Below are 111543 nucleotides of genomic sequence, written 5' to 3' on the forward strand. Positions count from 1 at the left end.
ACAAACCACAAGTGGCCTGCCAGTCCGGGGTATAAATCAATTTGGCACTGGCTTATCAAGCACCCTGTTGAGTTCTCAAAGAACAACCACACACCGCCCGGAAACCCCACACCGTGGAGCCCCCGACCCGGGGCATTTCGTTCACATCCCCGCCGCTCTCGCGCCGGGCACTTTTACTACGTTACCTCACCGTCTCCGCCGTGTCAAACCGTATGTCCCGGTCTGTCGTGCTTCGTGCGGCTTGGCACCGACGAGCGCGCGCAGCGGCTGACCGCTACGCCTGATCATCGGATTTCGGCAGACCGGCCGCTCTGCGGTGTCCCGCGAGCTCGCCCGGTTTCCTGCCGGCGTCAAACCTTACCCGGTCGGTTCCGCTCCGCCAAATCCGCCTCTCGGCAGATCCGGCGGGCCCCGCCCGGCCCGCGCCGTCCAGGAGCTGACTCCCGACCGGCCCGGTACCAGTGTGGTCTGGAGCCTCAGGTCTTTCGCCCTGTTTGCCCCGTTCCGCGCTGGCAGAGAGAAAGTTACGCGTCTGCGGGTTTGAACGTCAAATCCGGGGGTAGCGTCCCCCGTCACACCATTCCCGCCCGGCTATCTGGCCTGGTCGGCGACGGTACGGTGCGCTCGACGGCAGGTCGGGTGGTCGCGGCCCCGCCCGTACGGGAGGACAACACCCCGATCCGCCCCAGATGTTCCGCCAGGTCGGGCGGCGGTCCGTCAGCGCGTCGACCGATCGCTACGCCGCCCGGCGAGCCAGGCCCGGACGCCGAGCACGCCGACGGTGGTGCCGATGGCCAGGGACGCCGCGATCAGCAGGGCGTGGACCCAGAGGAAGCTCGTGGCGGGGAACTCGCCGACCGTGCCGGTGGACCAGGACCGCGGGTCCTTCCAGATGGCGACCGCGAACCTCGGCCAGATCACCCAGGTCCAGATCCCGACCCCGGTGAGGAAGAGCGCCCAGCCGCGCGACAGCACCATGACAGCCGAGTATGCCAGCGCCGAGCGGGTCAGCCGGTGCAGCGCCGGGTCGGCCGAGGCGCGGGTCACGACCGTCACCGCGGCCGGGAGACCACGGGCGACGGGCACTGGTCGGGAGGCTCCGGGCACCCGCGGAGCCGGGGGCGCGGCGTGCCGGTCACGTGTCCCGAAGCTGCCGGAAGGTGATCGAGTGGCGGAGGGCCGGCACCGGCGGGATGCTGTGCTGCCAGCTCGCCCGCGCCGCGCCGGCGAGCACGTACGCCGACCGCGGTGCCAGCTCCACCTCGTACACCCTGCGGTCGTCGCCGGTGCCCCGCTGGAAGCGCAACAGGCAGGCGGCGCCCAGCGAGAGCCCGACCACGGTCGGCCCGAAGGCGGGGGCGTCGCGGTGCCAGCCGATGACCGAGCCCGGCGGGTACCGGGTGACCAGGGCCTGCGCGAGCGAGGTCGCCGGGACGCCGGCGAGCGCGGCGCACCGCTCCCGGACCCCGTGCAACTCCACCGGCAACGCCTCGGCCTCCGTGAGCTGGAACGAGCCGTAGTCGTAGTCGAAGCCGAAGTGGCGGACCGTCCGCCGGGCGATCTGCCCGTGCATGCGGATCTCCCGAAGGTCGAACGCGGCGAGCGCGGTGAGCAGTGACCGCTCCTCGTCGGGGTCGACCAGGTCCGGCTGGTACGTCAGGCCCGCCGGCCGCTCGTGGACGCCACGCATCCGTCCCATCAGCCCGACGGTAACGGCAGGGCGACGCCGGCGCGGGCGCATCCGGCGCACCCGTTCCGCCATTTCCACAATTGCGAAGCGTGGCGCCGGACGGGAGGCCCGGGTCGTGCCGGGGCCTCCCGCCGGATCCGTCAGAAGCAGGTGCCGATGCCGCCGACCGCGGGGTTCGCCCGGTCGTGGTAGTGGATCGCGCCGGTCGGGTCGGCCATGAAGCCGCCCCAGATGGTGCAGCCGCCCTTGACGTACGCCCTGGTCGGGCCGGCCGCCCACAGCCGGTTGCCGTCGTCGACCTGGGTGGGCAGGTACTGCGCGGCGAGGTAGACCTGGGTGCGGGTCAGCGAGCCGGCGTACGCGGACTTGATGGTCACCGTGCAGCCGTACCCGACGAGGGGGTTGTACATCAGGTAGACGGTGCCGAGCCGGGCGCCGGTCTGCGCGTGGTGGATCGGGTCCTGGTCCTGGACGGTGTAGCCGAGCCCGCAGAGCGACTGCGGCGTGACCGGGTTGATGACGGTGGCCTGCGCGGTGGCGCCGGCCCCGGCGACGAGCCCGACCGCGACGGCGAGCACGGCCACGATCCGACGAATGGTGCGGTACATCTGCGTCCCCCTCTTCTCCTCCAGCGGATGCGGGCCAGAATGGTCGACCGGCGGTCACGGAGCGAATGTGCCGGGTGGACACTCCGCATTGCCTCCGGATGTGCGGTCTCCCAGTTCCGACCGACGCCACCTGGGGAAAAGCGAGCCCCTTCATCGACGGTCGACGACTATGACGTATTTCGCACGAGACATTTCGGTGAACCGAAAATTGCCGAGTTGTTTCCCGGTCGCGCGGGTCGGGCACTGATTCCCGGACCACGAACGACCGTCATCGGAGGTGGCCCGTGCAACCGTCGACGTTCAATCCCTGGGCCTGGCGCGACCCGGCCGCCCTCGCCGGCGGGTACGCCGGGGCGAGCCCCGACGCCGCGCCGCCGGACGGGCCGGAGGGTGCCGGCGACGGACCCGACGCCCCGGGCCCCGGCACTCCGGTCGATCTGGTCGGCTACCGGGTGGAGGCCACCGACGGGCGGATCGGCTCCGTCGACGGGGCCAGCGACGACACCGACGCCCGCTGGCTGGTGGTGGACACCGGGCCGTGGATCTTCGGCCGCAGGGTGCTGCTGCCGGTCGGCACGGTGACGCGGGTCGACCACCTGGACCGCACCGTGCACGTGGACCGGACCCGGGAGCAGGTCAAGGAGTCCCCGGCCTTCGACCCGGACGCCTACGGGGAGCCGGACTACCGGGACCGGGTCGGCGACTACTACCGGGAGACCTACCGGCAGCGCTGAGCCCGGGCGCGGGCCACGCACCGGACACCTACCGGTTACGGTAGGGGCATGGTCCGGCCGATCAGCTACGCGCCGGAGGTCGTCGACCCGGTCGACGGCCTCCCGCTCGGCGTCGTGACCACCCTTCCCACCAGCTCCGGCGACGGCCGCGAGCAGATGATCGACCTTCTTCGTGCCGGCGGACTGCGGTTCCGCGACGGCGGGCGATGGCGGTCGGCTCTCTGAGCCGACCTTGACCGATCCGGGACGACCCTCCCGGTCGGCGCGCTACCGCGCACCTCGTCCGTCACGCACGAAAGGCGTACCACCGTGTCTGTTCCACGAATGCTCACCGGGGACCGCCCCACCGGGCGGCTGCACCTCGGCCACTACGTCGGCAGCATCGCCAACCGGGTGCGGCTGCACCAGCGCTACGAGAGCTTCTTCATCATCGCCGACCTGCACATGCTCACCACCCGCAACACCCGCGAGGACATCGAGCGGGTGGCGGTCAACGCCCGGGAGATGGTCACCGACGTGCTGGCCGCCGGCGTCGAGCCCGCACAGGCGACCTTCTACCTCCAGTCGGCCATCCCGGAGGTCGGCGACCTGAACACCCTCTTCCAGAACCTGGTCACGGTGCCGCGGCTGGAACGGGTGCCCTCGCTCAAGGACATGGCCCGCGACGCCGGCAAGGAGGAGATGCCGTACGGCCTGCTCGGCTACCCGGTCCTCCAGGCCGCCGACATCCTCTGCGTGAAGGGGCAGGTCGTCCCGGTGGGCAAGGACAACGCGGCGCACGTCGAGGTGACGCGGGAGATCGCCCGCCGCTTCAACCACCTCTACGGGGAGGTGTTCCCCGTGCCGGAGATGATCGCGTCCGAGACGCCGACCCTGGTCGGCACGGACGGCCGGGCGAAGATGAGCAAGAGCCTGGGCAACGCCGTCTCGCTCTCCGACGACGCGGCGACCGTCCGCCGCAAGGTGATGGGGATGTACACCGACCCGAACCGGGTCCGCGCCGACGTGCCGGGCACCGTCGAGGGGAACCCGGTCTTCGCGTACCACGACATCTTCAACCCCGACCGGGGGCAGGTCGACGACCTCAAGGAGCGGTACCGGGCCGGGCGGGTCGGCGACGTGGAGGTCAAGGAGAAGCTGGCCGTCGCGCTCAACCGGTTCCTGGACCCGATCCGGGAGCGCCGGGCGCGGATCGAGGCCGACCCCGGGCTGGTCGACGAGCTGATCGTCGAGGGCACCGAGCGGACCCGGCGCGAGGTGCGGCAGACGCTCGTCGAGGCCCGCCGGGCGATGGGGCTGACGAGCGCGTACACCCAGGTGCGGCGGCGGGCCGAGCGGCGCCGCAAGGCCGCGACCACGCCGGCCTGAGCGGTCGTACGCACACCGCCCGGCCCGGAACCGGGAGCACCCTGGTTCCGGGCCGGCGGCCCGCGCCCGATCCGCGTGCATGGCCTGCCCCGCCCGGGGCATGTGGAGCACCATGGGCGGCGTGCGACACGAGACGATGATGCCGGTCGTCGACGGGCTCGACCAGCTCGTCGACCTGCTTCGGCGGGCCGACCCCGACGAGGAACTGTACGTCCGGTGGTCCCTGGGCCCCGACGCCGACCTGGCCGGGAAGCGCGGGCCGGAGCAGTCCAGCAAGGACGCGCTGACCGGCATCGACCTGCCTGGCCTCTCCGCGAACCCGCTCGCGGTCGAGTCGTGGTGGGGCAACCGGCCGCTGCGCCTGTGGGTGGCCCGCCGGCTCTACGACTACTGCCACCTGCGCGAGCTGCACGGTCCCGGCGTACGGCCCTGGGTGCTGGTCGGGGAACAGTGCGGCCGGGGGCCGGACAACGAGCCGCTGGTGCACTGCCGCCGGCCGGTCGCCTGGGTGTCGGAGCGGGCGCTGCGGGAGGCAGACCGGGCGGTCGAGGCGCAGGCGTCGCCGGAGTGGGGGCCGCTGCACCGGGCCGACTGAGCCGCACCGCCCGGCCGGGCGAGGTTCAGCCGTTCGGCGGCACGTGCGTCGATGTTCCTCCGGATAGGCTCCACGCATCTGTGCGCAGCCCCACCCTGGAGGAACTTCTTTGGGCCGCAGTCTTCCGGCAGGCGCCCTGGCGACCACCCTCGCCCTCGGCCTGCTGACCGTGCCGGCCGCGCCGGCCATCGCCGACACCGGCACCGCCCCCCGCGAGATCGCCGTCATCCCGCCCGCGGATGCGACGGTTCCCGCCTACGAGGCGGTGTTCTTCGCCGGCCGTACCGGCTTCCTGCACCGGCACAACAACTCCCCCGACTACCTGTGGACGCGCTACGACACGGGCGCGACGGTCGTGGTCGAGGACCTGGCGGGCGTCCAGCCCTCGGCGCTCAAGTCGGCCGGCGGCGACAGCGTCTACACCACCGCCCAGGTGCCCGCCCGGCCCGCGCCGGGCAAGGTCAGCGTGCTCGACCTCGCCGACCGGAGCTGGCAGCAGTGGGACATTCCCACCGACCACGTTCTCTGGGGCGTCTACGGCCAGCGGATGCTGTTGCGCAAGCCGCCGCTCACCGGCGTGACGCTGGAGCTGCGTACCCCCGCCGCCGACGGCACCTGGACGACGACGCCGGTTTCCGGCATCCCCGCAGACGCCGAGCCCAGCGGGCTGCCGCCGGCCGGAGACGAGACCTCGGTGGTGGTCGGCTACCGCGCCGACGGCGCGCAGCGGATGGGGCTGCTCGACCTCGACACCGCGACCGTGAAGCGGATCCCCAACGGCGTCCCCTCGACCTTCTGGCGCCTCTCCGGCGACACCGTGGGCTGGATGTCGAGCGGTGGCCAGTACCACCTCTACTCCCGCAGCGGGCTGACCAGCGGCTCGGACACCTCGGCCCGACTGGTGACCGTCCCGCAGGACAGCCTCCTCCGGACCGTCGTCGTGGACGGCGGGCTGGTGATCAGCCGGAGCCAGACCACCGACACCGGCGAGTACTTCCCGGCGACCTACGTGCCGGTGCAGACCACCGCGCCCCGGCCCACGCTACTGCCGAAGATCTCCTGGGGTCTCCAGGCGCTCGTGCAGGGACCGGACGGCACGGCCCTGGTCGTCGGCGGCTCGGGCCCCTCGGACTGGGCCGTGCGCCGGGTCACGGGGCGGCCCGGTGAGACGCCGACCGTCACGCCGGTGCTCCCCGTACGCGACCCGGTGGCGAGCGCCGGGATCAGCTACCGGCAGGGCCTGCTGCGGCACATGCACTCCGAGGTGTCGCCGAAGACCGGCGCGACCCAGTACGTCGCCGCCAACCACCCGGTCTTCCCCGACCCCCGGTACACGTCCGGGGAGCGGGTCGTACTCCGTTCGACCCCGGCGCCGTGCGCGACGGACGTGACGTGCGTACGCCTGGTCGACGGGGCCAACTCCGGCGCCGCGTACCTGGTCTCGTCGGCCACGACCGACGCCGCCCTCACCCTGGACCGGGCCGGGGGCGGGTACGACCAGACGCCGCTGCCCACCCGCAACGGGCGGATCCTCGACGTCTCCGGCACGTACCTTCTCGTGAGCGATGGCGCGTCGGGCAACCAGCACGTCGTCAACATCACCTCTGACCAGGTGGTCAGGACCATGCCGAAGACCGGGGCCGCCCTGTGGTTCGGCACGCTGTGGACCGCGACGGCCACCGCCGGGCAGCTCACGGCCATCGACATGTCGACGGGGAAGACCACGCGTACGATCTCGACCGGCGCGGCGTGCGTGCCGACCGAGGTGCAGACCAGCGCCCGCTGGCTCTACTGGGCGTGCGGCGCCACCGGCCCCGCGGGCGTCCGCGACCTGCAGAGCAACACGCAGCTCACGGTGCCGGCCGGGCCGGCCCTGCTCGGCGACGGCTTCCTCGTCCGGCACGAGGCCGGCGCGCTGCGGATGACCGCCTTCCACGACGGCACCCTGCACGCCCCGGTGACGCTCGCCGAGCTGCCCGCCGGCACTCCCGCCGACGGTCGCGGCGTCCGCTGGGCGGTCGACCGGCACGGCTCCGGCGTCGCGTACGTCGACGCCGACCGGGCGGTGCACGTGCTCGACACCGGGGTGCCGGGCACCGCGCCCCAGTTCGGCAGCCTGATCGCGGACGACTCCGTGTACCCGCGCAACGGCAGCCTTCCCTGGCAGGCGGACGTTCGGCCCAGTCGTCCGCTCTGGGACTGGGAGCTCACGGTCACCCGGAAGTGGACGGGCGAGCTGGTCCACCGCGCCGGCGGCGGCAAGGCACGGACGTCCGTCTACCTGCGGTGGGACGGCAGGCTGCCGTCGGGGCAGCTGGCGCTCAACGGGGCGTACACGTGGACGCTGAGCGGCACGCCCACCGAGTCCGCCGCGCCGGTCACGGTGGGCTCCGGCGAGTTGGTCGTCCACTGCGGCACCTTCCCCTTCCGCGGCTACTCCTGCGCTGGCGGGCCGGGCCTGCTCGGCGTGAAGTCCACGGGCGACGGCCACTGGTACGGAACGCGGCCCACGTCCCCGCGTGGTCAGCTCTACAGCAACGGGTACACCGAGAACTGGTGCCTGAGCTGCTCGGGTGCCGAGCGGACCTCCGCCCTGGTGCCGTTCGGCGACTACAACGGCGACGCGTATCCCGACCTGCTCGTGCGCGACGGCAACGGGTACATGAAGGCGCACCTGGGCACCGGCCACCTGGGCTTCGGCGGCGCGAACACGGTCAGCCTGGGTGGCGGCTGGATGATGTACCGGTCGATCCTGGCGCCGGGCGACGTGAACGGCGACGGCCACCACGACATCCTCGGCATCGACTACGACGGCAAGCTGTGGCTCTACACCACCACCGGCCGCGGCGGCATCAACCCCCGCGTCCAGGTCGGCTCCGGCTGGGGGATCTACCCGCGCGTGATCGCAGTCGGTGACATCAACGGCGATGACCGTGGCGACCTGCTGGGCATCGACTCGACCGGCGTGATGTACCGCTACTTCAGCAACGGCAGCTCCGGCTGGCTGGGGCGGGTCAGGGTCTTCGCCGGCTGGAACATCTACAACTCGGTCGTGGCCATCGGCGACCTGGACGAGGACGGCCGCAACGACCTCGTCGCGCGCGACGCGAACGGCCTGCTCTGGCGCTACTCCGGGCTCGACAACGGCTCCTTCGCCGCCCGCGTCCAGGCCGGCAGCGGCTGGAACATGTTCAAGATCATCATCTGACGAGTACCGATTCCCCGACCGCCCCCGGCCGCCGACGGCACCGGGGGCGGTCGCCGTCCCGGGCTCACATTCACCCGTTCGGTGGCGCATCCACGTCCGTCCCCGCCGGTAGGCTCCAGCGCGGCTGTGCGCAGCCCCCATCAGGAGGAACTCTTCGGGCCGCAGGTGACCGGTCTGGTGCCGACGGGCGGTTGTCGCTAGGTTGCAGTTTCCGCATCCTTACTGCCTTCGATCGGGGAAGTCGGCGCCGTGTCGCACATCGAGAAGATCACCGGGGAGCTTCGTGCGTTGACGGCCGGCGTCGACAGGGCCCAGGGGCTGGCGGCCGCCGCCGACAACCAGGCCCAGGAGGTGGCCGTGCGGGCCGCCGGCGCCGGCTTCGCCGCCGTGGCGGCGGGCCTGGCCCGCGTGCGGGACGCCATCGCGGGAATCCGGGGCGGCCTGGGCGGCCTCGCCACCACGCTGGGCGAGGCCGCGAAGGCGACCGCGGCCGTCCCGCAGGAGGCCACCCCGGACGAGACGACCGCCGGACTGACCCCCGTGGGCACCGCGATCGACGGCATGCGCGGCGCGGCCGCCGCCACCATCGCCCAGGTCGGCGAGGCGCAGCGACTCGTCACCGCCGTCCTGCAGGGCGGGCAGCCGGGGCCGTTGGTGCAGGCGCTGGAGAACGTCAAGCAGGTGCTGGTGCTGACGGTGCAGCGCACCGCCACCGCCCGGCAGTTCGTCGACACGGCGATCGCCGAGGCACGGCAGTTGGGGTCGTCGGGAAACTGACCGGGGCCGGCGGCGCCACGCCGACCGGCCCCACCCCCGCGGATCACGCCTCCACCGTCCCCGCCACGGGCGGCAGTGCCCACCATCTCGTGCCGTGGACCAGGCGCCCCACCGGGGTTCCCGGCGGCGCACCGACCGGACCACGCACCCGCATCCCGCCAAAGGAGAGGCCGCCGGAGCGGCGGTCACTGGAGCTGGAGAACGACGGCGCCGACACGATCGCTGACAAGGGCTACCGGGTCCACCAGAACCCGACGAAGCAGGAGATCGCGGAAGCGCTGCGCCGCACCGGTGACATCGTCGACCCGAAGAAGTCACCGGATTACCTGATCGAGGGCCACATCTTCGATTGCTACTCTCCCTCTCCCACCACTTCGGCCCGGGCTGTCTGGAACGCGGTCAAGAGGAAGGTCGACGACGCGCAGACCCAACGCGTGGCGGTGAACCTCCAGGACTGGGGCGGCGACCTCACAGCCCTGCGGAAGCAGTTCCACGACTGGCCGGTACCGGGGCTGGAGGAACTGGTGGCGGTCACCCGAAGCGGCACTATCGTGCAATTCCTGAGGCGGACCTGAGAAAGGCCGAACATGTCCATCACCTACCGGCTGACGCTCGCCGGCGACATCCCGTTGGAGCAGATGGCCCGGTCGGCCGCTCCGAGTGCGACCGAGACACCGACGCCCTCAGGCAACCGCCTGCTGAGCGCCGACCTCAATGACGAATACGGTTTCGTCGTCAGTATCACGTCCGGCACCCACGGCTACTACGAGGCCGAGGACGACGGCGGGCTGTGGGTGTGGGAGCCGGAGAACTACGTGGACATCGGCTTCCACATGCGCAAGGACACCCTGACCGAGCAGGGGAGGCCCCACATGCTGCGGACCGTGGGCCGGATCCTGGCCGACCGGCCCGAGGACGCGGCGCTGGTCCTCAACGACAACTGGTTGATGCTGACCCGCGTCGACGGCACGGTCCACCGGCACAACGAGGCCGACTGGTACGACGAGGCGTACGACAGCTTCCTGCCCCGCTGACCCGGCGGCCGCGACCGACGCTGCCTGGTCACGGACGGCGTCGGCGCAGTGAAGGCGATGTCCGGCGGCCCGCTCAGCAATGAGCTGAATGGTCGGGCCGGTCGCGCCCGCTATGGCGAGCGTCAACAAGGGGCCGGATCTGTCGGAAACGACACCTACCGGCCCACGTCGGGTGGAACTTCCGGCTGGCCGTCGACGGGGGCGTGGCGGCGTGGACTCACTGCTACGACGGCTGCGCCGAGGGCAGGACGGAGCCCGGGCGCCAGCCACCCCGGTGCAGCGCCACGCACAGAGCGCGCAGCGAGGCGGCCGCCGGATCCGGGTCGAAGCCGCACCCCCAGACCGCCCGACCGTCCACCCGGCACCGCACGTACGCCAGCGTGCCGGGCTCGTCGTCGAGGGTGAACGCCTGCTCGGCGTGGTCGAGGACGACCGGTGCGGAGCCGGACTGGGCGAGGGCCCGCGCGATGCTCGGGAGCAGCCCGTGGCCGGCGTCGCCGCCGACGACGAGCGGCCCGCCGCGCACGGCGAGTTCCACCTTGACCGCGCCCGGCCCCGGCGCACCCGCCGACACCTCGCACGACACGAGCCGCACGTCGGGGGCGGCCGGCAGGAACTCGGTGCGGAAGACCGCCCAGAGCTCCTGGGCGGTCACCTCTCTGCCCTCGTCGTCGGAGACCGCCTGGCTCAGCGTGGACACCTCGATCTGGAGGCTGCGCGGCAGGGTCAGCCCGTGGCAGGACCGCAGCAGGTACTCCACGCCGCCCTTGCCGGACTGGCTGTTCAACCTGATGATCGCCTCGTACGAGCGCCCGATGTCCTTGGGGTCGATGGGCAGGTACGGCACGTCCCACGGGTGTTGCGACACCGCCACTCCCCGGGTCGCCGCGTCCTCGGACAACGCCCGCAGGCCCTTGCTGATGGCGTCCTGGTGGGACCCGGAGAACGAGGTGTGGACGAGGTCGCCGGCGTACGGGTAGCGCTCCGGCACCCGCATCCCCGTGCACTGCTCGACCTCGTGCCGGACGGCGTCGATGTCGGACAGGTCGATCTGCGGGTCGACGCCCTGGCTCATCAGGTTGAGGCCCAGCACGACCAGGCAGACGTTGCCGGTGCGCTCGCCGTTGCCGAACAGGCAGCCCTCGATCCGCTGACCGCCGGCCAGCAGGCCCAGCTCGGCGGCGGCGACCCCGGTCCCGCGGTCGTTGTGTGGGTGCAGCGACAGGCAGACGTGCTCCCGCCGGGGCAGGTTGCGGCTCATCCATTCGACCTGGTCGGCGAAGACGTGCGGCCCCGCGCACTCGACGGTCGCCGGCAGGTTGATGATGATCTCCCGGTCGGCCGCCGGGTCCCAGACGTCCGTGACCTGCGCGCAGACATCGAGCGCGAAGTCCAGCTCGGTCTGGGAGAAGGACTCGGGAGAATACTCGAACCCGATCCGGCCGGGGTGCGCGTCGGCGAGTTCCCGGCACAGGCGTGCGTGGTCGACCGCCAGGCGCAGGACCCCCGCGCGGTCCGCCCGGAAGACGACCCGACGCTGGGTCGGCGACGTCGAGTTGTAGAGGTGCATGATGGCCTGCGGCGCGCCGGCGAGCGCGTCGAACGTACGCCGGATCAGCTCCTCGCGCGCCGGCACGATCGCCTGGATGAGGACGTCGTCCGGGATCTCGTCGTCCTCGATGATCCTGCGGGTGAACTCGAACTCGGTGCGGCTGGCGGCCGGGAACCCGATCTCGATCTCCTTGTAGCCCATGGCGACGAGGAGCCGGAACAGCCGGAGCTTGCGGTCGACGTCCATCGGGTGCGGCAGCGCCTGGTTGCCGTCCCGCAGGTCGGTCGACAACCAGCGCGGCGCCGTGGTGATCCGCTTCGCCGGCCAGGACCGGTCGGCCAGATCCACGACGGCCGCGGGCGCGTACCGCCGGTACGGCAGCCGGCTCGCCCGCTGCCTCACCTGTCCTACCGGAAAAGTCGCCTTTGCCATGGAGCCTCCCCCGTTCTAGCGAAACGGTCTTCGGATCAGCGAAAAGCGGTCAGTCGAAAATCGGCCCCTGGGTGCGGGAGCGCTTCAGCTCGGAGAAGCCGGGCGTGCCGGCGATCAGGACCAGCCCGTCCCAGAGGCGGCCGGCGGCCTCGCCGCGCGGGGCGGGCGACACCACCGGGCCGAAGAACGCGACCCGGCCGGCCGGCCCGTCCACCTCGATGACCGGGGTCCCCGTGTCGGGTCCCACCCGGCTGACCGCCTCCTCGTGCGACCGGCGGATCCGCCCGTCGAACTCGGTGCTCTCCATCGCCGCCGCCAGCGCGGGGTCGAGGCCGGCGGCCCGCAGCGCGTCGCCCACCGTCTCCGGCAGCACGTCCAGGCGATGGCGCAGCCCCCGGTCGTGGAACCGCACGCCCAGCGCCGCGTACAGCAGCGGCACGGCCTCGCCGTCGTAGCGCTGCTCGGCGGCGGCCAGCACCCGGAGCGGCTTGATCATCTGCCGGACCGTGTCCTGCTGCTCCGGCGTCAGGTCCTGGTCCTCGTAGAGGATCGCCTGGCTCATCAGGCGCCAGCACGGCTCGATCCCGCGGACCTGCTGCACCTGCACCAGCCACTGGGACGAGATCCACGCCCAGGGGCAGAGCGGGTCGAACCAGAAGCCCACCTTCATGCCGATCCTCCTCCCGCGGTGCCGGTCCCACGGATCGTGCGCAGCGCGCCGGGCAGGCAGGCGAGGACGCCGACCAGGATCGCCGCCACCGGCAGCACCATCCCCAGCCGCAGCGCCTCCGCGTACCGGTCCACCGGCGCGGCGCCGTCCGCCCACGCCGACAACCGCTGCGCCAGCAGCAGGCCCACCAGCGTGACCGCCGCGACCGGCCCGAGCTGGCGGACGGTGTTCAGCAGACCCGACGCGGCGCCGGCCAGGGCCGGCTGCACCTCGCGCATCGCCACCGCGGCCATCGGCGCGATCAGCAGGCCGTTGCCCAGCCCGATCACCAGCATCGGACCGAGGAACGTCAGCCAGGCCGCGTCGAGCCGCATCACCGCGGCGGCCCAGCCCATGCCGGCGACGGTGAGCAGCATCCCGCCGAGCAGGACCACCCGGCCGTCGAGCCGGTCGGTGATCTTGCCGGCGAACGGCGCGAGCAGGGTGGAGATCAGCGCCGGGGGCGCCAGCGCCAGACCCGCGGCCAGGGCGGAGAAGCCCAGCACCGACTGGAAGAACAGGGTCATCAGCAGCATGAAGCCGATGATCCCGAAGGAGACCGCCGCGGCCACGACGACCATCGTCGAGTACGAGCGGATGCGGAGGAGCACGAACGGCACGAGGGGTTCCCGGTCCTGGCGACCGCGCTCGTGCCACACGAACGCCAGCCCGAGGGCGACCGCCGCCGCGATCATGACCAGCGTCCACGGCGCCCAGTCGAACCGTTCGCCCTCCATGAGCGGGAAGGCCAGGCAGAACAGGGCGGCGGAGGCCAGCACGATGCCGCCGATGTCGAGCCGGTGCCGGCGGTCGAAGCGCAGGTCCGGCACCGCGACGAGGGCCAGGACCACCGCCGCGACACCGATCGGCACGTTGACCAGGAAGATCCACCGCCAGTCGAGCGTGGTGACCAGCAGGCCGCCGACGGACGGGCCCGCGACGGCCGCCACGCCGCCGACCGCACCCCAGACGCCCATGGCCAGGCCCCGCCGGGTGGGCGGGAACAGGCTCACGATCATGGCCATCGTCTGCGGCAGCAGGAGCGCCGCGCCGAGGCCCTGCATGGCCCGGGCCGCGATGAGCTGGCCCGGATCCTGGGCCAGCCCGCACAGCAGGCTGAACACCGTGAAGACGGCGATGCCCACGACGAACAGCCGGCGCGGACCGAAGAGGTCACCGAGCCGGCCGGCGGTGATCAGCAGTACGGCCACCACCAGCACGTACGCGTTGACCGACCACAACACCGTCGGCAGCGAGGCGCCGAAGTCCGCGCGGATGTCGGGGATGGCGATGTTGACGATGGACACGTCGAGCATCGTCAGGAAGAACCCGAGGGCCAGCACCACGAGACTGATCCACGGATTCTCCCGCCATCCCCCACGGGCGGCGGCCTCCTGCTGCAGGGCTTCGGACGTCACTCACTGCCTCCAGATTGCGGGCGGCACCTTGTTGGTGCGCTCGACGCGACTCACCTTGTCGACCCGGCGCGCGGTGATCGCCCCTGGAACCTGCCGGTGCACCGCCGCCAGGTGGTAGAACTGGGCGATCAGGTGAGCCAGTACGTCCTCGGCGTCGGCGCCCCCGGAATACTCCAGCGTCAGCGCGGTGGCCGCCCTCGGCGATTCGGTGTCGCGGGTCAGGACGAGCTGGGCCTCCTCGACGCCGGGCAGGGTGCGCGCGGACGACACCACCTCACCGACGCTGAACAGGGCACTACGCAGGCTCACCGCGTCGTCCGCCCGTCCCAGGACCCGCAGGCCGTCGGGACGACCGCATCGGCACTCGGCGGACGCCAGCCGGTCACCGAGACGGTAACGCACCGCCGGCATCGTCCAGCCCGTGCCACGCCGGGTCAGCAGCGCGCCCTCCTCCTCCAGCTCGAGCATCTGGTCCGGCATCACGTGCAGGGTCTGCAGGTCGCACGCGGGGGTGTTGGTGGCGATGATGTACGTCTCCACCGAGCCGTAGTTGGCCCAGTACTCCGCCTCCGGGAACGCCTTCTGCACGACCCGGTGCTTGGCGTCGGTCCACGGCTCGGCCAGCCAGATGATGGTGCGGATCGGCAGCGTCTCGTTCGCCGCGATCAGGCCCTCGGCGAAGTCGGCCAGCGCGCTCGGGGTGCCGGTGAGCGCGTCGAGGCCGATCTCGCGGAACATCGGGACCCAGTTGCCCACGTCCTCGGGCGCGTAGGCCCCGGACGGCAGCACCGTGCACCGCGACCGCTCCGCGAGGGCGTGGATGTAGTAGTGCGACGCCCACAGCCGGCCCGGGTTGAAGAGGTTCAGCAGCACGTTGTCGGGCCGCAACGGCCGCCACTCCCGCAGCACCCGCTCCACCGCCTGGTGGTACGGCACGTAGGTGAGCTTCGGTTTGCCGGTGGTGCCGCCGCTGGACATCAGCGCGCTGCCCGTCTCCCGGGCCAGCTCCCGGGTCACCGCCACGATCTCCGCCGGGCCGCTCACCGCCAGGTCGGACAGGGCGGCGGCGTCCCGCGGCACCGGCGCGCCGCCGCGCCCGTCCAGGCCGCGCGCCTGGGCCAGCACGTCCTCCCAGGGCAGGTTCCCGATCGTCGCGGTCATGCCACGCCTCCCTCGCGGGCGATCCACTCGGCGTGTGCCGCGATGTACGCGCGGAACCGCGACTCGATCACCGGCCGCTGGATCTTGGCGATCTCCTCGGTGGTGGCGTACCCGACCGCGCCGTCCGGTTCCACCTCAGACAGCCAGAACTGGTTGCCGTCCCAGAGGAAGTCGGCCGCGAAGTACGGCATCCGGAGCTTGTCGGCGATGTAGTCGATCGAGCTCTCCAGCTCCTCCGGCAGCGGCGGGTACTCCAGCCGTCCCCCGTTGACCAGGTTCGCGGTCAGCGAATCCCCCTGCGGGATCCGGCGCAGCACGGTGTGCGCCTTGCCGTTGATGACGTACACCCGGAAGTCGTTGACGCCGGTGCCGAGGTAGGGCTGGACGACGACGGCCGTGTCGGCGCCGCCGGCCAGGCCGATCAGCCCGCGCAGCTCGTGCTCGTTGTTGGCGAGGCAGACGCCCTGGCCCATGCCCCAGTACGCGGGCTTGACCAGCATGGGGAAGTCGAGCTTCTCCAGCACCGGCTCGTAGTGCCGGCTGATCGAGTCGCGGCCGGTGCCGATGCGCACGGTGGGCACCCGCGGGACGGGGCAGTCCCGCAGGTACAGCATCGTGGCCATCTTGTCCGTCGTGATGTACGACATGCGCGGCTGGATGGGCAGGTAGAAGCCGGCCTGCTCGACGATCGAGTACGCGAACAGCTGGTTGCAGACCTCCTGCACCTGGTGCGGCAGCGACCACAGCGAGGTGACCAGGATAGTGTCCTCCGGGGTGATCCGCTCGCCGTCGAGGAACACCCGGGGCTCGTCGCCGACGGCCTCGACCGCCAGCGCCTCCGCCTTGTGCAGGGACATGGCGAGGCCGCAGTCCTTGGCGATCTCCGTGTAGGTCGTCCAGATGGCGGCTGCCTCCGCCGCCCGCTGGCGTACCGTGCCGCGGTCGGGGTAGATCCAGCAGAGCCTGCGGGCCAGCTGGGTGGGGGCGGGCGTCATGATTGCTTCTCCTCACTGGTCAGGAAACCGCGGACAGCGGCAGCGAACGCCTCGGGCTCCTCGAGGAAACACAGGTGACCGGAGTGGTCGAGGAACTCCACGCGGGCGTCCGGCATGGCCTTGGCCAGCCAGTCGCCGACCTCCGGCGGGTAGACCGCGCTGCGGCGGCCGTGGACGAGCAGGGTGGGCAGCCGCAGGGCGGCCACCCGGTCCCGCCAGTCCTGCGCGAGCACGTCGGACAGCAGGCCGGCGACCGCGTCGGCGTCGGCGCCACGGGCCTGCCGTACGAGGTCCGCGACGAGCGCCGCGTCCGGGGCGGGACCGTCGACGGCGAAGGAACCGCGGACCAGGTTCTCGGCGAACGCCCCGCAGTCGCCGCGCACGTCGCCGAGCAGCGCCGTGGCCCCGGCCCGGTCGAGGGAGCCGAACGCCGCGTACGGCCAGCCGTCGTCGGCGAGCAGCCACGGCGTCTGCTCCACGCTGATCAACCGGCGGACCCGCCGGGTGCCGAACATCTCCAGGTAGGTCCAGGCGACGGTCGCGCCCAGTGACCAGCCCAGCAGCGTCACGTCGTCGGAGTCGAGGCCCTCGACGACCTCGTGCAGCGCGGCGGCGCAGTCGGCCAGGGTGGGCGGCTGCGTCGGGGCGGGCGAGTCGCCGTGCCCGGGCAGGTCGACGGTCACCACCCGGTGGTCGCGGCCGAGGTCCGCCACGGTGGTGTCGAAGAAGTGTCGGCTGGCGGCGAGGCCCGGGACGAGGACGAGGTCCGGCCCGGCGCCGTGGATCTCGGCGCGCATCAGCGGCTCACCAGGGCGAACCGGCGGCGCAGGGCGGGCTTGTCGATCTTGCCTACCGGCGTGTGCGGGATCTCGTCCACGAGGCGGACCGTCGCCGCCAGCCGGTGCCCCTCAAGGACGGCGGTGACCTGCCGGACGGCATCCTCGGAGTCGACGCCGTGGCCGGGCCGGACCGCGACGAGCACCCGGTCGGTCAACTCACCCGGATCGAGCGGCAGGCTCACCACCTGCGTACCGGGACTGGCCGCGCGGCACTCGGCGTCCAGCACGGGGGCCAGCACCGGCCCGCCCGGCGTGGACAGCACCTCCGAGACCCGACCGATGATCCGGAACGCGCCGTCGCCGATCTCCTGCGCCACGTCGCCCGTCCAGAACTCCCCGCCCCGGAACGTGCGCGCGTTCGCCGCGTCGGCGAAGAGGTAGCCCTCGCTGGTGCAGTCGGAACGCAGCACCAGCTCGCCGATGTCCGCGTGCCCGTCCACCAGCGGCGCGAGCCGGGCGCCGACGCCGCGTACGGGCGGCATGGCGCCGCTCGTCTGCAGCTCGTCGGCCATGTTGCCGAGGGCGAGACCGAACTCGGTCGAGCCGTAGATCTGCCGGATGTGGATGCCCAGCGTGTCCGCCGCGGCGCGCACCACGTCCGGGCTGAGGTAGGCGCCGCCGCAGAGCGGACGACGCAACGTCGACAGGTCCACCTGTGCGTCGGCGCCGGCCCGTACGAGCATCTCGTAGTGCGCGGGCAGCGCGCTCATCACCGTCGCCCGCTCGCGCTGCAACCGGTCGAGGTACGCCTGCGGCGAGTCGTCCGGGTCCGCCAGCACCAGCCGGGCGCCGCTGAGCAGGGCGGCGAAGACGTGCAGGTCCGTGGCGTGCGCGACGTCCAACGGGTGCCGGCAGTAGAAGACGTCGTCGGCCGTGATGCCGGTGTCGGCCAGCCAGCGCCGGCGCTCGGCGACGAACTTGTCCTGCCGCCACACCATCATCTTCGGGAAGCCGGTGGAGCCGGAGGTCCACAACTGACGGAACAGGCCGGCGTACGGCTCCGCGGGCGCCGACGGCGCGTCGGTGTCGAGGTCGTCCAGCGACACGACCGGCACCGTCCCGGGGGCGACGTGGTGCTCCCGCCCGGCGACCAGGAGCACCGGCCGCGCCTGCCCGACGGCTCGTTCCGTGTCGGCGGCGGTGAAGTTGGGCATCAGCGGCACGTACCGGGCGCCGACCCGGGCGACGGCCATGATCAGCGCGACGTAGTGGACGCTGTTCGGCAGGGCGAAGGCGACCGTGTCGCCGGCCCGGACCCCCCTGGCGTGCAGCCCGGCGGCGAGCCGCTCGACGAGCGCGACCAGTTCCCGGTAGCGGAGCTGGCTGCCGTCGACGTCGATGACGGCCACGTGGTCCGGGCGGCGCGCCGCGACGTCGGCCACCGCCTGGCAGAGCACCGCGGTCATGCCGCCACCCACGCCGCGTAGGTGCCGAAGCGCCAGTCCTTGGCCAGGCAGTCGACCTGCCCGAACCCGGCCTTGCGCAGCCACTCCAGCTGGTCCTCCAGCGTGGCGCAGATGTCGAGCTTCATCCGCTCGCGGCCCGCGGCCCACTCGTCGGGCGGGCACTCCGCGCGCTGCACGTGCGCCTCGTGCTGGAAGTCGTACATCGCCTCGACCTGCGGGTTGGGACCGGCCAACTGCTCGACGTTGACGAACACGCCCTGCGGGGTGAGCACCTCGCGGATACGCTGGAAGAGGTCCTGCTTGTCCTCGTGGGTGAGGTGGTGGATCGCCAGGCCGGACACGACCGCGTCGAAGGGGCCGGCCGGCAGCGGGTCCTTCATGTCGCACACCAGCACCGTGACGCGGGGGTTGCCGGCGAACCGCTCCCGCGCCTTGGCGAGCATCGCGTCCGAGTGGTCGACCAGGGTCAGCTCGGCCTGCGGGAGCTGCTCCAGGATGGCGCCGCCCAGCAGTCCGGTGCCGGCGCCGAGGTCGAGGATGCGGGCCGTCTCCGGGACGGTCTCGACGACCGCGTGCACCGCGCTGGCGTAGATGAGGTCGAAGGAGGGGATGAGCTTGCGCCGCATCACGTCGAACGTGCCGGAGTTCCAGATCTCGGGTTTGGTGTCGGTCCTGGTCATCGCGTGGTCCCTTCGCTTCGTGAGCTGAACAGTTGGTCAAGGTCGGCCAGGTGGTGTCCGGCCGCCCTGCGTCCGAGCGCCGCGCCCACCTCGTCGGTGTTCCGGTAAGGCGCGCCGCCCCACACCCGGGCGTCGCTGTCGTCCCGCACAGCTCGGCCCACGCCCAGGGCCGTGACCGGCCGGGTCAGCACCAGAGCTTTCCGCGCAGGTAGTACGGCTCGGCGTCAGGTTCGTCGGGCCCGGGCTCTTCCGCCGCGGCGATGTGCGCCGCGACGAGGGCGGCGACCTCGGCGACCCGGCCGGGGCGCATGACCGAGTAGTGGGTCCCGTCGATCAGGTGCGGGTCGGCGGCGCCCGGCAGGATCTCGTCGAGCGGCACCAGGCCGGGGAAGGCGTCGCGCCGCGTCTCCCGCGCCCGCAGCAGCAGGAGCCGCTCGTGCGGCGCGCCCGGATGGTGTCCTTCCAGGATCTCGGAGTTGCGGCGGTAGACGGCGAACAGCCGGCCCAGGTCGTCGGCGTCGAGCGGCGCGGCGAGCAGGCCCGCCCGGACCAGCTCGTCCTGCACGGCGCACAGGGCCGCCGACAGCTCGCCGGCGGGCACCTCCGCGGACAGGTGGCCGCTGACGTCCTCGCCCTGCGCCAGGTCGGTGAAGAAGCCGGCGAGCCGCTGCCGGAGGCTCACGGCCGCGGCCTCCGGCCGGCCCGTGAACGAGTCGATCGCGGTGACCGAGCAGACCCGCCGCCCCTGCTCCGCCACCAGCCCGGCGACGCGCGCCGACACGGTGCCGCCCATCGACCAACCGACGAGGTGCACGGTCGCGCCCTCCCGCAGCGCGTCGCACAGGGCGTCGCCGTACCGGCCGGCCAGCTCCGTCATGTCGGCCGGCGGCTCCTCGCCGGGTTGCAGGCCGGCCGCCCGCAACCCGTACACGGTGGCCCCGGCCGTGACCGCGTGCCGGCCGAGCGCCTCGACCAGCGGCTCGTAGCAGAGCACGTCGCCGCCCACCGGATGCACCAGCACCAGGGCGCGGGCGTGGTCGCCGTCCTTGATGCGCACCAGCGGCGTGCCGCCGTTCGGGTGCGGCTCGGCCCACAGCAGGCTCGCCTGGTCGGCGACCGTGCGGCTGCGCATCAGCGACGCCAGGGGCAGGGTCCGGCCGAAGCTCGCCCTGATCCGGTGGAACAGCCGCACCGCGAGCAGGGAGTTGCCGCCGAGGGCGAAGAAGTCGTCCGTGACCCCCCGTACGTCCGGGCCGAGCAGTTCCTGCCACAGGCTGAGCAGCCGTGCCTCGTCCGCCGTGCGCGGCGCGACGACCGCCGGGTCCGTTCCGCGTACGACGGGACCGGCGGCGAGCCGCGCGACCAGTGCCTTGCGGTCGACCTTGCCGTTGGCCGTCAGCGGCAGCTCGTCGACCACGGTGACGACGGCGGGCACCATGTACGACGGCAGCTCGGCGGCGAGGTGCGCCCGCAGCGCGGCCGGGTCCGGAGCCGCGCAACCCGGGGCCGGGATGACGAACGCGGCCAGGTACGACTCGCCCCGCCCCGCGGCCACCACCGCGACCGCCTTGCGCACGTCGGGATGGTCGGACAGCCGGATCTCGATCTCGCCGAGCTCGATGCGGTGCCCGCCCACCTTCACCTGGTCGTCCTGGCGGCCCAGGAACTCCAGGATGCCCCCGGGCCAGTACCGCGCCCGGTCCCCGGTGCGGTACCGCCGCTCGCCGGTCACCGGGTCGGTGGAGAAGGACGCCCGGGTCAGGTCGGGCGCGTTGCGGTAGCCGTCGGCCACCCCGGCCCCGCCGATGTAGAGGTCGCCGGGCACCCAGGCCGGCGCGTCGGCGAGCTGCCGGTCCAGCACGTGCATGGTCTGGTTGGCCAGCGGATAGCCGTACGGGACGCTCGACCAGCCCGGCGTCAGGTCCTCCGTCCAGAAGTAGTTGGACCAGATGGACGCCTCGGTCGCCCCGCCGGCGGCCATGACCCGGGCCGTGGGGCACGCCGCCGCGATCCGGTCGAGCAGCGGCAGCGGCACCCAGTCGCCGCTGAGCATGACGAGCCGCAGCGCGCGGAGCATCTCCGGCGCCCGGTCGGCCAGGTACTCCAGCGTGACGGAGAACAGGGCGGGCACCGAGTTCCAGAGGGTGATCCCGTGCCGTCGGCACAGCTCCCCCCACTGCTCCGGGTCGGGCACGTCGCTGTGGGCGGGCACGACCACCGTGCCGCCGGCGCCCAGGACGGCGAAGATGTCGAAGACCGACAGGTCGAACGCGAGCGAGGACACCGCGAGCACCCGGTCGGCCGACGTCAGGGCCAGCCGCCGCGTCAGGTCCCGCAGGGTGTTGGTCGCCGCCCCGTGGGAGATCACCACGCCCTTCGGGGCGCCGGTGGAACCGGAGGTGTAGATGACGTAGGCGGTGCGCCCCAGGTCGCCGCCCAGGCCGTCGGGGCCGGTGCCGCCGTGGCCGGTGCCGCCGTCCGCCGGCACCGCGACGACGGGCAGGTCGGGCAGCCCGTCGAGCGGTGCGGCGTCGACGGCGACGACCGCGGTCGCGCCGCTCTGCCGCAGCACCTCGCAGACCCGCGCCTCCGGCCAGGTCGGGCCGACCGGCAGGTACGCGCCGCCCGCCCGCAGGACGCCGAGCACGGCGACCGGCTGCTGCCACGACTTGGGCACCCGCACGGCGACCAGGTCGGTGCGCCCCGGATCCGCGCCCACGCCCGCGTCCCGCAGCCGGACCGCCAGCGCCGCCGACAGGCGGTCGAGCTCGCCGTAGGTCAGGCTCCGCTCGGCGTCGACGACCGCGACGGCGTCCGGCCGGCAGCGCATCTGTTCCACGGTCGCCTCGTGCAGCTCGCCCGTCAGGCCGGGCGCCTCGGTGCGGTTCGCCCGCCGGCGGTCGGCGAGCTGCCGGTCGGGCAGCGGCGGTGGGCCCGTCCCGGTCCACGCGTCGGCGTTCGCGGCGAGCTGCCGCAGCCGGTGCCGGTGGTACTCGGCGAGGTCGTCGACGAGGCCCGGCGGGTACGACGACCGGTCGTGGTCGAAGTTGCACACCAACGCCCCGTCGAACTCGAAGACCTGGTGGTCGAGGAGGACCTCGGGGGTGGCGATGGCGCTGTACGCCAGCGTGGCGGCCGGCAGCGCTAGCCGGAAGCCGTCGGAGATGCCGGGCACCAGGTCGAGGCCGCTGCTGAACACCACCGGCACGGGGTTGCCGACGCTGCCGTCGCGCCGGTTGAGCTCCCGGCCGACCGCCACCCCGGAGAACTCGCCCGCGTCGAGGTCGTCGTACAACTGCTTCTGCAGCGCCTGGCACCGGTCGACGAAGGAGCCGGGCCCGTCCTCGTACGTCACCAGCAGCGTGCTGGCGGCGTTGCCCCACATCCGCTCCCGGCCCGGAGCGCCGGTCACCCGGTCCGAGGAGAGCACCGACACCGTGCCGGGCTGACCGCCGGACCAGCGCAGCAGACACTCGACGTAGAGGGCGAAGAGCGCCAGGCCGGCCGACACCCCCTGCTCGGCGGCGTGGTGCCGGAACCGCTTCCAGTCGTCCCCGTCGAGCTGGTGCGCCACGCGGTGCAACGGCACGTCCCGGTCGGGCTCGGCGACCTGCGTGTCCAGGGCGCGCGGCAGATCGGGGGCGGGCGGCAGGCTGTCCAGGCGGGATTGCCAGTACCGCTCGGCCGTCCGGCGGGCCGGCAGCGACCTGCGGCGTTCCTGCTCGACGAGGTAATCCGCGAAACTCTCCTCCTCTGGCGCGGGCCGGTAGGAGGGATCGACGTAACAACGGGTCAGTTCGGCGAAGAACAGCTGGATGGTGGCTCCGTCGAACACCGTCAGTCGCAGCGCGACCTGCAGATGGGTACCGCCGTCGGGCAGTCGGACGAATCGGAAAAGGAAGGGCGGGCCCGCATCGTGCGACGGTATGTCCGCAACTATTTCACGGCGCAGTTGCTCCAGTTTTCCGGGCACCTCGTCCGTGCCGCAGGCCGACAGATCCCGCACGTCCACGAGCAATTCCGGCCGGTCGTCCACCATTGGGGCGAAATGCTGCGTGGCCTCCGGCATCACGCGCGTACGGAGCACGGGACGCACCCGTCGCAGCCGGGCGAGAGCATCGGCGAAACGGGCCGGGTCGGGCGGCGTGGCGGCCGGGAACGCGTACTCCTGGATGTAGAGCGCCGGCGAGGCGTGGCCGGCGACCCCCTGCTCGCCGATGAGATACGCCTGCTGGAGGTCGGTGAGCGGCAGGTGGGTCGGGGCGCCGGCGAGCGCGCCGACCGCGCCGGACCCGCCCGTGGACCCGTCCTCGCCGAGCAGCGCGACGAGTTCGGCGATGCACGCCTTGATGACTGCTCTCGATTGCTCATCGAGCGACGGTGGATTTGACTGCCCGTTCCGAATACTTGACAAAAAAGCCGCTTCCCCCCGCGGGAACACAGGCATTCGGCAATCCCCCCAATGATTCCGTCCAACGCCACGCGGACAACAGCTCATCAGAAACCGGATTTGCGATTCCCGACTGTAGTTGACCAAGTCGACCCGAACACTCAGGATGATCAGTGATCTGGATCACAGAGCGCATTTGCGACGTCACGGAGCGTCAAGACGGACGCGATTGAGGGCGCGAATTCGCAGGCCGGCACGCGATCCGACGGTAATCGCTCCGTCACTGACGCCTGCCGATGGCATGGGAATGTCACCTACCAGGCAGCCACGCTGGCGGGACGGGGTGGCGAAGGAATCCCGGGTGGCGCATAATGCGCGGCCGAAAGCCCAGGTGCCCGATGAGTGCCGACAGGGGTAGATATCGCGCTGCATCGACGGATAAGCAGTATTTGGCGGCTTACGGCGGTAGGTCGGCGGTCACGTTGGTGCGGAACGAGCCGGTCACATCGGCCACGGCCCCAGTCGTCCGAAGGCGACGAGGCCGGCCAGCAGCAGCACCACCACCAGGTTGCCGCCGTGGCGGGCTGGTCCGGCCAGCCCTACCACCAACCGGCCAGCGGGCGTTACTGACTGGCGGGGCAGGGCCGGCTGGAATGGGTACGTGGACACGCAGACTGCACACCAGCCGGTGGAGGCGCCCGAGGCGGGTGTCCCGGCGGTTGAGTTGCACGGGGTCAGCCGGGTGTACGGCACCCGCGCCGCCGCCGTTCGAGCACTAGACAATGTGGATATCGCCTTCGCGGCCGGCTCGTGGACGGCCGTGATGGGCCCCTCCGGCTCCGGAAAGTCGACCCTGCTGCACTGCGCCGCCGGGCTGGAACGCGTCAGCGCCGGCCGAGTGCGGCTCGCCGGCCAGGACATCACCGACGCCTCGGATGCCGAGCTGACCCGGCTGCGCCGTACCGTCATGGGCTTCGTCTTCCAGAGCTTCAACCTGATCGGTGCCCTCACCGCCGAGCAGAACGTGGCGATGCCGCTGCGGCTGGCCGGCCGGAGGCCGTCCCGGCAGGAGGTCCGCGGCGTGCTCGCGGCCGTGGGCCTGGCCGACCGGGCCCGGCACCGCCCCGGCGAACTCTCCGGCGGCCAGCAACAGCGCGTCGCGATCGCCCGGGCCATGGTGACCCGGCCGGCCGTGCTCTTCGCCGACGAGCCGACCGGCGCGCTGGACACCCGGTCCGCGCGCACGGTGCTGAACCTGCTGCGCTCGATGGTCGACACCAGCGGGCAGACCATCGTCATGGTCACCCACGACCCGGCCGCCGCGGCGAGCGCCGACCAGGTGGTGTTCCTCGGCGACGGCCGGGTGGTCGACCGCCTGAACCGGCCGACCACCCGGCAGGTCGCCGACCGGCTCGCGCGGTGGGAGGAGTAGCCATGGTGGGCATGTCGTGGAGCACGTTTCGCGACCGCTGGCCGGTCTTCGTCGGCGCCATCATCACCGTCTGCCTCGGCGTCGCGCTGGTGCAGTCGTCGCTGCTGACCCTGGTGTCGGCGGCCACGGCGACGACGCCGCCGGGACTGTCCGCCGCAGAGGAGCGCGCGTTGCGCGACGGGTACGTCGGCGCGGTCTCGTTGCTCAGCATGACGCTCGGCCTGGCGGTCTTCGTCGCCGTCTTCGTCGTCAGCTCGACGTTCGCGTTCACCGTGGCGCAGCGTCGGCGTGACCTGGCCCTGCTGCGGTTGACCGGCGCGGGCCGCGGTCAGGTACGCACGCTGCTGCTGGGCGAGGCGCTCCTGCTCGGCACCGTCGGCTCCGCGCTCGGCGTGCTGGTCGGCCTGCCGGTCATGCGGCTACAGGCCGCGATGCTGGCCGGCATCGGGCTCGTCCCGTCGGGCTTCGTGGGACAGTGGCGGTCGTGGATCCTCGCCGTCTCCGCGGGTACCGGCGTGGGCATCGCCGTGCTGGGGGTACTCGCCGCGTCCCGGCGCGCCTCTCGGGTCCGGCCGCTGGAGGCGCTCCGCGAGGTCGGCGCGGCGGCCCGGGTGATGACCGCGTCCCGCTGGGTGGCCGGCACGATCTTCCTCGCCGGCAGCGTCGCAATGTTGATCCTGGTGCCCGCGCTGGGCGGGGAGGCGGCGCTGCCGCTCTCCATCTGCGTTACGTTCACCCTGGTCACCGCGTTCGCCGCGTTCGCACCGCTGGTCGTGCCGGTGGTGGGCTGGCCGTTCAAACTGATGTTCCGCGGACGGCTTGGTGTGCTGGCGCACGCCAACCTCCGGTTCGGGGTACGGCGCAGCGCGTCGACCGCGGCGCCGATCATGGTGCTCGTCGCGTTCGTCGTGGGCATGGGCGGCACGATGGGCACGCTGGCCGAGGCCAGCCGGCAGGAGATCACCCGTGACCTGCGCGCGGACCTCGTGCTCACCACCGATCGGCCGGTCGGTGCCCAGTTGGCCGCGGTCCCCGGGGTCGGCGCGGTCTCCGAGGAGGTGCCGGTGACGTTCGACGTCGGCCTGTACGACGACGACGATGGGCTCGCCTACGAGGCGACCGATGGCCTCGCTGTCGACCCCGCCGCGTACGCCCGGACCCACCGCCTTGCGGTGACCGCCGGCGACCTGGCCGACCTGCGGGGTGCGACGGTAGCGGTCAGCAGCAGCTACGCGCCTGAGCTGCGCTGGCGGGTCGGTGACACGCTGCCGGTACGCATCGACGGCGGCCCCGACCAGCTTCGCGTCGTCGCGGTCCTGCCGGACACGCTCACGGGCCCGTACCTTCTGCTTCCACCCGACCTCGGACCCGCCGGGGGCCCTCGGCGGTACGCCGTGCAGGCGGCCGATCCGGCCGCGGCCGCCGCACGGCTCGCCGGTTTCGGGCAGGTCGCGACCACCCCGCAGTGGATCGACGGGTACGACGAGGAACAGCAACAGCACAGCGTCGACGTCATGGTGGCGTTGCTCGGCATGGCGATGCTCTACACCGTCATCGCGATGGTCAACGCCGTGGTGATCTCCGCCTCGGACCGGCGCGGTGAGTTCGCGGCGGCCCGGGTCACCGGCCTGACCCGCGGGCAGGTGGTGCGCGCGGCGCTCGGCGAAGCGCTGGCCGTCGTCGCGATCGGGCTGCTCCTCGGTGTGCTGGCGGCCGCCGGCACCGTGGCCGGCGTCGCCTTCGCGGTGCGAGACATGATCGGGATCAGCGTGGTCAGCCCGCCATGGGAACTCCTCGGCGGCGTGGCCGTCGGCGCCATGGTGGTGGTCGGCGTAGCCAGCGTGCTGACCACGCTGTCGGCCACCCGTACCCCCGCCATCCGCCTGGTGACCGCGCGGGAGTGAGCCCGATCATGAGAAATGTGCTGAGCAGAGGTTAGGGACGCGTGGTCGCCGCGAGCGCTGGCCTGGCCTGTCCGGATGTGGTCATGGCCGCAGCCGGACCTCTCATCAGCCCTGGCGTCGCCCGACCTACTTATTAACCTGGCGTCGCCGGGCTACTCCCGGCGATGCCGTACCTCCCAATTGATTGATGGCCATCTTGAAGAACACAAGGAATGGGAAACTTCTCGTGCGTCTTCGCATTGCAAGGGTCGCGCTCGCGATTGTCGGCATCACGCTGACGGCCGGCTGCGGGGGCGGTCAGGCTGATGCCGGTGGCGATGCCGACGCCGGCCTTCCGAAGTCCCCCGAAGAGTCCTACGCGACGGTAATGAAGGCCCTGTTCGCCGGTGAGTCCCAACGGGTGTGCCCGTTCATGACGCCCGACGCCGCAGAGGCGTTCGTCAACCAGATGCGCCGATGGAAAAACGCGTCCGGCACCACCTGCGAAGGGGTCATCGACTCCTTCGCCAGCAAGCAGACGGGTCCGCCGCCGGAGCCCCGGGGGGTCACGATGTACGGGCCGGTCGAGTATCCCAACGAGAACTTCGCCGAACTGGGGCTCTGCGGACGGAATGCGAACGGCGACGCCATGACGAACTTCACCGGAGTCACCTGGAAGAAGCAGGACGGCGGCTGGATCATTACAGACATCGATATGATTGGCGGCTGTGGAGGCTGAAGACAGCGCTGCCTGACGGCTCCAACAGTCACCTGGGCCCTGAACCGCCGTCGGCTGCCCCCACTGTGCCGCTGGAGCTTGCCGTGGCAACGAGGACAACGTCGACACGGCTGCCGACTGCGGTGGAAGCCGTCGCGAGTCCGCCCTGGCGACGACTGGATCAGACTGAGCAGTCGCAGCCAAGCCGGGTCGGAAGAGGCCTTTCAGCACTCCCGCGAGCCGCTCGGCATCGGCCCGTTTGATCGGCTTGCCGGCAAGGGGCGAGTGGCGAGGATCCAGAAGGTTGGTTCCCGCGGCGGTGTGTCCACGCCGGCAATACATCGGCCTCGAAGGCATAGAAGGGGCAATTCGCCAACCAGGCCTAATCCAGCTGCTCTAGGTCGCCCGCGTCGGCGGCCACGAGGGATCTCCGCGAGTGCCGGTCGCGCGACGGCCAGACGTGGCCGACGTCACCGCCACCGCCAAACCAGCCGGCCGCCGCATCGACGGATATCCGTGGTTTTGGTGAACGTCGTCGTCACTGCCCTTGAGACCCCGGCAGACCCACCCGGACACCGCCGGACGGGGCGGGACGGGGGATGCTCGTCGGACGAGCAGCCACCGAGCAGCCACACGCCCACAGGGACAGACAAGCGAGGGGCCTGACCCGCGTTTCCGCAGGTCAGGCCCTTCGCGATCTTGTGCGTCCGAAGGGACTCGAACCCCTAACCTTCTGATCCGTACAAGCGAGCATGGCCGGCGGGTGTGCCGATCACCTCGCCGCCGGCCTGGTGCCGATGTTCCTCGGATGGCGCGGCGTTGCGCTCCGCTGGGGTCGAGCTGGGGCCAGCAGGCCGAGCGCGGCCGGCGCGGCCCGCTTGCGGGCCGCCTCAAGCCGCGCAACATCAATCGGCATTTCGAGCAGTTGTGCGAGCGGGCGGAAGTTCGCCAGATCCGCGTCCATGATCTGCGCCACTCGTGCGCGACACTGCTTTACGACCAGGGCGTGCCGCTGGAACGGATTCAGGACGTGCTCGGACACAGCTCGCCGACCGTCACGAAGTCGATCTACGTGGAGGCCACCCGGCGGGTACAGCAGGACGCGGTGGACCGGCTCTGCTTCCTCTTCGACGCGTAGGCGTAGGGGTCAGCAGTGGGGGTCAGAACGCCTGCGGCAGGTAACCCAACCGGCGGCGCGCCTGCCGCAACCCGAGGGATCGCCGATGCGGTGGCCCAGCAGCCGGACCTCACCCCGGTCCGGGCGCAGCACCGTGGCCAGCACCCGCATCAGGGTGGTCTTGCCGGCGCCGTTCGGTCCGAGCAACCCGTGCACGCCCACACCCAGCTCGAGGTCCAGGTCGTCGAAGACGGTCCGCTTGCCGTAGCTGACCCGCAGGCCGTTGACGCTCACCACCGTCATGCCGGTTCCCTCCCCACCCGTTCCCGACGCACATACACCACAACCGCGGCCACCGCGGTGACGCCCAACCATCCCGGGCCGCTGGACACCACGACCGACATGCCGCCGACCGGCGGTGCCAGCACCACCACCGCCCACACCCCCGCCACCACGAGCGCGGCGTACGCGGGCTCGATCAGCGAACCGAGCGCCAGCGTCAGCACGGTCACGCGACGCAGGGAAGCAGCCACAACACCGGCGTACCGATGTCCGTCACCGCGCCGGCCAGGACCGCGACGGGCGCGGCAACCACGAGCACCGCCAGCGTGCGCCACAGAACGATCCGCAGGCCGCCCTGCGGTGTCCCCGCGATCAGGTCGTGCAACGGATCGGTCCGCGGCCCGTACGACAGGGCCGTACCAGCAACGGGCAGCGCCGGCGCGATCAGCAGGAGCAGCCACGGCGGGACCACCGTCGGGCTGACCGCCAACCCCGCGGTGAGCACCCCGGTGACGGCCACCGACAGCAACCACGCCGCCCGCGCCGCAGGTCCCGCACCCACCAACACCCTGACCCGCCGCCACCCCGTTGCCCGCCGCACCCGCCCCTGCGCCGGCAGCCGGTTGCCCAGCGTTACCGCCACCGCCTCGACCACCAGGGCCGTTGACGCGTACCGCGCGATGCTGGTCCGGCAGGCCCCACAACGGTCGAGGTGCGCCTCCACCGACCACGCGAGGTTTTCGGCACCCGCACCGCTGCGGATTTCGGTGCTTGTGCGCCGTCCCGCACAAGCACCGAAATCCGCCATTCCATACCGCGTCGCGAGTTAGGCGGTGTCGCGTCTACGTCCGCTCAGCCGTCGATGACTGATCGCGATAAATGCCGTACCGAGGCTGATCACAGTCAGGGCGATGGTGACGTAGGTTGAGTATCGGCTTCCGGTGACGGGCAGAGTGCCTTTGCGGACCGTGATGCTTGCCGAGGTGGAGGAGCCTGGGCCGCTTTGGACCGAGGTGACGGCTTCCGTCGTATTGACTTTTGTTCCGCTGGTGGTGCCGGTGACGTTCACCGAGAAGGTGCAACTCCCGTTGGCCGGCAGGGTGGCGCCAGCCAAGCTGATGCTGCTGCTACCAGCAGTCGCGGTGATCGTGCCGCCGCCACAGGAACCACTCAAACCGTTGGGTGTGGCGACCACCAGTCCCGTAGGAAGGTTGTCGACGAAACTGACGCCGGTCAGCGACGTTTTTGTATTGGGGTTGGTGAGGGTGAAGCCCAGTGACGTCGTCCCGTTGAGGGGGATGGTGGCCTTCCCGAAAGCTTTGGCGATTGTCGGTGGCGCGACGACCGCCGCGCGGACCGTGACGGTTGCCGAGGCGGGGGCGCCCGGGCCGCTTTCGTTCGAGTCCACCGGGCCGCTGGTGTTCACCTTCGTTCCGCTGGTGGTGCCGGTGACGTTCACCGAGAAGGTGCAACTCCCGTTGGCCGGCAAGGTCGCACCAGCCAGGCTGATGCTGCCACCACCAGCAGTCGCGGTGATCGTGCCGCCGCCACAGGAACCACTCAAACCGTTAGGCGTGGCGATCACGAGCCCTGCGGGCAGGGTGTCACTGAAACGGACCCCGGTCAACGACGTACGCGCGTTGGGGTTGCTGAGGGTGAAACGCAGTGACGTCGTCCCGTTGAGGGGGATGGTGGCCTTCCCGAAAGTCTTGGCGATTTTCGGCGGTGCGACGACCGCCGCGCCGACTGTGACGGTTGCCGAGGCGGGGGCGCCTGGGCCGCTTTGGACCGAGGTGACGGCAGTCGTCGTATTGACTTTTGTTCCGGTGGTGGTGCCGGTGACGTTGACCGACACTGTGCAGCTCCCGTTGGCCGGCAGGGTGGCGCTGAACAGGCTGATGCTGCTGCTACCGGGAGTCGCCGCGATCGTGCCGGAGGCGCAGTTGGTCTGCGCGGCACTGGGTGTGGCGACCACCAGTCCCGTAGGAAGGTTGTCGACGAAACTGACGCCGGTCAGGGACGTTTCGGTATTGGGGTTGGTGAGGGTGAAACGCAGTGACGTCGTCCCGTTGAGGGGGATGGTCGCATCCCCGAAAGCCTTGGAGATCGTCGGTGGTGTAGCGACGGCGACCGTGATGCTCGCCGCAGCGGGGGTACCCGGGCCGCTTTCGTTGGAGTCCACCGGGCCGGTGGTGTTCACCTTCGTTCCGCTGGTGGTGGCGGTGACGTTTACCGAGAAGGTGCAACTTCCGTTGGCCGGTAGGGTGGCGCCGGCCAGGCTGATGCTGCCACCACCAGCAGTCGCGGTGATCGTGCCGCCGCCGCAGGAACCGCTCAAACCGTTGGGCGTGGCGACGACCAACCCCGCAGGCAACGCATCGCTGAAACCGACCCCGGTCAATGGCGTATTCGCGTTGGGGTTACTGAGGGTGAAACTGAGCGACGTCGTCCCGCCGGCACGGATGGTCGTGGTCCCGAAAGCCTTGGAGATCGTCGGTGGCGCGATGGGTGCGGTGCAGAATGGTCGCGTGATGGTGTTGTGGATCAGCGTGACGGCGCCGTTGCGGGCCAGCACCCGTCCAGCAACGGTGGCTCCTTCCCCCAGCGTCGCCGATTGCAACGCCAAGATGGTTCCGGCGAAAACTGTTCTGGTATTCAAGGTCGCCGAGCTGGTGACCTGCCAGAACACGTTGCACGCCTGCGCGCCACGGATCAGCCTGACCCGGCTATCAGTCGCGGTGATGAGGTCGGATCCCACCTGGAAGATGAACACCGCGTTGGGATCATTCTCCCCGTCCAGCGTGACAGTGCCCGTCAGAGACATGGTGGCGGGCGACCTGTACACCCCTGCGGCCAGAGTTTGGCCGCCGAGGTCGGCGCTCACCGTAGCGGTTGTCGGTTCCCCTGCGGCAAAGTCGTACGCCGTGGTCAGAGCGGCCTGAGCCTGCATCGCTTCGGTGTCACCGACGTGTTCCTCGCCGGTCACCACCGGGTCGCCGGTGACCGACGTGCCCGGCCAGACACCCAGGTCCCCGTTGATGACCGAAGGGCCGACGGGAGGCGGGACGTCAGTGACCGCCTGGCCAGCCAACACCCCGTAGGACTCGGCAACCCCCAACGGGACCGGGGCCTGGGCCCAGGCCGCCGACATCCCAACGACCCCTACGAAAATCGTCGTAGAGACGACAGCCCCCGCCATCGCCATCGCAGTAGACCGACGGTGTCTACGACACGCGCGAGCCAAACTGATCACCGACACAGATTTCCCCCACCAATCAAGATCCCGCCCCGGCAAGATTCGGAGCGCAGAGGTTGTTAGCTGGCGCAGCGTCAGGTGACGGGCGCCCAAAAGACCTGTACGGGAGATTATCGCCGCAAAGCGGACCAATGCCGTGAAATGCCCCAAAAAGGCTATAGTGAGATGATGTCCGGCGTCTCCGTAGGCCAGTTGCACCAGGCGCGAGGCGGCCTCATATGTCCCGATCCTCGCCCGGTCCGAGGACCGGCGCAGCGCCAACATGCTCGCCATCGCGAATATGCAGCAACGGTGCGCCCGTGCTCGCGGACCTTCATCGTCAACGCGTCCATCCACACGAACGTGTAATGCCCCGAGTCGAGGGGCCGGTTGCGGAACGCCTCGACCTGGGCGTCCAGATGCGCGGCCATCTCCGAGACCTGCGACTTCGACAGCTGCCGGATCCCGAGCTGCTCGACCAACTTCTCCACCCGGCGCGTGGAGACTCCGAGCAGATACGACGTCGCCACCACCGACACCAGAGCCTGCTCGGCCCGTCCCCGGTGCGTCAGCAACCAGTCCGGGAAGGGGACTGTACAAATAATGGCCCTGTCTCACATTCGGTGGTGACAGAGAGTCGTGAGAGTCGTTGACACTCGCGTGAAGGACGTCAATCGGCTTGTGCAGGCGGTGTTCTCGGGTCTCTCCCCGCTGGTCATAGAGGATGTGGTTGACGAGGGCGAGCGGATCGTGGTGCGGGCGCGGACTCCGCGGGGCCCCGCGGTGTGTCCGGTGTGCGGGGCGTCGTCGGGGCGGGTGCACGGATTTCACCTGCGGACGGTGGCCGACGTGCGGTCGACGGGCGGCGGGTGGTGGTCCGTGTGCGTGTGCGGCGTCTGGTGTGTCCCACGCGCGGCTGCCGGCAGACCTTCCGTGAGCAGATGCCCGGAGTGCTGGAGCGTTACCAGCGACGCACGGCGCGCCTGTCCCGGCACGTCAAGGCTGTGGTCAAGGAGTTAGCGGGCCGGGCAGGAGCCCGCTTGCTGGCGATACTCGCGGTAGGCCTGTCTCGCTACACGGCCCTGCGTGCCCTTCTGGGCATCCCGTTGCCTACTGGGCGGACGCCGCGTGTGATCGGCGTGGACGATTTCGCTCTGCGCCGACGGCACCGCTACGCCACCGTGGTGATCGACGCCGAGACACACGAGCGGATCGACGTGCTGCCCGACCGCACCGCCGACACGCTGGAAGCGTGGCTACGCGAGCATCCGGGCGTCGAGGTCGTGTGCCGTGACGGCTCCGCTACCTATGCTGAGGCCATCCGCCGCGCCCTGCCCGACGCGGTGCAGGTCGCGGACAGGTGGCACCTGTGGCACAACCTGTGCGAAGCCGCCCTGAGCGAGGTGAAGGCACACAGCACCTGCGCCGCGGGGAACTGCTCGGCCTCGCCTGGGACGACATCGACCAGGCGGCCGGCGAACTCAACGTCTCCTGGCAGCTCCAGCGCATCGGCAGGCAGCTCGTGCGCCGCGAGACCAAGACGGCGGAATCCGACGCGTCGATGCCCCTACCCGACATCTGTCGGACCGCCCTGGCCATCCGCCAAGCGGAGCAGCGAGCGGACATGAAAGCGGCCGGCGAGGTGTGGCAGAAGTCGCCGCTGGTGTTCACCACCCGCTTCGGCACGCCGATCGAGCCTCGGAACTTCAACCGGGCCTGGGAAGCTCGGATCCGCCGCTACGGCCTACGGCAGATCACTCCGCACGGCGCCCGACGGACCTGCGCCAGCATCCTGGCCGACCTCGACGTGCACCCACGGGTGGCCATGCAGATCCTGCGGCACGCCGATTTCAAGGTCACGATGGAGATCTACACGCGGGTCAGCTCGAAGCAGACTCGCGAGGCGTTGAAGCGCCTGGGCGACCGCATGAACGGCACGGAGTCGGCATGACTACGGCTGTACTTCGCTGCTGTACCGCATGGAAATGGGGCCGTCTCGGTTACCCGAAACGGCCCCTCACCTGCTGTGCGCCCGAAGGGACTCGAACCCCTAACCTTCTGATCCGTAGTCAGATGCTCTATCCATTGAGCTACGGGCGCTCGGTGCTCAGCCAGTCTACACACCCGGCTTTCGCGCGGAGACTCCGGGATTCGAACCCGGGAGGGGCTTTAAAACCCCAACCGCATTAGCAGTGCGGCGCCATAGACCAGACTAGGCGAAGTCTCCCCGGTGACCTCTGCAGACCACCGCGCCCGAGGATACATGGCCCCACCGATGGGGAGCAAAGCGACTTGCCCCGTACGGTCGGCCGCCGGGTCGGCCGGGGCGCCCACGCCCGGCCCGGCCCCGTGCTTCCCGGCTGTGCGGGGGCGTGATCGGTACTACGCTCCATCGATATGCAGGAGCAGCCGCCGCGCGAGCCGACCCGCCGAGAGCCTGCTGAGGGAGCGCGGCGACGCTCCCCGAAGCCCACCTTCACACCACCGCCCCCCGCGTCCTCCGAGGCGGACCGGACGGCGGCTTCTGAGGAGCGCCCCCGGCGCGTGAAGCCCGCACCGGCGGTGCTCTTCCAGCCGCCCGCGGCTGACGCGCCGCTGCCCCGCCAGGCCGATCGTGCGGCCGCTCCGGTGCCCCGCGACCGCGCCGGCCGGGCGGAGGCGGACGGGCAGAGTGACGTGTCACACAAGAGTGACGCGGACGCCGCAAACGCCCCGGCGAAGAAGGCGGCCGCCGCGACCCCGGTCGAGGAAACCGTCGCGGCGCCAACCGCCCCTGTGGGGAAGGCCACCACCCCGGCGAAGAAGGCCGTGCCCAGGAAGACCACGACCAGGGCGACCACCGCGAAGAAGACGACCGCCAGGAAGACTCCGCCGGCCGAGCAGCCGCGCGAGGCCGTCGACGTGGCGCCGGGGGAGACAGCGGACACACCGGCTGCGGCGAAGGCCACGCCCGCCCGGAAGGCGACCGCGCGGAAGGCCGCACCGCCCACGCGGACCCCGTCCACCCCTGGCCAGGTCGGGCGCGCGAACGCCGCCGCAGCCCCCGGCAGCAGCGCCCGGGTCGGGAGCGCGAACGCCGGCGTGCCGAGCGTCACAGCCGACGCCGGGCCGGCGAGCACGACGGCCGGTGGCGGGCCGGCGAGCACCACGGCCGGCGCCGCGCCGGCGAGCACCCCTTCGGCCCGTATGCCGGAATCGACCATGCGGGGGATCACCGCGCGGGTGCTCGACCATCCCGGGTTCGCTCCGGAGCTGCTGGCCCTGGCTGCCGTCGAGGTGCTCGGCCCGCGCGCCCGCGACTGGGCGCAGCGGCTGCGCGACGCGTACCCCGACGCGGGGGCCGACGGGCTGGCCCGGCTCGCGACCCGGCGGTTCGTCCGGCAGGCCGGGGCGGGCGGGGCGACGGCCGCGCTGGCGGGCCTCTTCGCGCCGCTGGCCGAGCTGGGGGCGGTGCTGTGGACCCAGGCCAACCTGGTGCTGCACCTGGCGGCGGCGTACGGCCGGGACCCGGCCCATCCGGACCGGGCGGTGGAGCTGCTGGTGCTGACCCGGGTGCACCCGGATGCCGAGAGCGCACGGGCGGCGCTGGCGGCGGCCCGGGCGGCGGACGGGCCGGGTGAGGCGCCCTGGCCACGCGCGGCGGAGGCGGCGTGGCGGCTGGCCGCGCCGCTCGCCGCCCATGCCGGTGGCTGGCTGGCGCTGCGGATGACGTCCCGGCTGCTGCCGGGCGCGGCGGTGCTCGCGGCCGCGACCGGCGACGCGGCGGGGGCCGCGCGGCTCGCCGCCCGCGCGATCAGCGCCTACCGGCGGACACCGGCGGGCTGAGCCGACGACGGCCGGGCGAGAGCCGGCGAAGGGAGGGAGCCGGCGGAAGGGAGGGAAGCGCGCGGGCAGACGGAGGGATCGGCGCGGAGCGGCTCACAGCCAGTCGAACCACGCCTTCGGCAGCAGGGCGTAGCCGACGAAGGCGAACACGTCGAGCAGGGTGTGCGCGACGACCAGCGGCATGACCCGGCGGGTGCGCAGGAAGAACAGGCTGAACACGACGCCCATCACCACGTTGCCGACGAAGGCGCCGAAGCCCTGGTAGAGGTGGTACGAGCCGCGCAGCACGGCGCTCGTCGCGATGATCGCGCCGAGCCGCCACTGGAGCTGCCGTAGCCGGGTGACCAGGTAGCCGACCACGATCACCTCCTCCAGCACCGAGTTCTGCACGGCGGCCAGGATCAGCACCGGCACCGTCCACCACAGGTCGGGCAGCGCGGCCGGCACCAGCGTGGCGTTGACGCCGAGCTGGGCCGCCACCCAGAACAGCGCCAGGCCGGGCAGGCCGATCAGCGCGGCCAGGCCGGCGCCCCGGGCCAGGTCCTGGGCAGGCCGCCGGGCGTCCATGCCGAGCGTCCGTGCCGGGTCGCCGGGGTCCCGCGCCAGCAGGTGTACGGCGAGCAGCACCGGCAGCAGCGCGAACCCGATCCCGAGCAACTGGTACGTGAGGTCCAGCCACGGCCGGGGCGACACCGAGGTGTTGAGCGCGGCGGTCTGCTTCGACAGCGGCCCGTCGGCGGTCAGCTTCGCGACGATCGACACCGTCGCGTAGACGGCGGACTGGCCGAGGGACAGGCCGAGCACCAGCAGCGTCTCGGTGCCGAGCATCCGGCGGGTCGCCGGGCGGTCCAGCTCAAGTGTCACCGCACCACTGTGCCCGACGCCGACGGCCGGCGGCAGCGCCCGAGCGGGCCTCACGAGCCGATCGCACATTCTGTGCGACCGGTGGACACGCTCCGTGGACATTCTATGGGCGCCCGATCCGCCGTCAGGAGAAGGAGCGCCCGTGGACGACTTCGCACGTCTGCTGAAGGAGAGCTGGACCCTGGTCGAGGAGCACCGGGAGCGGCTGAGCGGTCACTTCTACGCCCGGCTCTTCCTCCTCGACCCCGAGCTGCGGAAGCTCTTCCCGGTGCAGATGGCCGGGCAGGGTGACCGGCTCCTGGAGGCGATCGTCACCGCCATCCAGACCGTCGGCGACCCGGAGAGCTTCGACGAGTACCTGCGCTCGCTGGGCCGGGACCACCGGAAGTACCACGTCGAGGCGGCGCACTACGAGACCATGGGCGTCGCGCTGCTGGACGCGCTGCGCAGCACCGCGGGCGACGGCTGGAACCTCGAGTACGACCAGGCGTGGCGGGACGCGCACGCCGCGATCTCGGAGAAGATGCTGGCCGGGGCGGCTGGCGACGACAACCCGCCGTTCTGGCACGCGGAGGTGCTGACCCACGAGCGGTACGGCACGGACACGGCGGTGCTGACCTGCCGGGCGCTGCAGCACCCGCTGCGGTGGAAGGCCGGCCAGTACGTCAGCATCGAGGCACCCCGTCACCTCCCCCGGGTGTGGCGCACCTACTCGATCGCGAACGCCCCGAACGACGACAACCTGCTGGAGTTCCACGTCCGTACGCCGGCGGGCGCCGGCTGGCTCTCGGGGGCGCTGGTCCGCCGGGTCAAGCCGGGCGACCTGCTCCGCGTGGCGGCGCCGATGGGATCGATGACGCTGGACCGCTCCTCCGAACGGGACGTCCTCTGCGTGGCCGGCGGCGTCGGGCTCGCCCCGGTCAAGGCGCTGGTGGAGGAGCTGGTGAGCTACAACCGGACCCGGTGGGTGCACGTCTTCTACGGTGCCCGCACGGAGGCGGACCTGTACGGCCTGGCGGGGCTCCAGGAGCTGGTGGCGGCCCACCCGTGGCTGTCGGTGACCCCGGCGTGCAGCGAGGACCCGGACTTCGACGGCGAGCAGGGCGACATCGCCGACGTGGTCGGCCGGTACGGGCCGTGGACCGGGCACGACTGCTACGTCTCGGGTTCCACCCGGTTGGTCCGGGCCACCCTGCGTGTCCTCGCCGAGGACGACGTCCCGCCGCAGAACACCCGCTACGACACCTTCGGCAACCTCTAGAAGCGTTCCTCCCCCCAACCGGGGCGCGTGCCCCTGCCCCCTGGGGCACGCGCCCCGGTCCCCGACGGGCGGACCGGCACCGCCCCGCCCGACCACGTCCGCCCGGCCGTCCTTCCCACCCGGGCGGACGTGGTCGTGCACCTTCGGGTGAGCGTCAGTAGCGCCAGGGGTGGCCGGTCTCGCGGTACTCCTCGACGGGCACCAGCGGCACGCCCGGCGCCATCCGGTCCACGTAGAGCCGCCCCTCCAGGTGGTCGATCTCGTGCGCGACGAGCCGGGCCATGCCGAACTCGAACGAGGTGATGATCCGGCTGCCGTCGTACTGGGCGTGCTCCACGTCGATCCGCAGCGGCCGGGGCACCAGGCCACGGTGGTCGAAGAAGGAGAGGCAGCCCTCGTACTGCTCGTCGGTGTCCGGGGAGGTGTCGACCACCCGGGGGTTGAGCAGCACGACCGGCTCGGCCGACCGGTCGGGGGGTCGGACCACCGCCGCGGCCCGGTCGAGGCCGAGCTGCGGGGCGGCGATGCCCACGCCCTTGCTGAACGGGTGCAGCTCGTCGAGCCGGGCCAGGGCCGCGGCGAGGCGGTCGACCACGTCCCGGGCCGCCTGCTCCTCGCCGGGCAGGTCGAACGGGCGCGCCGGCTGGCGGAGCAGGTCGGTCCCGCGCTGCACGATGCCGATGCCGCGCATCCGGTCGCTGGGCCGGACCCGCCCGGCCTCCTCCGGCTCGGCGTCGGGCCGGCCGCGGAACCGCCACTGCAACCGGTAACGCGCGTTGAGCGGCGGATCGTCGGTCGCCCAGTCGTAGATCACCCGGTCGGCGTCGTCGCGGCGGGTCACCGGCGTGCGCAGCGGGCCCTCCTCCGCCGAGAGCGAGGTCTCCGCGCCCCAGACCTGCGGGTCGAGGGCCGCCGGGAGGTCCAGGCGTACGGCCATCTGCCGGGTGGGCAGCCGGACGGCCCGCTGGAACCAGGGGCCCCACTTGTCGTGCCCGACGCAGTACGCGTACTCGATGGTGGCGCGGTCGCCGGGGTAGAGCGGGAAGCGCCGGTCGGCGTTCTCGAAGAGCAGCCAGATCTCCTTGAAGGCGTCCCGGTCGTGCTTGGCCCGCCAGTGCATCGCCTCCCGCTCGCCCGCGTCCTCCCGGAACGCCCGCAGCCGCAGCTCGGCGAAGGTGAGCGGATGCTCCCGGTGGTGCCGGTTGGACCGCCCCGGGTCGTTCGGGTAGCGGTCCACGGCGATCCGCACCAGGTAGCGGGTGACCGGCTCGGTGCCGGCGTTGTAGAGCTCCCGCCGGATGACGCAGTGGTACGCGTCGTCGAGGTGGGTGAGCGTGGCGAGTTCCCGTTCGACGATGAGCCCGGTGCCGGGCGGCATCCACTGGCCGGGGACGGGTGGCTCCCGGAGGGCCCGTTCGGCGCGGGCGTGGCGCAGTTCGTCGTACTCCCTGAAGCGCTGCCAGATCGCGCCGCTGGCCTCCAGCACGGCCTCGGCGCGGCGCGCGAAGTCCTCGGTGGGGCGGTGTCGCCGCCCCTCGACGTGGCTGACGTACGACGGGTCGAACCCCATCAGGGTGGCGAGCTGCTTCTTGGACAGCCCCCGCCCCGTGCGGTGCCGGGCCAGCTCGGCAGCGAAGGAGTCGGCAGCCCGATCGAGCGGTGAGGTCGTCATCAGCTTCCTCGTGGCCGGGGGTACCAAGTTTCACGTTCTGTGCCCGCGCACACACGGCAAGTGCCACCTTGCCGACACGAACCTTGACACCGAGCGACGCTTGTCGATACTGCGCCGGCGTTTCCCGCCCCTCCCCCCGGGTAGTACGCCGCACGCGGCGGAGTGACCCGCACCTCCCGATCCGGCGTAGGTGAGGCTTCCCTTAACCCGCGAGCTGTGGTTAGGCTAGCCTTAGCTCAGCGACGGACGCTGCGGACGGGGGATGAGTCGGATGACAGCGGTGATGCCGGGGCGCCAGGTCGCCGCCGCGCCGCTGGCCCCGGTCACCGCCGCCCTGCGGGCCATGTTCGGCACCGACGACGTGCCCGGCCTCGCGCCCGGCCTGCTGGTAACCGACGAGTTCGGCTGGGGCCGGGCCAGCGCCCTGGTCGACGGCACCCGGCTGCCGGAGTTCCTGCACTCGGCCACCCTGCGCTGGGGCGGCACCCCGCACGCCTGCGCCGCGCTGGCCTGGAAGTCGTACAGCTACTGGACGGCCCTGCCCGTGGTGCTCGGCTGGGCCTCCGCCCGCCGGGTGCCGCTGCTCGACCCGGCCGACGTGCTGATCCACTTCGAGGACCACCGCCCGCTGCTCACCCTGGGCCTGCGCCGCTCGACCACGGTCGCGGTGCTGCCGGGCGACCCGCTGGCGCTCTCCGGGCTGCCGGAGGTGCGGGTCGTCGCCGACGAGGCGGAGCTGCTCCGGGTGCTCCGCGCCTCGCTGCTCGACGCCCACCTGGCCCCGATGATCGCCGCGATCCAGGCCGAGGTCCGGATCGGCGCGCGCACCCTGCTCGGGTCGGTGGCCTCCGGCATCGCCCACGGCATCCTCCGGGCCGCCGACGGTCTGCCCGGCTCCTCGGTCGAGACGATCGAGACCCTGCTCGGCGCGCTGGACCTCGCCGACCTGGTGGAACTGGTCCCCGGCCCGACGGGCGAGCCGACCGTGCAGCGCCGCACCTGCTGCCTCGCCTTCACCCTCCCCAAGCCCAAGATCTGCCAGGGCTGCTGCGTCCGTCCGTAGCGCCTGACCTCCCGGTCCCGCCTCAATCGGTCACCGGGCGGACGTCCCAGAGCCACACCCCTCCCGTGTACGTGGGGCGGATGCCGGTCAGCTCGGTCATCCCGCGACGCAGGGCGTCGACGTGCCGGTGCGGGCCGAGGACGACCGCCCCCGCCCGCCAGTACCGCAGGTCCCCGACCGCGTCGACCCGCGCCTGCGGCGTGATCGGCGGCACCGCGCCGGTGCGCCGGATCTCGGCGAAGAACTCGTCGGTCGGCCGGGGCGGGGCGGAGAACAGCGCGACCCGGTCCCGCCCGGGGCGGGTGTCCGGGCCGAGGAAGTAGCCGCGGGCGATGGCCATGTCCAACCCGGTCCGCGCCGACCAGCGCAGCGGGTCGGCGTAGTGGGTGTCCGGCAGGGGCAGGGTCACGATGCTCCGCCCGCCGGCCGCGTACGGCCGCCAGGCGCCGGAGGTGACGAAGGCGGGAACGGGGTCGAGCCGGGTGGTGGGCAGCGGGGTGGGCAGGATCGGCAGCAGCGCCATGGCGAGCACCGTGGCGGCGGCGAAGCGGATCTGCGGTCGGGCCCGCGGGTGCCGGGCGGCCAGGACGCGCACGTGCTCGGCCCCGTAGGCGAGCAGCACCCCGACGATCGGGGTGATCGCCAGCGCCCACCGGGTCGGCACCACCGAGTGCAGGATCGGCAGGCCCTCCAGCGCCGCCCACGGGCCGGGCACCCCGGTCCCCCTGCCGTTGAGCTGGATCTCCCGCCCGAGGGAGAGCAGGCCGAAGAGCAGCGCGAGGGCGGCCAGCCCGCGCACCACGACGTGCCGGCGCAGCCACCAGACCAGAGCGACGACGAGCACCACCAGCGGCCAGCCGAAGAAGGCGTTCTCCTCGGTCGGGTTCTTCGCCAGCCCCTGCGCGGTGCGCGCGTCACCGGCGAGGGACTCCCGGGAGTACGCCACGAACGAGGCGAGGTCCGTGGAGTAGCCGCGGATCAGCCAGGACAGCCCGTGGTACGCCCCGGGCCCGAAGAACTGGACGTAGAGCGGGTACGCCAGCAGGACCAGCGCCACCAGGGCGGCCGTGCCCAGGCCGGCGAGGAACGGCCGGGCCCGGCGGCGCAGTTCGGGCCGGCCGAGGGCGAGCGCCCCGACGATCACGCCCAGCCCGATCGCGGTCATCAGCAGCACTTCGAGGTTGATGAAGGCCTGCCAGACGATCACGAGCGCGAGCAGCACCCCGTTGCGCAGCCAGCGCCCCGGCTCGGCGAGGCGCAGCGTGCGCCAGACGATCAGGGGCACCACGAACTGCGAGACGATGTTGGGGTGCGCGTTCGCGTGCGACACCATCGCCGGGGCGTACGCGCAGAACGCCGCGCCGAGCCAGGCCGGCCCCCGGGAGCCGACGACCACCCGCGAGAGCAGGAGGTACCAGGCCGTCGCCGTGGCGATCATGCCCAAGGTAAGGAACAGCAGAAACGACGCCCGCGTGCCGAGCAGCAGCGTGACGGGCGTCATTGGGATGGATACGGATAATACGGACGTGTTCGCCATCAGATTGACGCCGTCCGGCACGTTCATCCGGTCGGACGTGAACGGATAAACGAAATCGGTCACCACCCGCGCGCCGTGTGCCATCATCCACTCGAACTGGGACTGGTCCGTACGGTTGTCCCGGATGCCGTGGGACGGGCGCAGCCACAGCCGCGCGGTCACCCAGAAGCCGAGCACGACGAAGCTCGCGACGGCGGCGAGGTCCGTCCACCACCCCTTCCAGGGGCGTACGCCCCGGTCGGACCCGCTCTCCGGGGCCCCGCGTCCGGGCGCGCCGGCGGGGAGGTCCGATTCAGGAGTAGTCATGACGATTCGTAGAGTAGTCAGGCTATGGCACCGCCGTGACATGTTTCGGGGTACTGGCGTACCATGTGCCGGGTTCGCCGACCGCCGATCACGTGCCCACCCCCGACCGCAATTCGGCCACCCAGGTGCCCCGATTCTTCTGCCGTCAGCGCGGATGATTCACTCTGTCGGTCCAGGCGCGGGTCGAGTCATATCGTGAGGAATCGACGCATGGCAGAAATCACTGGGGATCAGCGCGTGCAGTCCGAGGTCCTGGAAGGCCTCGCGACCGCGGTCAACCACCGTCGCTGGTTCGTCGAGCTGGCCGTGCCGCACCTCGGTGACAACCCGATCGAGATCGGCAGCGGGCTCGGCGACTACGCGCTGGAGTGGGCGGAGCGGCTGCCCCGCTTCACCGCCACCGAGGCGGACCCGGACCGGCTCGTCTCCCTGAAGGAGCGGCTGGCCGACCAGCCGACCATCGAGGTCCGCCAGATGCTGCTGCCGCACTCGGAGCGGGGCGACTACAGCGCGGCGGTGTCGTACAACGTGCTGGAGCACATCGAGGACCACGTGGGCGCGCTGCGCAGCATGCGCGACCTGGTCCGGCCCGGCGGCAACGTCATCATCATCGTGCCGGCGTTCCAGTTCGCGATGAGCCCGGCGGACATCGCCACCGGCCACGTGCGCCGCTACACCAAGAAGACCCTGGCCGACGCGATGACCGCCGCCGGCCTGACGGTGGAGAAGATCCACTACGCGAACGCGCTCGGCCTGATCGGCTACTTCATGGCGACCAAGGTCTTCCGGCTGATGCCGAAGGAGGGTCCGATGGTCAAGGTCTACGACACCCTCGTGCTCCCCGCCACGAAGGCGGCGGAGCAGCGCGTCCGCCCCCCGTTCGGCCAGTCCGTCTTCGCCGTGGCCCGCGTCCCCGCCTGACCCACTCCGCTCCGTTCCCCCGCCCCGCGATCTTGCACTTCCGCGTCCGCTCCACGGCTTTCGTCCGTTGGGCCGGGGCAGCAGGCGCAAGATCGCGGGAGCTGGGGGTGCGGGTCAGTCCTTGACCTGGTAGGTGGGGCGGATAACCGCGCGGGCCAGGGTGTGGAAGGCCAGGTTGAAGCCGACGGCGGCGGGGGTGGCGTCGGGAGTGACGTCGAGGCGCTCCACGTCGATGGCGTGCACCGCGAAGACGTAGCGGTGCGGGCGGTCGCCGGGCGGCGGCGCGGCGCCGCCGTAGCCCCGGTCGCCGTAGTCGTTGCGGACCGTGAAGGCGCCGCCGAGATCCTCCACACCCGCTCCCCTGGGCAACTCGGTGACGCTCGTCGGCAGGTTGACCAGCACCCAGTGCCAGAACCCGCTGCCCGTCGGGGCGTCCGGGTCCAGGCAGGTCACCACGAAGCCCTTGGTCTCGGCCGGGAAGCCGGACCAGGCGAGCTGCGGCGAGACGTTCCCGCCCCCGACGCTGCCGTGGGCGTACGCGGTGTCCATCGGCTCGCCGTTCTGCACGTCCTCGCTGGTCAGGGTGAACGACGGCACGGTCGGCAGCAGCTCGTACGGGTCCGGGGCGATCGGTCGTTCCAGGGTCATCGAGACAGGTCCTTCCGGTGAGCGCGATTGTCCTCCGCCCTTCATACCCCGCCGACGCCCGAGATCGAACCGGCAGCGCCAGACGCCCCGTGCGAGGCGCTTCGACCCGGATCGACACGCCGCACGCGCCGTGGGCAAGAATGCCTCCCATGGGCCTTGATCTCTACGTCGGACCGCTGACCCGCTACCACCTGAACGACTGGCTGACCATCACACAGCAGATCGGCGCACAGGAGGGATACGACGTGCGGATCGTCCGGGCGCAGGAGGACGAGGAGCACGAAACCGACCCGGACATGGTCCAGAACGCCGTACGGGAGTGGCAACAGTGGCTCGGGGAGGCGCTCGGCGGCCCCGTGGACTGGCCGGAGGGCACGACCCAGCCGTACTGGACCGACAAGCCCGACTGGGACGGATTCGGCGCCGTCCTGCTGCTCGCCGCGTACGACGAGCGTCCCGACCTGCGTCCGGGCCCCGGGGACAAGGAAGACAGCCCGCGCGCGTTCGCCGACGCTCCCGCGTACCAGGTGGCCTCGGCCCAGCCCGAGCGCTACATCACCCTGCTGTCGGGGGTGGAGTGGTGGTTGCCGCTCGCTGAGGATCCGCTCGTGATCGAGGCGTCCCGACCGACGGGTCAGCCGACCCGGATGGGTTCGGTCGACCGGCTGGCCGCCGAGCTGCGCCTGCTGGACGAACGCGCCGGTGTCCTCGCCGGGCACGACCCGGCCGAGCTTCGGCGAGGGCTGCCCTCCGACGACCCGACGCTGGCGGAGGTCGCACGGTTCGGCCTCGCGGTGATGCTCGATCTCGCCGAGACCGCGATCGAGCACCGTCAGCCCCTACTCCTGGACTACTGACCTCACCACGCAGGCAGGCACCACAACGCCCCTTGGCCGCGTTTGCGCTGGCCAGGGGGCGTTGCGTTGTTCAGGGCCGGAGAGGGTGCACCAGCGCCCGGGGGGTTAACCCCCGGCCCGACCGGGGGCTGACCGGCGGACGCGTCCGGGGGCGTATCGGATGGTTGAGCGGGGCGAATTCGCTGAGGCTGGGGACACATCAGCATCGTCCAAGGCGGGCTCGTTCGAGCAGACACGGCCCCCTGATCCTCGTCTGGAGCCCGATGACCATCGTTGCAACGTGCCTCAGCGCGCTACGCGGCTGGCACCGTCCGCTGGTGGCGAACGCGACGCTCATGTTCACCCTGACGTTGGTCTGCGCCGTCGGTCTGTTCGTCGACGATCGCCTGCTCATGGGCGAATCGGTCTGGGTGAAGCCGATGAAGTTCGGCTTCGCCATGGGGGCGTACGGCCTGACGCTGGCGTGGCTGCTCAGCAAGCTGAGCAGGGGCAGACGTCTCGGCTGGTGGCTCGGCACCGTGTTCGCGGTCGCCGGCCTGCTGGACGTCGGCGCCGTCGTCTACGCCGCCGCCCACGGCACCTTCAGCCACTTCAACAACAACGAAGAGCCTGTCGCTGAAACCGTGCGGACGGTGTTCTCCATCGGCGTCGCGCCGCTCCTGCTGACCAGCATGGTCATCGCGATCCTGGTCCTGATCCAACGCACCGGCGACCGCGCCATGACCCGCGCCCTGCGCGCCGGACTCGGGCTTGCCATCGCCAGCATGGTCGTGGCCCTCTGGCTCGGCAACTCCTCGAGCGCGACACCCCGCACGGTGACCGACGCCAACGGCCATCCGGTGTCCATGACCGGCGGCCACGGCATCGGCGACCCCGACGGCAACGGGATGTTCCTCACCAACTGGAGCACGACCGGCGGCGACCTCCGCGTACCGCACTTCGTCGGCCTGCACGCCATCCAGGTGCTGCTGCTCGTCACCGCGATCCTGGGTGTGCTCGCGACCAGTCAGGGTTGGCTCCGCGACGAACGGGTCCGGGCCCGGCTGGTCGGCGTCGCCAGCCTCGGCTACACCGGTGCGTTCGCAATATTCACCTGGCAGGCGAAGCGAGGCACGCCGGTGACCCGTCTCGATCGGCAGACACTGGTCGCCTTCGCGGGGGTGGCGGTGTTCACCCTCGCGACGGCCGCCGCAGTCGTCGTCGCTGCGCGTCGCCGGCCTGCGTCGCCCACCGACGGGGAGCAGCGCGCTGAACTGTCGGGCGTGGCGGCCCACTGACGAAGCGAGACTGACTCACCATCCACGGACACGCCCCCTGACCGGCATCTGCGCTGGTCAGGGGGCGTTTTTGCTGTCCAGAGGCGGAGGGTGTGGGATTCGAACCCACGAAGGACATCGCTGCCCTTACCGGTTTTCAAGACCAGCGCCATCGGCCACTAGGCGAACCCTCCCGGGCCGCGCCCCGCAGGGGTACGCGACCATGCCTAGTCTGCCACGGCGGCGCACCGGGCGAGCGGGCACGGCACCCGCGTTGGAATGATCGGCGGCATGTGGGATACCCCGTCCGTCGTGCTGATCACCGGCATCATGGCCGCCGGCAAGTCCACTGTGGCCGAGGCGCTGGCCGGGCGCCTGCCCCGGGCGGTGCACCTGCGCGGCGACGTCTTCCGGCGGATGGTGGTCACCGGGCGCGAGGAGATGACCGCCGAGCCGTCGGAGGAGGCGTGGCGGCAGTTGCGGCTGCGCTACGACCTCGCGGCGTCGGCGGCGGAACGCTACGCCGCCGCCGGCTTCACGGTGGTGCTCCAGGACGTGGTCCTCGGCGCGGACCTGCCGGCCATGGTCGACCGGATCCGGCACCGCCCGCTGGCGGTCGTCGTGCTCGCGCCGAGCCCCGAGGTCGTCGCCGCCCGCGAGGAGGCCCGGGAGAAGGTCGGGTACGGCGACTGGCCGGTCGCCGACCTGGACGCGGGGTTCCGCGCGGAGACGCCCCGCATCGGGCTCTGGCTGGACACCTCCGCGCAGACGCCGGCACAGACGGTGGACGAGATCCTGGCCCGGGCGTGGACCGACGGGCGGGTGGGGTAGACACAGGGCATGCGCGCGATGACGATCCCGGAACCCGGCGGACCCGACGCACTGGTCTGGAGCGAGGTGCCCGATCCCGAGCCCGGCCCCGGCGAGGTCGTCGTCGACGTGCGGGCCACCGCCGTCAACCGGGCCGACCTGCTGCAACGGCAGGGGCACTACCCCCCGCCGCCGGGCGCGCCCGCGTACCCCGGGCTGGAGTGCTCCGGGGTGATCAGCGCGACCGGGCCCGACGTGGCCGGCTGGGAGGTCGGCCAGGAGGTCTGCGCGCTGCTGGCCGGCGGCGGGTACGCGGAGCGTGTCGCCGTGCCGGCCGTGCAGTTGCTGCCGGTGCCGGCGGGGGTCGACCTGGTCGACGCGGCGGCGCTGCCCGAGGTGGCCTGCACGGTCTGGTCGAACGTCGTGCAGCTGGCCCGGCTCGCGAAGGGCGAGACGCTGCTGCTGCACGGCGGCGGCAGCGGGATCGGCACGTTCGCGGTCCAGCTCGGGGTCGCGCTCGGTGCCACGGTGCTGGTCACCGCGCGGGCGGCCAAGCACGAGCGGCTGCGCGAGCTGGGCGCGGCGCACACGATCGACTACCGCGAGCAGGACTTCGTCGAGGAGGTCCGGCGGGTCACCGACGGCCGGGGCGCCGACGTCATCCTCGACATCATGGGCGCCTCCTACCTGCCCCGGAACGTGGCGGCGCTGGCCGCCGACGGCCGGCTGGTGGTCATCGGCATGCAGGGCGGCCGCAAGGGCGAGCTGGATCTCGGCGCGCTGCTGGCCAAGCGGGGCACGGTCGCGGCCACCGCGCTGCGGTCCCGGCCGCTGGACCAGAAGGCCGAGATCGTCCGGGGCGTCCGTCAGCAGGTGTGGCCGCTGGTCGAGGCGGGCGCGGTCAGGCCGATCGTGGACCGCCGGCTGCCGATCACCGAGGCGGCGCAGGCGCACCGGCTGGTCGAGTCGAGCGACCACGTCGGCAAGGTGCTGCTCACCACCGGCTGACGCGTCGACCGCCCCGGCACGAGGGTCGTGAGCTGCCCGCCGGGGCCACCGTCAGGCGGTCGACGCCGGGGCGACGGCCGGAGGAGGAGCGTCAGGCGGTCGACGCGGGGGCGACGGCCGGGCGGGGGAGCATCAGGCGGGCGCCCGGGCCCTCGCCGGAGAGCGAGTCGTCCGGGTTGTAGAGCGTGCAGCGCCGCAGCGACAGGCAGCCGCAGCCGATGCAGCCGTCGAGGTCGTCGCGCAGCTTGGTCATCAGCCGGATCTTCTCGGTCAGGCGCTCCCGCCAGGCCGCGGAGAGCCGCGCCCAGTCCTCCGCGCTGGGGGTCCGGGAGGCCGGCAGGGAGTCCAGCGCCTCCCGGATCTCTTCGAGCGAGATGCCGACCTGCTGGGAGATCCGGATGAACGCCACCCGGCGCAGCTCGGTGCGGGCGTACCGGCGCTGGTTGCCGCTCGTCCGCTCGGCCCGGATCAGCCCGAGCCGCTCGTAGTAGCGCAGCGCCGAGGGGGCCACGCCGCTGCGGGTGGAGAGCTGGCCGATGGTCAGTGATTCGTGCATCACGTCGCCTTGAGTTGAAGCGGACTTCAACTTGCAGGCTAGCGACATGACCACGATGACCGCCAACGCGGGTCCGGTGGCGACCGCCCCACCGCCGGACGACCCGACCACGCCACCCCTGCCGGGGCCCGTCGCGCCGCTGTACGAGCGGGTCCGCGCGGGCCGGGAGTTCGGCGCGAACGTCCGTTCCACGGTCGACGTGCTGTGGGTGCTCTACGACCGGATTCTGCGGATCACCCCGGAGACCGTCGACGCCCCGGAGCGGGACCGGTTCCTGCTCTCCAAGGGGCACGCCGTCGCCGGCTACTACGCCGTGCTCGCCGCGAAGGGCTTCGTCCCCGCCGACTGGCTGGACGACCAGGGCGGCCCCGGCAGCCGGCTCGGCGACCACCCCGACCGGATGCTGGTGCCCGGGGTGGAGATCGGCTCCGGGTCCCTCGGCCACGGGCTCGGGCTCGGCGTGGGCACCGCGCTCGGGCTGCGCGCCCAGGGCCTGCTCACACCCCGGGTCTTCGTGCTGCTCGGCGACGCGGAACTGGACGAGGGCTCCAACCACGAGGCGATCGCGTACGCGGGGGCGACCGGGTTGGCCGGCCTGACCGCGATCGTGATCGACAACGGCTCCGCCACACACGGCTGGCCGGGCGGCGCCGCGGCCCGGTTCACGGTCAACGGCTGGACCGCCGCCACCGTCGACGGGCGCGACCACGACGCCCTGCACACCGCCCTGACGGGCCAGGACAACCACCGGCCGCACGTCGTCGTCGCGGTCGTCGACCAGGGGGAGTGACCGTGCGGGACCGTTTCGTCGACACCACCACCGCGCTGCTCGCGGACGATCCGCGTGCGGCGCTGGTGCTGGCGGACATCTCCGCCGCCGCGTTCGCCCCGGCCGCGCGGCAGCACCCGGACCGGGTGCTCAACGTCGGGATCCGTGAGCAGTTGATGGTGGGCGTGGCCGGCGGGCTGGCGCTGACCGGGCTGCGGCCGATCGCGCACAGCTACGCCCCGTTCCTGGTCGAGCGCGCGTACGAGCAGCTCAAGCTTGACCTCGACCACCAGGGCGTGGGGGCGGTGCTGGTCAGCGTCGGCGCGTCGTACGACCGCGCGGCCGCCGGGCGGACCCACCTCTCGCCGGCGGACGTCTCGCTGATCGACACCCTGCACGGCTGGACCGTGCACGTCCCCGGCCACCCCGACGAGGTGCCGGCGCTGCTGCGGGACGCGGTGGCCGCCGACGGCTCGGCGTACCTGCGGCTCTCCACGCAGCAGAACAGCCGGCCGTACGGCGGCGACGGCGCGCTGCGCGTGCTCCGGGACGCGGGGCCGGGCGCGCCGCTGCTGGTCGCGGTCGGCCCGGTGCTGGACGCGGCGCTCGCCGCGGCGGCCGACCTGGGCGTCACGGTGGCGTACACCCACCGGCCCCGGCCGTTCGACACCGCGGGGCTCCGGGCGCTGGCCGGCGCGGACGTGATCCTGGTCGAGCCCTACCTGGCCGGCACGTCGGCGCGGGTGGTCTCGGCGGCGCTGGCCGACCGGCCGCACCGGCTGCTGGCGCTCGGCGTCGGGCGCGAGGAACTGCGCCGCTACGGGTCGGCCGAGGACCACACCCGCTGGCACGGGCTGGACGCCGCCGGGCTGCGCCGCTCGGTCGGCGGGTTCCTGGAGTCGACGCTGGCGCCAGCGGGCCGCTGAGCCCGGGACGACCCGCCGCGGGGGAGTTCCCGGCGGCGGGTCAGCGGGTCGGGGCGCCGAGGGGGCGGCGGCGGGTGCGCTCGCGGCCGAGGATCCAGAGCGCCTCGACGCCGTCCTTCCAGGTGATCTTCTTGCCCTCCTCGCGGCCCCGCGCGCGGTAGCTGATCGGCACCTCGTAGGGGCGGATCCGGCGGCGCAGCAGCTTGCCGGTCACCTCCGCCTCCATGCCGAAGCCGCGCGAGCGGACGTCGAGCGACCGGTAGAGGTCGACCGGCATCAGCTTGAAGCAGGTCTCCAGGTCGCCGATGTAGGAGTTGAACAGCACGTTGGCGGCCATCGTGACGCCCTTGTTGCCCATCACGTACCAGAAGCTGTAGGCGCTGTGGCTGCCGAAGGTGCGATTGCCGTAGACGACCGTGGCCCGCCCGTCGAGCACCGGGTCGAGCAGCTTGGGGATGTCCTGCGGGTCGTATTCCAGGTCGGCGTCGAGGATGACCATGTAGTCGCCCTCCGCGTTGTCGACCGCCGTCCTGATGGCCGCGCCCTTGCCGGCGTTGCGCTGGTGGTTGATGACCCGCAGGCGCGCGTCGTCGGCCCGGCCGAGGATCTCACCGGTGCCGTCCCGGCTGCCGTCGTCGACCACGACCAGCTCGATCTCGCACGGGTAGTCGACCGCCAACGCCTGCTTGAGAGCATCCGCGATGCGTTCTTCCTCGTTGTAGACCGGCATGAGGATCGAGAGCTTCACGGGAATCTCCACGGTGGCGACAATACGTCGGCCCTAGCCTAGCCTGGCTGGTCAGCGGGACGGTGCCCAGCACCATGGGCATCGACCGTGGCGGCCTCAGGAAGATGGTGTTTACTTCCGCCATGTCGGCAGCCGGCTACCCGCTCGCCCTGGCCCCCGTCGCCGCGATCGGACTGCTCACCGTCGCCCTCCGGCCGCTGGCCACCGGAACCGTGGCGCCACTGCGCCTCGCGCTGGTCCGGGCGGCCCTGGTCACGGGCGCGTTCGCGGTGCTCACGGTGGAGGTGCTCGGCGCGCTGCGGCTGCTGACCCTGCCGGCGTTCGCCGTCGCCTGGCTGCTCTTCCTCGCCGCCACGGGCGCGGCCGCCGGACGGCGCCGCCGCCGGGACGCGGCGCGGCGGGCGGCGCAGGCCGTCGCGGCGCCACGCCGCGTTCTGGTCGGCGCGACCACCGGCCCCACCACCGGCATCCCGGCCCCGCCGCCCGCACCGGACACCGGCGCGCCGGGCGCCGCCGGGGCCCGCCGCGCTCGCCGGTGGACCCGCCTGGCCGACGCCTGGCGTACGGCGGGGCGGGGCGAGCGGCTGCTGGCCGGCACGGTCGGCGGGCTGCTCCTGGTCGAGCTGCTGATCGCCCTGCTGGCCGAGCCGAACAACTTCGACTCGCAGACCTACCACCTGCCGAAGGTGGAGCACTGGGTGGCCCAGGGCGACCTCGACTTCTGGCCCACCGCCATCCACCGGCAGGTGACCATCCCGCCCGGTGCCGAGTACCTGCTGCTGCACCTGCGCCTCTTCACCGGCGGGGACGCGCTGCACCACCTGGTGCAGTGGGCCGCCGGGTTGGGCGTCCTGCTGGCGGCGACCCGGATCACCGCCCAGCTCGGCGGGAGCCGCCGGGCCCAGTTGCTCACCGCGTTCGTGCTGGCCACCACGCCGATGGTGGCGCTCCAGGCGACCAGCACCCAGACCGACCTGGTCTGCGCCGCCTGGGTGGCCTGCGCGGCCACGCTGGCGCTCGACGGGCTGCGCCGCCGCACCGGGGTCGGGACGATGCTCGGGCTGGGGGCGGCCACCGGGCTGACCGCGGTGACCAAGACCAACGGCCTGATAGCGGTCGGGCCGCTGCTGGTGCTCTGGGGGCTCGCCCAGCTCCGGCTGGCGCGGGCCGCCACCGCGCGGGAGCGGGCCGGAGCGGTCCCGGACGAGGCCGGCGCGGTGGACGGCCCGGGTGCCGGGCGGGCCGGTGGGACGGCCGCGCCGGGCGGCTTCCGGCCGCGGGCGCAGGTGGCCCGGACGGTGACCGGGTCCGTGCTGATCCTGTTGGTCGCGGCGGTGGTGGTCGGGCCGTTCCTGGCCCGGGTGACCGCCGAGTTCGGGCACCCGCTCGGCCCGCCCCGGCTGCGCGAGTCCGTACCGATGGAGCGGCACGACCCGCCCTCGGTGCTCGTGAACGCGCTGCGGGTCGCGCACACGGCGTTCGACACCCCGCTCGCGCCGCTGCGCCGGGCCGGCGCAGCGGCGATCGTCGCCGGCGCCGAACTGATCGGGGTGGACCCCCAGGACCGGGCCACCACCTTCGGGCGGGAACGCTTCCCGGTGCCGTCCTGGTACCCGGACGAGGACCGGGTGGCCTTCCCGCTCGCCGGAACGCTGGCGCTGGTCGGGGCGGGGTTCGCGCTGGCCCGGCCGGGCCGGGTCAGCCCGACGCAGGCGGGGCCGCTGCGCGCGTACGCGGTGGTCGTGGTGGTGGCCGTGCTGCTGCACACCGCCATGGTCAAGTGGCAGCCGTGGGGCAACCGCCTGCTGCTCTACGCGCTGGCGCTGGCCGTGCCGCTGGCGGGGCTCTGGCTCGACGCGCTGTTCCGCCGCCGGGCGGCCGCGCGCAACGGCGGCGCGGCGGGCCGGCGGTCGGTGGCGGCCGGGCTCGCGGTGACCGTGCTGGCCACCTGCGCGCTGGCCGGGGTGCTCGCGGTGTCGTACGGCTTCCCGCGCCGGCTGGTCGGCGCGGGCTCGGTCTTCACCACCTCGGAGTGGGAGACCCGGTTCCTGCGGCGTCCCCAGTGGGCGGAGGAGTTCCGCTGGGCGGCGGGCGCGGTACGCGCGACGGACGCCCGCCGGATCGGCCTGGTGCAACAGAACGACAACTGGGAGTACCCCTGGTGGCTGCTCCTGCGCGACGCCGACGGCCGCCCGCCGGAGCTGGTCGCGTTGCAGTCCGTGCTGCCCGAGCGCCCGCCGGCCGACCCGTCCTCGGTGGACGCGATCGTCTGCACCGGCAGCCGGCCGGCGTGCGTGGAGCTGGTGCCGCCGGGCTGGCGCGTCGAGTTCCGGGGCTACGTCGGCTATGCCCTGCCACCCGGGCGCTGACCCGTCCCCGGGCGCTCCGGCGGTGCGTCGCAGCACCGCCCGCACCCGGGCGACCAGCGCGCGCGGGCTGAACGGCTTGGTGACGTAGTCGTCGGCGCGGCGCGGAGCGGGTCAGCGGATGTTCGGGTTCGGTAAGAAGACGGTCAGCGCACCACGGCCGGCCGGAACGCGGCGGGTCGCGCGACCGCCGGCGCCTCGCCGATGGTGGCGACGAGCCGCTCCTGGGGCGTCCGCACCCGGGTCCGGAAGGCGTGGTTGAGCAGCGCGTCGAGCTGCCACACCTGCTTCGGGTGCCGGGTGTGGATGAGGAACCGCTCGCGGACCCCGTCGATCGCGGTGGCGGCCAGCTCGACCGAGTGCAGGCGCGGGTCCGGGCTCCAGGTGACGTCGCTGAGTTCCCGCAGCTCGGTGTTGAGGTGCAGGCGCAGCCGGTGCAGGACCCGGGTCTGCTGGGTGACGACCAGTCGCCGGTGGGTCAGCAGGAGGAGGTACTCGCCGGCCATCGGGCGGTCGGGCCGGCTGCTCCTGGTGACCAGGATGGTGGCGTCGCCGGAGCCGACGCAGCGGCGGAAGACCGGCATGTGTCGGCTGACGGTCTGCATCGCCAGTCCGGCCTCGGAGGCGGCCGGGAGGAACGTTCGGGAGAAGACGTCCATGCCCTGCCCAACGACGGGCGCCGGAGGGTGACGTGGGTCACGCGCAAATTGCAGAACTTCCACGCCCGCGCGTCGCACCGCCTGTCCGACTTCCGGGCCCGTCGCGCCGGACGGGCCCGGAAAGTACGCGTCAGAGCAGCGGCTGCATCGCGCCGAAACCGGTGCCCAGCCGGGTCGGGGCGAGCCACGCGCCGCCGTTCCAGCGGTACCACAGCACGTTGCCGGTCGACTTCTGGACCGCGACCAGGTCGGGCCGACCGTCCCGGTCGAAGTCGCCGAGCTGGACGAGGTCACGCATGCCGCTCCAGCCGGCGCCCGCGTCGAGCCGGGCGCCGAGGAGCCCGTCCGGGCCGCCCGGGTGGACGTGCAGACGGCCCGTGGCGGTGTCCCGGGCGAGCACGTCGAGGCGCCCGTCACCGGTGAAGTCGGCGCCGCCGCTCAGCTCGTCGAGCCCGTTCCAGCCCGCGCCGCCGAGGGCGACCCGGCTGCCGAAGCCGGTGCCCTTGCCCGGATAGAGCCAGAGGACGCCGGTGGAAACCTGCACCGCCGCGATGTCCTGGAAGCCGTCGCCGTTCCAGTCGCCGACGGGGGTGATCTCGCGCATGCCGTTCCAGCCGCTGCCGACCCTGACCCGGGTCGTCACGCTGGAGCCGTTGCCCGGGTAGAACCACAGGTAGCCGGTCGACTTCTCGCGGGCCAGCAGGTCCTCGCCGCCGGCCCGGTCGAAGTTGCCCGCCCGGACGATCGCGTCCATCCCGTTCCAGCCCGCGCCGAGCGAGACCCGCCCGCTCAGCGTGGCGCCGTTGCCGCCGTAGACGTACAGCCGGCCGGTGGCCGGCTCACGGTAGCCGAGGTCGGCCCAGCCGTTGCCGGTGTAGTCGCCGAACCGGGTGGCGGGCAGCGGGGCGACGTCGAGGCGGTTGCTGTCGATGTTGATCGTCACCCCGCCCCACGTCTCGTGGTGGTCGCCCCGGTACTGCTTCATCCGCTGTTTCGGCATCCAGTACGACTCGGGCAGCGCCTCGTCCGCCACCGTCTGCACGCCGTCCCACCGGGCGAAGTCCAGGTAGTCCGGCCGGCCGTGGCCGACCCGTTCGTACGCCGAGACCTGGTCGGCGAGGCCGCCGGAGGCCACGTCGGTGTAGAAGCCGGAGAAGTAGCCGTGGTCGTGCAGCCGGATGGTCCAGGCGTGGGTGAAGGTCTGCACCGCCGCCGTGCAGGCCGCGTCGCCCGCCGGGTACTTCTCCATGTTGTAGAAGACGGTGCTCTCCCGGGCGAGCCCCAGGTCGCGGGCGCGCGCCGCGGCGTCGTCGGCGGCGGCCCGCCCCTGCGCGGCGGCCTGCGCCGGGTCGATCCGGGGCTTGCTGGTGCTGCGGCAGGGCGCCTGCGGCCCGACGTAGAGCGGAAAGAAGCGCCAGCCCGCCGCCGCCTGCGCGGTCACCCACTCCCGGGTCAGGTTGGGCTGGGCGCAGGCCCGGCCGTTCCCCCCGATGTAGATGCCCACCGCCCGGTACGGCGAGGCGAGCCACGCCGTCATGGCCGCGTTCGACGGCGCGGTGCAGGTGTCGAAGCCCAGGCCGGTGAACGCGCCCGGGTGCGGCCCGGTGTAGCCGGCGGCCCGTGCGGGCGCGGCGGGGCCGGTCAGGGCGGCGCCGGCGGCGAGCACGGTGGCCGCCGTCGCGGCGAGTGCCCGCCGGGCGGTACGTCGTAGCCCGGCGGGCAGAGCGGAATGAAACGTCACGAGTCCCCGATCCTCGTCACTCAGAGCAGCGGGGTCATGGGACCGAACCCGGTGCCGAGCCGGATCGGCGACGCGAAGGCGGTGCCGAGCCAGCGGTACCGGTAGACGTAGCCGGTCGAGTTCTGCACGGCGACCAGGTCCGGCCGCCCGTCCCGGTCGAAGTCACCGAGCTGCACGAGGTCGCGCATGGTGTTCCAGCCGGCACCGACCTTGGTACGGGTGTTGGGCGCGCCGGCACGACCCGGGTACAGGTAGAGGTCGCCGGTGCTCTTCTCGCGCGCGACCACGTCGGGGTAGCCGTCGTTGTTGAAGTCGCCGCCGCCGTTCAGCTCGTCCACCGTGTTCCAGCCGGAACCGAGCAGGATGCGGCTGGTGAATGCGCCGCCCCCCGTGCCGGGATACAGGTAGAGCGCGCCGGTCGAGCTCTGCACCGCCAGCAGGTCCTGGAAGCCGTCGCGGTTGTAGTCGCCGATCGGCGTGATCTCTTGGACGGTGTTCCAGCCCGCGCCGAGGTTGATCCGGCCGCTGATCCCCGACCCGGTGCCCGGATAGAGCCACAGGTAACCGGTGGTCTTCTCGCGGGCGATCACGTCCTCGCCACCGGCGCGGTCGAAGTTGCCGGCGCGGATGATCGCGTCCATGCCGTTCCAGCCGGCGCCCAGCGTGATCCGGCCGCTCAGCGTGGTGCCGTTGCCGCCGTAGACGTGCAGCCGCCCGGTGGACGGCTCCCGGTAGCCGAGGTCCGCCCAGCCGTTGCCGGTGAAGTCACCGAACCGGGCCGCCGGCAGCGGGGCGACGTCGAGGTAGTCGCCGTCGATGTTGATGGTGACCCCGCCCCACGTCTCGTCGTGCGGGCCCACGTGCTGCTTCATCCGTCGCTTCGGCATCCAGTAGCCGGCCGGGATGGTCGGGTCCTCGACCGTGGCCGCATTGTCCCAGCGCGCGAAGTCGAGGTAGTCCGGACGCACGTAGCCGGGGGTGTTGTAGGCGGCGACCTGGTCGGCGACGCCCCGCGCCACGCTGCTGTAGAAGCCGGAGAGGTAGCCCTGGTCGTGCAGCCGGGCGGTCCACGCGCTCATGAAGGTGAGGACCGCGTTGGTGCAGGCGGCGTCGCCGCCGTCGTAGTCCTCCATGTCGTAGAAGAGGACGCTCTCCCGGGGCAGGCCGAGTTCCACCGCCCGCGCCACGGCGTCGTCGGCCTCGGCCTGGCCCTGCGCCGCCGCCTGGGCCGGGTCGATGCGCGGCCGGCTGGTCGCCAGGCACGGGGCCTGGAGCCCGACGTACATCGGGACGAGGTGCCAGCCCTCCGCCGTCTGCTCCGCGACCCACTCGGGAGTCAGCGCGGGCTGTTCGCAGCCCCGGCTGCTGCCGCCGAAGTAGATGACGACCGCCCGGTACGGCGAGTGGTCGCGCCAGGCCTGCATCTGGGCGCTGGTCGGCGCTGTGCAGGCGTCGAAGCCGAGGCCGGTGTAGGTGCCGGGCTGCGGCGGGACGGCGGCGTGGGCCGGGCCGGTGACGGCCGTCAGCGCGACGCCGGCACCGAGGGTGGCCGCGGCGGCGACGGCCACGGTGCGGCCGGCGGCACGGCGAAGCCCGGCCGGTGAGAGTGTGGATTCCACGATTCCCCGATCTGTCCTGTGGGTCGGACGGCCGGCGGGCGGACGCCTCGCGTCACTCGCGCTGCGCCGGCCCGCTGATTCTGACCACAGTCGACGGCTCCTGTCGAGGTCACGAACGGGCTCAAACCGGATCCGGCTCGAACAGTTCCATCAGCCAGCCGGGCACCGCGGACGCGTACCGCGCCCGGTCCGGGTCCCGCGTCAGGAGGGCCCGGCGCCAGGAGAGCGACCGGCTCACCCGGGTGACGCGGACGGCCAGCCGGGCCACCTCGCGCAGCGTGGCCCGGTCGTGCCGGTCCGACCACGGCTCCAGGTACGCGTCCCGCAGCCGCGCCAGCGTCGGGTCGCCGGCGGGCAGCTCGAAGGCGTCCGCGACCGAGTTCAGCGTGACCAGAAGGGTGCCGAACGGGTGGGCGACCGAGGCGTCGCCCCAGTCGAAGAACCGGTGCCCGTCGTCGGCGACGAAGACGTTGCCGTCGTGCAGGTCGTCGTGCTGGACGCTGGGCGCGACGCCCGAGTCGGCCAGCCGCCGGCAGTGCTCGGCGAAGGTGTCCCGGTGGGCGCGCAACCGCTCGTACGCCTCGACGTCGAGCCCGTCCTCCGCCCCCAGCAGCAGCGACTCCTCGTCGTACAGCAGCGCCTCGAACAGCTCGGGCAGCACCTCCGGCCGGTGGTCGGGCACCCCGAGCGCGAGCAGCTCGCCGGACCGGGGCGCGACCGTGCGCTGGAGGTCGGCGTACTCCGGCAGGACCTGCTCCCAGCGGGCCAGCAGGGCGCGGTCGCCGGCCAGCGCGTCGCGCAGCGAGCGTCCCCCGTCGGGCAGCAGCGACCAGCCGCGGTCGGCGTCGACCGCGATCGGGTCGAGCAACCGGCCCGGGGCGAGCCGGGCCAGCACGGCCAGCAGCGCCGCCTCGTGCCGGGTGCCCGGATTGTTCGCCTTGAACCAGGCGTCCCCGGCGTCGGTGGGCACCCGCCAGACCAGGGACCACGGCCGGACCCGGGGCTCGACCGGCCCGACGACCCGGCGGCCGTGCCGGCCGAGCTGGTCGCCGAGCCAGCCGAGCGCGGTGTCCCGCCAGTGCGGGTCGGCCCAGTCGGTGTACGGCGTGGAGGCGGTGGTCACGCCGCGGAATCTAGCCCCGTCCCCGGCGCGGGCGCGACACCTTATCCCCGGCGCACGTCGTGCCGCGGCGATCGACGCGCCCCACCGGCCCCGACGACGGTCGTCGCGGCCGCCGGAGGGGACGGCTACCCTTCACCGCCATGCCGGACGCCTCGTTCCTCGCCGCCACCCGCGACTCCTACGACACCATGGCCGTCGACTACGCCGAGTGGCTTCGCACGGACATGGACGACAGGCCCCTCGACCGTGCGCTGCTGGCCGCCTTCGCCGAGGCGGTGAAGGCCAACGGCAACGGTCCCGTCGCCGACGTCGGCTGCGGGCCCGGCCGCGTCACGATCCTGCTGCACCGGCTGGGACTGGACGCGTTCGGCATCGACCTGTCGCCCGGGATGGTCGCGCTGGCCCGGGAGACGTACCCGCGGCTGCGGTTCGAGGTGGGCTCGATGCTCGCGCTGGAGCTGCCGGACGCCTCCCTCGGCGGGCTGCTCGCCTACTACTCGATCATCCACGTCCCGTGGGACCGGCGGCCCGAGGTCCTCGCCGAGTTCCACCGGGTGCTCGCACCGGGCGGGCAGCTCATGCTCGCCTTCCAGGTCGGCGACGAACGCCTGCACCTCGACGAGGCTTTCGGCAAACCGATCTGCGCCGACTGGTACCGGCAGCGGCCGGACGAGGTGGCCGCGCTGCTGCGCGAGGCCGGTTTCGACCTGTGGGCCACGGTCGTGAAGGAGCCCGAGGGCACCGAGAAGACCCCGCAGGGCCTCATGTTGGCGCGCAAGCCTGCCGGGGCGTAGCTCCCGCCTCCGGTCCGCGGGGCGTCAGAGCAGCTCGACGATGGTGGTGTTGGCCATGCCGCCGCCCTCGCACATGGTCTGGAGGCCGTAGCGGATGTTGTTGTCCCGCATGTGGGCGAGCATGGTGGTCATGATCCGCGCGCCGGAGGCGCCGAGCGGGTGGCCGAGGGCGATCGCGCCGCCGCGCGGGTTGAGCCGCTCCGCGTCCGCCTCGGTCTCCGCCAGCCAGGCCAGCGGCACCGGGGCGAACGCCTCATTCACCTCGTACACCCCGATCTCCTCGATGCCCAGCCCCGCGCGGCGCAGCGCCTTCGCGGTGGCCGGGATGGGCGCGGTGAGCATGGTGACCGGGTCGTCGGCGGCGACCACGGCGGTGTGGATCCGGGCCAGCGGGCGCAGGCCGTGCCGGCTGGCCCACTCGCTGGTGGTGACGGCGAGCGCCGCCGCCCCGTCGGAGATCTGCGACGCGGAACCGGCGGTGACGACGCCGTCGGGACGGAACGGGGTGGCCAGCTCGCCGAGCTTCGCCAGCGAGGTGTCCCGCCGGATGCCCTCGTCGGCGGCGAACTTGCCGCCGTCGGCCAGGGCGACCGGGGCGATCTCGGCGTCGAAGGCGCCGGCGTCCTGCGCGGCGGCCGCCTTCTCGTGGCTGGCGAGGGCGAACTCGTCGAGCTGGGCGCGGGAGAAGCGCCAGCGGGCGGCGATCAGCTCCGCCCCGACGCCCTGGTTGAACGGCAGCGGCGCATCCTCGGCGAAGCCCTCGACGCCCCGGTAGCGGTCGCGGATCTGCTCGTTGAAGGGCATCCCGCCGGCCCCGCTGGAGCCCATCGCCACCCGGGTCATCGACTCGACGCCGCCGGCGACCACCAGGTCGGCCTGGCCGGAGAGCACGGTGGCGGCGGCGAAGTGCAGGGCCTGCTGGCTGGAGCCGCACTGCCGGTCGAGCGTGGTGCCGGGCACCGACTCGGGCCAGCCGGCGGCCAGCACGCCGTTGCGGGCGATGTTCCACGACTGGTCGCCGACCTGGGAGACGCAGCCCCAGACCACGTCGTCGACCTGGGCCGGGTCGATCCCGGTGCGCTCGGCGAGGACGCGCAGCACGTGCGCCGAGAGGTCGACCGGGTGCACGGCGGCCAGGCTGCCCTTGCGCCGCCCCACCGGGGTGCGTACCGCGCCGACGATGACTGCGTCACTCATGACTACTCCCCGGTAACTTCGGCTGCCACCGATACTACGTCCTCGGCGGGCCGCCGTCCTCCCCCGGGGTGCGCTGGCATCCTGGACGGATGCGCCCAGACCCGTCCCCGACCGTCCACCAGTGGCGGGTGCCGGCCACCCTGCCGGCGCTCAAGCTGGCCGGCGCGGTCGCGCTGCTCGCGCTCGCGCTCCTCCTCGACGAGGGCGACCCGGTCCAGTTGGGGCTGGCCGTGGTCGCGGCCGCCGCGCTGGCCGGCTGGGCGGCACGCGACGTGGTGGCGCCGGTCCGGCTGGCGGTCGACCCCGAGGGGGTCACCGTCGTCCAGGGCTTCGCGGGCCGCCGCCGGCTGCCCTGGTCGGCCGTCGAGCGGGTCACTGTGGACCGCCGCGCCCGGCTGGGCCTGACCAGTGAGGTGCTGGAGATCGACGCCGGGGAGTCGCTGCACCTCTTCGGCCGCCTCGACCTCGGCGCCGAGCCCGCCGACGTGGCCGAGGCCCTGCACGAGGCCCGCCCGCGCTGAGCGGACGGTCAGCCGCCGGTCGCTCCCGCCGCGCGGCCCGGCCGGTTCCGTGGCACGACGGAGCGGGCGGTCAGCCGCCGAGGATGGCGGCGGTGCGGATCAGCGCCAGGCCGAGCAACGCCGTCACGATCACCGCGCCGCCCGCGAACTGCACGAGCGTCCGCCGGGACCGTGGGGCGTACGCGAACACGAGCGCCACCAGCCCGCCGACCACCAGCCCGCCCAGGTGCCCAGGGATCGAGATGCCCGGCACGGCGAACGTGAAGACCAGGTTGACCACCAGGACGGGGAGCACCTGGGAGATGTCCCGCCCCATCTTGCGTTCGATGACCACCAGCGCGGCGAAGAGGCCGAAGATCGACGTGGACGCGCCGGCGGTGAGCTGGTTCTGCTCGCTGAACAGGTAGGCGGCGACGTTTCCGCCCAGCCCGGAGACGAGGTAGAGCACGCCGAACCGCAGCGGCCCGAGATTGGCCTCCAGCGACCGGCCCAGCACCCACAGCGCCCACATGTTCAGCAGCAGGTGGACCACGCCGTAGTGCAGGAACATCGCGGTGACCAGGCGGTACCACTCGCCCTCGGCGATGCCGCCGACCGTGCCGTCGGGGAAGATCGCGCCGCCGAGCACCGCGCCCCAGTCGGTCAGCGGGGTGCCGCCGCCCAGCAGGCCGCCGAAGCCGGAGCCGCCGACCGCCGCGTCCCCGCCCCGGTCCGAGGCGATGGAGAGCAGCATCAGCAGCACGTTCAGCGCGATCAGCACCTTGGTGACGTAGCCGTGCCGGCCGGCGGCACCGCCACCGAAGGCGGTGCGCGCCGGCCGCACGCTACGACGTCCCTCCGCCACGCACTCCGGGCACTGGAACCCGACCGAGGCCTCCCGCATGCAGTCCGGGCAGATCGGCCGGTCGCAGCGGGTGCACCGGACGTACGTCTCCCGGCCGGGGTGCCGGTAGCAGACCGGGGTGACCGGCGGCGACTCGCTCACCACGCCCGCCCGCCGACGCGGACCGCGCGGCCCGCCAACCGGTCCCGACCTTCGGAGCGCTCAGTCATGTGGGCAAAGGTACCTCGCGGACGCCTCAGGCAGCGGAGCGCTCGATCTCGACCCGCTCGATGACGACGTCCTGCAGCGGCCGGTCGTTCGGGCCGGTCGGGGTGTTGGCGATCGAGTCGACGACCTTCGCGGACTGCTCGTCGGCCACCTGGCCGAAGATGGTGTGCCGGTTGTTCAGGTGCGGCGTCGGCGAGACGGTGATGAAGAACTGCGAGCCGTTCGTGCCCGGTCCGGCGTTCGCCATGGCCAGCAGGTACGGCCGGTCGAAGCGCAGCTCCGGGTGGAACTCGTCGGCGAACTTGTAGCCCGGGCCACCGCGGCCGGTGCCCGTCGGGTCGCCCATCTGGATCATGAAGCCGCTGATCACCCGGTGCGAGATGGTGCCGTCGTAGTACGGCCCGCTGCCCGGCTGACCCGTGCGCGGGTCGGTGTATTCGCGGTTGCCCTCGGCCAGGTCGACGAAGTTCTTGACGGTCTTCGGCGCGTGGTTGGGGAAGAGCTCCAGCCGGATCGGGCCAGCGTTGGTGTGCAAGGTGGCGTAGACAGCCTCGGCCACGGGTACTCCTCACTCGTTGGTCAGTTCCATGCGGATCCTCCCATGTGCCCGATCTGGCAGTGCGGAGGCATCCGAAGGTGGAGGATGACGAAGGAACAACTCCCAGGAGGTGGGACCGTGTTTGGAATCGGGCGGCGTAAGACCCAGGGACAGTTGGCCAGGGCGGAGCTGAACCAGGGCCTCGGTCACCTGAGGCTGGCCGCGACGCACGCCGCGAAGGGCGCCGGCGCGACCGTCGGCCCGCGGGTCCAGGCGGCCCGCGGCGCCGTCGCGCCGACCGCCGTCATCGTGCGCGACCGCGCGTCCAGCGGTCTCGCGTCCACGGTCGCCGCGCTCGCGCCGCTGGCCCTGGCCGTCCGCAAGGCCCAGGCCGAGGCGGCGGGCAAGGCGGTCACCAGCAGAAAGGCCGCCGCAGCCAAGCAGGCCGCGGTCACCAGGAAGGTCAAGGCGAAGAACATGAAGGCTTCCCGGAAGAAGAACGCGCGGCGCGGCGGGTCCATGTTGACCGGTCTCCTCGCGGCCGGCGCGGTGGCCGGCGTCGCCGCGATGGCGATGCGTCGTCGCCGCGAGCAGCAGGAGTGGGCCGAGTACGACCCGACCCGCACGCTGGAACCGATGCGCGACGAGGTCGAGACGATGGAGATCCGGACCCCGGTGACCGACGCCTCGACGCTGTCGAGCGGCTCGGGCGTGACCGGCGGCCCGACCGGCGCCGGCAGCTCGGCGGCGGCCGGCGGCGACAGCGCCTCCACCACCACCCCCGGCAAGCAGCCGACGATCCACGCGACGGACAAGGTCCCGTCGGTGGCCGAGGGCGCCAAGGACGTGTCGGGCCGCCCGGCGGACGACCTGACCGAGGCGCTGGGCAAGGGCGCCAAGACCAACGGGCGTCGCTGACGCCCCGGAGTCCCCGGAAAGCGCCGGCGCAGCGGGTCACCCCGCGCCGCCGGCGCTTCCGCGTCCCCGCCCTCGGTCAGAGCCAGCCGTTACGGCGGAACCAGCGGTAGAGGGCCAGCGATATCGCGAGCATGAGGGCCAGCACGACCGGATAGCCGTACGTCATCTTCAGCTCCGGCATGACGTCGAAGTTCATGCCGTAGATGCCGGCGATGGCGGTCCAGACGGCGGCGATGGCCGCCCACGCGGCGATCTTGCGCATGTCGTTGTTCTGGTCGACCGTGACCTGGGCCAGCCGGGCCTGGAGGATGGAGTTCAGCAGGTCGTCGTAGGAGTTGACCTGCTCGACGGTGCGGCTGAGGTGGTCCTGCACGTCACGGAAGTACCGACGGATCTCCTTGGGCACGTCCCGGTTCATCTGCGCGGTGAGCGTCATCAGCGGGCGTTGCAGCGGCGTCACCGCCCGCTTGAACTCCACCAGCTCCCGCTTCATCTGGTAGATCCGCTGGATCCGGCCGCTGGACTGGCGGTCGAACACCTCGGCCTCCAGCGTGTCGAGGTCGTCCTCCAGCCGGTCGGCGACCTCCAGGTAGATGTCCACCACCCGGTCGGTGACCGCGTACGCCACCGACCAGGGCCCGTGGAGCAGCAGGTCCTGCTTCGTCTCCAGGTCGGCCCGGACGGGGGCCAGCCGGCAGGCGTCCCCGTGCCGGACGCTGATCAGGAAGTTCGGCCCGATGAAAAGCATCACCTGGCCGGTCTCGACGACCTCGGAGTTCTCGGTCAGCTCGGCGTGCTCGCAGTAGCGCGCGGTCCGCAGCACCAGGAAGCTGACCTCGCCGAACTGCTCCAGCTTGGGGCGCTGCTGCGCCTTGACCGCGTCCTCGACGGCCAGCTCGTGCAGGCCGTAGGTGGCGGCGATGGCGGTCATCTCGGCCAGCTCCGGCTCGTGCAGGCCGAGCCAGACGAAACCGTTCTCCTCGCGGCGGGCCGCGGCGAGCGCGTCGGCGTACCGCCAGTCGCCGGGCTGCCGCCGACCGTCGACGTAGAGGGCGCAGTCGACCACCGCGCTGCGCTTCGGGCGGGCCGGTGCCGGGGTGCTCTGGAGGCCGTCGGGGTTGAGCCGGCGGGTCATCGCCCGCACGGGCGCCGCCCAGTCCCGGGGCCTGATCACCCGTCCGCCGTTCGGCGAGGCCGTCCGCCCCTGCTGCCCTCGGTCCGTCATCACGCCCCCTCCCCGTGCGCCGCCGCGGCTAGCAGGGTACGCCGCCGTCGACGGTCACCGCCGGTGACGATCGGCCGCCGGGGGTGGCGCCGGGCGGGCCGGGTCGCTTCGGGGGGTGAGGGGACGACACGGCCCACCCGGCGCCCTTTGGGGGCGGGGGTTGTGCTGGTCGCGTCGCTCCGCGTGCCACCGGCTGGGCCGGGCCGGGCTCGTCGCCGGGCGCGGTCTGGGCCGGCACCGGCGGTGAACTCCGCTACACGTGGTGAGTGACGCTCGCAGCATTGTGGGCCGCCGGCCGCTCCGGCGGGAGACCCGGAACGGCCGGCATCGCCGAACTGTCAGAAATCTGACAGAAATTCAGCCCCGTACGGCCGCCATGGCCTCCGCCAGCCGCCGGACGCCCTCGTCGATCCGGTCGGCCGTCACCGCCGAGTACGCCAGCCGCAGCGCGTGCCGCCCGCCGTCGACCACGAAGTCGCTCCCCTTGACCACGGCGACCCCGCGCTCGGCGGCCGCCGGGGCGAGCTTGTCGACCTCGACGTCCTCGGGCAGCTCGACCCAGAGGAAGTAGCCGCCGTCCGGCTCCACGAACCGCGCCTCCGGGATGTGCCGGCGCAGCGACTCGGCCAGCACCCGGGCCCGCTCGCCGAGCGCGGCGCGCACGGTCTCGATCGAGCGCTCGATGTCGCCCGAGACGCAGAACTGGTGCACGATCGCCTCGGAGACCATGCCGGGCGAGATGTAGAGGCTGGTCGCCTTCTTCGCGATGTCGGCGATCAGGTCCGCCGGGCCGACCAGGTAGCCGACCCGCACGCCCGGGCAGACGGTCTTGGTGAAGCTGGAGGCGTGCACCACCACGTTGCGGGTGTCGAGCGAGAGCATCGACGGCAGCGCCTCGCCCCGGAACCGGATGTCGGCGTACGGGTCGTCCTCGAAGATCGTGAACTCGTACTCGGCGGCGAGGTCGAGCAGCTCGCGGCGCTTCTCCAGGCTCAGCGTGACGCCGGCCGGGTTCTGGTAGTTCGGAATGACGTGCGCGAGCCGGGGACGCACCCCGGACTCCAGCAGCTTGCGCAGCTCGGCCGTGTCGAGGCCGTCCGGCTGGATGGAGACGCCGTGCAGCTCGGCGCCCATCCGCTGGAGGTTGAGCAAGGTCCGGTCGTACGTCGGGCGCTCCACCACCACCGCGTCGCCGGGGCGGACCAGGTGGTCGAAGAGGAAGGCGTCGGCCTGCAACGACCCGTTGGTGATCATCACCTGGTCGGCGGAGACCCCGTGCTTCTCGGCGATCCACTTCCGCAGCGGGAGGTAGCCGACGGAGGTGCCGTACGCCGTCACCCCGGCGGGGTCGGCGTCGAACGCGCGGACGGCGGCGGCCTTGAGCCCCTCGACATCGACGATGTCCAGCGAGGGAGCGCCACGGGCGAAGGAGATCAGCTGCTCGGCGGTCATGGCTGTTCAGCGTACGGAAGGCGGCGGGGTGCGCGCCGACGGCACGGCGATGTCCGCATCCTGAGCCACCGGGACGGGTGACCTGCGTCAACCGGTCGGCGGCAGATCAGACCGGAAGGCCGAGCGGGTCGTGCTGCGCCTCGCGGGAAAGCCCGTCCACGTGCAGCCCGAGCGCCGCGATGAGCTGGCCCCAGTCGAAGTAGGACCGCCAGGCCGAGACCCGCCCGCGCCGCACCCGCACGACGTCGACCACGTCCCAGCTCACCAGCCGGCCGGTCGGCGCGACGGTGCCGAACGGGGTGTGCAGCACCCCGGTGTGGGTGCCCGTGAGCCGCTGCTCGACGGCCGCGCCCCCGGCGGTCTGCACCGACCCGAGCCGGTCGACGGACAGGTCCGGGAAGGCCCCGGTCCAGGTGCGCAGCAGGGCGGGCAGCTCGATCGGGCGCACCGTGACGCCGGGCATCGAGTAGAAGGCGTCCGCCGCGTAGAGGTCCGGCAGCCGGGCCACGTCCCGCCGCAGGAGCATCGCGTACTGCTGCTCGACCAGCCGATCCGCGCCGCGCATGAGGACCTCCCCGGCGGCCGCGGCCCGTCCGCGCCCGCAGGGAATCCTTACCCGTCGATCGGCCGGCCACACCCCGCGCCGGGCCGGCCGCTCAGCGCGCGTCGACCATCCGGCTGGCCGCCCAGACCCGCATGATGTCGCGGACGGAGATGACGCCGGCCACCTCGCGCCCCTCGAGCACGACCAGGTGCCGGAAGCCGCCCCGGGCCATCGCGGCGGCCGCCTCCTCCACCGTCCACTCCGGCCCGGCGTAGACCACGTCCCAGGTCAGGTGGGCGCCCGTCCGCTCGACGTCGCAGTCCAGGCCGGCGCCGATGGCGTTGAGCACGTCGCGTTCGGTCATGATGCCGACCCCCTCGGAGTCGGGATCGATCACGACCGCCGACCCGACGCCGCGGGCCGACATCATGTGGGCCGCCTGCCGGAGCGTGTGCTCCGGGCCGACCACGAGGACCTCGCTGGACATCGCTTCCCGTACCTGCATCACGCATCACCCCTGTGGGACGGTGGCATCCGGTAGGGGACATGGTCCGCCCCGGAGGTTTCCGGGACAAGACCGGGCATCGCCGCGAGGCCAGACCGCTCGCTACTGTCGTGGCGTGTCCACCGAGCCTCTGCGCTGCGCCGGCGCGCTGATCGTCGACGACGAGGGCCGCCTCTTCGTCCAGCGGCGGTCTCCCGACCGGCGGATATTTCCCAATTGTTGGGACATCGTCGGCGGTCACCTGGAACCGGGCGAGGACGTGGACGACGCGCTGCGCCGGGAGGTGACCGAGGAGACCGGCTGGACGGTGTCGCACGTGCTCGGCCACGTCGGGGAGTACCGCTACGTCGCCGACGACGGCCTGGAGCGGATCGAGAGCGACTGGCTGGTGCGGGTCGACGGCGACCTCGCCCGGCCGACGCTGGAGGCGGGCAAGCACACCGAGTTCCGGTGGCTCGCCGCCGACGAGGTCGACCTGCTCGACGAGCACCGCGACGTCAACGACGGCCTGATCCGCCGGATCGCGGAGGAAGCCTTCGCCGCCCTGCGTTCGATCGGTCTGTGAACGACACCGTCGAGCTGGCGCCGCACCGGTTCGCCGGCCTGGTCGCCCCGGCGGTCGACCGGGCCTTCGTCGCCGGCATGCTGGCCGGCCGCGACGGCGGCGGCGCGGAGCTGAGCCAGCGGTACGGCGGGCCGGCGGCCACCGGCTTCCTGCTGGAGTTCCGCACCCGCCTCGCCGCGCCCGGGGGGACGGTCGACGAGGCCGGGTTCGCGGCGGTCACCCGCTACCGGGACCCGGCCGACTGCCGCCGGGCCCTGGACAAGCAGGTGGCGTACGGGATGATCCACCGCAGCCCCGACGGCGGGCTCTCCGCCACCGAGCGCGGGCTGGCCTTCCTCGCCGAGATCTGGCAGGTGCACGCCGAGGTGACCGAGGAGCTCTGGGCCGGGCACGACGACCGCGTGCTCCGGCTGGTGGAGGCGCTCGGCCGGGTGCTCGCGTACGCGCTGGTGCTCGCCGAGGAGGAGGGCGCCGACGACGGCACCGCGTTCGCCGCGACGGCGCCGCCGTACGAGCCGGACGGCACCCCGCCCGGCGTGCTGCTGCTCAACCGGCTGGGCACGCTGCGTTACCACCGGGCCGACGCGCACGCCGCCGCCTGGACCGCTGCCGGGCACACCGCGACGAGCGTCGCCGCCCTGCCGCCCGGCCCGGAGCAGCTCGCCATCGAGCTGGAGACCGACCGACGGGCCGCCGGCCCGTACGCCGTGCTGACCGCCGAGGAGCGACTGACGATGCTGGCGGACCTGGCGGCGCTGCCCGGCTGACCCGGTTGGCCACAGCGGCGCCGTCACGCGGCGCTATCCTCCAGCGGTGACCGGGAGTCGTACGAGGGAGGACGCCTCAATGATCGGGATGGTGCTCGCGGCCGGGGCGGGGCGCCGGCTGCGCCCGTACACCGACACCCTGCCGAAGGCGCTGGTGCCGGTGGACGGTGACACCACCATCCTGGACATCGCGCTGCGCAACCTGGCCGAGGTGGGGCTCACCGAGATCGTGATCGTGGTCGGCTACGCGGCCGACGCGGTACGCGAACGGCAGGCCGACCTGGAGAAGCGGTACGGCGTCACGCTGACCCTGGTGCACAACGACAAGGCCGAGGAGTGGAACAACGCGTACTCGCTCTGGCTGGCCCGGGAGCACTTCTCCCGGGGCGTGCTGCTGGTCAACGGCGACACCGTGCACCCGGTGAGCGTGGAGAAGACCCTGCTGGCCGAGCGCGGCCCGGGCATCCTGCTCGCCGTCGACACGATCAAGGCGCTGGCCGAGGAGGAGATGAAGACCACCTTCGACGCGGCCGGCCAGCTCACCCGGATCACCAAGATCATGGATCCGGGCGAGGCGTACGGGGAGTACATCGGCGCGACGCTGATCGAGCCGCAGGTGGCCGACGCCCTCGCCGACGCGCTGGAGGCGACCTGGCGGCGCGACCCGAACCTCTACTACGAGGACGGCTACCAGGAGTTCGCCGACCGGGGCGGCGAGGTGCGGGCGGCGCCGATCGGGGACGTCTCCTGGGTCGAGGTCGACAACCACGCCGACCTGGCCCGCGCGCGGGAGATCGCGTGCCGCTACTAGCCCGTACCGTCAACACCCCGCTCGCGATCGAGGTGCGGCGGGGGGCGGTGGCCGACCTGGGGCCGCTCCTGGCCGACCGGCGGATCTCGGCCGGCGGGGACGTGGCGGTGGTGGTCGGGCCCGGGCAGGGCGAGCGGATCGTCGAGCTGTGCCGGCCCACCCTGGGCTCGGCCGACGTGTTCACGGTGGCCGGGGGCAGCCTCGACTCCGCCAACGAGCTGGGCGACCAGCTCCGCCGCCGCAACTACGACGCGGTGGTCGGCATCGGCGGCGGCAAGACCATCGACACCGCGAAGTACGCGGCCACCCGGTACGGCATCCCGATGGTGACCGTGGCGACCAGCCTGGCCAACGACGGGATCGCCTCGCCGGTCGCCTCGCTGACCCACGAGGGCGGCAAGGGCTCCTACGGCGTGCACATCCCGATCGCGGTCATGGTCGACCTGGACTTCGTGGAGCACGGGCCGGACCGGCAGACCCAGGCGGGCATCGGCGACGCGGTGAGCAACCTGAGCGCCTGCGCCGACTGGGAACTCGCCCACGAGGTGCGCGGCGAGCCGATCGACGGCCTGGCGGTGACCCTGGCCCGGACGGGCGCCGAGGCGCTGATCAACCACCCCGGGAAGATCACCGACGACGGCTTCCTCACCACGCTGGCCGAGGCGCTGATCCTGGGCGGCATCTCGATGTCGATCTGCGGTTCCAGCCGGCCCGCGAGCGGCGGCGACCACGAGATCTCGCACGCGATCGACCGGCTCTTCCCGGGCACCGGCTCGCACGGCGAGCAGGCCGGCGTCGGCGCGCTGTTCTGCACGTTCCTGCGCGACGACCTGGAGCGGTTCGGGCAGTTGGCCCGCTGCCTGCACCGGCACGGGCTGCCGACGGGTCCGGCAGGCCTCGGGCTGACCGACGAGCAGTTCGTCGAGGCGGTTGACTTCGCGCCGCGTACCCGGCCGGACCGCTACACCATCCTCGAACACCTGGCGATGTCGCCTACCGAGATCCGGGAGCGGCTGGCAGACTACGCCGGTGCAATCCGCGACCACCTTGGCTGAGCCCCGCCCCACCGTCGCCGACTTCCACCGGGTGAACCGGGGCGGCGGCCTGTTCAGCGAATCGGTCAGCCAGTGGCTGGGCGCGGTCTTCGCGCTCGTCGCCCACCGCCTCGGGCTGCGCCCGACCGCGCTGACCTTGCTCAACCTGGTGCTCGGCCTGGCCACCTCGGTCACCGTGGTCGCGCTCGCCGGTCGGGTCGCCGCCGGCGAGGTGCCGGCCTGGGCGGTCGGGCTGCTCGCCCTCGTGGGCTGGCAGGTCGCGTACGCCCTGGACTGCGCCGACGGTCAGCTCGCCCGGGTGACCGGGCAGGGCAGCGCGGCCGGCGCCCGGGTCGACGTGCTCGCCGACGTGGCCGCCCAGATCGCCCTGGTCGCCGCGCTGGCGGCGACGGCGGTGGCGCAGGAGCCGTCGACGCCGACCTGGCTCGTCGCGGTCTTCGCCGGCACCTGGATGGTCAACCTGGTCACCTCGGTGATGCAGGCCGGCCCGAACGCGGCCAGCATGGTCACCTCGACCTCGCTGCCCGTACGCCTGGTGAAGCTGGTCCGCGACTACGGCGCGGTGATCTTCCTGGCCGGTCTGGTGCTGACCTTCGCCCCCGCCCTCGCCCTCTGGGTGGTGGTCGCCTTCACGATCGTCAACGGCGGCTTCCTGCTCGCCAGCATCGCCTTCTCCGCCCGCGCCTCGCTGTAAGGAAGGGCACCCTGTTAACGGCTTCTGCACAGGAAGGGGCCCCTGCTAACGCGGCGGGCGGGGCGCTCAATGGTCGGGCTCGACCGGGAAGCGGCCAACGAGGCGTTCAGCGGGGCGCGGCGGTGGCCGAGATGCTCGCGTACACGTCGATCAACTGGCGGGTCACCACGTCCGGGTGGAAGGTGCGCTCGTAGCGGGCGCGCGCCGCCGGGGCCAGCCGCGCCGCGCCGGCCCGGGCCACCGGCAGGGCGGCGGCCATGGCGGCCGGCTCCGGCGGCACCGTCCATCCCGCCTCGCCCGCCTCCACGCCGGTGGGCAGCGCGACCCGGCCCTCACCCGGCGCGGCCGTGGCGACGGAGGCCGGGCCGGTGCCGGCGGGTTCGCGCGGGGCATCCGCGCCGAGCAGGTACGGGATGCCGCCGAGGGCGGTTCCGAGCACCGGCCGGCCGCTCGCCAGCGCCTCGATGATCACCGTGGGCAGCACGTCGTGCCAGGTGGAGGCGGCCACGATGACCGCGCTGGCCTCGATCGCGGCGCGTACTCCGGCGCGGTCCAGCGGCCCGAGGTAGGTCACGTCGGCGCGCTCGGCGGCGGCGGCCTCGGCCAGCGGGCGCAGTTCGCCGTCCCCGGCGATGCGCAGTGGGCCGAGCGCGCCGTCCGGGTGTCGCCGCCAGGCGTCCAGCAGCAGGTCCAGCCCCTTCTCCGGGGAGAGCCGGGCCATGTACAGGAAGCCGTCGCCGAGCGGCGCGGGCGCCCCCGGGTCGGGGATGCCGTTGGGCTTGACCACGATCCGCTCGGCCGGGATGCCGTAGTCGCGCAGGTGGTCGGCGACCGCCGAGGTGAGCGCGATGAACCGGTCCACCGAGCGCCAGGTGCCGCGGTGCACGGCCAGGGTGGTCGCCATCAGCGCGCTCTGCGCCCGGGAGCCCCGGTAGCAGCGGTGCACGATCGCCGGCACGCCCAGCGCCCGGCCCCGGCAGTCCTGGCAGATCATCCCGTCCCGGAAGTAGAGCCCGGAGGAGCAGACCTGCCGGTAGTTGTGCACCGTCTGCACCACCGGCACGCCGTGCCGGTGCGCGGTCCGCACCACCCAGGGCGAGATCAGGGGGTACGGGTTGTGCAGGTGCAGCACGTCCGGCCGGTGCTCGGTGATCAGCCGGCTCAGGTCCTCCTGCGCGCGGGGCGCCCAGATCGGGGAGATGGGCAGCAGCGCCTTGGCCGTCTTCGGCATCGTCGGGATCTCGTCCGAGCTGCGGATGAACGGCAGCACCTCGACGCCGGCCGCGGTGAGCTGGGCGATCTCCGCGTCGACGATCGTGTTCTCACCGGACGGCTGGGCTTCCCGGTACCGGTTGTGCGCCACCACGATTCTCACGGGAAAGAAGGCTACCGTTGGCTGGTGCCCGAACTACCGGAGGTTGAGGCGCTCGCGGGCTACCTGCGCGAGCGCGCGGTGGGGCGGCGCGTCGACCGGCTCGAGGTCGCCGCGATCAGCGCCCTGAAGACGTACGACCCGGCGCCGACCGCCGCCGCCGGGCGGGCCGTGGTGGACGCCCGCCGGCACGGCAAGTTCCTCGACGTGGTGCTCGACGGCGACCTGCACGTGGTGGTCCACCTGGCCCGGGCGGGCTGGCTGCACTACCGGGAGGCGTTCCCGTCCGCCGCCCCGCTGCGGCCCGGCAAGGGCCCGGTCGCGCTGCGGGTACGCCTCGACGACGGCTCCGGCTTCGACCTGACCGAGGCCGGCACCCAGAAGAGCCTCGCCGTCTACCTGGTCACGGACCCGGCGACGGTGCCCGGGGTGGCCCGGCTCGGCCCCGACGCCCTCGCCGCCGACCCGGCCACCTTCGCCGAGCGGATGCGCAGCCGCAAGGGCCAGGTCAAGGGGGTGCTCACCGACCAGACGGTGCTGGCCGGCGTCGGCAACGCGTACTCCGACGAGATCCTGCACGCGGCGAGGCTGTCGCCGTTCGCGCTGACCCACCGGCTGACCGACGACCAGCTCGCGACCCTGCACGCGGCGACGCGGGAGGTGCTCGGCGACGCGGTGCGCCGGTCGGTCGGGCAGAAGGCGGCCGAGCTGAAGGGCGAGAAGCGCTCGGGCCTGAAGGTGCACGCCCGGACCGGGCAGCCCTGTCCGGTCTGCGGCGACACGGTCCGCGAGGTCTCGTTCGCCGACTCCAGCCTCCAGTACTGCGCCACCTGTCAGACCGGCGGCAAGCCCCTCGCTGACCGTCGGTTGTCCCGCCTCGTACGGTGAGTAACGACACTCCTCGGCTACGCAGAGGAATCGGCCATTGCGCGCCGAAGGTCGGAGTCGGAGCACTACCGGGGCCGCCATCCGTCGGTATAGTGGCTCGGTCCCCGGCTTCTGAAATGGCGCGGAGCCGGCCAGACGCCAGGCGGCACCACACCGGCGCAACGTCCCTCGGGTCCGCGTCCCGGGGCGGCACCGCATGGGAGACTGGGACGGTGGGCGACCCGGGCCCTCACGGCGAGTGAGCGGCACGTGTCATGCGGGAGGACATGGGTGAGGTGACGACAAGCCTCCAGCGCCCGGTAACCAACACAGGCCGGAGCAAACTCGTGCGGCACGTCGACAGCTTCGAGATCCAGCCGCCGGCGTCGCCGTCCCACAACGGCGTGCCCCGGTCCGCGTGGGCCCGGGCCCGCCGTCGCGTGTCGCGCTGGCACCGCCCCTACATCACCCTCCTGCTGCTGCTCGACTTCGCCGCCGCCGCGGTCGCCAGCCTGATCGCCATCGAGACGTTCGACCAGTCCCGGGCGGGCTTCTACAACGCCGAGCAGGACCCGACCTGGTTCCACACGGTCGCGTTCCTGCTGCTGCCGCTCGGCTGGGTGGTCAGCCTCTGGGCCAACCGGGCCTACGACCGGCGCTACCTCGGCCTCGGGCCGGACGAGTTCAAGCGGGTGATCCGGGCCGGCGTCGCCGTCGCCGCCACCGTCTCCTTCCTCGCCTTCGCCACCAAGACCGACCTCTCCCGGTACACGGTCGGCACCGCCCTGCTCGCGGCGCTGCTGCTGATCCTGCTGAACCGGATCCTCTGCCGATTCGTGCTGCACGTGGTCCGGCGCAACATCGGCCAGGCCGGGCACCGGATGGTGCTGGTCGGCACCCTGCCGGAGTGCCTGGAGGTCTACACCGCGGTCACCCGCAACCCGGCCGCCGGGCTGATGCCGGTCGCCATCCACGTCACCGACGGCTACGCGGCCGCCAAGGGCATCGAGACCCCGGTCCCGGTGTACGCGGGCCGCGACGTCCTCGCCCTGGTCCGGGAGGTCGGCGGCGACACCATCGCGGTCTGCGGCTCGGCCAGCGCCGAGCCGGGCGAGCTGCGCCGGCTGGCCTGGCAGTTGGAGGGCTCCGGCGTCGACCTGGTCGTCGCCCCGCAGCTCACCGACATCGCCGGCCCCCGAGTGCACATCCGGCCGATCGAGGGCCTGCCGCTGCTGCACGTCGAGGAGCCGACCCTGTCCGGGCCGGCGCTGCTGGCCAAGAACCTGATGGACCGGGTGGCCGCCGGGCTCGGCCTGCTGCTGCTGATCCCGGTCTTCCTGGCCATCGGGATCGCGATCCGTCTCTCCGACCCCGGCCCGGTGTTCTTCCGCCAGCCCCGGGTCGGCCACGAGGGCCGCACCTTCCGGGTCTGGAAGTTCCGCACCATGTACGTGGACGCGGAGGACCGGCTGGCCAGTCTGGTCGACCAGAACGAGACCGACGGCATGTTGTTCAAGATGAAGCAGGACCCGCGGGTCTTCCCGGTGGGCCGCTTCCTGCGGGCCTCGTCACTGGACGAGCTGCCCCAGTTGATCAACGTGCTCAAGGGCGAGATGTCGCTGGTCGGGCCGCGCCCGCTGCCCGCCGACGACGGCGACTTCCTCGGCGACGTGCGCCGGCGGCTGCTGGTCCGGCCCGGCATGACGGGGCTGTGGCAGGTCTCCGGCCGCTCCGACCTGTCCTGGGACGAGGCGGTCCGGCTCGACCTCTACTACGTCGACAACTGGTCGCTGGCGTACGACCTGAGCATCCTGTGGCGCACGGTCGGGGTGGTGCTCGCCCGCAAGGGCGCGTACTGACCCCTTGGCGATCGGGCCGACAGGGGCCAGGATCGCTGCGTGGGTGGCAACCTCTCGGCCGTCTTCGGCGTCGTCTCGCTGGTCACCGCGCTGGGCGCTGCCCTGTTCGCGGTGGTCCGGCTGCGCGGGCGGCGGGGCATCGCCACGGCCACCCAGCGGGCCACCTACGAGGTGCTGCACACCGCCGGGCTGGCCGCCGAACCGCTGCGCGCCGGCCTGGGCGCGGCCAACGCGGCGAAGGCCGTACGCCACCTGCGGGCCCTGGTCGGGGCGGCCGGGCTGGCGCTGACGGACCGGGACACGTTGCTCGCCCTCGACGGGCGGGGCGGGCACCACGACGACCAACTGGTCGCGGCGGCCCGGCGGGCCGTGGCGACGGGCCGCTCGACCGTGCTCGGCGACTCGGAGCTGCACTGCGACCGGGTGGACTGCCCGGTGCGCGGCGCGGTGGTCGCGCCGCTGACCGGCGCCGACGGGCGCAGGGTCGGCGCGCTGGTCGCGGTCGCCGACGGTCAGCCGGCGCCCGGCCTGGTGCAGGCCACCCTGGAGACGGCGCACTGGGCCGGCAACCAGCTCGCCCTGGCCGAGCTGGACTCCTCCCGGGAGCGGCTGGCCCGCGCCGAGGTGCGCGCGCTGCGCGCCCAGATCAGCCCGCACTTCATCTACAACGCGCTGACCGCGATCGGCTCGTTCGTGCGCACCGACCCGGACCGGGCCCGGGAGCTGATCCTGGAGTTCGCCGAGTTCACCCGGTACTCGTTCCGGGCGCACGGCGAGTTCACCACGCTGGCCGAGGAGCTGCGCTCGATCGACCGCTACCTGACCATCGAGCGGGCCCGGTTCGGCGACCGGCTCCAGGTGCGCCTCCAGATCGCCCCTGAGGTGCTGCCCGTGACCCTGCCGTTCCTCTGCCTGCAACCGCTGGTCGAGAACGCCGTCCGGCACGGGTTGTCCCGCAAGCCGGGCACGGGCATGGTGTGCATCGAGGCCCGGGACGCGGGCACGGAATGTCACATAACGGTGGAGGACGACGGAGTGGGGATGGATCCGACCGCGCTGACCGCCGGCATCGCCGAGCTGGCCGGCGCCACCGGGGACCCGGGCGACGACCCGGGCCAGCACGTCGGCCTCTCCAACGTCGACGAGCGGCTCCGCTCGGTCTTCGGGGACGGCTTCGGCCTCGTCGTCGAGACGGGTCTCGGGTCCGGCACGAAGGTGAGCATGCGGGTGCCGAAGTTCCACCCCGGCGTACGGGCGGGCTCGTGAGCGCGAGGAGTGAGCCGGGTCTGCGAGCCCCGCAGCCGCGAACCGAGGTGGCGCCGTGAGCGCGAGGAGTGAGCCGGGGTTGCGAGCCCCGCAGCCGCGAACTGAGGCGGCACCGTGAGTGGCGGGGTGAACCCGTCCGGTTTCCTCCGGGTGCTGGCGGTCGACGACGAGCCGCCGGCGCTGGACGAGCTGGCGTACCACCTGCGGGCCGACCCCCGGGTGGCCCGGCTGCACACGGCGGGGGACGCCACCGAGGCGCTGCGGGTGCTCCGCGACGGCGACGTGGACGTGGTCTTCCTCGACATCCGGATGCCCGGGCTGGACGGCATGGAGCTGGCCCGGGTGCTGCGCCGGTTCGCCCGCCCGCCGGCGATCGTCTTCGTCACCGCGTACGACGACGGGGCGGTGGACGCGTTCGACCTGGGCGCCACCGACTACGTCCGCAAGCCGGTACGCGCCGAGCGCCTCGCCGAGTCGCTGCGCCGGGTGATCGGCTCCCGGGTGGTGCCGTCGCACCCGGCGGCCCTCGCGCGGGCGGAGGAGGACCCGACCATCCCGATCGAGCTGGCCGGCACCACGCGGATGCTGCCCCGCTCGGCGGTGCGCTGGGTGGAGGCGCAGGGCGACTACGCGCGGCTGCACACCGCCGACGGCTCGCACCTGGTCCGGGTGTCGCTGGCGACCCTGGCCGAGCGCTGGGCGGATGCCGGGTTCGTCCGGATCCACCGGTCGTACCTGGTGCAGCTCAAGCTGATCGCCGAGCTGCGGCTGGTCAACTCCGGCTACGTCGTGGTGGTCGACTCGGCCGAACTGCCGGTCAGCCGCCGGCACACCCGCGAGCTGAAGGACAAGCTGGTCCGCGCGGCCAAGCAGGACTGGAACCGCTGACCGCGACGCCAGCCCTGCCCGCTCCGACGGCCGGCCGTCAGGCCTTGACCCGCCCCTCCAGATACCGCGCGATGGCGGTCACCTGTTCCTGGGACAGCGGCGACTCCGGCTGCGCCGGCACCGCCGACTCGTCCACCCCGACCATGTTGAGGACGCTCACCTCGAGCACCCGGTTGCCCGGCAACTGAACGGTGACGACGTGCTGCACGCTCTGCCGCCGCCGGCCCGTGTAGGTCTCGGACTTCGTCCGGCCGCCGCTCGGGGTCGCCCCCTCCGCACACACCCGGCGGTACCGGTTGTCCTCCTGGATGTCCGGCGGAAGCCGGCAGGGCCAGTGGAATCCGGTCCCGTCCGGGCTGCTCCGGTCCGGTGCGATGGACACGCCCAGCGTCCCCTTCCGCCCCTGGTAGCTCACCCCGGAGGCGCCGTTGACCAGGTCGGAGGTGCCGTTGTGGGTGAACCTCGGTGGCTGCCCGTCGGGCTTGCGTGCCTCGCCGACGTGGTCCGGCATCCAGAACCACGTCGCGCCGGGCGCCACCTCCCGCAGCGCCTGATCCAGTTCCTGGCTGAGCCGCCGGGCGGTGGTGTCGGCCGCCTCCTCGGTGTCGAAGACCAGCCGGAACCGGGTGTCCGGGGAGGCCGCGACCGGCGGCGGGGCCGGCGCCGGGCCGGGCCTCTGCCCGGGTACGGCGGCGACGCCACCGGCCAGCGCCAGGGCCAGCACGGCGGCCAGTGAGCCGCCGAGTCGCCGGGTGGCCCGGGCGCGCCGTTCCCGCCGGACGATGGCCGGCACGTCCACCCGGGCCGGCGGCGGCGTGCCGATCAACTCGTCGAACAACTGGTGACTCATCGGGTGCCTCCCGCTCAGAACTGGCCGTTGACGGCGGTACGCAGATTCGCCAGTCCGCGTGCCGACTGGCTCTTGACCGTGCCGGCCGAGATGCCGAGCATCCGGGCCGTCTCCTCCACCGAGTAGTCGAGGTAGAAGCGCAGGACGAGCACCGCCCGCTGCCTCGGGGCGAGCGAGCGCAGCAACGCGGCGAGCCCGTCCCGGTCGGTCACCGTCTCCGGCACCGCGCCGGCCGCGTCCGGCATTGCCGCCCTGGGCTGCTCCCGGTTGTGCCAGGGGCGGCGCCGCTCGTCGAGCCAGCAGCGGGTCAGCACCCGCTGGGCGTACGCGTCGCGGTTCTCCGCCCGGGCCACCTGTCGCCAGCCCCGGTAGAGCTTCGCGACGGCGACCGACACGACGTCGTCGGCGGTGTGCCAGTCCTGGCAGAGCAGGTACGCGCTGCGCCGCCAGCGATCCATCCGCTCGGCGACGAAGGCGTGGAAGTCGTCCTCCTCGGCTCGCCTCACCGCGCTGTTTCCTCTCCACTGACCATCACGGCCGTACGACGGAGTGGTGTGCCGCGAAGGTTGCCTCTGGACGCCGGGAATAGAAGCGGCGTGTCGTACGCTGTACGGTACTCCGTACGACAGAGGAGGCCGCCTTGTTCGACGCCGCGACCGAATTCGACCGCCAGCTCGACCGGCTGGTGGAGCTGGGCTATCCGGCCCTCGCCGAGCTGACCGAGGACGCCTTCCGTGCCCTCGTCGCCCCGCTGCGGGCGGCAGCCGTCACCGGGGCGGCGGGCCTGCCCGCGCCGACCGAGGGACGGGTGCCCTTCCTGCTGGTGATCACCCGCGACCTGGTGCCGGTGGAGGAGCGCGTCGCACGGCTCACCCTGGCCGGCAAGCGGAAGCCGGGCGTCATCGACCGGCACTACGCCGACGACGACCTGCCGAAGTTCGACCCGATCAAGGAACTGGAGGTGCCGGCCGGCCCGGCGTACCTGCTCTTCGACGTCGACCGGGGCGAGGAGACGCTGAACCTGGCCCCTGCCGCCGCGATGGAGGTGATCACCGGCCAGGGCCGGCTGCCGCTCAGCATCGACGAGGGAATCGCCTTCGTCACCCTGCACCCCGAGGCGCTGGCGAAGAACAAGTGCTTCTCGCTGGTCGGCTCCCGCTGCGGCGACAAGCGGGTGCCGGCGCTCTGGATCAGCCAGAACGCGCCGAAGCTCGGCTGGTGCTGGTACGGCAACCCACACACCTGGCTCGGCTCCGCCTCCGCCCGTCCGGAGCGCGTCGGCCTGCCCTGAGCGGTCGCCGGGACGGCCGAGGAGCTGACGCCCCGGCCGTCCCGGTCTGATCGCCTCTGCCCGGCCGTCCCGCGCCCGGTCAGTCCGGGAGAGGGAACCGGGTCCAGGTCACGCCGTCCGTGGTGAGCTGCACGTGGTCCGGGCCGCCCACCGTCATGTCGTCGCGGCCGTAGAGCCAGGCGTACCCGGGGGCGGCGCCGACCCCGCCGTCGCGCCGGTCGTACGCGCGGACCGTGGTGAAGTGCCGCCCGGAGTCCCGGCTGGCCCAGAGACGCGAGGTGAAGGTGGGCACCTCGTTCTCACCGCCGACGTTGTCCGACTCGGCCACCAGCAGTGCGCCGTCCGAGCCGACGGTGGCCGCCAGCGTCTCGGGCGTGTCGGGCAGGTCGGTGCCGACGTCCGCCCAACTCCTCCCGCCATCGGTGGTCCGCAGCAGCTGGACCGGACCCTCCACCGCCATCGGTGACGCACCCGGCGGCGGCGGGTTGATCAACAGGTACGCCTCCTGTCCACTGACCCCGACCACCGCACGCACGTCCGCTCTCTTGGCCGGTCGCCAGGTATTCCAGGTGGCGCCCCGGTCCACGCTCCGAGCGACCACCATGACGCCGACGTCACCCGGCCAGTAGGTCACCCAGATGGCTCCGTCCACGCTCGGGTAGATGCTGAAGGGCGGATAGGGCGACGGTGGCGTGCCGCCGAGCCGGTAGACCGCCCCCGTCAACGGGTCCACGGCCACCGGTTCCCGGAGCGCGCCACAGCCCACGTCCTGACAGAAGACCGGCCGGGCCTTCGCCGGGAAGGCGGACACCGTCACCATCGCCTGCGCGGCGTCCCGCCAGGTACGGCCGTAGTCGGTGGAGAGCTTCAGCAGGTCCCCGTCGCGGACCAGGTAGGAGCGCTGCCCGAGCACCGAGAACTCCGGGATGGCGAGCGGCCTTCCCTCGGCGTCCTCGCCGCAGCGGGTGCTGCGGTAGCGGGTCGCCTCGTCGCCGGTCCAACTCCGCCCGCCGTCATCGGTGTGTCTGAACCGCACGGTGGTACATCCCCCGTCGCTGTCCCACACTCCCGCAACGACGCCCGAGTCCGGTCCGGTCACGAAGAGCTGCCCGCCCCGGTACGGCTTCACCGGAGGCTGTTCCGGGCCGGCCCAGTCGCCCCCCCGGTTGCCGGCGGCCAGGGGCAGGACCGCCATGCTGGCGAAGGCAACGACGAGGGCCAGCGCCAACCCGGCGGCACGCTGCCGGCGGCGGGCCCGGGCGGCCGCCCACAGGTCGTCGAGCGGCGGCTGACGGACGGCGTCGGCGACGGTCCCGACGTCGAACCCGGTGAACTCACGATCGGACATCGGCCCTCCCGGTCTGCATGCTGTCGATGGCGTCGGAGTCGGAGTCGGTGAGCAATGCCGCCAACGCCTGCCGGCCGCGCGACAGGCGGGACTTGACCGTGCCGGCGGAAACGCCGAGCGTCGCCGCCACCTCGTCCACCGGCAGGTCGATGAGGTAGTGCAGGGCGAGCGCGTGCCGCTGCCCCTCGGGCAGCTGCCGCAGGGCGGCGAGCAGCGCTAGGTGTTCCGGCGCGGTGTCCGCGACGACCGGCGGCGGGCCGATCCGGCGCAGCAACCCGTCGAGCACCCGGCGACGCCGGTGGCGGCTGCGCGCGACGTTGACCGCCACCCGCCGCAGCCATGCCTCCGGGTTCTCCAGCCCGGCGAAGCGCCGGGGCGCGGCGAGCGCACGGGTGAACGCCTCCTGGACCGCCTCCTGCGCCTCGCTCAGGTCGCCGGTCACCGCGTAGAGCTGGACCACGAGCCGGCGGAAACACCCGGCGTAGACCTCCGAGATCGGATCACCGTCGGACACCGTCACCTCCCTTCTCCATCTCTCCCACTCGCCAGCGGGGCAGAAGGTTCCGGTGGCGGCGGTTTCCACGGAGTTATCCACAGGGGTGACGCGTTCTCCACAGGTTATGCACAACCGGTGTGGACGGCTCCGCCGCGCCGGCCCGGAGCGGGCGCAAGGTAAGGCGGCCCCCTTGACATTCGCGCTGATCAGGCGAGACTGCCGGGGTGGCCGCCGCCGACGATCGCGCCCGGGCGGCCCGGACCGCAGGCCGGCCCGGGCCGCCCGAACAGTCACGGCCGGGGCTGTCCGGGCAGCCACGGCCGGGCGTACCGGGACAGGCTCCGGCCGCCCAGCCCCGGGCCCGGATCGTGCTGGCCGAGGTGTCCCGCCGGGAGGACCGGGCGGAGCGCACCCGCGCCGAGCTGGCCCAGCAGACCCGGGTCGGCGAGGCGCTCGTCCGGGGGCTGGTCCGGGCCCAGTTCGCGCTGGCCCTGCGGCTCTCCCTGGTGGTGGCGATCGGGCTCGGCGGGTTGCCGTGGCTGTTCGCCATCGCGCCCGACGTCGGCCGGATCACCGTGCTCGGCGTCAACCTGCCCTGGTTGCTGCTCGGCGTGGTCTCGTTCCCGTTCCTGATCGCGGTCGGCTGGGCGTACGTGCGGCTGGCCGAACGGAACGAGCAGGACTTCACCGACCTGGTCCAGCGGCCGGAGCGCTGAGGTGGGCAACGGGTTCGTCGTCCCGGCGATCGTGGCGGTCACCCTGGTCACCGTCGGCATCGGCTTCTACGGGCTGCGGCTGGCCCGCACCACCTCCGACTTCCTGGTCGCCTCCCGCGCGATCAGCCCCACCTGGAACGCGGCCGCGATCGGCGGGGAGTACCTGTCGGCGGCGAGCTTCCTCGGCGTCGCCGGGCTGATCCTCAAGTACGGCGTCGACGTGCTCTGGTACCCGGTCGGCTTCGCCGCCGGCTACCTCGCCCTGCTGCTCTTCGTGGCCGCGCCGCTGCGCCGCTCCGGCGCGTTCACCCTGCCGGACTTCTGCGAGCTGCGGCTCGGGTCGCGCCGGCTGCGCACCCTCGCCACAATCTTCGTGATCTTCATCGGCTGGCTCTACCTGGTGCCGCAGCTCCAGGGGGCGGGGCTGACGCTGGCGACGGTGACCGGCTCGCCGTACCCCCTGGGGGCCCTGCTGGTGGCCGTGGTGGTCACCGCGAACGTGGCGCTCGGCGGCATGCGCGCGATCACCTTCGTCCAGGCGTTCCAGTACTGGCTGAAGCTGACCGCGCTCGCCGTACCGGCGATCTTCCTGGCGTTGCAGTGGCAGGCCGACGCCCGGCCGGCGGTGACCCCGCCCGACGGGCCGACGTTCCGGACCGCGACCACCGTGGTGGTCGAGCACCGCGCGACCCTCACCCTCCCCGACGGCCGGATCCGGGAGGTACGCCCCGGCGACGAACTGTCCTTCGCCGCCGGTGACCCGGTGCCGGAGGTCTCCGGGGTGGCCACCGATGCGGCCGACTGGCTGCTGCCCAGCACCGCCGGGGACGACGACCGGGGCCTGTTCGCGACCTACTCGCTGATCCTGGCCACCTTCCTCGGCACCATGGGGCTGCCGCACGTGCTGGTGCGCTTCTACACCAACCCGGACGGCGCGGCCGCCCGGCGCACCACGCTGGTCGTGCTGGCCCTGGTCGGCGCGTTCTACCTGCTGCCCACCATCTACGGGGTGCTCGGCCGGATCTACACCCCGCAACTGCTGGTCACCGGCCAGACGGACGCGGTGGTGGTGCTGCTGCCGGGCGCCGCGCTGGGCGACGGGGTGACCGGGCGGCTGCTCGCCGCGCTGGTCGCGGCCGGCGCGTTCGCGGCCTTCCTCTCCACCTCGTCCGGGCTGCTCACCAGCGTCGCCGGGGTGATCTCGACCGACGTGCTCGGCCGGGGCTCGGTCCGCGGCTTCCGGCTGGCCACGGTGATCGCCGGCGGCGTGCCGGCGGTGCTCGCGCTCAACCTCGCCGGGCTGGACGTGTCCCAGGTGGTCGGGCTGGCGTTCGCGGTCGCCGCGTCCAGCTTCTGCCCGCTGCTGGTGCTCGGCATCTGGTGGCGCGGGCTGACCGACGCCGGCGCCGCCGCCGGCATCCTGGTCGGCGGCGGCGCCGCGGTCGGGGCGGTGCTGGTCACCGTGCTCGGCCCGCCGCTGTCCGGCTGGCCGGCCACGCTCACCGCGCAGCCGGCCGCCTGGACGGTGCCGCTGGCCTTCACCGTGATGGTGGCGGTGTCCGTGGCGACCCGCCGCCGGGCGCCGGCCGACGTCGGTGCCACCATGCTCCGGCTGCACGCGCCGGAGGCGCTGCGGCTGTGAGCGACCGCCGCCGTGCCCGGGGTACGTCTCGGGGATGACCGGGGATCATCCTGCGGCCGGACCGGTGGCTGGCCGATGCCGGATACGGTCGGACGCATGACTGCTGAGCACCCGGCTCTCTCCCTCCGTGGCCTGGCCAAACAGTTCGACGGCAAGGTCGCGGTGGCCGGTGTCGACCTGGACGTCCCGGCCGGTTCCTTCTACGGCCTGCTCGGCCCGAACGGCGCCGGCAAGACGACCACCCTGTCCATGGCGGTCGGCCTGCTCCGGCCCGACGCCGGCGGGGCGTGGGTCCTCGGGCACGACGTCTGGACCGACCCGGTGGCCGCGAAGCAGTTGCTCGGCGTGATGCCGGACGGCGTACGGCTCTTCGACCGGCTCAGCGGCGCGGAGCTGCTCGCGTACCACGGCCTGCTGCGCGGCATGGACCCGACGGTGGTCGACCAGCGGGCGGCGGAACTGCTGGACGTGCTCGCGCTCGGCGACGCCGGGCGGACCCTGGTGGTCGACTACTCCGCCGGCATGAAGAAGAAGATCGGCCTGGCCTGCGCGCTGCTGCACGGGCCCCGGCTGCTCGTGCTGGACGAGCCCTTCGAGGCGGTCGACCCGGTGTCGGCGGCGCTGATCCGGGACATCCTGCACCGGTACGTGGCCGGGGGCGGGACGGTCGTCTTCTCCAGCCACGTCATGGAGGTCGTCGAGCGGCTCTGCTCGCACGTGGCGATCCTGGCGGCGGGCACCATCAAGCGGGTCGGGGCCATCGACGAGGTGCGCGGCGGCCGCTCGCTGGAGCAGGTCTTCGTCGAGGTGGTCGGCGGCCGTACGGCGACGGGCGAGGAGCTGGCGTGGCTGTCGCGGTGACCGACCCGGCCAGCCCCGCGCCGCCGGCCCGGCGGGTCTCCGCCCGGCACTTCGTCCGGCTGAAGCTGCGGGTGATGGGCAACAACTTCCGGGGCCAGGGCTGGCGGATCGCGCTCTTCGTGGCCGGCGTGGTGGTCGGCCTGTGGTTCGCCGGCACGGGCTTCTTCCTCTTCGCCGCGCCCGGCCTGGCCGACGAGGGCCGTTACGCGCTGATGGTCGGCTCCCTCGGCGGCGGCCTGGCCGTGCTCGGCTGGCTGTTGCTGCCGCTGGTCTTCTTCGGGGTGGACGAGACGCTGGACCCGGCCCGGTTCGCGCTGCTGCCGCTGCCCCGCCGCACGCTCGTCACCGGCCTGTTCGCCGCCGCCCTGGTGAGCGTCCCGGCGGTCGCGACGCTGCTGGCCCTCTCCGGGCTGGTGGTCACCGCCGGGGCGCTGGGCGGCTGGTCCGCCGCCGCGGTGACGGCGGTCGGGGTGGTCGCAGGGCTGCTGCTCTGCGTCGCGTCCGCGCGGGCGGTCACCAGCGCGTTCGCCACCGCGCTGCGGTCCCGCCGGGTCCGTGACCTGGCCGCCGTGCTGCTCGCCGCGCTCGCCGCGCTGCTCGGCCCGTTGCAGCTCGTGGGCGTCGCCGCCCTGCAGGACGCCGACTGGGACCGGCTCGACGGCGTGGCCGAGGTGATCGGCTGGACGCCGTTCGGTGCCCCCTGGACGGCCGGCATCGACGTGGCCGAGGGCCGCGCCTGGGCCGCCCCGGTGAAACTGCTGATCACGGCGGCGGCGATCGTCGCGCTGCTGGCCTGGTGGTCCCGCTCGCTGGAGTCGGCCATGGTGGGCGCGGCCAGCGCCGGCCCGGCCCGAGCCCAGCGGGGCGTGCCCGGCGGGGCGGTCGCCCAACTCTTCCCGCGCGTGGTCGGCTGGGTCCGCCGGGACCGGTTCGGCGCGCTGGTCGCCCGGGAGGCCCGCTACTGGTGGCGGGACGCCCGGCGGCGGGCCAACCTGATCACCGTCGCGGTGGTCGGCATCTTCGTGCCGGTCATGGTCAACCTCGGCGGCTCCGGCTTCACCGTGGGGGAAGAGCAGGGGTTCAGCGTCCCCGACACGGCATCGCCCGTGCTGGTCAGTCTGTCGATGCTCTTCGTGGGCCTGCTCGCGGCGGTCACCCTGGCCAACCAGTTCGGCTTCGACGGCAGCGCGTACGCCGCCAACGTGGTGGCGGGCGTGCCGGGGCAGGTGGAGCTGCGCGCCCGGATGGCCGCGTTCTCGCTCTACGTGCTGCCCATGCTGGGGGTCGTCGCGGTCGTGCTCGCCACCCTCCTCGGCGAGCCCGGCTGGATCGGGCTGATGGCGGGCACCCTGTTCGCCACCTACGGCGCGGGGCTCGCCGTCAACACCTTCGTCTCGGTGCTCGGGGCGTACTCACTGCCGGAGACGAGCAACCCGTTCGCGCTGAACAGCGGCGCCGGGGTGGCGAAGAGCTTCCTCACCCTGCTGTCCATGCTCGCCTCGGCGGTCGCCGCGGTGCCGATGGTGGTGGCCGCCGGGCTGCTCGGCGACGTCTGGCTGTGGCTGGCCCTGCCGCTCGGCGCGGCGTACGGGCTGGGCGCGGCGCTGCTCGGCGCGTACCTGGCCGGCGACGTGCTGGACCGCCGGATGCCGGAGCTGCTCGCCACGGTGACCCCCCGCCGCTGACGGCGGGCCGGCGCACGCCGCGCTGGCGGTTGCCGGGCGGCGGCACAATGGCCTGATGCCCGTCGTCGAGGCGGTGGCGACCGTCCCCGTGCCACCCGAGCTGGCCTTCGCGGTCTCCCAGACCACCGCGCCGGTGCGCTACCGCTGGGATCCGTTCGTCCGGGAGCAGCACTTCACCGACGGGGCGACCCGGCCCGGCAAGGGCGTGCGCACCTTCACCCGTTCCCGACACGGGCTGACCATGGTCAGCGAGTACGTCTCCTGGGCGCCGCCGAGCCACGTCGGCATGAAGATGGTGCGCGGGCCGTGGTTCTTCGAGATGTTCGCCGGAGGCTGGCGATTCGCGCCCGCTCCGGAGCCCGGCCACGCGATCGCCACCTGGCGGTACAGCTTCCGCTGCCGGCCCGCGTTCCTCCGCCCGGTCGCGGACCGGATCGGGGCCTGGCTGCTCGGCCGCGACATCCGCCGCCGGATCGCCGGGTACGCCGCCGGCTGCACGGACCCGGAGGTGCTCTCCGCCGCCCGCCGTTCCCTCGCCGCCGAGGACCACAACGGTCGGGGCGCGGGCTGAGCCGATCGCCCCGTGCCCCGGCGGATCGGGCCGTCGCCGCCGGCCGGGGTGCCCGGTCTCAGCGGAGGCGGATGAAGGCGTACAGCTGGCTGCTGCCGCTCGCCGCGGTCACGTTGACCAGTTCCCACCCGTACTGCGAGAGGTACTCGACGGCCGCCAGCAGCTGGGTGACGGGGCTGTCCGCGAACCCGGCTCGGGCGACCAGGGCGAGGTGCCGGTAGGGGTAGCCGCGGAAGTCGACCTCGTTGCGCAGCACGGCGTCGGCGCCGACGGCACGGGCCTGGGCGAGCTGCTGCGGCGTCACGTGAGCCATGTCCGGCAGGATAGGACCGGAGGGCCACCATGTACGCCCGCCGGGCGCGGGCCCGGGGCGGCACAATGTTTCACGTGAATCATGAGCCGGGCGCCGAGATCCACCACACCGACCCGTTCGCCGTGCCCGCCGGGGAGCGCTCCCCCGTACGCCGGCTGCGGGGCCGGCTGGCCTCGCCGGTGACCCTCTGGACGGCGCCCGGGCCGGCGGGCCTGACGGTGTCGTCGACGCTGGTCGCGGAGGGCGAGCCGGACCGGCTGCTCGGCCTGGTCGACCCGGAGTCGGACCTGTGGGCGGCGGTCGAGTCCGCCGGCCGTTTCGCGGTGGCCCCGCTGAACCCGTCGCACCGGCAGCTCGCCGACCGGTTCGCCGGCCTCTTCCCGTCGCCGGGCGGCCTCTTCGCCACCGGGGCGTGGACCGACACGCCCTACGGTCCGGTGCCGACCGACGCCGGGGGCTGGGCGGGGTGCCGGCTCGACGCCGCCCGCGAGTACGGCTGGGGCCTGCTGGTGGAGGCCACCATCGAGGCCGTCGAGCTGACCGGGGAGACGGACCCGCTGCTGCACTACCGGGGCCGGTACCGCGAGCTGACCTGACGAGGACCGGCCCCGGGCCACCGGCCCGTGGCTGGCGACGGCCAGCGAGTCGACCCCGACGACCGCTCAGCGGAGTGAGCTGCGTCACTCGGCGCAGCCACCGTGCCGTTCGGCGCAGCCGCCGACCGGCATCGATATCAGCCTTCCCTGGCGGGGAGCGCGCTTTCTACCGTGCGCGAAACACCCGACGCCTGTGAAGGTGGTGATCCACAAAATGTCCACGGACACACCCGCGTCCGCGCCCTCCGCGTCAGCGGCGGACCGGTACCTCGCCGTACAACGGTCTGACGAGTTCGCCGGGTTGCGTCGCGCGCTGCGCGGCTTCGTCTTCCCGATGACCGTCGCGTTCTTCCTGTGGTACGCGCTCTACGTGATCCTGTCCGCGTACGCGCGGGACTTCATGGGCACGAAGCTGTTCGGCAGCAACATCAACGTCGCCCTCGTCTTCGGCCTGCTCCAGTTCGTCTCCACCTTCGTGATCGCCTGGCTCTACTCCCGGTACGCCGACCGGAGGATCGACCCGGTCGCCGACCGGATCCGCGCCGAGATCGGGGAGGTGACGCATGAACACGGTCCTCGCGGCTGAGGCGGGCAGCACCACCGCCCGCAACCTCACCATCACCCTGTTCCTGGTCTTCGTGGCGGTGACCCTCGCCATCACCATCTGGGCCAGCCGGCAGACCAAGACCGCCACCGACTTCTACGCCGGCGGCCGATCCTTCTCCGGCTTCCAGAACGGCATGGCGATCGGCGGCGACTACATGTCGGCCGCCTCGTTCCTCGGCATCGCCGGCATCATCGCCCTCTACGGCTACGACGGATTCCTCTACTCGATCGGCTTCCTGGTCGCCTGGCTGGTGGCCCTGCTGCTGGTCGCGGAGCTGCTGCGGAACTCCGGCCGCTACACGATGGCCGACGTGCTGGCCTTCCGGATGCGTCAGCGCCCGGTGCGTACCGCCGCGGCGGTCTCCACCATCACCGTGTCGATCTTCTACCTGCTGGCCCAGATGGTGGGCGCGGGCGCGCTGGTCGCGCTGCTGCTCGGCATCAAGCCCGGCACCACCTTCCTCGGCATGGACGCGGACACCGCCAAGGTCGCCACCATCATCATGGTCGGCGCCCTGATGATCATCTACGTCACCGTGGGCGGCATGAAGGGCACCACCTACGTGCAGATCGTCAAGGCGTTCCTGCTCATGGGCGGCGCGCTGGTGATGACCCTGCTGGTGCTGGCGAAGTACAAGTTCAACCTGTCGTCGCTGCTCGGCGACGCCGCCTCCGCCTCCGGCAAGGGGAGCGCCTTCCTGGAACCCGGGCTGCGGTACGGCGTCGACACACCCGGCGACGCGCTGAAGACCTTCTACAGCAAGATGGACCTGCTCTCGCTCGGCATCGCGCTGGTGCTCGGCACGGCCGGCCTGCCGCACATCCTGATCCGGTTCTACACCGTCCCGACCGCGAAGGCCGCCCGCAAGAGCGTGCTCTGGGCGATCGGCATCATCGGCACCTTCTACCTGCTCACCCTGGCCCTGGGCTTCGGCGCGGCGGCGCTGGTGGGCGGCGAGGCGATCACCGCACAGGACAAGGCCGGCAACACGGCGGCGCCGCAGTTGGCCGAGGCGCTCGGCATCGACTTCCTCGGCGGCGACCTGGGCGGGGCGACCCTCCTGGCGATCATCGCGGCGGTCGCCTTCGCGACCATCCTGGCCGTGGTGGCCGGCCTGACACTCGCCTCCTCGTCCAGCCTGGCGCACGACTTCTACGCCAACGTGATCAAGAACGGGGCGGCGTCGGAGCGGCAGGAGGTGCGGGTCGCCCGGATCTCCGCCCTGGTGATCGGCGCGATCTCGATCGTCCTGTCGATCTACGCGCAGAACCTGAACGTGGCCTTCCTGGTGGCGCTCGCCTTCGCGGTGGCCGCGTCGGGCAACCTGCCGGCGATCCTCTACAGCCTGTTCTGGAGGCGGTTCAACACCTCGGGCGCGGTCTGGGCCATCTACGGCGGCCTGCTCTCCGCCGTCCTGCTGGTGTTCTTCTCGCCGGTGGTCTCGGGGGCGGCCACCTCGATGTTCCCGGACCACGACTGGCAGTGGTTCCCGCTGTCCAACCCGGGCATCCTCTCCATCCCGTTCGGCTTCCTGTGCGGCTGGATCGGGACGGTGATCTCCAAGGAGCATGACGAGGAGAAGTACGCCGAGCTGGAGGTGCGCGCGCTCACTGGCGCCGGCGCCCACTGACCTCACCCGACGGAGGGGCCCCCGGCGCCGGGGGCCCCTCCCCGCCACGCCCGATGCGGAGCCGGGGCGATGGGTAGGCTGACCGGCATGAACGTTGCCGCACGCTTCGGAACCGGTCACCGCGTCCTCGTCACCGGCGGCGCCGGTTTCGTACCGTCACACCTGGTGGACGCGCTGATCGCCCGCGGCTGCACGGTGGTCGCCCTGGACAACTTCGTCACCGGCTCCAAGGAGAACGTCGCCCACCTGGCGGACGAGCCGAGGTTCACGCTGGTCGAGGCCGACATCTCCGACGGGCTGCCGACCCACCACCCGGCCCTGGCCGAGCGGTTCGACGCCATCCTGCACATGGCCTCCCCGGCGAGCCCGACGGACTTCGAGAAGCTGCCGGTGGAGATCCTCCGGGTCGGCTCGGTGGGCACCCTGCACCTGCTGGACCGCGCGGTCGCCGACGGCGCCCGGTTCCTGATGGCCTCCACCTCCGAGGCGTACGGGGACCCGAAGGAGCACCCGCAGCGCGAGACGTACTGGGGCAACGTCAACCCGATCGGCATCCGCAGCGTCTACGACGAGGCGAAGCGCTTCTCCGAGGCGGCCACCATGGCCTACCACCGCAGCCGTGGGCTGGACGCCGCGATCGTCCGGATCTTCAACACGTACGGCCCGCGGATGCGGCCGGACGACGGCCGCGCCATCCCGACGTTCATTTCCCAGGCGCTGCGCGGCGAGCCGATCACCGTGCACGGGACCGGCAACCAGACCCGGTCGATCTGCTACGTGGCGGACCTGGTCCGCGGCATCCTGCTGCTGCTCGACTCCCGCGAGACGGGGCCGATCAACTGCGGCACCGAGCACGAGATGAGCATGCGGCAACTCGCCGAGACGATCGTGTCACTGTGCGGCAGCAGCTCCGAGGTGACCTACATCACGCGCAGCGCCGACGACCCGGAGATGCGCCGCCCCGACCTGACCCTCGCCCGTGAACTGCTCGGCTACGAGCCGACCGTGGCGCCCGAAGACGGCCTCCGGCGCACGATCGAGTACTTCCGCGAGCGGCTAGGGTAACCGACCGCCCCGGCGACGCCGGCAATCGCCGGCTTCGCCTGGAGGCGACAGTGGCCGGACGTACGTACCCTGAGTTACATGTCAGCGACCACGCCCGCCGGAGTTCCGCTCCCGTACCTGCACCGCAGCGCCGGGCGCGCGTCGGTGCCCGGCTCCGGCCGCGACGCCGGGCGCGCCCGGCCGGCCGAGGCCCGCTGGTACCCGTCGCCCGACGAGCCGAGGGCCGGTGGCCCGGGTGGCCCGTCGGGTCCGGGCGGGCCCGGTGGTCCGGTCGGTCCCGGCGGTCCCGACCGCCCGAGGCGGCGCGGCGCGCGCCCCCGGTGGGGTCGGATCGGCCTGGTGGCCGGCGTGGCCGTGCTGGTGCTCGCGCTGCTGGGCGGGGCCGGCGCCTGGTTCTACGCCCGGAGCCTGAACGAGGACCTGGCCCGCACCGACCCGTTCTCCGAGATCACCGGCGGCCGGCCACCGAAGGCGGTGGACGGCGCGCTGAACATCCTGCTGGTCGGCAGCGACTCGCGGGACCCGGACGCCCCGGTGGACCAGTCCAGCAAGTGGCGGGCCGACACGATCATCGTGATGCACATTCCGTCCGACCACCAGCGGGCCTACCTGGTCTCCATCCCCCGCGACCTCTACGTGCCGATCCCGGAGAGCGCCAACGCGGAGTGCGGTTCCGGTCAGCGCGGAAAGATCAACGCGGCGTTCGCGTTCGGCGGGCTGCCGCTGGCCGTGCGGACGGTGGAGTGCTTCACCGACGTGCGGCTCGACCACGTCATGGCGATCGACTTCGCCGGCTTCAAGCAGGTCACCGACGCCCTGGGCGGCGTCGACCTGAAGGTCGAGCGGACCATCACCTCGATCCACAAGCCGTACCGGACCTTCACCAAGGGCACCAACCACATGGACGGCGCCGAGGCGCTGGACTGGATCCGGCAGCGCAAGCAGTTCCCGGACGGCGACTTCGCCCGGATGCGCCACCAGCAGGAGTTCCTCCGCGCGCTGATGGACAAGGCGGCGAGCACGGGCACCCTGACCAATCCGAAGAAGCTGAACGACTTCCTCAAGTCGGTGACCGCCGCGGTCACCGTCGACGAGGGATTCTCGCTGGTCGACATGGCGGTGCAGTTCCGCAACCTGCGGGGCGAGAACCTGACCTTCGTGACCAGCCCGCACGTCGGCAGCCAGACCATCGACGGGGAGTCCGTGGTGGTCTCGGACAAGGAGAAGGCGCTGGCCATGTACAAGGCGATGTCCGCCGACACCATGGCCGCGTGGGTGCAGGCCAACCAGAAGGCCGACGGCACCGCGAACTGACCTGCCCGGCACCGGTACCGGCCCCCGCCGCGATCGACGGACGTCATCGCAGGTCGGGGGCCGGCTCCGCGTTTCCTGTGAGCCAACGGCCGACTGGTCGTATCGATCTGGACGTTTGGTCAGTTTCCCTGGATGACGGCCGGGACAACGCCGATTGACGTCCCGACGAACTACCCAGGACGGGAAAGCGTCCGTACAGTGATCCCGCCCCCTGATCACGCGAGCTGGAGCACGCATGCCGGTTCAGACCAGCCGTCGCCCTCCCGTGCTGGAATCCTCCGGCGACCCGGAGCGGGCCGCCGCCACGACCGTCCCGACCCGGCCCGGGAAGGGCGGAAAGACAGGCGGCGGGCCCGCGAAGAAGCGGTCGCGCCGCAAGGACCCGCTCTGGGCCCGACTCACCCTGATCTTCGGCGCCGTGCTGATGATGACCAGCGGCGTCGCGATCGTCGGCAGCAAGGCCCTGATCAGCAAGGCCACCGGCAACATCGCCCAGCGCAACCTGATCGGCGACGCGGGCAAGTCCGACGCCGAGGGTGGCGGCAACCTGGACGGCCCGATCGACATGCTGCTCCTCGGCGTGGACGCCCGGGAGCGGTGGGCCGCCGACGACGTCCGGGCGGACAGCATCATCGTGCTGCACATCCCGGCGACGCACGACCAGGCGTACCTGATCTCGATCCCGCGCGACACGGAGGCCCAGATCCCGGCCTTCAAGACGAGCGGCTACCCGGGCGGGGTGGACAAGATCAACGCCGCGTTCCAGGCCGGTGCCCGCAACGGCGGCGGCTGGGAGGGCGGCGCGCAGTTGATGGCGGCGACGATCAAGAAGATGACCGGGATCAGCTTCGACGGCGCGGCGATCATCAACTTCGGCGGCTTCAAGAACGTGATCGAGGCCCTCGGGTCGGTGCGCATCTGCGTCAAGCAGGAGGTCACGTCGATCCACATGTCGTACGTCGACGGCAAGCCGATGTGGAACGCGGACGCCAAGAAGACCGGCAAGCCGATGAAGCCCGTGGTGCACAAGAAGGGCTGCCGGGAGATGCAGGGTTGGGAGGCGCTGGACTACTCCCGCCAGCGCAAGACCCTGAAGAACGGCGACTACGACCGCCAGCAGAACCAGCAGCAGCTCATCAAGGCGATGGCGAAGAAGGCCACGCAGAACGGCACGCTGACCAACCCGCTCAAGCTGAACGAGCTGATCACGGCGGCCGGCAAGGCGTTCATCCTCGACGTCGGCGGGGTGCCCGTCGCCGACTTCGTCTTCACGATGCGCGGCGTCACCGGCAACGACCTGGTCATGCTGAAGACCAACGGCGGCACCTTCCACGGCGACGGCAGTCGGGAGACGCTGAGCCAGGAGACGCTGGACATGTTCCACGCGCTCAAGCAGGACAAACTGGCCGAGTTCGTCTTCGCCAACCCACAGGTGATCTCCAGCCGCACATAGCGCGGACGCTCGCCCGGCCCCGCCCGAGCGCGGCGGCCGGGCAAAGTCGGCGAAGCGGCCCGGGGCGTCCGGGGACACCCATAGCCTGACGTGAGAGAGATTCACGTACGGGCCGCGGGGAGGAGCCACGTCCAGATCGACGCGCGACGATCGGGCCGGGGCCGACGCCCGGGCCGCCCGGTCGCGCCGCGCCCGCTGGCCCCGGGTCCTGCTCGGCGTCGGCCTGGCCGTGGTGCTGTTGGCCGGGCTCGCCGTGGTCGGCCTCCGAGCGCTGAGCGACCGGTACGAGCGCACCGTGGTGCGGGAGCAGTTGCTCGACCCCACCGCCCGCCGGAAGCGGACCGACCCCGACGGGCCGCTGAACTACCTGCTCGTGGGAACCGACCGGTGGCAGAGCGGCAGCGCGGCGGACCGCCGGTCGGACACCATCCTCATCGTGCACGTGCCGGCCGGCGGACGCGAGGCGTACCTCGTCTCCGTCCCCCGGGACCTGCTGGTCGCCATCCCAGCCGGCAACGGCTTCGGCGGCGGGCAGGACAAGATCAACGCGGCGTACGAGCACGGCGGGGGCGGCGAGCCGGGCACCCGGCTGCTCTCGGCCACCCTGGCCCGGCTCACCGGGATCCGCTTCGACGGCGCGGCTCTGATCGACTTCTCCGGCTTCCGCAAGGTCATCGACCTGCTCGGCGGCGTACGCATGTGCGTGGACACCGAGGTCCGCTCGATCCACACCGGCCGGGTCTTCCACCCCGGCTGCCAGCAGATGGACGGCGGCACAGCGCTGGACTACGTCCGCCAGCGCTACGACCTGCCCGGCGGCGACTACGACCGGCAGCGGCATCAGCAGCAGCTGCTCCGGGCCCTGCTGGAGCGCACGAGCGAGACGTCGCTGCGGACCAATCCCGTCAAGCTCGACCAGGTGATCCGGGCGGTGGGCAGCTCGCTGACCGTGGACACCAACGGCGTACCGCTGGAGGACCTGGTCCTCGCGCTGCGCGACCTGCCAGCCGACGCGCTGCGCGGCGTGCAGATCCCCTCCTACCCGCAGACCATCGACCAGGTGTCGTACGTCGTCCTCGACAACGGCGGGAACGGGCTGTTCGAGGCGGTCCGCGGCACCCGCGTGCCGGAGTGGGCCCGGGCCAACCCCCGGTGGGTCACCCGACTCTGACGCGCGGGACGCCCCGCCTCTCCGCACCCCGCTGCGCCGACCGCCCGCCCACGGACGGCCGGGCGAGGATCTAGGCTTGGCGCGTGTTCGGACCCCACGTTCCCACCGTGACCGTGCCCGAGATCGCCGACGACGCGTACCTGCTCGACGTCCGGGAGGACGACGAGTGGGCCGCCGGCCACGCTCCCGGCGCACACCACCTGCCGATGATGGAGCTGCCGGCCCGGATCGCGGAGGTGCCCGCCGACCGCGACGTCGCCGTGATCTGCCGCTCCGGCGGGCGATCCGCCCAGGTCGTCGCCTACCTGATGCGCAACGGCTGGGACCAGGTGCGCAACGTCGCGGGCGGGATGGACGAGTGGGCCGCCTCCGGGAGACCCGTCGTCGGCGAAAACGGGCAGCCGGGCCGCGTCCTCTAGGCGGACGGGATGGGCGCACCCCTGGTCTTCGCGCACCGCGGCTCCTCGTACGACCTGCCCGAGCACACCCTCGCCGCCTACCTGCGCGCCCTCGACGAGGGCGCGGACGGGCTGGAGTGCGACGTCCGGCTGACCCGGGACGGGCACCTGGTCTGCGTGCACGACCGCCGGCTCGACCGCACCAGCAACGGCCAGGGCCTGGTCAGCGCGCGTACCCTCGCCGAGCTGGAGGCGCTGGACTTCGGCTCCTGGCACCCCCGCTGCGTGCCCGCCGACGGGGACGAGGTGCTGGACGAGTCGCGTACCCGGCTGCTCACCCTGGAGCGGCTGCTGGACGCGGTGCTCGCCGCCGGACGGCCGGTCCGGCTGCTGGTGGAGACCAAGCACCCCTCCCGCTACGGCGGCGACGTCGAGCGCCGGCTCGTCGCGTTGCTGCGCCGGTACGGCCTGACCGAGCCGAAACCGGACGATCCGGTACGCGTCACCGTCATGTCGTTCTCCACGCTGGCCGTACGCCGGGCGCGGGAGCTGGCCCCCGCACTGCCCACGGTGCTGCTGCTGGAGGTGCTGCCGCCCTGGCTGCGGGCGGGACGGCTGCCGTTCGGCGCCCGGATCGCGGGGCCCGGCGTGGCGCTGGTGCGGGCCCGCCCGCAGCTCGTGCCCGCGTTGCGGGCGGCGGGCAACCAGGTCTACGTGTGGACCGTCAACGAGCCGGCCGACCTGGACCTCGTCGTGTCCGCCGGGGTGGACGGCATCATCACCGACCGGCCGGCGCACGCGCTGGCCCACCTGGGCCGCTGACGGCGCGCCGGGACCGCGCCCCGGCCCGCCCGGTCCGACACGCGGACCGCGCCCCCGGCCCGACGCGGACGGCCCGGACCGGTGGGCGGGATCCGGTCGGGCAGGGGTGTCCGGAACCCGACGGTCGGGGCACACTCGGGGCATGCCGGAGCGCACCGACCTCTCCGCTCTCATCGCCGGCCACACCGCGGTGATCGACTCGATCAACTCCGGCGGCGCTGGCGTCCCCGCCCTCACCCAACTGCTCCGGGTGGTCCGGTCCGCGCTCGACGCGGCGGGCATGGCGTTCGTCGAGTTCACGCCGACCGGTGGCCGGGTGATCGCCGCCGCCGGCGCCGTCGAGTGGATCGTCGGCCGCCCCGTCCCGCCCGACGACCCGGCCGTCGCCTGCCTGCTCTCCGGCACCCGGGTGCGTGAGGTCCGGACGGACCGGCTCACCGGCCGGCTCGCCGGCGAGCTGGCCGCACGCGGCCTGCTCCGGATGGTGGTCGCCCGCGCCGAGATCGGCGGGCTGACCGTCGGCAGCCTGCACGCGCTCTACCCCGGCGAGGACGGGCCGCGGGACGCCGACCGACACCACTCTGGCGAGGACGGGCCGCGGGACGCCGACCGGCACGACGTGATGGGCTACGTCGCCTCCTGCATCGCCCACATTTACGGCGACCAGACCGGGCTGCCGGTGCACGGCGGCGGCCCGGTGGTTTCGGCGCTGGCGGACGGGCTGGCCGTGGTCGACCGGGACGGGCACGTACGGCTCTGGAACCCGGCCGCCGCACAGGTCACCGGCCGCTCCGCAGCCGAGGCGCTCAACCGGCCGCTGCCCTTCCCGCTGCCGCCGTCCGGGCAGGTGCTCGACCACCGGCTGCCCGACGGCCGCTGGATCAAGATCACCTCCGGGGAGCTGCCCGGCCCCGGCGCCCTGCACGTGGTGACCTTCCGCGACATCACCGACCAGCAGCGGCGCGACCACGACCGCGATCTCTTCGTCGCGGTGACCAGCCACGAGCTGCGTACGCCGGTGACCGTGATCAAGGGCTACGCCGACACGCTCACCGACCACTGGGAGTCGCTGACCGAGACCGACCGGCGGCAGGCCGCCCGGATCATCGGGCAGCGCGCCAACGATCTGGCCCGGCTGGTCGACCGGCTGCTCTCCGCCGCCGCCGAGCCGGGCCCGGGCGACGAGCCGCCCGCCCCGTACGACCTCGGCGACGCGCTGCGCGCGGCGGTGACCGACCTGCCGGCGGAGCTGCGGCACCGGATCGTCCTCCGCCTCCCGGCCAACCTGCCCAGGGCGCTCGGCCACCGGCCCAGCCTGGCGACCGTGCTGACCGAGCTGTGCACGAACGCCGGCAAGTACTCCCCGCCCGACTCCTCCGTCGAGATCAGCGCGGACGCGGACGGGGCGACCGTCTCCTTCCGGGTCAGCGATCGCGGCATCGGCATCCGGCCGGAGCACGTGGAGCGCGCGTTCGACCGGTTCTGGCAGGGGGAGTCGGGCGACCGCCGCCGCTATCCCGGGGCCGGTCTCGGTCTCTATCTCGTCCGCCGGATCGTTGAACAGCAGAATGGATGGGTATTCCTCCGGCCGAGGGCCGGCGGCGGTACGGTCGCAGAGGTGCGGCTGCCGCGCGGGGGACCGGCGACGGGCGGCGGGGCGTGAAGGGGCGAAGGTGTCGACGGGAGCTGCCGAACGGGCATGGTGCGTGGTGGTGCCCCACCACGCCACGGGGGCGCGGCTGGCGCGGCACCGGCTCGCCGACGAGCTGACCGGCGTCGTACCCCCGCCGCTCCTGGCCGACCTGGTCGCGGTCCTGGCCGAACTGGTCGGCAACGCGGTCCGGCACGCCGACCCGCTGCCCGGCGGGGTGGTCCGGGTGGCCTGGCGACTGCGCAGCTCCGCCGCGGGCCAGCAGGTGCAGCTCCGGGTGACCGACGGCGGGGCCGCCGCGGGCCCGCGGATGCGGGTGGCCGACACGGACGCCGTCGACGGCCGCGGCCTGCACATCGTCTCGGGGCTGGCCGACCGCTGGGGCGTCGAACGCGACGGCCTGGGCCAGAGCGTGTGGGCCGAATTCGACCCGGCCGACGTCACCCGGTCGGACCTGGCCGTGGCCGGCTGACCGTCCCCGACAGGCGGGTCCTGCCCACACCGACCGGCTGCGGCCTCTAGGCTGTGTCGCCGTGAGCAAGCGTCGAAAGAGCCAGCGGGCCGCCGAAGCCACCCCCAAGCGGGAGAAGGTGCGCGACATCTTCGTGCCCCGACCGTTCGAGGGGCTGACCGACGAGCCGGAGTGGATCGCCCTGCGCGAACTGGTGCCGGCCGCCTCCGCGCCGCTGCGGCTCGCCCCCGCCCTGGTCGAGGAGTTCGGCGACCGCGAGGTCGTCCTGGCCACCGTGCTGCCGATGGCCGCCCCGGCCGTGACGAAACCGGACGGCCGGGTCCTCATCGGGCTCCAGCGCCACCAGCAGTCCGGCGACGTCTCCCGGGATCTGGCCGAGGCGCTGCTCTGCGCGCTGCGGGCCGTGCCGGGCAGCCCGGTGGCCGTGCCGCCGCTGCCCGGGCCGGGCCCCCGCCTGCAGGACGTCCTGGTCGACGGTCCGCTGGAGATCACCATGCACGACGGGTTCGAGTTCTGGCTCGACCCGGGGGCCGGCGACGACCCGAACGTACAGGCGTCCCTGGAGCGGGCGAACGCCGCGATCTACCCGACCGTGCGGCTCGCCGCCGCCCGGGCCGCGTACTGGTGCCAGGTGCCGGAGAAGTCGCACGTGCGCTGGGTGCTGCCCGACGACGAGGACGCCGCGCTGGACGCGCTGGCCCGGCTGAGCGTGGCCGGCACGCTGACCCTCGGTGAGAACACCCGGTTCGCCGGCATGTTCCGGGCGCACGGCCGGCTGGTGCCGGTCTGGGACCTGCCCGAGGATGTCCCGGCCGCCGACTGGGAGCAGCCGGTCGCCGATTTCGCCAAGCGGTACGCCGAGGCGCTCGCCGACCCTGCCCCGCTGGACGCCGCCGGCCGGCGCGCCCGCCACGGCCTGCTCGGCCGCCAGCTCACCCTGCGCTGAGCCGCCACGCCCCCGCCGGCGCCACTGGGGCACCCGGCAGTGCGGTGCCCCGGCGACGCCCGAGGTGTCAGGAAGGGCCCCTTCCTCTACCGTACGCGTCAGGAAGGGGCCCTTTCTTGCCCGCCCAACGGCTCGCGGACCAGGGGGCAGGACATGCAGCGCGGTCCGCCCCGACCGGAGCCGAGTTCGGAGCCGGCGATCGGGATGACCTCGATGCCGGCCCGTTCGAGCTGCGCGTTGGTCTCCGTGTTGCGCTCGTAGCCCACGCAGAGCCGGGGCGCGAGGGCGAGGGTGTTGTTGCCGTCGTCCCACTGCTCGCGTTCCGCGGTGACCGGGTCCAGGCCGGTGTCGATCACCCTGAGCTGGCCCAGGTCCATCGCGTCGGCGGCGGCCCGCAGGAACGGCACCGGGCCGTCCACCCGCGGGTCCTCGCCGTCCGCTCCGGCGATCACGGTGTACGCCGACAGGGTGTGGGCGATGTTCGGATACATCAGCACGGCGTCGACGTCCACCATCGTGCAGACGGTGTCCAGGTGCATGGTCGCCCGCTCCTGGGCGATCGGCACGACGAGGATCGTGTGGGCCAGCCCGGCGGCGAAGACCTGCCGGGCGAGGCGTTCGGCACCGGCCGGGGTGGTCCGCTCGCCCACCCCGACGGCCAGCACCCCCGGCGCGAGCAGCAGCACGTCGCCGCCCTCCAGGTGCTCCAGCTCGGGGTGGTAGACGAACTCGGTGCCGGCGAAGCGCGGATGGTGCCGGTAGATGGCGTCGGTCAGCGTGGTCTCCCGCCGCCGGGCCGGCATCGCCAGGCTGGTCACCCCGACCCGGTCGCCGATCCACACCGAGGAGTCCCGGGTGAAGAGCAGGTTGGGCAGCGGGTCGATGACGAAGTCGTGCCGGTCCATCAGGGTGTAGACCAGGCCGCCCGGCCGTTCCCGGCTGACCCGCAGTTCCTCGTGGGCCAGCCCGGCGATGAACACGTCGGCGAGCGCGGCCGGGTCGAGGTACGCGAGGTGGTCGGCGACCCGGGCGCGCAGCGAATCGCCGAGCCGGGGCGAGCGCAGCACCACCTCGGTCAGCTCGGCCCGCGCGTCGGCCACCGCGAGCGTCTCGGCCAGCAGGGTGGCGAGGTAGAGCACCTCGACCCCGCGCTCGCGCAGGGCGGCGGCGAAGGCGTCGTGCTCCTCCTGGGCGCGCCCCACCCACGGGATGGCGTCGAAGAGCAGCGAGTCGTTGTTGCGGGGGGTGAGCCGGGCGAGTTCCGGGCCGGGCCGGTGCAGCAGCACGGTGCCGAGCCGGCCGACCTCGCTGTCCACGTAGTGGGTCACCATCGCAGCGTAGGGCAGGGTTTGGCGGCATCCGATAAAACAGTGGTGGATGAATATGGCATTCATCCACACTCACTCCGGCGTTCCAACTTGCCGACACAGGGGACTGGCAACGTAGGGTAGTGAGGACATAACTTCGAGGGACCTTTTGCCGGAGGTCGCGATGACTGTCTTTCCCGCTCGTCGAGCCGTACCGTCCGCCCGGGCACTGCCGCCCGCGGCGGCAGTGCCACATCCCCGCTTGGAGTCGCCGGGGGTGCTCGCGCCGGTCCGTCCGTCCCCGTTGGAGTGGGCCCGCCGCCGGCGGGCCGAGCGGGGCGCCCGCCGGCTGGAGGCGGCCGGCGCGCGGGCGCTCGGTCAGCTCGACCACCTCGGGCCCGCCTGGCACGTCATCGAGTGGCCCCGCACGGACGTCTCCGACCTGCTGCTCGACCACGAGCGCGACGAACGCGCCGGTTTCCTCGCCATCGGGCCGAGCGGGCTCTTCGCGGTCACGATCGCCGATCACGGCCGGGCCCGGGTGCTCGTCGCCGGCGACGTGGTGCAGATCAACGGCAAGCGACCGCCCTACGTGGCGGAGGCCCGCCGCGACGCCAAGCGCGCCAGCAAGGCGCTCTCCGACGCGGTGGGGCTGCCGATCCCGGTGACGCCGGTGCTGACGTTCGTCGGCTCCGGCGTCATCAGCGTCTACGGCCTGCCGAAGGACTGCCTCATGGCCACCCACCGCGAGCTGGACCGCCTGCTCGTCGCCGGGGGCAGCCGGATCAGCCCGGCCACCGCCGAGAAGCTGTCGCGGGTCGCCCAGCACCCGGGCACCTGGATGAACGGCTCCTACCGGCCGGCCGCCGACTACCGGTGGTACGAGGACGGCCGAACGGCCGCTGACAAGCCGGCCGGCCGGCGGTAACGTCACCGGCGACGTCACGCGGCCCGGGTGCCGGTCGGCACCCGCCGGTCGCGCCGTCGCCGGCCGCCCGGGCGGGCACCCCAGCACCACCCGTGGCCCGGTGACCGCAGCGCGGTCGGCGACATCCGTGGCGACCGGCTAGCGTGGACAGACCGTCGGTGTACATAGGAGGCGCGGTGGCCCACGTCGAACTCTCGCTTTCTGAAGTGTTCGTGCCGGCGGCGGGGACATCGACAGAGCAGGGGTCCGACAACTTCGGGCGGTGGTCGTCGACCGTCTCCCACGCCGACGAGCCGTGCCTGCTGATCGACGCCGGGACGAGGGTGATCGCCGTCTCCGCCTCGGGCTGCGAACTGCTCTGCCTGGGCACCCCGGCGGACGTGATCGGGCTGCCGCTGCTCGACGGCGGGCTCCGGCTGCTCGACTTCACCGCCAACCGTGGCGAGCTGACCGAGGCCGAGATCGACAAGATCCCGCCGCTGCTGGCCCTCTCCTCCGGGCGTCTGGCCCGAGGGCTGCTCCGCGTCCAGGCCGCGTCGGCCGACCGGCCGGACTCGACCGTGGACGCGATCTCCACCCCGGTGCTCACCGACGGGTCGGTTGCCGGTTCCCTCACGTTCTTCTCCGAGGTCTGACCTGCGGCGGGATGTGGTGTTCGCCGCACGCGGCGAATCTGGGGCGGGCCGTCTCCGAGGCCGTAAGGTGCCCTCATGCTCGATATCGCTCTGCTGCCGGGGGAGTACGCCGTGTGCCGGATGGCCGCCGGCTCCGCCCTGCCGCCCGAGCTGCCGGGCGGGCTGAGCGACGGCGATGTCGTCACGGTGAGCTGGACCGCCGACGGGATCTCGCTGATCTGCCCCGCCGACCGGGTGCCCGAGCAGGCCGCCGTGGAGACGGCCTGGCGCTGTCTGCGGGTCGCCGGGCCGCTCGACCTGGCGGTGACCGGCACCCTCGCCGCCCTGGTGGGTCCGGTCGCGGCGGCCCGGGTCAGCGTGGTCGCCTTCTCGACGTACGACACCGACTACCTGCTGGTTCCCGCGGTACGCCTCGGCGAGGCGACCGCCGCGCTGGAGCGGGCCGGCCACCGGGTCCTCGCCTGATCTTCACCCGGCCGCCGGTTCCTCCTAGGATGGGCTCGGCCTCCCGGCCGCAGCGACGCTCCCCGATGTCCCGAGGATCGGCCCGTGCCGCCCACCCCCTCGCGCCCCGCCGCCCCCGACCACCCGACCGGCCGTTCCGCCCGGGGCGGGCGGCGACTCGTGACCGCCGTGCTGCTGGCCGCCGTGCCGCTGGCGGGCTGCGGCACCCCGCCGGAGCTGCGGAACGCCGCGCCCACCGCCGCCCCGACCCGCGCCGCCGCGCCGAGCCCGGCCGGCACGCCCACCTTCGCGCCGACCACGCCGCCCGCCACCGGCCTGCCCGGGACGGCCACCCCGACCGCGGACTCCGGCCTGGTCGCGGTGCCGTGCCCCGCCGGCCCCTCCGGGCAGCGGGTCGTCGACCTGGTGCGCGGCCGGGGTGTGCTTCCGGGCGGCGCCCGGGTCCGGGTGCGGACCGGCCCGCTCTGCGCCGGCGGGTGGCACTACACGGTGCTCGACGTCACCGGGCACGAGGAGCTCCACGTGGTCACCGAGGGCCGGGCGAGCGCTCCACGGCTGGTCGCCGCCGGCACCGACGTCTGCACGGCCGAGGTCCGCGCCGCCGGGCCGCCCGGCATCCGGACCCTGGTCTGCGACGGCGGGTCGCTCGGCGTACCGGGTGCGTAGGCTGTCGCCATGCCGGGAACACCGCCGACGCGCTTCGTCTTCCTCGGGCCGGAGGGCACCTTCGCCGAGCAGGCGCTGAACACCATCCCCGCCGCCGAGCGGGGCAGCCGCGCGCCGGCCCGCAGCGTGCCGGAGGCGCTGGAGAGCGTACGGGCCGGTGAGGCGGACGCCGCCCTGGTGCCGCTGGAGAACTCGATCGGCGGCGCGGTCGGGGTGACCCTGGACGAGCTGGCCGAGGGGGAACCTCTGGTGATCACCCGTGAGGTGATCCTGCCGGTCGACTTCGTGCTCGCCGCCCGGCCCGGCACGACGCTCGCGGGCGTCCGCAGCGTCGCCGCCCATCCGCAGGCGTCCACCCAGTGCCGGGGCTGGCTGCGCGCCCATTTGCCGGACGCGGTCGTGGTCGACGTGCTCTCCAACGGCGCGGCCGCGGCCGGCGCCGCCACCGGCGAGTACGCCGCGGCGATCTGCGCCCCGATCGGGGCGGCCCGGCACCGGCTCGACGTGCTCGCCGACAAGATCGCCGACCACCCGGACGCGGTGACCCGCTTCGCCCTGGTGTCCCGCCCCGGCCCGCCCCCGCCGCCGACCGGCGACGACGTGACCTCGCTGGCGGTCTACATCGCCCACGACCGGGTGGGCGCGCTGCTGGCGGTGCTGATGGAGCTGGCCGTCCGGGGCGTCAACATGAGCCGGATCGAGTCCCGCCCGACCGGCGAGGCGCTCGGCCGGTACGTCTTCTTCCTCGACTGCACGGGCCATGTGGCGGACGTCCGGCTCGGGGAGGCGTTGCAGGGGCTGCGCCGGGTCTGCGCCGACGTGCGCTTCCTGGGCTCGTACCCCCGGCACCGCTGGACCACGGCGGCGGGCGACCGACCGGTCCCCGCGCCGCCCGGCCTCTCGGACGCCGACTACGCCGACGCCGCCGCCTGGCTGGCCCGCCTGCGCGCCGGCGACCTCACCTGACGGCACCGCCCCCGCGCCGCGGCGGAGCCGGCAGGACGGGTCGACGCGGGCGGGGGCGGTGTGCGCGCCTGGCGCGGGTCAGCTGAGCAGGCCGCCGAGGAGGCCGCCCTGCTGCTCCTGGGCGCCGCTGCCCATGATCGGCGGCTCCTCGGAGGGCTGCACGACGACGAAGCCCTGGCCGGCGAAGCTCATCGTGAACGCCTCGCCGGTGCGCCGGCCGAGCAGCGTGCCGAGGCCGAGCTGCTCCGCCCGGTGGTAGCCGGTCTGGAGGTTGGCCGACCAGCAGACCGCCGCCTGCGGGTCGACGTAGGTGGGGGCGTCGACGTTGAGCACGACCGGCGTGCCCTTGGTGGTGATGGCGATCCGGCCGTGGCCGGTGAAGACGCAGTTGAACAGGCCCGACGAGGAGGCCATGCCGGCCCCGCCGACCATGCGGATGTCGTACTGGAGGGTGGAGTCGAACGCCAGCACGCTGGAGCCGTTGATGGAGAGCGCGTCGCCCGGCTCCAGGTCGATGACGTGCACGTCCTTGGCGAAGTCGGCGAGGAAGACGTCACCCCGGCCGGTGACCTTCATCAGCGGGACGCCCTCGCCGGTCAGCTTCTGCTTGAGGAACTTGCCGAGCCCCCCGGAGCCGAGCGCCTGGAACTGCACCTGCCCCTGGTAGGCGACCATCGACCCGACGCGGGCCATCGCCTCGCCGTTGAGTTCGATCTTCAACATCTTGGAGTTCTGCAGCCGCATGCCGGGCTGCGCGGACTCCTTCTCCAGGTTCTCCGCGGAGAAGAGCTCGCTGCGCATGGAAGTGCCTCCTGATTTCGCGATGCCTGGACCGACGGTAGGCGTACGCCGCAACCATCGGCCACCGGCCGACCGGCCCGGCTCGGCCCGCCGGTCGTCGCGGGCACCGGCCGACCAGCCGGTCGTGGCGGTTGCGCGCCCGTCCGCGGGGGCCGCGTCGCGCTCGTCAACCCCAGCCCAGCTCGTGCAGCCGCGCGTCGTCGATGCCGAAGTGGTGGGCGATCTCGTGCACGACCGTCACCGCGACCTCGTCCACCACGTCCTCGTCGTCGTCGCAGAGGCGCAGGATCGGGTTGCGGTAGATCAGGATGCGGTCCGGCAGCACGCCGGAGTAGTCCCAGCCCCGCTCGGTGAGGGCGTGGCCCTCGTAGAGGCCGAGCAGGTCCTCGCCGGGCGGCGGATCGTCCTCCACCAGGATCACGACGTTGCTCATCAGGGCGAGCAGTTCCTCGGGCACCTCGTCGAGCGCGTCGCCGACCAGCTCCTCGAAGCGCTCGCGACTCATCTCCACCGGCACCCGCCCATTCTGCCCGACGGCGCGGCCCGCGCGGCCCGGCCAAGATCGGCGCGCCTCCACCGGGAGGGATGCTCCCCGTGGAGGCGTACGCCGACGGTGGAGGCGGTCAGGAGGCGAGGCGGGCGGTCAGGGTGATCTGGGCGCCCGGGGAGAGCAGCCGGGAGATCGGGCAGTTGTCCTTGGCGGTCTCGGCGAGCTTGGTGAACTGCGCCTCGTCGATGCCCGGCACGTCGCCGACCGTGTCGAGCTCGATCCGGGTGACGGTCATCCCGGCATCGGTCTTGTCCAGGTGGACCTTGGCGATGGTCTCCACCGAGGAGGGCGGCGAGCCGGCCTCGGCGAGGGCCTTGGAGAACGCCATGGAGAAGCAGCCGGCGTGCGCGGCGCCGATCAGCTCCTCCGGGTTGGTGCCCTCACCCTCCTCGAAACGCGACTTGAAGGAGTAGTTCCCCTCCAGCCCGCCCTTGCCGGTGCGGACCGTGCCGGACCCCTCGGTGAGGTTGCCCTGCCAACGTGCGGAAGCGGTACGGATAGGCATGCCTCCGACGCTATCGGAAAGGGCACCCACCGGCGACCGTTCACGCTCCGCTCCTCCGGTGCGTGCTGTGTCATGATTCGGCTCAGGCCCGTGCACGCGGAAGGGTGGCCGATGTCCCAGGATCTCCCCATTCCCCGCCAGGACCACCGGTCCGACGACACCGCCGTCGTGGAGTGGGGCGGGGCGGAGGCGGCCCCGCCGGGCCGGCTCGGGCGTACGCTCTCCGGCCTGGGCCGGGACCGCCGGCTGCCGCCGCTGCTGGCGGCGCTGGGCGCGGTGGCCGCCCTCGCCTCGCTGCTCGGCGAGTGGCAGGTGATGACGATCCCCAACGCCGGCCCCCAGGGCGACGCGCCGGTGCGGGTGCCGGGCGGGGTGTCCGACATCGGCGGCTTCGGGGTCGGCTACCTGGTCGGGCTGCTGGCGCTGGCCTGCGCGGTGGCGCTCGCGCTGCGCGGCACGGCGGCGGTCCGGCGCAACGCCCGGCTCGCCGGCCTGACCCTGGCCGGGGCGCTGCTGGCGCTGCTGGCCGCGACCGCCGCCTCGCTGGACGAGGCAGGCCAGCGTGTCTTCTTCTACTCCACGGACGACGGGTTCCGGATCGAGTACGGCCGGGGCCTGGTGGCGGCGTTCGTCGCGTGCGCGCTCTTCGCGGCGGCGCTGAGGCTGGCCCCGGTGGGGGCGGCCGCGCCGGACGGGGAGGCCGCCGACGGGGAGGAGGCCGTCGACGGGGAAGCCACCGCCGAGGGGCCGCCGGTCGAGCGACGCCGTAGTCGCAGGGCCCGCGACCTGGCGGACGACGGGGGGCTGCCCCCGCCGGCCGACCTCACCGTCGGGCCGGCCGTCCCCTTCGCCCGCCCCGAACCCCGGGACTGACCCTCAGGGGGAGGCCCAGCGGATCTCGCCGTCGACCAGTTCGTCGGTGGCGCGCAGACCGAGCCGCTCGGCCACCCGGGCGGAGGCCCGGTGGTCGGGGTGCACGTGCGCGACCAGCGCCCCGATGCCCTGCTCCTCCAGCCAGCCGACCATGCCGGCGGCGGCCTCGCCGGCGTAGCCGCGGCCCTGCTGCGGCGACACGACGACCCAGGCCAGCTCGGCGACCGGCCGGTCGCCGTCGAGCCGCACGGTGGCCTGCACGGTCCCGATCGCGTCGCCGGTGTCCCGGTGCCGGACGACCCAGTTGAGCCAGCCCTCCCCGCCGTCCGGGGACCGCCCGGCCGCCTGTCGGCGGTAGCGCTCCCGCAGGTGCTCGGGGGTCGCCGGGCTGCCGCCGGTGAACTCGTGTAGGGCCGGGTCGTCGAGGAGCGGGGCGAGTTCCTCGGCGTGGTCGACGCGGAGGGGTTCCAGCAGCAGCCGCTCGGTGCCGATGATCTCCGCCACCGGCCAGTCCCGCTCTCCCATCCGCCCACCGTACGGCCGCCCCGGCGGCCCGGGGGCGGGGACACCGGCGGGCCGTCGTCCGTTGGCACCGACTTCGCCCAAAGGCAATGGGCGGTACCTGCCACGCGAGGTACGGTTGCTGCCCGCCGTCACTCAGGGTCGAGCCACGACGACCGAAACGGCTGGTTGCGACGGCGGCGGGCGAAGGAGGAACGATGACCCGCCCGGGCCTGCCCAAGCTGATCGCCACCGACCTCGACGGGACGCTCGTCCGCAGCGACGAGACGGTCTCCGCCTACACCCACGGGGTGCTGGACCGGGTACGCGCCGCCGGGATCCCGGTGGTCGGCGCGACCGGCCGCGGTCCCCGGCTGGCCGAACTGACCCGCAACGACATCCGCGCCGCCGACTTCCTGGTGATGGCGGGCGGCGGCCGGGTGGTCGACCAGAGCGACCCGGCCGGGCCGGTGGTGCTGCGCGACGAGCGCCTCCCCGCCGAGGTGCTGGCCACGCTGCTCGCCGACCTGGAGGTGGCGGTCGGGCCGCTGACGGTGATGGTCGAGGCGTCCGACGAGCACGACGCGCCGCTCTGGGGCGACTACCACCCGAGCTGGCCCTACCAGGACGCGTTCGAGGCGCGCAGCCGCGCCGAGTGCCTCTCCTGCGACGTGATCAAGGCGTTCGTCCGGACCGCCGACCACCACGTGGACGAGTTGCTCGCCGTCGCCCGGGAGGTCGTCCCGCCGGAGGTCGCCACGCTCACCCAGGCGGGCCTGGGCTTCGTGGAGATCTGCCCGCCGGGGGTGGACAAGTCCACCGGGCTGGCCGTCGTGGCGCAGCGGCTCGGCGTCGACCCGGCCGAGGTGCTGGTCTTCGGCGACATGCCCAACGACCTGCCGATGTTCGCGTGGGCCGGCTGGGCCCGGGTGGCGGTCTCCAACGCCCACCCGACGGTCCGCGCCGCCGCCGACGAGGTGACGCTGCGCAACGACGACGACGGGGTGGCGGTGTACCTCGATCGACTACTGTCCCGCTGATGGGAGAGGCACCTCGGCTGATCGCCACCGACATCGACGGCACCCTGCTACGGGACGACCGCACACTCAGCCCGCACACCGCCGACGTGCTGGCGCGGATCTCCGCGCGGGGCACGCCGGTCGTGCTGGTCACCGGCCGTCCGATCCGCTGGCTGAAGCTCGTGTACGACCAGCTCGCCGAGCCGCTGCCGGCGATCTGCGCCAACGGCGCGGTGGTCTACGACCCGGTCGCCGACGAGGTGCTCCGGGCCGACCCGCTCGCGCCGGAACTGCTCGCCGAGGTGGCCCGGCGGCTGCGCGCCGAGGTGCCCGACATCAGCTTCGCGGTGGAGATCGTCGAGAGCCGGCAGATGCGGCACGAGGCGCACTACCCGCTGCGCTGGGATGCCGACCACGAGGCGATCCGGGCGGTCGAGACCCCGGAGGAACTGTTGTCGGCGCCGGCGGTGAAGCTGCTGGCCCGGGCCGCCGACCAGGACCCGGACGCCTTCGTCGCGCTGGTCGCCGCGTCGCTGGAGGGGCTGGCCGAGGCGACCCACTCGTCGTCCTCGGGGCTGGTGGAGATCTCCGCCGCGGGCGTCACCAAGGCGGCCGGGCTGGCGTGGTACTGCGCGCGGCTCGGGATCGACGCCCGGGAGGTGCTCGCCTTCGGCGACATGCCCAACGACGTGCCGATGCTGACCTGGGCCGGGCGAGGGGTGGCGGTGGCGAACGCGCACCGCGCCGTCCTGGCGGTCGCCGACGAGGTGGCCTCGGCGAACTCGGCGGACGGCGTGGCGGCGTACCTGGAGAAGGTCTTCGGGGTGGACTGACGGCCGGCCGGCGCCCGGCCGGCCGTCAGGCTCAGAGGTACTGGCCGGTGCTGTGCGCCTCGCCGCCCTGCGGCTGGCCCATGCCCGGCATGCCCGGCATCACGCCGCCGGGGCCACTGGGCAGCGCCTGCCGGCCGGAACGCATCTGTTCGAGCTGGACCCGGGCGGCCATCTGCTGGGCGACCAGGGCCGCCTGGATGCCGTGGAAGAGGCCCTCCAGCCAGCCGACGAGCTGGGCGTGCGCGATGCGCAGCTCGCTCTCGCTGGGCGCCTTCTCCTCGGTGAAGGGCAGCGAGATCCGCTCCAGCTCGTCCCGCAGCTCGGGGGCGAGCCCCTCCTTGAGCTCGACGATCGACCGCTCGTGGATCTCCCGCATCCGGTGCCGGCTGGCGTCGTCGAGCGGGGCGGCCTTGACCTCCTCCAGCAGTTGCTTGATCATGCTGCCGATCCGCATCACCTTGGCCGGCTGCTCGACCAGTCGGGTGGGGTCCTCGCCGGCGGCCTCGTCGGTCTGCACGGTGCCGACCGGCCGCCCGTCCGGGCCGACCACCACCACCGTTCCGGAGTGACCGGTGCCGTCGTGGCCCGGCTCGTCGTTCTGTCCAGCGGAGTGCGCTTCGGTCATGGGATCCATCTTTACCCAGCCGCACGCGAACCCGCTCCCGGGGACCGATCCCCGACGCCGGATCGGAGGGTGATCCGCGCTACGGTCGCGCCATGCCCGCCGACCCGCGCGCCGTGCTCAGCCGCCCCGCCCCGGCCCCGGACGCCACCGTCTCCTACGGCGACCACCCGGACCAGGTCGCCGACCTGCGCCGACCCGCCGGGTCGGGCCCGGCCCGGCCGCTGGTCGTGGTGGTGCACGGCGGCTTCTGGCGGGCCGAGTACGACCGGCGGCACACCGGCCCGCTGGCCGCCGCGCTGGCCGCGCTCGGCCACCCGGTGGCCCAGGTGGAGTACCGCAGGACGGGGCAGCCGGGCGGCGGCTGGCCCGGGACGCTGACCGACGTGCTGACCGGCGTGACGGAGCTGCCCCGGCTGGCGGCCGAGGCGCTGCCCGGGCGGGTCGCCGCGGGGCCGCCGGTCCTGGTGGGCCACTCGGCCGGCGGGCATCTGGCGTTGTACGCGGCGGCGACCGCCCCGGCCGCCGTCATGGGCGTGCTGGCGCTGGCCCCGGTGTCGGACCTCGCCGAGGCGTACCGGCTGGACCTGGACTCCGGGGCGGTGGCCGCGCTGCTGGGCGGCGGCCCGGCCGACCTCCCCGACCGGTACGCCGCCGCCGATCCACGATCATTGGTGCCCATTCCAACACAGACCGTAGTCATGCACGGCGCGCTGGACGAGCAGGTGCCGGTGGCGATGAGCCGCGAGTTCGTCGCGGCCGGCGCGGCGGCAGGGGGTGACATCCGCCTCGTTGAGCTGCCGAAATGCGAGCATTTCGGGCTCATCGATCCGGAGTCGACGGCGTGGCCGGAAATCATGGCTGCTCTTCGATCTCTGCTGGAAGATCGCTAGGCATTGACGCAGCGTCGCTGACCCGGTAGAACGCCGAGGGGGCGCGATCCGCCCTGCAACGCTCCCCGGAAGGAACTCGGTGTCGCAGATGAACCGCAGGCGGGCACTCCAACTGCTGGCCGCGCTCGGAACGGCCGGCTTGGCCGCCGGCTGCGGCACCGATGCGGCCGAGGGTGAGGCGACCGGCGGCGGCAGCCCGATCAAGATCGGCCTCATCGCGCCCACCGGCGGCGGCCTCAAGGCGATCGGCGACGAGATCACCAACGGCTTCCAGCTCTTCCTCGACCTCAACGAGAACCGCCTGGGCGGGCACCCGGTCACCCTGCTCACCGCCGACGAGGGCGAGAGCGTGCAGACCGGCAAGGCCGCCGTCGAGGGTTTGCTGAAGCAGGGC

109 protein-coding genes, 3 tRNA genes and 4 pseudogenes (1 of these 116 only partly in view) are annotated in these 111543 nt (G+C 73.0%); 65 read left to right on the forward strand and 51 right to left on the reverse strand.

Annotated features, from left to right (window positions below; all coding sequences use genetic code 11):
- Positions 1-717: 717 nt before the first annotated feature.
- The 3 genes from ACFY23_RS00005 to ACFY23_RS00015 all read right to left on the reverse strand — a co-directional run bounded on the left by ACFY23_RS00005 (position 718) and on the right by ACFY23_RS00015 (position 2298).
- A complete protein-coding gene (locus tag ACFY23_RS00005; RefSeq protein WP_350679652.1) occupies positions 718-1047 on the reverse strand; it encodes an SCO4848 family membrane protein in 330 nt (109 codons plus the stop codon).
- An 88-nt stretch (positions 1048-1135) separates the two neighbouring features.
- On the reverse strand, positions 1136-1699 hold the full coding sequence (locus ACFY23_RS00010) for an alpha-ketoglutarate-dependent dioxygenase AlkB (RefSeq protein WP_350679654.1): 564 nt from the start codon (positions 1697-1699) through the stop codon (positions 1136-1138).
- 131 nt (positions 1700-1830) lie between these two features.
- Positions 1831-2298 (reverse strand): hypothetical protein, encoded by a 468-nt coding sequence (locus ACFY23_RS00015; protein ID WP_350679656.1) that lies wholly within the window; start codon positions 2296-2298, stop codon positions 1831-1833.
- Positions 2299-2582: 284 nt separating this feature from the next.
- On the opposite strand from ACFY23_RS00015, the gene ACFY23_RS00020 reads away from it, so the two are divergent.
- The 8 genes from ACFY23_RS00020 (at position 2583) to ACFY23_RS00055 (ending at position 10014) form a co-directional block, all read left to right on the forward strand.
- Complete coding sequence (locus ACFY23_RS00020; RefSeq protein WP_350679658.1) at positions 2583-3032, forward strand: PRC-barrel domain-containing protein; 450 nt, start codon at positions 2583-2585, stop codon at positions 3030-3032.
- Between the two features lie 48 nt (positions 3033-3080).
- Positions 3081-3257, forward strand: a complete 177-nt coding sequence (locus ACFY23_RS00025) for a hypothetical protein (RefSeq protein WP_350679660.1) — start codon at positions 3081-3083, stop codon at positions 3255-3257.
- An 84-nt stretch (positions 3258-3341) separates the two neighbouring features.
- Positions 3342-4400, forward strand: a complete 1059-nt coding sequence (gene trpS / locus ACFY23_RS00030; RefSeq protein ID WP_350679662.1) for a tryptophan--tRNA ligase — start codon at positions 3342-3344, stop codon at positions 4398-4400.
- A gap of 121 nt (positions 4401-4521) precedes the next feature.
- Entirely contained in the window at positions 4522-4995 is a 474-nt protein-coding gene (locus ACFY23_RS00035) for a DUF6098 family protein (RefSeq protein ID WP_350679664.1), read from the forward strand.
- 109 nt (positions 4996-5104) lie between these two features.
- On the forward strand, positions 5105-8203 hold the full coding sequence (locus ACFY23_RS00040) for a VCBS repeat-containing protein (RefSeq protein ID WP_350679665.1): 3099 nt from the start codon (positions 5105-5107) through the stop codon (positions 8201-8203).
- A 249-nt stretch (positions 8204-8452) separates the two neighbouring features.
- Complete coding sequence (locus tag ACFY23_RS00045) at positions 8453-8980, forward strand: DUF6244 family protein (protein ID WP_350679666.1); 528 nt, start codon at positions 8453-8455, stop codon at positions 8978-8980.
- 152 nt (positions 8981-9132) lie between these two features.
- Positions 9133-9555 (forward strand): hypothetical protein, encoded by a 423-nt coding sequence (locus ACFY23_RS00050; RefSeq protein ID WP_350679726.1) that lies wholly within the window; start codon positions 9133-9135, stop codon positions 9553-9555.
- A gap of 12 nt (positions 9556-9567) precedes the next feature.
- A complete protein-coding gene (locus tag ACFY23_RS00055) occupies positions 9568-10014 on the forward strand; it encodes a SitI3 family protein (RefSeq protein WP_350679667.1) in 447 nt (148 codons plus the stop codon).
- A 223-nt stretch (positions 10015-10237) separates the two neighbouring features.
- On the opposite strand, the gene ACFY23_RS00060 is transcribed toward ACFY23_RS00055, so the two are convergent.
- The 10 genes from ACFY23_RS00060 to ACFY23_RS00105 form a co-directional block, all read right to left on the reverse strand.
- Positions 10238-11998, reverse strand: a complete 1761-nt coding sequence (locus ACFY23_RS00060; RefSeq protein ID WP_350679669.1) for a 2-isopropylmalate synthase — start codon at positions 11996-11998, stop codon at positions 10238-10240.
- 49 nt (positions 11999-12047) lie between these two features.
- Complete coding sequence (locus ACFY23_RS00065) at positions 12048-12668, reverse strand: disulfide bond formation protein DsbA (protein ID WP_350679671.1); 621 nt, start codon at positions 12666-12668, stop codon at positions 12048-12050.
- Positions 12665-14125 (reverse strand): MFS transporter, encoded by a 1461-nt coding sequence (locus ACFY23_RS00070; RefSeq protein WP_350679673.1) that lies wholly within the window; start codon positions 14123-14125, stop codon positions 12665-12667. Before ACFY23_RS00070 ends, ACFY23_RS00065 begins: the two co-directional genes overlap by 4 nt.
- The gene (locus ACFY23_RS00075; RefSeq protein ID WP_350679675.1) at positions 14126-15286 is read right to left on the reverse strand and encodes an AMP-binding protein; all 1161 of its coding nucleotides are present in this window, start codon (positions 15284-15286) and stop codon (positions 14126-14128) included.
- Positions 15283-16281: a hypothetical protein gene (locus ACFY23_RS00080; protein ID WP_350679677.1), complete on the reverse strand. Its 999-nt coding sequence runs from the start codon at positions 16279-16281 to the stop codon at positions 15283-15285. Before ACFY23_RS00080 ends, ACFY23_RS00075 begins: the two co-directional genes overlap by 4 nt.
- On the reverse strand, positions 16278-17078 hold the full coding sequence (locus ACFY23_RS00085; RefSeq protein ID WP_350679679.1) for an alpha/beta fold hydrolase: 801 nt from the start codon (positions 17076-17078) through the stop codon (positions 16278-16280). Before ACFY23_RS00085 ends, ACFY23_RS00080 begins: the two co-directional genes overlap by 4 nt.
- Positions 17078-18526: an AMP-binding protein gene (locus tag ACFY23_RS00090; RefSeq protein ID WP_350679681.1), complete on the reverse strand. Its 1449-nt coding sequence runs from the start codon at positions 18524-18526 to the stop codon at positions 17078-17080. The genes ACFY23_RS00085 and ACFY23_RS00090 overlap by 1 nt, the downstream gene beginning before the upstream one ends.
- A complete protein-coding gene (locus ACFY23_RS00095) occupies positions 18523-19206 on the reverse strand; it encodes a methyltransferase domain-containing protein (RefSeq protein ID WP_350679683.1) in 684 nt (227 codons plus the stop codon). The genes ACFY23_RS00090 and ACFY23_RS00095 overlap by 4 nt, the downstream gene beginning before the upstream one ends.
- Positions 19207-19390: 184 nt before the next feature.
- Entirely contained in the window at positions 19391-23620 is a 4230-nt protein-coding gene (locus tag ACFY23_RS00100; RefSeq protein ID WP_350679685.1) for an amino acid adenylation domain-containing protein, read from the reverse strand.
- A gap of 477 nt (positions 23621-24097) precedes the next feature.
- Positions 24098-24265 carry a hypothetical protein gene (locus tag ACFY23_RS00105; protein WP_350679687.1) on the reverse strand — a complete coding sequence of 56 codons (168 nt, stop codon included), beginning with the start codon at positions 24263-24265 and terminating at the stop codon, positions 24098-24100.
- On the opposite strand from ACFY23_RS00105, the gene ACFY23_RS00110 reads away from it, so the two are divergent.
- From ACFY23_RS00110 to ACFY23_RS00125, 4 genes are all read left to right on the forward strand, one after another.
- Entirely contained in the window at positions 24258-25028 is a 771-nt protein-coding gene (locus ACFY23_RS00110; RefSeq protein ID WP_350679689.1) for an ABC transporter ATP-binding protein, read from the forward strand. The genes ACFY23_RS00105 and ACFY23_RS00110 overlap by 8 nt on opposite strands.
- A gap of 2 nt (positions 25029-25030) precedes the next feature.
- Positions 25031-26932: an ABC transporter permease gene (locus ACFY23_RS00115; protein WP_350679691.1), complete on the forward strand. Its 1902-nt coding sequence runs from the start codon at positions 25031-25033 to the stop codon at positions 26930-26932.
- Between the two features lie 187 nt (positions 26933-27119).
- The gene (locus tag ACFY23_RS00120) at positions 27120-27650 is read left to right on the forward strand and encodes a hypothetical protein (RefSeq protein ID WP_350679734.1); all 531 of its coding nucleotides are present in this window, start codon (positions 27120-27122) and stop codon (positions 27648-27650) included.
- Between the two features lie 787 nt (positions 27651-28437).
- Positions 28438-28767 carry a tyrosine-type recombinase/integrase gene (locus ACFY23_RS00125; RefSeq protein WP_350679693.1) on the forward strand — a complete coding sequence of 110 codons (330 nt, stop codon included), beginning with the start codon at positions 28438-28440 and terminating at the stop codon, positions 28765-28767.
- 81 nt (positions 28768-28848) lie between these two features.
- Here ACFY23_RS00125 and ACFY23_RS00130 read toward each other — a convergent pair.
- The 5 genes and pseudogenes from ACFY23_RS00130 to ACFY23_RS00150 all read right to left on the reverse strand — a co-directional run.
- Positions 28849-28950 (reverse strand): annotated as a pseudogene (locus tag ACFY23_RS00130) (ATP-binding cassette domain-containing protein); the annotation flags it as partial.
- Between the two features lie 95 nt (positions 28951-29045).
- Positions 29046-29258: a hypothetical protein gene (locus ACFY23_RS00135; protein ID WP_350679695.1), complete on the reverse strand. Its 213-nt coding sequence runs from the start codon at positions 29256-29258 to the stop codon at positions 29046-29048.
- Positions 29255-29752, reverse strand: coding sequence for a hypothetical protein (locus ACFY23_RS00140; protein WP_350819252.1), 498 nt, complete (start codon positions 29750-29752; stop codon positions 29255-29257). Before ACFY23_RS00140 ends, ACFY23_RS00135 begins: the two co-directional genes overlap by 4 nt.
- Positions 29753-29854: 102 nt before the next feature.
- A complete protein-coding gene (locus ACFY23_RS00145; RefSeq protein ID WP_350679699.1) occupies positions 29855-32179 on the reverse strand; it encodes an ice-binding family protein in 2325 nt (774 codons plus the stop codon).
- A 386-nt stretch (positions 32180-32565) separates the two neighbouring features.
- Positions 32566-32850 (reverse strand): annotated as a pseudogene (locus ACFY23_RS00150) (transposase); the annotation flags it as partial.
- Positions 32851-32953: 103 nt separating this feature from the next.
- Between ACFY23_RS00150 and ACFY23_RS00155 the strand changes: the two are divergent.
- Positions 32954-33693, forward strand: a pseudogene (locus tag ACFY23_RS00155) (ISL3 family transposase); the annotation flags it as partial.
- Positions 33645-34214, forward strand: coding sequence for a tyrosine-type recombinase/integrase (locus tag ACFY23_RS00160; RefSeq protein ID WP_387051180.1), 570 nt, complete (start codon positions 33645-33647; stop codon positions 34212-34214). The pseudogene ACFY23_RS00155 and the gene ACFY23_RS00160, both read left to right, overlap by 49 nt.
- A gap of 76 nt (positions 34215-34290) precedes the next feature.
- On the opposite strand, the gene ACFY23_RS00165 is transcribed toward ACFY23_RS00160, so the two are convergent.
- A tRNA-Arg gene (locus ACFY23_RS00165) sits at positions 34291-34363 on the reverse strand.
- Positions 34364-34399: 36 nt separating this feature from the next.
- A tRNA-Ser gene (locus ACFY23_RS00170) sits at positions 34400-34490 on the reverse strand.
- Positions 34491-34807: 317 nt separating this feature from the next.
- Here ACFY23_RS00170 and ACFY23_RS00175 point away from each other — a divergent pair.
- Positions 34808-36088 carry a hypothetical protein gene (locus ACFY23_RS00175; protein WP_350679701.1) on the forward strand — a complete coding sequence of 427 codons (1281 nt, stop codon included), beginning with the start codon at positions 34808-34810 and terminating at the stop codon, positions 36086-36088.
- A 93-nt stretch (positions 36089-36181) separates the two neighbouring features.
- Here ACFY23_RS00175 and ACFY23_RS00180 read toward each other — a convergent pair whose 3' ends face one another.
- Positions 36182-36952: a CPBP family intramembrane glutamic endopeptidase gene (locus ACFY23_RS00180; RefSeq protein ID WP_350679703.1), complete on the reverse strand. Its 771-nt coding sequence runs from the start codon at positions 36950-36952 to the stop codon at positions 36182-36184.
- A gap of 142 nt (positions 36953-37094) precedes the next feature.
- Between ACFY23_RS00180 and ACFY23_RS00185 the strand changes: the two genes are divergently transcribed.
- Complete coding sequence (locus ACFY23_RS00185) at positions 37095-38213, forward strand: globin domain-containing protein (protein ID WP_350679705.1); 1119 nt, start codon at positions 37095-37097, stop codon at positions 38211-38213.
- A gap of 154 nt (positions 38214-38367) precedes the next feature.
- Here the strand turns inward: ACFY23_RS00185 and ACFY23_RS00190 are convergent, their stop codons facing one another.
- Complete coding sequence (locus tag ACFY23_RS00190; protein ID WP_350679707.1) at positions 38368-39885, reverse strand: peptide deformylase; 1518 nt, start codon at positions 39883-39885, stop codon at positions 38368-38370.
- 283 nt (positions 39886-40168) lie between these two features.
- On the opposite strand from ACFY23_RS00190, the gene ACFY23_RS00195 reads away from it, so the two are divergent.
- Positions 40169-40948 carry a ferric iron reductase gene (locus tag ACFY23_RS00195; RefSeq protein WP_350679728.1) on the forward strand — a complete coding sequence of 260 codons (780 nt, stop codon included), beginning with the start codon at positions 40169-40171 and terminating at the stop codon, positions 40946-40948.
- 22 nt (positions 40949-40970) lie between these two features.
- On the opposite strand, the gene ACFY23_RS00200 is transcribed toward ACFY23_RS00195, so the two are convergent.
- Positions 40971-42791, reverse strand: coding sequence for a hypothetical protein (locus ACFY23_RS00200; RefSeq protein ID WP_350679709.1), 1821 nt, complete (start codon positions 42789-42791; stop codon positions 40971-40973).
- A 210-nt stretch (positions 42792-43001) separates the two neighbouring features.
- Between ACFY23_RS00200 and ACFY23_RS00205 the strand changes: the two genes are divergently transcribed.
- Complete coding sequence (locus ACFY23_RS00205) at positions 43002-43712, forward strand: class I SAM-dependent methyltransferase (protein WP_350679711.1); 711 nt, start codon at positions 43002-43004, stop codon at positions 43710-43712.
- A gap of 114 nt (positions 43713-43826) precedes the next feature.
- On the opposite strand, the gene ACFY23_RS00210 is transcribed toward ACFY23_RS00205, so the two are convergent.
- Complete coding sequence (locus ACFY23_RS00210; RefSeq protein ID WP_350679713.1) at positions 43827-44360, reverse strand: YbhB/YbcL family Raf kinase inhibitor-like protein; 534 nt, start codon at positions 44358-44360, stop codon at positions 43827-43829.
- A 149-nt stretch (positions 44361-44509) separates the two neighbouring features.
- On the opposite strand from ACFY23_RS00210, the gene ACFY23_RS00215 reads away from it, so the two are divergent.
- Positions 44510-45217 carry a hypothetical protein gene (locus tag ACFY23_RS00215; protein WP_350679715.1) on the forward strand — a complete coding sequence of 236 codons (708 nt, stop codon included), beginning with the start codon at positions 44510-44512 and terminating at the stop codon, positions 45215-45217.
- Between the two features lie 263 nt (positions 45218-45480).
- Positions 45481-46494 (forward strand): hypothetical protein, encoded by a 1014-nt coding sequence (locus ACFY23_RS00220; RefSeq protein ID WP_350679717.1) that lies wholly within the window; start codon positions 45481-45483, stop codon positions 46492-46494.
- Positions 46495-46578: 84 nt separating this feature from the next.
- Here the strand turns inward: ACFY23_RS00220 and ACFY23_RS00225 are convergent.
- A tRNA-Ser gene (locus ACFY23_RS00225) sits at positions 46579-46667 on the reverse strand.
- A 97-nt stretch (positions 46668-46764) separates the two neighbouring features.
- Between ACFY23_RS00225 and ACFY23_RS00230 the strand changes: the two genes are divergently transcribed.
- Positions 46765-47304 (forward strand): AAA family ATPase, encoded by a 540-nt coding sequence (locus ACFY23_RS00230; protein WP_350679718.1) that lies wholly within the window; start codon positions 46765-46767, stop codon positions 47302-47304.
- A 9-nt stretch (positions 47305-47313) separates the two neighbouring features.
- Entirely contained in the window at positions 47314-48291 is a 978-nt protein-coding gene (locus ACFY23_RS00235) for an NAD(P)H-quinone oxidoreductase (protein ID WP_350679720.1), read from the forward strand.
- Positions 48292-48382: 91 nt separating this feature from the next.
- Here the strand turns inward: ACFY23_RS00235 and soxR are convergent, their stop codons facing one another.
- The gene (gene soxR / locus ACFY23_RS00240) at positions 48383-48847 is read right to left on the reverse strand and encodes a redox-sensitive transcriptional activator SoxR (protein ID WP_350679722.1); all 465 of its coding nucleotides are present in this window, start codon (positions 48845-48847) and stop codon (positions 48383-48385) included.
- A gap of 46 nt (positions 48848-48893) precedes the next feature.
- On the opposite strand from soxR, the gene ACFY23_RS00245 reads away from it, so the two are divergent.
- Both ACFY23_RS00245 and ACFY23_RS00250 read left to right on the forward strand, forming a co-directional pair.
- Positions 48894-49637, forward strand: coding sequence for a transketolase (locus tag ACFY23_RS00245; protein ID WP_387035809.1), 744 nt, complete (start codon positions 48894-48896; stop codon positions 49635-49637).
- A gap of 2 nt (positions 49638-49639) precedes the next feature.
- A complete protein-coding gene (locus ACFY23_RS00250) occupies positions 49640-50542 on the forward strand; it encodes a transketolase (protein ID WP_350679724.1) in 903 nt (300 codons plus the stop codon).
- 40 nt (positions 50543-50582) lie between these two features.
- Here ACFY23_RS00250 and ACFY23_RS00255 read toward each other — a convergent pair whose 3' ends face one another.
- Positions 50583-51290, reverse strand: a complete 708-nt coding sequence (locus ACFY23_RS00255; RefSeq protein WP_350679732.1) for a glycosyltransferase family 2 protein — start codon at positions 51288-51290, stop codon at positions 50583-50585.
- A 74-nt stretch (positions 51291-51364) separates the two neighbouring features.
- Between ACFY23_RS00255 and ACFY23_RS00260 the strand changes: the two genes are divergently transcribed.
- Positions 51365-53659, forward strand: a complete 2295-nt coding sequence (locus ACFY23_RS00260; RefSeq protein WP_350819251.1) for a hypothetical protein — start codon at positions 51365-51367, stop codon at positions 53657-53659.
- Here the strand turns inward: ACFY23_RS00260 and ACFY23_RS00265 are convergent.
- The 5 genes and pseudogenes from ACFY23_RS00265 to ACFY23_RS00285 form a co-directional block, all read right to left on the reverse strand.
- Positions 53651-53755, reverse strand: a pseudogene (locus ACFY23_RS00265) (DNA-binding response regulator); the annotation flags it as partial. The gene ACFY23_RS00260 and the pseudogene ACFY23_RS00265 sit on opposite strands and share 9 nt — an antisense overlap.
- Before the next feature lie 47 nt (positions 53756-53802).
- Positions 53803-54315, reverse strand: a complete 513-nt coding sequence (locus ACFY23_RS00270; RefSeq protein ID WP_350682492.1) for a hypothetical protein — start codon at positions 54313-54315, stop codon at positions 53803-53805.
- 130 nt (positions 54316-54445) lie between these two features.
- Positions 54446-56056, reverse strand: a complete 1611-nt coding sequence (locus ACFY23_RS00275; protein ID WP_350682494.1) for a glycoside hydrolase domain-containing protein — start codon at positions 56054-56056, stop codon at positions 54446-54448.
- A gap of 20 nt (positions 56057-56076) precedes the next feature.
- Positions 56077-57675 (reverse strand): glycoside hydrolase domain-containing protein, encoded by a 1599-nt coding sequence (locus ACFY23_RS00280; protein ID WP_350682496.1) that lies wholly within the window; start codon positions 57673-57675, stop codon positions 56077-56079.
- 121 nt (positions 57676-57796) lie between these two features.
- Positions 57797-58798: a phosphotransferase gene (locus tag ACFY23_RS00285; protein WP_350682498.1), complete on the reverse strand. Its 1002-nt coding sequence runs from the start codon at positions 58796-58798 to the stop codon at positions 57797-57799.
- Positions 58799-58938: 140 nt separating this feature from the next.
- On the opposite strand from ACFY23_RS00285, the gene ACFY23_RS00290 reads away from it, so the two are divergent.
- The gene (locus ACFY23_RS00290) at positions 58939-59592 is read left to right on the forward strand and encodes a class I SAM-dependent methyltransferase (RefSeq protein ID WP_350682500.1); all 654 of its coding nucleotides are present in this window, start codon (positions 58939-58941) and stop codon (positions 59590-59592) included.
- A gap of 24 nt (positions 59593-59616) precedes the next feature.
- Here the strand turns inward: ACFY23_RS00290 and ACFY23_RS00295 are convergent, their stop codons facing one another.
- Complete coding sequence (locus ACFY23_RS00295; protein WP_350682502.1) at positions 59617-60789, reverse strand: acetyl-CoA C-acyltransferase; 1173 nt, start codon at positions 60787-60789, stop codon at positions 59617-59619.
- Positions 60790-60878: 89 nt separating this feature from the next.
- On the opposite strand from ACFY23_RS00295, the gene ACFY23_RS00300 reads away from it, so the two are divergent.
- Complete coding sequence (locus ACFY23_RS00300) at positions 60879-61310, forward strand: PH domain-containing protein (protein WP_350682504.1); 432 nt, start codon at positions 60879-60881, stop codon at positions 61308-61310.
- Positions 61311-61380: 70 nt separating this feature from the next.
- Here the strand turns inward: ACFY23_RS00300 and ACFY23_RS00305 are convergent, their stop codons facing one another.
- A complete protein-coding gene (locus tag ACFY23_RS00305) occupies positions 61381-62295 on the reverse strand; it encodes a rhomboid family intramembrane serine protease (protein WP_350682506.1) in 915 nt (304 codons plus the stop codon).
- A 94-nt stretch (positions 62296-62389) separates the two neighbouring features.
- The gene (locus ACFY23_RS00310) at positions 62390-62920 is read right to left on the reverse strand and encodes a peptidylprolyl isomerase (RefSeq protein ID WP_350682508.1); all 531 of its coding nucleotides are present in this window, start codon (positions 62918-62920) and stop codon (positions 62390-62392) included.
- 84 nt (positions 62921-63004) lie between these two features.
- Between ACFY23_RS00310 and ACFY23_RS00315 the strand changes: the two genes are divergently transcribed.
- Positions 63005-63817 carry a hypothetical protein gene (locus ACFY23_RS00315; protein ID WP_350682510.1) on the forward strand — a complete coding sequence of 271 codons (813 nt, stop codon included), beginning with the start codon at positions 63005-63007 and terminating at the stop codon, positions 63815-63817.
- Between the two features lie 76 nt (positions 63818-63893).
- On the opposite strand, the gene corA is transcribed toward ACFY23_RS00315, so the two are convergent.
- The 4 genes from corA to ACFY23_RS00335 form a co-directional block, all read right to left on the reverse strand.
- On the reverse strand, positions 63894-65042 hold the full coding sequence (corA, locus tag ACFY23_RS00320) for a magnesium/cobalt transporter CorA (RefSeq protein ID WP_350682544.1): 1149 nt from the start codon (positions 65040-65042) through the stop codon (positions 63894-63896).
- A 357-nt stretch (positions 65043-65399) separates the two neighbouring features.
- A complete protein-coding gene (locus ACFY23_RS00325) occupies positions 65400-66494 on the reverse strand; it encodes a PLP-dependent aminotransferase family protein (RefSeq protein ID WP_350682512.1) in 1095 nt (364 codons plus the stop codon).
- Between the two features lie 106 nt (positions 66495-66600).
- A complete protein-coding gene (locus ACFY23_RS00330; RefSeq protein ID WP_350682514.1) occupies positions 66601-67059 on the reverse strand; it encodes an ester cyclase in 459 nt (152 codons plus the stop codon).
- Between the two features lie 91 nt (positions 67060-67150).
- The gene (locus ACFY23_RS00335) at positions 67151-67543 is read right to left on the reverse strand and encodes a CBS domain-containing protein (protein ID WP_350682516.1); all 393 of its coding nucleotides are present in this window, start codon (positions 67541-67543) and stop codon (positions 67151-67153) included.
- A gap of 115 nt (positions 67544-67658) precedes the next feature.
- Here ACFY23_RS00335 and ACFY23_RS00340 point away from each other — a divergent pair, with 115 nt between their 5' ends.
- The 5 genes from ACFY23_RS00340 to ACFY23_RS00360 all read left to right on the forward strand — a co-directional run bounded on the left by ACFY23_RS00340 (position 67659) and on the right by ACFY23_RS00360 (position 71435).
- The gene (locus tag ACFY23_RS00340) at positions 67659-68108 is read left to right on the forward strand and encodes an NUDIX domain-containing protein (protein WP_350682518.1); all 450 of its coding nucleotides are present in this window, start codon (positions 67659-67661) and stop codon (positions 68106-68108) included.
- Positions 68105-68875, forward strand: a complete 771-nt coding sequence (locus ACFY23_RS00345) for a hypothetical protein (RefSeq protein ID WP_350682520.1) — start codon at positions 68105-68107, stop codon at positions 68873-68875. The genes ACFY23_RS00340 and ACFY23_RS00345 overlap by 4 nt, the downstream gene beginning before the upstream one ends.
- A gap of 79 nt (positions 68876-68954) precedes the next feature.
- Positions 68955-69686, forward strand: coding sequence for a phosphocholine cytidylyltransferase family protein (locus tag ACFY23_RS00350; RefSeq protein ID WP_350682546.1), 732 nt, complete (start codon positions 68955-68957; stop codon positions 69684-69686).
- A complete protein-coding gene (locus tag ACFY23_RS00355; RefSeq protein ID WP_350682522.1) occupies positions 69674-70741 on the forward strand; it encodes an iron-containing alcohol dehydrogenase family protein in 1068 nt (355 codons plus the stop codon). The genes ACFY23_RS00350 and ACFY23_RS00355 overlap by 13 nt, the downstream gene beginning before the upstream one ends.
- Positions 70716-71435 (forward strand): CDP-alcohol phosphatidyltransferase family protein, encoded by a 720-nt coding sequence (locus ACFY23_RS00360; RefSeq protein WP_350682524.1) that lies wholly within the window; start codon positions 70716-70718, stop codon positions 71433-71435. Before ACFY23_RS00355 ends, ACFY23_RS00360 begins: the two co-directional genes overlap by 26 nt.
- 106 nt (positions 71436-71541) lie before the next feature.
- Here ACFY23_RS00360 and ACFY23_RS00365 read toward each other — a convergent pair whose 3' ends face one another.
- Complete coding sequence (locus ACFY23_RS00365) at positions 71542-72810, reverse strand: glycosyltransferase (RefSeq protein WP_350682526.1); 1269 nt, start codon at positions 72808-72810, stop codon at positions 71542-71544.
- Between the two features lie 24 nt (positions 72811-72834).
- Between ACFY23_RS00365 and ACFY23_RS00370 the strand changes: the two genes are divergently transcribed.
- The 4 genes from ACFY23_RS00370 (at position 72835) to ACFY23_RS00385 (ending at position 77687) form a co-directional block, all read left to right on the forward strand.
- Complete coding sequence (locus ACFY23_RS00370; RefSeq protein WP_350682528.1) at positions 72835-73695, forward strand: DNA-formamidopyrimidine glycosylase family protein; 861 nt, start codon at positions 72835-72837, stop codon at positions 73693-73695.
- Positions 73696-73961: 266 nt separating this feature from the next.
- Positions 73962-75533: a sugar transferase gene (locus ACFY23_RS00375; RefSeq protein ID WP_350682548.1), complete on the forward strand. Its 1572-nt coding sequence runs from the start codon at positions 73962-73964 to the stop codon at positions 75531-75533.
- Positions 75534-75572: 39 nt separating this feature from the next.
- Positions 75573-76799, forward strand: coding sequence for a histidine kinase (locus ACFY23_RS00380; protein WP_350682530.1), 1227 nt, complete (start codon positions 75573-75575; stop codon positions 76797-76799).
- A gap of 126 nt (positions 76800-76925) precedes the next feature.
- The gene (locus tag ACFY23_RS00385; RefSeq protein WP_350682550.1) at positions 76926-77687 is read left to right on the forward strand and encodes a LytTR family DNA-binding domain-containing protein; all 762 of its coding nucleotides are present in this window, start codon (positions 76926-76928) and stop codon (positions 77685-77687) included.
- A 37-nt stretch (positions 77688-77724) separates the two neighbouring features.
- Here ACFY23_RS00385 and ACFY23_RS00390 read toward each other — a convergent pair whose 3' ends face one another.
- Both ACFY23_RS00390 and ACFY23_RS00395 read right to left on the reverse strand, forming a co-directional pair.
- Positions 77725-78537 (reverse strand): hypothetical protein, encoded by an 813-nt coding sequence (locus tag ACFY23_RS00390; protein ID WP_350682532.1) that lies wholly within the window; start codon positions 78535-78537, stop codon positions 77725-77727.
- Between the two features lie 14 nt (positions 78538-78551).
- On the reverse strand, positions 78552-79043 hold the full coding sequence (locus ACFY23_RS00395; protein ID WP_350682534.1) for a SigE family RNA polymerase sigma factor: 492 nt from the start codon (positions 79041-79043) through the stop codon (positions 78552-78554).
- A gap of 134 nt (positions 79044-79177) precedes the next feature.
- Between ACFY23_RS00395 and ACFY23_RS00400 the strand changes: the two genes are divergently transcribed.
- Positions 79178-79828, forward strand: a complete 651-nt coding sequence (locus ACFY23_RS00400; protein ID WP_350682536.1) for a DUF5701 family protein — start codon at positions 79178-79180, stop codon at positions 79826-79828.
- Positions 79829-79907: 79 nt separating this feature from the next.
- On the opposite strand, the gene ACFY23_RS00405 is transcribed toward ACFY23_RS00400, so the two are convergent.
- Positions 79908-81176 carry a hypothetical protein gene (locus ACFY23_RS00405; RefSeq protein ID WP_350682538.1) on the reverse strand — a complete coding sequence of 423 codons (1269 nt, stop codon included), beginning with the start codon at positions 81174-81176 and terminating at the stop codon, positions 79908-79910.
- Positions 81163-81696, reverse strand: a complete 534-nt coding sequence (locus ACFY23_RS00410; RefSeq protein ID WP_350682540.1) for a sigma-70 family RNA polymerase sigma factor — start codon at positions 81694-81696, stop codon at positions 81163-81165. The genes ACFY23_RS00405 and ACFY23_RS00410 overlap by 14 nt, the downstream gene beginning before the upstream one ends.
- 278 nt (positions 81697-81974) lie before the next feature.
- Here ACFY23_RS00410 and ACFY23_RS00415 point away from each other — a divergent pair, with 278 nt between their 5' ends.
- From ACFY23_RS00415 to ACFY23_RS00435, 5 genes are all read left to right on the forward strand, one after another.
- Positions 81975-82388, forward strand: coding sequence for a hypothetical protein (locus ACFY23_RS00415; RefSeq protein WP_350682552.1), 414 nt, complete (start codon positions 81975-81977; stop codon positions 82386-82388).
- Between the two features lies 1 nt (position 82389).
- A complete protein-coding gene (locus ACFY23_RS00420; RefSeq protein ID WP_350819250.1) occupies positions 82390-84030 on the forward strand; it encodes a cation acetate symporter in 1641 nt (546 codons plus the stop codon).
- Between the two features lie 96 nt (positions 84031-84126).
- Positions 84127-84891, forward strand: a complete 765-nt coding sequence (locus ACFY23_RS00425) for an ABC transporter ATP-binding protein (protein WP_350678470.1) — start codon at positions 84127-84129, stop codon at positions 84889-84891.
- A complete protein-coding gene (locus ACFY23_RS00430) occupies positions 84876-86576 on the forward strand; it encodes an ABC transporter permease (RefSeq protein WP_350678467.1) in 1701 nt (566 codons plus the stop codon). Before ACFY23_RS00425 ends, ACFY23_RS00430 begins: the two co-directional genes overlap by 16 nt.
- Before the next feature lie 55 nt (positions 86577-86631).
- A complete protein-coding gene (locus ACFY23_RS00435) occupies positions 86632-87147 on the forward strand; it encodes an SRPBCC family protein (RefSeq protein WP_350678465.1) in 516 nt (171 codons plus the stop codon).
- A 58-nt stretch (positions 87148-87205) separates the two neighbouring features.
- Here the strand turns inward: ACFY23_RS00435 and ACFY23_RS00440 are convergent, their stop codons facing one another.
- On the reverse strand, positions 87206-87460 hold the full coding sequence (locus tag ACFY23_RS00440; RefSeq protein WP_350678462.1) for a hypothetical protein: 255 nt from the start codon (positions 87458-87460) through the stop codon (positions 87206-87208).
- A gap of 29 nt (positions 87461-87489) precedes the next feature.
- Here ACFY23_RS00440 and ACFY23_RS00445 point away from each other — a divergent pair, with 29 nt between their 5' ends.
- From ACFY23_RS00445 to ACFY23_RS00500, 12 genes are all read left to right on the forward strand, one after another.
- Positions 87490-88056 carry a flavin reductase family protein gene (locus ACFY23_RS00445; RefSeq protein ID WP_350678460.1) on the forward strand — a complete coding sequence of 189 codons (567 nt, stop codon included), beginning with the start codon at positions 87490-87492 and terminating at the stop codon, positions 88054-88056.
- A 214-nt stretch (positions 88057-88270) separates the two neighbouring features.
- On the forward strand, positions 88271-88642 hold the full coding sequence (locus ACFY23_RS00450) for a DUF485 domain-containing protein (RefSeq protein ID WP_350678457.1): 372 nt from the start codon (positions 88271-88273) through the stop codon (positions 88640-88642).
- Complete coding sequence (locus ACFY23_RS00455; RefSeq protein WP_350678455.1) at positions 88620-90293, forward strand: cation acetate symporter; 1674 nt, start codon at positions 88620-88622, stop codon at positions 90291-90293. The genes ACFY23_RS00450 and ACFY23_RS00455 overlap by 23 nt, the downstream gene beginning before the upstream one ends.
- Before the next feature lie 87 nt (positions 90294-90380).
- Complete coding sequence (locus ACFY23_RS00460) at positions 90381-91358, forward strand: UDP-glucuronic acid decarboxylase family protein (RefSeq protein ID WP_350678452.1); 978 nt, start codon at positions 90381-90383, stop codon at positions 91356-91358.
- Between the two features lie 78 nt (positions 91359-91436).
- Positions 91437-92672: an LCP family protein gene (locus tag ACFY23_RS00465; RefSeq protein ID WP_350678450.1), complete on the forward strand. Its 1236-nt coding sequence runs from the start codon at positions 91437-91439 to the stop codon at positions 92670-92672.
- A 235-nt stretch (positions 92673-92907) separates the two neighbouring features.
- Entirely contained in the window at positions 92908-94125 is a 1218-nt protein-coding gene (locus tag ACFY23_RS00470; protein WP_350678448.1) for an LCP family protein, read from the forward strand.
- A 232-nt stretch (positions 94126-94357) separates the two neighbouring features.
- Positions 94358-95296: an LCP family protein gene (locus tag ACFY23_RS00475; protein WP_350678446.1), complete on the forward strand. Its 939-nt coding sequence runs from the start codon at positions 94358-94360 to the stop codon at positions 95294-95296.
- 83 nt (positions 95297-95379) lie between these two features.
- The gene (locus ACFY23_RS00480) at positions 95380-95715 is read left to right on the forward strand and encodes a rhodanese-like domain-containing protein (protein WP_350678444.1); all 336 of its coding nucleotides are present in this window, start codon (positions 95380-95382) and stop codon (positions 95713-95715) included.
- A 9-nt stretch (positions 95716-95724) separates the two neighbouring features.
- Positions 95725-96516: a glycerophosphodiester phosphodiesterase family protein gene (locus ACFY23_RS00485; protein ID WP_350678442.1), complete on the forward strand. Its 792-nt coding sequence runs from the start codon at positions 95725-95727 to the stop codon at positions 96514-96516.
- 142 nt (positions 96517-96658) lie between these two features.
- The gene (locus tag ACFY23_RS00490; RefSeq protein ID WP_350678439.1) at positions 96659-98179 is read left to right on the forward strand and encodes an ATP-binding protein; all 1521 of its coding nucleotides are present in this window, start codon (positions 96659-96661) and stop codon (positions 98177-98179) included.
- 43 nt (positions 98180-98222) lie between these two features.
- Positions 98223-98639, forward strand: a complete 417-nt coding sequence (locus ACFY23_RS00495; protein WP_350678483.1) for an ATP-binding protein — start codon at positions 98223-98225, stop codon at positions 98637-98639.
- Between the two features lie 61 nt (positions 98640-98700).
- Positions 98701-99585 carry a DUF5926 family protein gene (locus tag ACFY23_RS00500; protein WP_350678436.1) on the forward strand — a complete coding sequence of 295 codons (885 nt, stop codon included), beginning with the start codon at positions 98701-98703 and terminating at the stop codon, positions 99583-99585.
- Between the two features lie 98 nt (positions 99586-99683).
- On the opposite strand, the gene ACFY23_RS00505 is transcribed toward ACFY23_RS00500, so the two are convergent.
- Entirely contained in the window at positions 99684-100916 is a 1233-nt protein-coding gene (locus tag ACFY23_RS00505; RefSeq protein ID WP_350678434.1) for an arginine deiminase, read from the reverse strand.
- A 160-nt stretch (positions 100917-101076) separates the two neighbouring features.
- On the opposite strand from ACFY23_RS00505, the gene ACFY23_RS00510 reads away from it, so the two are divergent.
- The 5 genes from ACFY23_RS00510 (at position 101077) to pheA (ending at position 104552) form a co-directional block, all read left to right on the forward strand.
- Positions 101077-101820, forward strand: a complete 744-nt coding sequence (locus tag ACFY23_RS00510; protein ID WP_350678431.1) for a hypothetical protein — start codon at positions 101077-101079, stop codon at positions 101818-101820.
- A 176-nt stretch (positions 101821-101996) separates the two neighbouring features.
- Positions 101997-102455 (forward strand): hypothetical protein, encoded by a 459-nt coding sequence (locus ACFY23_RS00515; protein WP_350678429.1) that lies wholly within the window; start codon positions 101997-101999, stop codon positions 102453-102455.
- 75 nt (positions 102456-102530) lie between these two features.
- The gene (locus ACFY23_RS00520) at positions 102531-102920 is read left to right on the forward strand and encodes an ACT domain-containing protein (protein WP_350678426.1); all 390 of its coding nucleotides are present in this window, start codon (positions 102531-102533) and stop codon (positions 102918-102920) included.
- Positions 102921-103079: 159 nt separating this feature from the next.
- On the forward strand, positions 103080-103586 hold the full coding sequence (locus ACFY23_RS00525) for a hypothetical protein (RefSeq protein ID WP_350678480.1): 507 nt from the start codon (positions 103080-103082) through the stop codon (positions 103584-103586).
- A gap of 9 nt (positions 103587-103595) precedes the next feature.
- Positions 103596-104552 carry a prephenate dehydratase gene (gene pheA / locus ACFY23_RS00530; protein WP_350678424.1) on the forward strand — a complete coding sequence of 319 codons (957 nt, stop codon included), beginning with the start codon at positions 103596-103598 and terminating at the stop codon, positions 104550-104552.
- A gap of 78 nt (positions 104553-104630) precedes the next feature.
- Here pheA and ACFY23_RS00535 read toward each other — a convergent pair whose 3' ends face one another.
- The 3 genes from ACFY23_RS00535 to ACFY23_RS00545 form a co-directional block, all read right to left on the reverse strand.
- Positions 104631-105353, reverse strand: coding sequence for an AIM24 family protein (locus ACFY23_RS00535; RefSeq protein WP_350678421.1), 723 nt, complete (start codon positions 105351-105353; stop codon positions 104631-104633).
- Between the two features lie 166 nt (positions 105354-105519).
- Positions 105520-105864 carry a metallopeptidase family protein gene (locus ACFY23_RS00540; protein WP_350678478.1) on the reverse strand — a complete coding sequence of 115 codons (345 nt, stop codon included), beginning with the start codon at positions 105862-105864 and terminating at the stop codon, positions 105520-105522.
- 112 nt (positions 105865-105976) lie between these two features.
- On the reverse strand, positions 105977-106408 hold the full coding sequence (locus ACFY23_RS00545) for an OsmC family protein (protein WP_350678419.1): 432 nt from the start codon (positions 106406-106408) through the stop codon (positions 105977-105979).
- A 111-nt stretch (positions 106409-106519) separates the two neighbouring features.
- Here ACFY23_RS00545 and ACFY23_RS00550 point away from each other — a divergent pair, with 111 nt between their 5' ends.
- Positions 106520-107281 (forward strand): hypothetical protein, encoded by a 762-nt coding sequence (locus tag ACFY23_RS00550; protein ID WP_350678416.1) that lies wholly within the window; start codon positions 106520-106522, stop codon positions 107279-107281.
- A gap of 3 nt (positions 107282-107284) precedes the next feature.
- Here the strand turns inward: ACFY23_RS00550 and ACFY23_RS00555 are convergent, their stop codons facing one another.
- Positions 107285-107806, reverse strand: coding sequence for a GNAT family N-acetyltransferase (locus ACFY23_RS00555; protein ID WP_350678413.1), 522 nt, complete (start codon positions 107804-107806; stop codon positions 107285-107287).
- Between the two features lie 194 nt (positions 107807-108000).
- On the opposite strand from ACFY23_RS00555, the gene ACFY23_RS00560 reads away from it, so the two are divergent.
- Positions 108001-108822 (forward strand): HAD family hydrolase, encoded by an 822-nt coding sequence (locus tag ACFY23_RS00560; protein ID WP_350678411.1) that lies wholly within the window; start codon positions 108001-108003, stop codon positions 108820-108822.
- Entirely contained in the window at positions 108822-109634 is an 813-nt protein-coding gene (locus tag ACFY23_RS00565; RefSeq protein WP_350678408.1) for an HAD family hydrolase, read from the forward strand. Before ACFY23_RS00560 ends, ACFY23_RS00565 begins: the two co-directional genes overlap by 1 nt.
- Positions 109635-109665: 31 nt before the next feature.
- Here ACFY23_RS00565 and ACFY23_RS00570 read toward each other — a convergent pair whose 3' ends face one another.
- Entirely contained in the window at positions 109666-110268 is a 603-nt protein-coding gene (locus ACFY23_RS00570) for a bacterial proteasome activator family protein (RefSeq protein ID WP_350678405.1), read from the reverse strand.
- An 83-nt stretch (positions 110269-110351) separates the two neighbouring features.
- On the opposite strand from ACFY23_RS00570, the gene ACFY23_RS00575 reads away from it, so the two are divergent.
- Together ACFY23_RS00575 and ACFY23_RS00580 are read left to right on the forward strand one after the other, a co-directional pair.
- Positions 110352-111149 (forward strand): alpha/beta hydrolase, encoded by a 798-nt coding sequence (locus ACFY23_RS00575; RefSeq protein WP_350678403.1) that lies wholly within the window; start codon positions 110352-110354, stop codon positions 111147-111149.
- 79 nt (positions 111150-111228) lie between these two features.
- Positions 111229-111543: the 5' portion of an ABC transporter substrate-binding protein gene (locus tag ACFY23_RS00580; RefSeq protein ID WP_350678400.1), read on the forward strand. It continues 882 nt past the right edge of the window; 315 of the gene's 1197 nt are visible here — the first part of the coding sequence; its start codon is at positions 111229-111231; its stop codon lies beyond the right edge, outside the window.

The sequence above is a fragment of the Micromonospora sp. NPDC000121 genome, from assembly GCF_042899165.1.
Classification (GTDB): Bacteria; Actinomycetota; Actinomycetes; order Mycobacteriales; family Micromonosporaceae; genus Micromonospora.

Excerpts from the sequence above, each read along its gene's own strand:
- ACFY23_RS00010 (WP_350679654.1), bottom strand. The coding sequence starts at position 1,699 with ATGGGACGGATGCGTGGCGTCCACGAGCGGCCGGCGGGCCTGACGTAC.
- ACFY23_RS00015 (WP_350679656.1), bottom strand. The coding sequence starts at position 2,298 with ATGTACCGCACCATTCGTCGGATCGTGGCCGTGCTCGCCGTCGCGGTC.
- ACFY23_RS00025 (WP_350679660.1), top strand. The coding sequence starts at position 3,081 with ATGGTCCGGCCGATCAGCTACGCGCCGGAGGTCGTCGACCCGGTCGAC.
- ACFY23_RS00055 (WP_350679667.1), top strand. The coding sequence starts at position 9,568 with ATGTCCATCACCTACCGGCTGACGCTCGCCGGCGACATCCCGTTGGAG.
- ACFY23_RS00060 (WP_350679669.1), bottom strand. The coding sequence starts at position 11,998 with ATGGCAAAGGCGACTTTTCCGGTAGGACAGGTGAGGCAGCGGGCGAGC.
- ACFY23_RS00065 (WP_350679671.1), bottom strand. The coding sequence starts at position 12,668 with ATGAAGGTGGGCTTCTGGTTCGACCCGCTCTGCCCCTGGGCGTGGATC.
- ACFY23_RS00075 (WP_350679675.1), bottom strand. The coding sequence starts at position 15,286 with ATGACCGCGACGATCGGGAACCTGCCCTGGGAGGACGTGCTGGCCCAG.
- ACFY23_RS00080 (WP_350679677.1), bottom strand. The coding sequence starts at position 16,281 with ATGACGCCCGCCCCCACCCAGCTGGCCCGCAGGCTCTGCTGGATCTAC.
- ACFY23_RS00085 (WP_350679679.1), bottom strand. The coding sequence starts at position 17,078 with ATGCGCGCCGAGATCCACGGCGCCGGGCCGGACCTCGTCCTCGTCCCG.
- ACFY23_RS00090 (WP_350679681.1), bottom strand. The coding sequence starts at position 18,526 with ATGACCGCGGTGCTCTGCCAGGCGGTGGCCGACGTCGCGGCGCGCCGC.
- ACFY23_RS00095 (WP_350679683.1), bottom strand. The coding sequence starts at position 19,206 with ATGACCAGGACCGACACCAAACCCGAGATCTGGAACTCCGGCACGTTC.
- ACFY23_RS00115 (WP_350679691.1), top strand. The coding sequence starts at position 25,031 with ATGGTGGGCATGTCGTGGAGCACGTTTCGCGACCGCTGGCCGGTCTTC.
- ACFY23_RS00120 (WP_350679734.1), top strand. The coding sequence starts at position 27,120 with ATGGCCATCTTGAAGAACACAAGGAATGGGAAACTTCTCGTGCGTCTT.
- ACFY23_RS00125 (WP_350679693.1), top strand. The coding sequence starts at position 28,438 with ATGGCGCGGCGTTGCGCTCCGCTGGGGTCGAGCTGGGGCCAGCAGGCC.
- ACFY23_RS00145 (WP_350679699.1), bottom strand. The coding sequence starts at position 32,179 with ATGTCGGCGGCCTGGGCCCAGGCCCCGGTCCCGTTGGGGGTTGCCGAG.
- ACFY23_RS00190 (WP_350679707.1), bottom strand. The coding sequence starts at position 39,885 with ATGACGACCTCACCGCTCGATCGGGCTGCCGACTCCTTCGCTGCCGAG.
- ACFY23_RS00195 (WP_350679728.1), top strand. The coding sequence starts at position 40,169 with ATGCCGGGGCGCCAGGTCGCCGCCGCGCCGCTGGCCCCGGTCACCGCC.
- ACFY23_RS00200 (WP_350679709.1), bottom strand. The coding sequence starts at position 42,791 with ATGACTACTCCTGAATCGGACCTCCCCGCCGGCGCGCCCGGACGCGGG.
- ACFY23_RS00205 (WP_350679711.1), top strand. The coding sequence starts at position 43,002 with ATGGCAGAAATCACTGGGGATCAGCGCGTGCAGTCCGAGGTCCTGGAA.
- ACFY23_RS00210 (WP_350679713.1), bottom strand. The coding sequence starts at position 44,360 with ATGACCCTGGAACGACCGATCGCCCCGGACCCGTACGAGCTGCTGCCG.
- ACFY23_RS00215 (WP_350679715.1), top strand. The coding sequence starts at position 44,510 with ATGGGCCTTGATCTCTACGTCGGACCGCTGACCCGCTACCACCTGAAC.
- ACFY23_RS00220 (WP_350679717.1), top strand. The coding sequence starts at position 45,481 with ATGACCATCGTTGCAACGTGCCTCAGCGCGCTACGCGGCTGGCACCGT.
- ACFY23_RS00230 (WP_350679718.1), top strand. The coding sequence starts at position 46,765 with ATGTGGGATACCCCGTCCGTCGTGCTGATCACCGGCATCATGGCCGCC.
- ACFY23_RS00235 (WP_350679720.1), top strand. The coding sequence starts at position 47,314 with ATGCGCGCGATGACGATCCCGGAACCCGGCGGACCCGACGCACTGGTC.
- soxR (WP_350679722.1), bottom strand. The coding sequence starts at position 48,847 with ATGCACGAATCACTGACCATCGGCCAGCTCTCCACCCGCAGCGGCGTG.
- ACFY23_RS00245 (WP_387035809.1), top strand. The coding sequence starts at position 48,894 with ATGACCACGATGACCGCCAACGCGGGTCCGGTGGCGACCGCCCCACCG.
- ACFY23_RS00260 (WP_350819251.1), top strand. The coding sequence starts at position 51,365 with ATGGGCATCGACCGTGGCGGCCTCAGGAAGATGGTGTTTACTTCCGCC.
- ACFY23_RS00270 (WP_350682492.1), bottom strand. The coding sequence starts at position 54,315 with ATGGACGTCTTCTCCCGAACGTTCCTCCCGGCCGCCTCCGAGGCCGGA.
- ACFY23_RS00290 (WP_350682500.1), top strand. The coding sequence starts at position 58,939 with ATGCCGGACGCCTCGTTCCTCGCCGCCACCCGCGACTCCTACGACACC.
- ACFY23_RS00295 (WP_350682502.1), bottom strand. The coding sequence starts at position 60,789 with ATGAGTGACGCAGTCATCGTCGGCGCGGTACGCACCCCGGTGGGGCGG.
- ACFY23_RS00300 (WP_350682504.1), top strand. The coding sequence starts at position 60,879 with ATGCGCCCAGACCCGTCCCCGACCGTCCACCAGTGGCGGGTGCCGGCC.
- ACFY23_RS00315 (WP_350682510.1), top strand. The coding sequence starts at position 63,005 with ATGACGAAGGAACAACTCCCAGGAGGTGGGACCGTGTTTGGAATCGGG.
- corA (WP_350682544.1), bottom strand. The coding sequence starts at position 65,042 with ATGACGGACCGAGGGCAGCAGGGGCGGACGGCCTCGCCGAACGGCGGA.
- ACFY23_RS00325 (WP_350682512.1), bottom strand. The coding sequence starts at position 66,494 with ATGACCGCCGAGCAGCTGATCTCCTTCGCCCGTGGCGCTCCCTCGCTG.
- ACFY23_RS00330 (WP_350682514.1), bottom strand. The coding sequence starts at position 67,059 with ATGCGCGGCGCGGATCGGCTGGTCGAGCAGCAGTACGCGATGCTCCTG.
- ACFY23_RS00335 (WP_350682516.1), bottom strand. The coding sequence starts at position 67,543 with ATGCAGGTACGGGAAGCGATGTCCAGCGAGGTCCTCGTGGTCGGCCCG.
- ACFY23_RS00350 (WP_350682546.1), top strand. The coding sequence starts at position 68,955 with ATGATCGGGATGGTGCTCGCGGCCGGGGCGGGGCGCCGGCTGCGCCCG.
- ACFY23_RS00375 (WP_350682548.1), top strand. The coding sequence starts at position 73,962 with ATGGGTGAGGTGACGACAAGCCTCCAGCGCCCGGTAACCAACACAGGC.
- ACFY23_RS00390 (WP_350682532.1), bottom strand. The coding sequence starts at position 78,537 with ATGAGTCACCAGTTGTTCGACGAGTTGATCGGCACGCCGCCGCCGGCC.
- ACFY23_RS00405 (WP_350682538.1), bottom strand. The coding sequence starts at position 81,176 with ATGTCCGATCGTGAGTTCACCGGGTTCGACGTCGGGACCGTCGCCGAC.
- ACFY23_RS00425 (WP_350678470.1), top strand. The coding sequence starts at position 84,127 with ATGACTGCTGAGCACCCGGCTCTCTCCCTCCGTGGCCTGGCCAAACAG.
- ACFY23_RS00435 (WP_350678465.1), top strand. The coding sequence starts at position 86,632 with ATGCCCGTCGTCGAGGCGGTGGCGACCGTCCCCGTGCCACCCGAGCTG.
- ACFY23_RS00440 (WP_350678462.1), bottom strand. The coding sequence starts at position 87,460 with ATGGCTCACGTGACGCCGCAGCAGCTCGCCCAGGCCCGTGCCGTCGGC.
- ACFY23_RS00445 (WP_350678460.1), top strand. The coding sequence starts at position 87,490 with ATGTACGCCCGCCGGGCGCGGGCCCGGGGCGGCACAATGTTTCACGTG.
- ACFY23_RS00450 (WP_350678457.1), top strand. The coding sequence starts at position 88,271 with ATGTCCACGGACACACCCGCGTCCGCGCCCTCCGCGTCAGCGGCGGAC.
- ACFY23_RS00455 (WP_350678455.1), top strand. The coding sequence starts at position 88,620 with ATGAACACGGTCCTCGCGGCTGAGGCGGGCAGCACCACCGCCCGCAAC.
- ACFY23_RS00460 (WP_350678452.1), top strand. The coding sequence starts at position 90,381 with ATGAACGTTGCCGCACGCTTCGGAACCGGTCACCGCGTCCTCGTCACC.
- ACFY23_RS00465 (WP_350678450.1), top strand. The coding sequence starts at position 91,437 with ATGTCAGCGACCACGCCCGCCGGAGTTCCGCTCCCGTACCTGCACCGC.
- ACFY23_RS00470 (WP_350678448.1), top strand. The coding sequence starts at position 92,908 with ATGCCGGTTCAGACCAGCCGTCGCCCTCCCGTGCTGGAATCCTCCGGC.
- ACFY23_RS00485 (WP_350678442.1), top strand. The coding sequence starts at position 95,725 with ATGGGCGCACCCCTGGTCTTCGCGCACCGCGGCTCCTCGTACGACCTG.
- ACFY23_RS00490 (WP_350678439.1), top strand. The coding sequence starts at position 96,659 with ATGCCGGAGCGCACCGACCTCTCCGCTCTCATCGCCGGCCACACCGCG.
- ACFY23_RS00505 (WP_350678434.1), bottom strand. The coding sequence starts at position 100,916 with ATGGTGACCCACTACGTGGACAGCGAGGTCGGCCGGCTCGGCACCGTG.
- ACFY23_RS00510 (WP_350678431.1), top strand. The coding sequence starts at position 101,077 with ATGACTGTCTTTCCCGCTCGTCGAGCCGTACCGTCCGCCCGGGCACTG.
- ACFY23_RS00520 (WP_350678426.1), top strand. The coding sequence starts at position 102,531 with ATGCTCGATATCGCTCTGCTGCCGGGGGAGTACGCCGTGTGCCGGATG.
- pheA (WP_350678424.1), top strand. The coding sequence starts at position 103,596 with ATGCCGGGAACACCGCCGACGCGCTTCGTCTTCCTCGGGCCGGAGGGC.
- ACFY23_RS00535 (WP_350678421.1), bottom strand. The coding sequence starts at position 105,353 with ATGCGCAGCGAGCTCTTCTCCGCGGAGAACCTGGAGAAGGAGTCCGCG.
- ACFY23_RS00545 (WP_350678419.1), bottom strand. The coding sequence starts at position 106,408 with ATGCCTATCCGTACCGCTTCCGCACGTTGGCAGGGCAACCTCACCGAG.
- ACFY23_RS00550 (WP_350678416.1), top strand. The coding sequence starts at position 106,520 with ATGTCCCAGGATCTCCCCATTCCCCGCCAGGACCACCGGTCCGACGAC.
- ACFY23_RS00555 (WP_350678413.1), bottom strand. The coding sequence starts at position 107,806 with ATGGGAGAGCGGGACTGGCCGGTGGCGGAGATCATCGGCACCGAGCGG.
- ACFY23_RS00560 (WP_350678411.1), top strand. The coding sequence starts at position 108,001 with ATGACCCGCCCGGGCCTGCCCAAGCTGATCGCCACCGACCTCGACGGG.
- ACFY23_RS00565 (WP_350678408.1), top strand. The coding sequence starts at position 108,822 with ATGGGAGAGGCACCTCGGCTGATCGCCACCGACATCGACGGCACCCTG.
- ACFY23_RS00570 (WP_350678405.1), bottom strand. The coding sequence starts at position 110,268 with ATGGATCCCATGACCGAAGCGCACTCCGCTGGACAGAACGACGAGCCG.
- ACFY23_RS00575 (WP_350678403.1), top strand. The coding sequence starts at position 110,352 with ATGCCCGCCGACCCGCGCGCCGTGCTCAGCCGCCCCGCCCCGGCCCCG.